Raw genomic sequence first — 99,502 nt, forward strand, 5'->3', positions numbered from 1 at the left:
TCTCGGTGCGCAGCGTCTCGGCGCGCTCTGCGAATTGTTCGAGGGTCAGGGTCATGCGAGCTCCAGGGCCTGTTGGTAGACAAGTTCCACATCGGCCAGCGCGTCGACGGCAACATCCGGATGGATGCGGTCGGGCAAAGCGTCTGCGCGGTCGAAGATATCGGTCAGTCGCGCCGCCAGCTCCCGGTCCTTCAGGCGCAGGAGGGCAACCGTCCGCTGGAAGGCATGGCCGGCGCGTCGTTCGCGCCCCAGCCACGCCTCGGCCAGCGCCTGCCGGCGATTGGCAACCAGGGTACGGATCAGCGCGCCGTCGGCATGGACATTGCGCATCAGCCGGGCCTGGGCCTGCAGGGCGATCTGGCGCGCGGCACCATGGCCCTGTTCGAAGACGGTGATCAGGGGGCGTCCCCGCAACCCCGCCCGCCAGAGGATCAAAGCAAGCAGGCCGGCGCCGGCCAGCCAGAGCCAGGTGAAGGGCGGTTCAAGCATGCGGGCCAGATCGGCCCAGCTGCGCTGGTGCTCGTCGGGGACGGCAGTGAGAAAAACCGCGGTCGAGTAGTCGACCAGGACATCCCCGCCATCGGCAAGTTTTCCGACAAGTTGGCGGGCGAGGTCCGCATTGACCGCTTCGGACAGGCCGTGATTGTTCAGGATATCGGGGTCGGACAGGACCCAATAGGACAGGTTTTCGAACTCGCAGAATCCGAGCAGGGCCCGCTCGGGGACGCCGGCCAGAGCGGTACAACCGTCCGGAAGCACCATCCATTGCGGCGCTCGAAGACGGGCGGTTCCGTCGAGGAAGCCCGAAATTTCAATATCTTCCCACGCAGGCGTGTCGACAGCCAGAACGGTAGGCGAGACATAGGTCGGCCGCAGCTTTTCATCCGCAGCCTCATCACCAATGGCCGGAAGGTCACGCCTGACCGGTTCGGCTTCATCCGTGTCGACAGCGGTCGCGACCAATTCGTCCGGTTGGTCGGTGATGGGTTCCGGGTCGCGATGGATCAGGAATTCGGGATGGGTCGCGCCCATCAGGCGGACCCCGTCACGCCATTTCGGCAAGATGACAAGCGTCGGGAGCGTCTCGGCCTTCATCGTGACGACATGCCGGAACATGTTTCGCTGCGTGTCGGCGAGATAGGCCGCATCAGGCGCGAATCCGTGACCGCCAAAGGTTTCGAGATCGGGATCATAGAGCGGCAGGATGCGCAGGCCGACGCCGTCACCGGACAGGCCGCCCTGGCCAAGGAAGCGGCGAGCCTCGACCCCGTCAGCCGCCAGCCAGCCGACCAGCCCGTCGAATCCGAGGGCACTGCGTTCCAGAGTCGGCACCTGTTCGCGCACTGCCACCATCCAGGTCAGTGCAACTGACAGGACCACCACCACCGCAAGGGCGAGCCCGTTGACCAGGTCATTCCTCCCGCCGGCGCGCGTCACGTCCGAACCGCCTTCGCTTCAAGGACGAGCCGGGCATCGGCGATCAGGCTATCGACACCGTCTTGCTCAATTGAGCGGCCGGCATAGCGGACCTGCTCGGCGATCTGCACCAGTCGCGCTACCCGCTCATAATGCGCCCAATCGCGCGGCAGCCGCCGCAAGGCTTCGCGGGCCGTTTCACTGCGCCGCAGGATGGAGCCGGTGGCTTCCGCCGCTGCGACGAGAACCAGGCGCTGCAGGGCGCCCAGGGCCGTGGCTGCGTCTGTGAGCCGGGCGATTTCGTGAAGCCCGAGAACCGGCAAATCCTGCGCCGCCGTCCCGGGCCCGCGCGCGGCTCTCCGGTCTCCCGATGACGCGGGCGCGCGCGTGTCGACCCGCAGGCCTGCGCCGTGGCGAATGGCGAGATAGACGATGTAGGCCAGCACCAGGACAGCGACCGTGACGAGCGTCCAGATTGTCAGCCTGATCGCCGTCAGGTTTGCCCGCCAGGATGGACGGTTCGCATCTGAAGCCGCTTCAGGAAGATCGGCCATCTCCCGCCAATCGGTCTCGGCGTCGAGATGGTCGAGCCCTGCCTGCAAGCCGCGGGATTGTGCGAATTCGGAATAGTCCTCCGGAGCCGGCGCCACTGCGTCGGTCGTCGATCCGTCAACGGCCTGCCAGACCATTACGAGTGCAATGGTCAGGATGACCGCCATGACGAGCCATAGCCATGGCCGCAGCACGGAAACTGTTCGCGACGCCGGGTCGGGGCGGGGCGAAGACGCCATCAGACTCAAACTCCGAGAGGTTGCACACGGCCACGACAGCAGCCGGAGGGCAGGTTAGGCAGCGCCGTCATTCCGGGCAAGCCCGATTGGCCTGCAGCAGGGCCCTCAGGGCCGGCTGCGCGGTCGCCGCAAAGCCGAAGGGCTGATCGGGATTGTCGAGCTCGGCATAACACTGCACGAAACCCGCCGCGCCGCGCGCCGCGAGGACCGGCCCGAAATCAGCCATGCCTTCGCCGAGCACGGCCATCGATCCATCACCATGATGGTCCTTGATGTGGCAGAGCGGAAACCGCTCCGGCGCAGCGGCGACCAGCGCTGCGGCATCCTGGTCGGCCCGACCGGCCCAGTAGGTATCGATTTCGAAGGCCACCAGCTGCGGATCGCAGCGCGCCTGCAAGACCGCCCAGGGCGTCAGGCCTGACGGCGTGCTTCCGGCATTCGCGTCGGCGAATTCGAAGTCATGATTGTGGTAGGCACAGCGAAGGCCGGCGCTGCGGCACGCTTCTCCAAACCGGTTGAGCACATCCGCCCAGGCCTGCCAGTCCGAGAGGGACGTCCGGTCTTCCGGCGGGATCCAGGCGATGACCAGATAGTCATGGCCGGCCGCCACGCCGTCGGCGACAATCCGGGCCGGATCGAGCCTGGCCTGCCGCGCATCGACATGGGCGCTCGGCGCGACAAGGCCATTCGCCGCGAGCAGACCCGCGATCTGCACCGGTGACTGGTCGAAATATCCGGCAAATTCGACCGCGCCGTATCCCAGCATGGCGACCCGCTCGAGCGTTTGCGGTACCGAGATCATCATGGCATCGCGGACCGAATAGAGTTGCAGGCCCGTCCGCACCGGTGCGCACCCGGCGACAGGCTGGCAACCGCCAGCCAGGACGGCGGCGCTGACAGCACCGACCCGGGCAAGCAGGGTCCGGCGCGACAAGCCTGGGCTGATCTTGACGGTCATGATGCCCCCTGGCCGGTCCGATGATGTCTCACACCGGACCGGTATCGCCGGGCCAGCCCTAGCGCGGCTGGCTGACCGACGGCACTGCCGTGAAGGGCTGAATACCGAACTCGGGATAGATTTCCGTCGGATAGTAGAAAACGCCATTGGCTGATACGAGCGCGATCGTCTTCAGGTCCTTGAAGTCGGCGGTCGGATCGCCCGGCACGAGAAAGAAGTCGGCCAGCATGCCCGGCGCAATCGTGCCGAGCTCGTCATCAACGCCGAGATATTCGGCCATGCCCTGCCCGCCCCAGGCGATGATCTCGGCCGGGGTCATGCCGATATTCTGGTAGAGTTCGAGCTCGCGATGATAGGCGAAGGACCCACCCAGATCGGTTCCCGGCACGATGAAGATCCCGGCCTCGCGCATCATTCGCAGGGTTTCGGTGATCTGGTCGAAAGCGCCGCGATAATTGGCGTCATCCTCGGGCGTCGCAATATCGGCCCAGGCGCTGCGGGCGCTGCGCTGGGTATCGACCGGCATGTGATCGATATAATCGACCACGCCCGGAGACACCTCGCCATTGCGCGACAGCAGGAGCGCTTCGTGGATGGCATAGGTCGGGTCGATGGCCGTGCCACTGGCCGCCATCGCGGCAATTGTCTCGCGCACGGGTTCGCTGTCGAGATCAAGCGCCGGCAGGCGGCGCAGCGCGGTCAGGCGCAGCAGGGAGCGGGTATCCTCGCCGTCCTCCAGAACCCAGCCGAGCATGACCTGGTTGATATGGGTCATCTCGTCATAGCCGGCGGCAATCATGGCATCGGCATTGGTGAAGGCCGGGACGTGGCCGGCAACACGAAGCCCGTTGGCGTGGGCCGCCTCGATGACCGCCGGGATCCAGTCCGGATTCATCGAGTTGTAGATTTTCACCTGGATGTAATCGCCAGCTGCGGCATAGGTCTCGACGGCAGCAACAGCCTCTGCCTCGCTCTCGACAAGGATGCCGTTATTGGAGCTGAACGGGCTGCGCCCTTCGATGAAACCGCTGCGATGGACGCGCGGCCCGGCGACTTCGCCGGCGTCGATACGGCCGATCAGCTCGCCCAGAACCGCATTGTTATTGCCCATGTCGCGCACGCTGGTCACCCCGGCGGCGATGTTGAGGAAGGCGCTGGTCTCGCCCATGTGGGCGTGCATTTCGAACAGGCCGGGGATCAGCGATCCACCCGCCCCGTCAATCTCCGTCTCGCCCGATTGCGTGGCGACGTCGAGGGCATCGATCGCCGTGACACGCTCACCCTCGACAACCACGGACACCGGCTCCCCGAGGCTCAGGCTCGCCGGATCAAAAACCCGGACATTCCGGATCCGCACCGGACCCTCGTAATTGTGAGCAACGCGGGACTGGATCTCGGCAAACCGACTGGCGCCATAACTTGCCGCAAGGCCGCGCAGGCGCTCGTCCTCGCCCTCATAGCCCGCTTCCAGGATCGCAAATCCCGGCGTGATGAGACCGAAAAAGGCGCGACCATCCATGAGGAAATAAGTCGGGTTCTCGCTCGTCCCGGACAGGGCATAGGTGGTGACGTCGCGGCTGGTCTCGCCATTGGTCACGCTCAGCTGGTCGATCTCCGTGAGCCGCAGCTCGCCGCCGGGAAGGGCCGGGATCGTCATGTCATCGCGCGACATCAGGGCGCGCGCGGCGATGGCTAGCCAGTAGGGGCTGGCATCCTGCGGCACGTAGAAGGCGTCGCCCTCGGGCAGGGCCTGATCGCTGCCGGTGGCATCCTGCCAGCGCGCTTCGCTGTCGACGAAGGCATAGCTCTCATCGATTGGATTGCCGAAGGTCGAGGCGCCGGAGATGGTCCAGTCGATCGGTAGGCCGGCCTCGTCCAGGGCAATGCTCTCGGTGATGGTCGGGCCGCGGCCATTATTGCGGTATTCGAATTCGACCGCATAGCCGTCATCGGACGGGGAAATGTCGAGACCGCCGATCTCGGTTCCGCCGACAAGGACGGTAAAGCGCTGGGCTTCGACGGCACCCTGGCGGGCAGCCGTTTCACCGGCATCACCGGTTTCCGCCGTCGAACCGTTGGGCTGGCTGCAGGCGGCAAGCGCCGCCAGGGCCAGGCTGGCCCAGATTGGTTTCATGGTCGTGGACATGGATCTCTCCCCCGAGGCAAGTCTTCGACCCCTGGGTTAGCATCGTTTCAGGAAGCTGTCTGCAAGACCCGTCGGCCGGATCCGACTATCCCGTCGGGCGCACCTGCGGCGCCCGCCTCCTGGCCGCCGCCTCGCCGAGCCAGCCCGGCTGCAAGGCCGACAGGGTCAGCGCGATCTCGCCCCATTCGCCAAAGCTGACAACACTGTGGTCACCGACCCGGGCCTGGTGAACCCCGGTTACGGCGCCGGTCGAGATATGACTGCCCGCCTCCAGAGCAATGCCGCGCTCCTGCATCAGGCGCAGGATGAATTCCAGGGCGCCGATCGGACCACCCGGCAGCGCGGCCGCGCTTGTCGCCCCCGCGATGGCGCCATTGATGCGAGCTCGAACCACTGCGCGCACACATGTTCTATGTGAGACAACTATTGTCGACAAAGTATCTACGAGGGCATCGGACATGCGACGATCGGAACGATCTGACCGAGCAAATGCATGGATATCTGAACCCGTGTCGCCGGGATCCGGGCTCGACTGTATAGAGCCGATCATCCGTCCCAACCCGCCCACCACCGACCGGGACTGGCTGGCATCAGGCAAACAATTGGCCGCCGACACATCCTGCCCAACCAAGACGGGAGATATGGGCAAAGCCGGCAACACCTCCTAGCTTTGCACCGGAACACCCGATCATCCGGGTTGGCGAGGGGACACCGATGACTGATTTCCTAATGCTGGCTTTCACCTTTCTGATCGCTGGCGTGATCGCCGTGCCCATTGCAGCCCGACTGGGCCTGGGCTCCGTACTTGGCTATCTGATCGCTGGCATCGCGATAAGCCCGCTGCTCGGCCTTCTGGGTGTCGATGTCGTCTCGATCCAGCATTTCGCCGAGTTCGGCGTCGTCATGATGCTCTTTCTCGTCGGGCTTGAATTGGAGCCCCGCCGTCTCTGGGACATGCGCGGACGCCTGCTCGGACTGGGCGGCCTGCAGGTACTGGGAACCGCGCTTGCCGTCACCTTCGCTGGGCTGGCCTTGGGTCTGGGCTGGTCGACTGCGCTGACAGTCGGTCTGGTCCTGTCGCTGTCCTCCACCGCAATTGTGCTGCAGACATTCAACGAGAAAGGCCTGATGCAATCGGATGGCGGTCAGGCGGGCTTTTCGGTTCTTCTCTTCCAGGACATCGCCGTCATTCCCATGCTCGCCCTGATTCCGCTTCTTGCCGTGCCTGAACTGGCCGACATGGTGTCGCATGCCGGCGAACATGATGACGGGGAGCATGGCAACACGCTAAGCCTCGTTGCCCATCTGCCCGGCTGGGCCGCCGGCCTCGTGACACTGGCATCGGTTGGCGCTGTCGTACTGGTCGGTGGCTTTCTGACCCGCCCACTCTTCCGCTTTATCGCCCGGACCCGGCTGCGCGAACTCTTCGTTGCCGCGGCGCTGATGATGGTGATTGGCATCGCCCTGTTGATGTCGCTGGTCGGCCTGTCCCCCGCGCTGGGCACCTTCATTGCCGGGGTCGTGCTCGCCAACAGCGAGTACCGGCACGAACTCGAATCCGACATTGATCCGTTCCGCGGCCTGCTGCTCGGCCTGTTCTTCATGACCGTCGGCGCTGGCATCAACTTCGTCCTCCTGTTCAACCAGGTCTGGCTGATGGTCGGGCTGACTCTCGGCCTCATCGCGATCAAGGCCGCGGTGCTTTACGCACTGGCCGTGATTTTCAGGGTGCGTGGCGCCAACCGGTGGCTGATAGCGCTCGGGCTGGCCCAGGCCGGCGAGTTCGGCTTCGTGCTGCTTTCCTTCACTGTCGCCAACGCGGTGCTGCCGGTCGATATCGCAGAGCGCCTGTCGCTCATTGTCGCCATGTCCATGCTGCTGACCCCGCTCCTCTTCATCCTGCAGGACCGACTGATCGCGCCGCACTTCTCGACCGGGCAGGTGGAGCGCGACGAAGAGGCCATCGCCGAGACCCACCCGATCATTATCGCCGGGCGCGGACGGGTCGGCGGGATTGTTGATCGCATGCTCAACGCCGCGGGGTTCAGCACGACGGTTGTGGACTACAGCTACGCCCAGCTCGACATGCTGCGAACCTTCGGCGTGAAAGCCTATTTCGGCGATGCTACCCGCCCCGACCTCCTGCATGCCGCCGGCATCGCCGAGGCCCGCCTTCTGGTCGTGACCATCGACAATCGCGACCAGATCAACGCGCTGGTCAGCTACACGCTCAGAAATTATCCCGACCTGCACGTCATCGCGCGGGCCGTGGATCGCGACCACGTTTACCGGCTTTATGAGTTGGGCTGCCGCGACATTATTCGTGAAACCTATGACAGCTCGATCCGTATGGGACGTTCCGCCTTCGAAGCGCTGGGAATCGAGCACGACCGAGCGATGGAAATGGCCCGCACCTTCGACATGACAGACCGCCGATCCATGGTAGAAGTGGCGGACGTCTACGACACCTCCATCCCCGCTCACCGGAACAAGGAACTGGTCGCCCGTGTGCGGGCCATTGCCGAGGAATGGGAGCCGGAACTGCGTCGCAAGATGGACGATATCCGGCTCGGACGCCCGGTGCAGGATTAGCCAGGACACGCCCAAACAATTAGGCCCTGAATAGCAACAGAAACGCTCTTGAAATCAAGTTGATCGAAAAGTCATTTCAGTTAAATACGAAATATTATTGCGGAAGCATGTGCTCCTGTTCACGCGCCAGTTTGATCAGGTCGAAGGTTTCGCCAGCCTCCAGCCGTTTCAGGAAGGCCACGGGCTCGTCAAAGGTCTGCACCTGATAACCGGGTCGCAACGAGGCCAGCAAGACACCGAATCCATCGGCAAACATGCGGTGATCGTCAACCAGCGCGATCCGACGCTTTCGCCCGGCCATCATGCACGGCCGCCCGTGGCCAGCCTGGATCGGCAAATACCTACCTCGAACGGTGACATCGTGAATAATCTCCCGGGCCGGAAGCAAGGCGAGACCGCCCGCCGGCTCAATAGTCGTGATCGGCCAGGATAGCGACCGGGACAACGCCGTTTTGCACCCAACCTGCCAGTCAGGCCTGAGGATTTGGGAAGCACTCCGAGACGCGTCATAATGCCCGCAACAAACGGCGTTGTCGGGGAGATTGGCGCCACACCATGCCCATGTTGATCGACACGATCGAAGACCGGGCGGCCCGCGCCGCCTGCGAGCGTCAGGACAATCGGCCAGATGCCCTGATCGAAATCCTGCACGACATCCAGGCGACCGCCGGCTTCATTTCGGATGCCGCCATCGCCACGCTGGCAGATGCGCTCAATCGCAGCCGGGCCGAAATCCTGGGAGTCGTCAGTTTCTATCACGACTTCACCCGCCAGCCCGGAGCCCCACATACGCTGAAACTCTGCAGGGCCGAAGCCTGCCAAGCGGCGGGAGGTGACCACCAGGCCGCCGAGATAGAAAGGCGCTTGCGCGAGCGGGGCATCAGCGGCGGGCAAACCGCCATCCTCGACATCAAGCCAGTCTATTGTGTCGGCAATTGCGCGCTCGGTCCTGCAGCCCTGCTTGATGGCACGCCTGTCGGACGGATTGATGCTGACCGCATCGTCTCGACCCTCGTCGCGCGCGGCATCATCGAGGCAGATCAGCCATGAGCCCGCAACCCGACCGTATTTTCGTTCCCGGCGATTCCGCATCTATCTCGGTTGGCGCGGATGCCGTCGCCGCCCGGTTGGTGGACGCCCTGCCGGCGGACGCCCGCATCATCCGCAATGGCTCACGCGGCCTGTTCTGGCTCGAACCGCTGGTCGAGATCGAGCGCGATGGCGAACGCCTCGGTTTCGGACCGGTCACACCAGACGATGTTGATAGTCTTGTTGCCGCCGGCTTTCCGGCTTCGGGTCACAGGCTTTCGCTTGGACCGGTTGAAGCAATCCCGCAGCTGGCACGCCAGCAGCGCCTGATCTTCGCCCGATGCGGCCATGACGACCCGCTGGACCTTGCGAGCTGGATCGAGATGGGCGGGCTTGCTGGACTGGAAACGGCCAGACGGATGGCGCCGGACAACATCATCGACACCGTAAAAGCCTCCGGCCTGCGTGGCCGGGGCGGAGCGGGTTTCCCGACCGGGATCAAATGGGAAACTGCCCGCAAGGCCGGGGGCGAGCAGACCTGGCTGTGCTGCAATGCCGATGAAGGCGACAGCGGGACCTATGCCGACCGCCTGCTCATGGAAGGCGATCCCTTCACCCTGATCGCCGGTATGTGCATTGCGGCTCGGGCGATCGGTGCCACCGGCGGGCTGGTCTATCTGCGGTCCGAGTATCCGCACGCCATCCACACCCTCAAATCGGCGATCTCACTCTGGCGGGAGGCCGGACTTTTTGGCGGGTTGAATGAAGACAATCACTTCGACATTGAGGTTCGCACCGGGGCTGGCGCCTATATCTGTGGCGAGGAATCCTCGATGCTGAACAGTCTCGAAGGCAAGCGCGGCGAGGTCCGGGCAAAGCCGCCGATACCGGCGATCTCCGGCCTGTTCGGCCAGCCGACCATTGTCAACAACGTCCTCACCCTCGCCAGCGTGCCCTGGATTCTGGAGCATGGCGGCGAAGCCTATCGCGAATTCGGCAGCGGGCGGTCCCGCGGCACCCAGGCTTTCCAGCTGGCGGGCGACATCCGCCAAGGCGCCCTCGTCGAGCTGGCTTTCGGTGTCTCGCTGCGGACCCTGATTGACGACTTTGGCGGCGGGACACGGTCGGGACGCCCCATGCGCGCGGTCCAGGTCGGCGGCCCTTTGGGTGCCTATCTCGGCCGAGCCGATCTCGATGTCGTCCTCGACTATGAGGCGATCGCCGCGATTGGTGGTATGCTGGGGCATGGTGGCATCGTGGTCTTCAACGACACGGTCGACATGGCAAGGCAGGCGCGTTTCGCCATGGCGTTCTGCGCCGTTGAAAGCTGCGGCAAGTGCACGCCCTGCCGCGTTGGGGCCACGCGTGGCCGGGAAACGCTCGACAAGATTATCGCAGGGGATGCTGTGAGCGAGAACCTCGCCCTGCTGGAAGACCTTTGCGAGCTGATGACCGATGGCTCGCTGTGCGCGATGGGCGGGCTGACCCCGATGCCGGTCCGGAGCGCCGTCAAGCGCTTCCCGGAAGACTTCGCCCGCCAGGCTGCCGAGTAGGATTGCATCATGCCCCTCGACCAGGACCCCGACTTTGGCACACCCGCCCCGCGTGGCACGTCAACCGGCGTAACGCTGGAGATCGATGGATTTGCCATCACCGTGCCGGAAGGCACCAGCGTGATGCGGGCGGCAGCAATGCTGGGCACACAGATCCCGAAACTCTGCGCCACGGACATGCTCAAAGCCTATGGCTCATGCCGGCTTTGCCTGGTCGAGATCGATGGCAAGCGCGGCACGCCGGCCTCCTGCACAACCCCGGTCGAGTCCGGCATGAAAGTCATCACCCAGTCCGACCGGCTGGCGCGCCTGCGCCGCGGTGTGATGGAACTCTACATCTCCGATCACCCGCTTGACTGCCTGACCTGTTCCGACAATGGCGATTGCGAACTGCAGGACATGGCTGGGGCCGTCGGCCTGCGTGAGGTGCGCTATGGCTTTGCCGGCGAAAATCATGGAGGGCAGGCCAAGGACACCTCAAACCCCTATTTCGATTTCGAGCCCTCCAAATGCATCGTCTGCTCGCGCTGCGTTCGGGCCTGTGACGAAGTCCAGGGCACCCTCGCGCTGACCGTCGAGGGTCGCGGCTTCGACTCCAGCATCTCGGTCGGCGGGCCGGACTTCTTCAACTCGGAATGCGTCTCCTGCGGGGCCTGCGTCCAGGCCTGCCCGACGGCAACCCTGCAGGAAAAGGCGGTCGTCGAGCATGGCGTGCCGGATCGCACGGTGAAGACAACCTGCGCCTATTGCGGCGTCGGCTGCTCGTTCAAGGCGGAGCTGAAGGGCAATCAGGTCATCCGCATGGTGCCGGACAAGGATGGCAAGGCCAATCACGGCCATTCCTGCGTCAAGGGACGTTTCGCCTGGGGCTATGCCTCGCATGCCGACCGGATCACCACACCAATGATCCGCGACAGGATCGACGAAGCCTGGCGCGAAGTAAGCTGGGACGAGGCGATCGGCTTTGCCGCGGAGCGATTGAAGGCGACACAAGCCGCCCATGGCCGTAAATCAATCGGCGCGATTTCATCCTCGCGCTGCACGATCGAGGAAGTCTGGCTGGTCCAGAAAATGGTCCGCGCTGCCTTTGGCAATAACAATATCGACACCTGTGCCCGCGTCTGTCACTCGCCGACCGGCTATGGCCTGAAACAGACCTATGGCACCTCCGCCGGCACCCAGGACTTTGACAGTGTCGAAGAGGCCGACGTCATCCTCCTGATCGGCGCCAACCCGACCGACGCCCATCCGGTATTCGCCTCGCAGATGAAGCGGCGCCTGCGGGCTGGCGGAAAACTGATCGTCGCAGACCCTCGAGCCATAGACCTCGTCCGCACCCCCCATATCGAAGCAGCGTTTCACCTGCCGCTTCAACCCGGCACCAATGTTGCCCTCATCAATGCCTTCGCCCACGTGGCGGCAACCGAAGGTCTGCTCAACGAGGCCTTCATGGCCGAGCGCTGCGAGACGGACTCGGCCGATGACTGGCTCGCCTTCATCAAGGACGAGGCGAACTCCCCTGAAACGGCGGCCGCGATCACCGGCGTCGCCGCCGAGGACATCCGGGCTGCCGCGCGCCTTTACGCCGGTGGCGACCAGGCGGCGATCTATTACGGGCTTGGCGTCACCGAACACAGCCAGGGTTCGACGATGGTCATGGGCATGGCCAATCTCGCCATGGCGACCGGCAATATTGGCCGACCCGGAGTCGGAGTGAACCCGCTGCGCGGGCAGAATAATGTCCAGGGCTCCTGCGACATGGGATCCTTCCCTCACGAATTTCCCGGTTACCGTCATGTCAGCGACGATGAGACTCGCGCCACCTTCGAGGCGGCCTGGCAATGCCCGCAGGACCCCGAGCCTGGCCTGCGCATTCCCAATATGTTCGACGAGGCCTGCGGCGGCACATTCCGGGGGCTTTACGTGCAGGGCGAGGACATCGCCCAGTCCGACCCCAATACCCAGCATGTCGAGACCGCTCTCAAGGCGCTCGATGTCCTGATCGTGCAGGACCTGTTCCTCAACGAAACCGCCCGCTTTGCCCACGTCTTCCTGCCCGGCACGTCGTTCCTCGAAAAGGATGGGTGCTTCATCAATGCCGAACGACGCATCAATCGCGTCCGGCCCGCGATACCCGTCAGGACCGGCATGGAGGAATGGCGCGTCACCCAGGCGCTGACAGAGGCCATGGGGTATGAAGAAGCCTCCTACGCCGACAGCGCCGCCATCATGGGCGAGATCGCCGCCCTGACTCCAACCTTCGCCGGCGTGTCGCACGCCCGGCTCGACCGGGAAGGCAGTGTGCAATGGCCCTGCAATGACATGGCCCCAGCGGGAACACCGGTCATGCATGTCGGCGGCTTCGTGCGCGGCAAGGGCCGCTTCATGATCACGGAATTCGTGCCGACGACCGAACGCACAAACCGAAAATTCCCACTCATTCTCACGACCGGGCGCATCCTGACCCAGTATAATGTCGGCGCGCAGTCACGGCGGACCGAGAACTCACGCTGGCACGCCGAAGACCTTCTGGAGCTGCACCCCAGCGATGCCGAGGCGCGCGGCATCCAGGATGGGCAATGGGTTTCGATCCGCTCGCGCAAGGGCGAAGTGACCTTGCGGGCCAAGCACTCCGGGCGCATGACGCCGGGCGTTGTCTATACGACCTTCCACCATCCCGAGACCGGGGCGAACGTCGTCACCACCGAGAATTCGGATTGGGCGACGAGTTGCCCGGAATACAAGGTGACCGCGGTCGAGGTCGCGCCGGCCAATCACCGCTCCGCCTGGCAGGAAGACTATGCCGAAACCCTCGCCTCGGCACGCCGAATCCGGAAAGACAAGCGTGTCGAACCCGCCGAATAGCCGGCCCGCCATCACGGAGACCGGGACAGCGGCGGCGATGTCGTGCGATGTCAGGCTGGCGGATGGTGACGTCTGGGCGCTGGCCGAAGAAGTCCCGGTCGCCATCGTCTACAATCGCCGCAATCACGCTGTGATGCTGGCGACCCCGGCCGATCTCACCGATTTTGCGATCGGATTTTCCCTGTCCGAAGGGATCATCCGCGACCCGTCCGAGATCGAGGCGGTGGAGATCGTCCATCAGACCATTGGCGTGAACCTTCACATCACACTCAATCCAGAGCGGCTGGAACGCTTTGACCTTGTCAGTCGCCGCCGCAATCTGCCGGGCCGGGCCGGATGTGGCTTGTGCGGACTGGAGAATGTGGAAAGCCTCACCGCACCGCTCGAACCGGTCGTAGACACACACATCGAGCCCAATCCGGAAGCCCTGGCGCGTGCGCTGGATGAGCTGAGCCACTGGCAACCCCTCAATGTAACGACTCGCTCGGTCCACGCCGCAGCCTGGGCGGACCTGTCCGGCCAGATCATTGCGGCGCGCGAGGATGTCGGTCGACACAATGCGCTGGACAAACTGATCGGCGCCAACGCGGTGACAGGCCGCGCCCCAGCCGACGGCTTCCTGATCATGTCGAGCCGCTGCTCCTATGAACTGGTCGAAAAAGCCGCCCGCGCTGGACTGCCGGCCATTGCCAGCCTGTCGGCGCCGACCGCCTTTGCCGTCCGCAAGGCCACCGAAGCCCGGATTTCGCTCTATGCCCGCAAGGGCAATGCCTTTGTCCGGGTCACATGAGCCGGATCGGCCTTGTTCTCGCCGGAGGTGGATCCCGGCGCATGGGCGAGGGCGACAAAGCGCTGATCGACTTGGCTGGCCAGCGCATGATCGACCACGTGCTCGCCCGCATCAGGCCGCAGGTTGATGCTGTCCTGATTTCCGGGCCCACGGATTTCGGCACTGGTCTCGCGACCATCCCGGACGAGCCGGCCGGGCTTCAAGGGCCTGTGGGCGGTTTGGTTGCAAGTGCCCGGTTTCTCGCCGCCAGCCAGGCCGACGCCACAATGATGGTCACCGTCCCGGTCGATGCGCCTTTCCTGCCAACCGATCTGGTTGAGCGACTCTGCGACGCCGAAGGCCCGGCCATCGCCCGAGCCGGAGGCCGATTGCACCCGACATTTGCCGCCTGGGATCCGAACGGACTGATCGCGGCTCTCGGCGATTTTCGCCCGGGTGACGGACCGTCCCTTCAATCCGTGATCGAGCGGGTGCAGGCGCGGATCGTCGATTTCGACGACCCGCTGGCCTTCACCAATATCAACACACCGGCAGAGGCGGACGAAGCCCGTCTTCGCCTTACGTCATGCAACCTGCCAAGCGGCTAGTTGAAGGACAGGCGGAGTCCGATCCGAGCGGAGCGGGCATCAAAATCACCGTCGCCCAGACCGGAAACATCGGTTTCCAGGACGATTGATGCACCCGGCGCCAGCTGGCCGTGCAGGCCAAAGCGGGCATCCAGACGGACATCACCGGTCCCGACCAGCGCACCTGCCTCGTTGAGCAATTCCACCGGATTATAGTCCCAGACACCCGTGAGCCCGAGGCTCGGCTCCCACCAGCCGCCATCGGGCGCCTCGAAGCAGGGCCGGGGTCAATCGCAAGACATGCCAGACCCGCGAGAAACGCGGCGTTCGCCTTGCGGGCCTGCCGACAAATGCGCTGCACCGTGCAAACATACGTGAAACCAGCCGCGTCATCATCTTCAATCCCCGTCTGCGGCATCGGGAATGCCGCCTGTCTGACCTCAAACGCCATATCCGGCCTGATCCTTCACGCGGACCAGGCCGGACACGGGTAGCGCCCCCCGGCACACACCCGGATGCCTGGCGCACGCCATCGCGCCACCAGACAAAACTTGTCGCTCGGGAACAGGCCGGTTTTCGGAAAGGCGAACAATCGCCCAAACGGGTGGGTGGGGCGGGTTTTCCCAGTCGGAGAGGCACATCGGCCACACCGCAACGAAAAGACCCCGGCCTTCCTCTCGAAGGCCGGGGTCCTGCCGTGTCATTGAATAGCGTCGTGAGCGCCCTCCGCCCTAGCCCGGCGCCGTGAAGTGCTCGGCGCTGAAGCTGTAGGCCGGCGATGCCGGCGCCGTCATGGCCGGAGCGACATCGAGGGAATAGCCGACATCACTGCACACACCGGGCGCTTCCGGCATGGTGCGGTTGAACACCATCAGGGCAACATGATCATGCGCGGTCGTGTCGACGACACCCCCCTGTCCCAGCGGGATGACCTGGATCCGGTCCCCATCCTGCGCCAGCGCGAACAGATCCAGCCCGTCATCACCGCGCAGGCTGAACTCGTAAACGCCGTCCAGCGCCACCGTGATGTAGTTGGCGCCCAGCTGCTCCAGTCCGCCCTTGGACATCCAGCCGCGTTCGCTGCTGAGCGTGTGCTGCACGCGGACCGTGCTGTTGAACATCGGTGCGAGATCATAAGCGAGGGCATAATTCTGGGCCCGCCAGCGGCTGATGACGTCGGGAATGGTCGTCCCGACCGGCTCCAGCGTCGCCGCCATCGTCTCGAACCCGTCGAGAGCGACGCTGTTCTCCCACATCGTCACCACAATGCCTTCGCCATAAACGTCGGCCATCGACTGCAACAGGGTCCATTGTGAGTAGTCGAACCCGTCCTGGCTCGTCGTCCAGCACACTTCAGGTGCGGCGAAATCTGTCTCGACATAGTCGGTTGCGTCCTGGTCACTGCCGACCGTCGTGGTCTCGGTCCACGAGGCCGTTGCCTCGTAGAGCCAGTCGAGGCCTTCCTCGGAATCATAGCCAAACTGGATGACGTGGTTGAATTCATGTGTTGCCGTGGCGCGCATCAGGCTGTGCACAGATGCTGCCTTGCCCATGCCGACAAAATCATTGTCGATCACGAAGACAGTACGGGCCGCCGCAGTTTCGCGGACATCAGACGTGTTGCTGTTGTCGAAGACGATCTGGACGGGGTAGGTCACACCCATCGATCCGTCCGCATCGGCGACATAGGCGCGGTAGCGACCATCATCATCGCGCACCGGCTCGGCCCAGCCGATCCGGCTGACCTGGCTGTCGAGCATTTCCTGCAGCGCATCGCCGACCGATTGGGCATATTCGGTAGACGAGGCGTCGACGCCTTCCAGCGTGTAGAGCACGCGGAAATCCGGCGTCATCACCGTCAATTCAGGTCCGCTCAGTGAGACCCGGTTTTCAAGCAGCTCCTGCAGGGTTTCAGCCACGGAGGCATCGACAAGGGACAGCTCGAGCCGGAAGTCACCGGAACTCTCCCCACTCCGATAACGCCGGAGCTCGAGCGTGTAGGTCGCGGTCTCCGGTGCCGTGAAGGCGATCGCCGAATTCAGCGATCCATCGCCGCGGTCATCATTCAGGGCGACCGGATTGCCATCGGCGCCAACCAGCCTGAGCACCGTATCGAGATCGCCCGTGACAGCTTCGGCGATGGCCAGAAGGGTTTCACCGGCGGCCAGTTCGATCGGGTAGTCAAACTCAGCTTCCCGCCCTCCGATCGTGCCATCATATTCAGCGAAGGGCGTGCGTTCGATACTGTCGAAATCGAATGGCACTTCGGCATTGGGGTCGATCGCCACAGACAGGACCAGATCGCCAAAGCTGGCGGCGTCGAACGTGCCCAGCTCGACAGTGTAGCGGCCCGCTTCCGGCGCTTGGAACACCAATTGCGAATTGAGCGATCCGTCGCCGCGGTCATCGTTCTGGGCAATGATGGTGCCATCAGCACTGATAAGGGTGAGCGTTGTATCCAGGCCATCAGTCAGCGCGTAAGTCGTGACGACGAGAATGTCATCGACGGCCAGTTCGACCGGGTAGGTTTCGGCGGGCCGGTCGCGCTCAAGGGTGACGGATGCCTCGCTGAGAATGCGGGCCTCACTCGACAGGCCGAACTCGACCCCCTCAGCGATGACAAGATCGAACGCTCCCGTCGCACCGCCATATCCGGTCACCACGGCGGTATACCGGCCCGATTGTTCAGCGAGGTAGGTGATCTGCGAGGAGAGGTCGCCTGGCTCGCGGTCATCATTCTCCGCGACCGGTCGCCCGTTGGGGTCAAGCAGTTCGAGAACCGTGTCAAAGCCGCCGGTCGGCTGGGTCGTCAGCGTGACAATCTGTCCGGCCTCGAAATCGACCTCGATCAGCGAGCGCGCCGCCTGCTCAGTCACCTCGCCCGCGACAACCCGATCATCCGCCGCTTGCGCAACCGCGCTTCCGGCCAGACACACAAACGCACCCAGAACATAACCTACGCGCACATACGCCTCCCACAGCCAGCCGCCGGAGGAGTCCGGTGCAGCTTTCCCCTCCCCGCTTTAGCGGCATCTTGAGACCACCACAAGCGAGGTACGAAGACCCGGGGCTTGCAGCAGCTTACTTCAACTTGTAGCGCTGCAGCTTGCCGGTCTGCGTCTTTGGCAGGCTGTCCACGAAGACGATTGAGCGCGGATATTTGTAGGGCGCGATCTCGGATTTCACATGATCCTGCAGCAATTGCTCAGTCACTGCTTGAGGATCACGACCCGGCTTCAGCACGACGAAGGCCTTCACGATGGTGCCGCGCGTCTCGTCTGGCGCGCCGATCACCGCACATTCGTCCACGGCCTCATGGGTGAGCAGTGCCTGTTCGACCTCGGGCGCGGCAATATTGTAACCGGACGACACGATCAGATCGTCCGACCGCGAAAAATACCAGAACCGGCCCGCGGCATCTCGGCGGTAGAGATCGCCGGTCACATTCCAGCCATTGATGACATATCCGGCCTGCCGCTCATCATCGAGGTAGAGACAGCCGGTCGGTCCCCGGACAGCAAGCCTGCCGACTTCGCCATCGGTCACAACCTGCCCGGCCTCGTCGATCACACACGCTTCATAGCCCGGCACCGCACGGCCGGTCGACCCGGGCTGGATGTCCGGACCGGACTCGGAAATGAAAATGTGGATCAGCTCGGTTGCACCGATCCCGTCAATCAGACGAATGCCGGAACAGGCGTGAAAAGCCTCCGACACGGCCTTGGGCAGGTGCTCACCGGCAGAAATCCCCTTGCGCAGGGATCCGAGATCATGATCCGCCCAGCCCGCCATCAGCGCCCGATATCCCATCGGGGCCGTGAACAGCGTCGTCGCACGGTAGCGCTCAATGGTCTCGCACAGAGCGTCAAAGCCGGGCCGCTCGGGCAGGGCGACGGCTAGCCCGGCGCGGGCGGGGAAGACCACGAAGGCACCAAGGCCGAAGGTGAAAGCAAAAGGCGGAGTGCCCGTATAGATTTCGTCCGGCTCGGGCGACAGGACATGCCGGCCGAACGTGTCGGCCATCGCCAGGACGCTGGAATGGAAATGCGCACAAGCCTTGGGCTGCCCCGTCGTTCCCGATGTGAAGGCCAGAAGCGCCACATCATCGCGGGCCGTGTCAGCGTTCTCGAATGAGGTCGGCATGTCCCGCAGCGCCGTTTCAAAGGCACTGCCCGGCCCCCAGCTCGCAATCGAGGCCAGCAGCGGCACGGTCTTGGCCGCCTCGACAACCGGCTCCAGCAGCGACGGATCACACAGGGAAAATGCGACCTGCCCCTTGCTGATCACCTTGACCAGCTCTCCGGTGCGCAGCATCGGCATGGTGGTCACGGCGACGGCGCCAGCCTTCATGACGGCATACCAGGCCGCCATGAGCTCAATCCCGTTCGGTCCGTGAAGCAGGACCCGATTTCCAGGCTCAACACCCATCACGCGGGTCAGGTAGTTGGCGATCCGGTTGGCGAGCTCCAGCAGGTCCGCATAGCTCAGCGAGCGGTGGCCGCAGTGAATTGCGGGCCGATCGCCCCACCCATTGGCGACGGCACCGTCGAGCAGCTCCGCTCCGCAATTGAGGCGATCGGGATAGTCGAGTCCGTCAAGGTCGAAGCGGAAGTCCGGCCACTGCGCACGCGGTGGCAGGTGATCACGGGTAAAAGGGTCAAGATGACCACTTGGCTGCATTGTCATCACGTCCTCCCCGACGCGTTTGACGTCTGTGTGGTGCGGACCTTCGCGGCCCGTCTTGTCAGTCCGGCAGAACGGCCGTTGTCTCGATTTCGATTTTTGCCCGTCGCTCCACCAATCCCTTGACGATGACAAAGGCCATCGCCGGATAATTGCGCCCCATGCACGCTTTCCAGATCGCGCCCAGCGCCGGCCCGGCTGCGAGATACTCGTCCCGATCGGTGAGATAGCCGGTCATGCGCACCACATGTTCCGGCCCGGCCCCGGCTTCGGCCAGCACTGCCAGCGTGTTTTCCAGGACCTGCCGAAACTGGTCGGCAAAATCATCGGACACGATGGTCTCGGTCGCGTCCCAGCCAATCTGACCGGCCACGAAAACCGTGCGCCCGCACGCGACAAGCCCGTTGGAATAGCCTTTCGGCCGCGGCCATCCGGGTGGTTGCAGGGTCTCCATCATGCCGCCTCCCTGAACGCGAGCATTCGCGCCTTCAGCTCTGCGGGGATCGAGATCGGCCTGTTCGCGGCTGCATCGACAAACACCAGGGTCGGCCGCGCAATCATCCTGACCGTCTCGTCGCAACGGGCCGTCACTGCGAGCCGGATCGAGGACCGGCCGAGTTCACGCACGATGAGCGAGAAGACGAGCGTTTCATCGAGCCGGCTTGGTGCCTTGAACTCGGCCTCCATATGGGCGAGCGGAACGCCGTGAGGACCGTTGACGATCATGGCGTCAAAACCGTAGCCGAGGCCCAGTTCAAACCAGTCCTCGATGGTCGCATTGATCATCTCGAAATAGCGTGGATAGAAGACGATGCCGGCCGGATCGACATCAGCAAACCGGATGCGGCGCGCAACGTCAAAGGTCATGGCGCCGCCTCCGAAAGGTGAGCACGGGCGATCACCAGCTTTTGCACTTCTGACGCGCCCTCATAGATGCGCAGCGCCCGGATCTCGCGATAGAGCGCCTCGGGCACGCTGCCCTTGGTGACGCCCAAACCACCGAATATCTGCACGGCGGCGTCGATCGCTTTCTGGGCCGCCTCGGTGGCATAGAGCTTGGCCATTGCCGCCTCACGGGTCACCCGCGCCGCGCCCATGTCCTTGGTCCAGGCAGCCCGATAAATCAGTAGCGCCGCCGCGTCGATGTCGACCGCCATCTCGGCCAGCTGGGTCTGCACGCCCGGCAGATCGGCCAACGGCCTGCCGAACAGCTTGCGCGATTGCGCCCGCCGCGTCGCTTCATCCAGCGCCCGGCGCGCAAAGCCCAGAGCCGCAGCCCCGACCGTCGATCGGAAAACGTCAAGCGTCCCCATCGCAATCTTGAAACCGCTACCCGCCTCGCCGATCCTGTTTGAGACTGGGATTGAGCAGTTTTCAAACTGCAGGCGCGCCAACGGGTGCGGCGCGATCGTGTCGATCCGCTCCGCGATGACAAGCCCCGGCGTATCGGCCGGGACGACAATGGCACTCAGACCGCGTGCTCCGTCCGCCTCGCCGGTCCGCGCAAACACGACGTAGAAATCAGCAATCCCGCCATTGGATATGAAGGTCTTCTCGCCTTTGATGACATAGTGGTCGCCGCCCAGCTCGGCGGTCGTGGTGATCGCCGCTACATCCGACCCCGCCTCGGGCTCTGTCAGGGCGAAAGCGGCGCACAGACGGCCCTCGCCCGTACCCGGGAGCCAGGCCCGGCGCTGTTCCGGCGTGCCGAAAAGCGAAATCGCTCCAGAGCCCAGACCCTGCATCGCAAAGACGAAGTCGGCTAGCCCGGACCGGTAGGCCAGATGTTCGCGGATCAGGCAGAGTGAGCGCACGTCGAGCGTCTCGCTGACCCCGCCATGGGCCGCCGGTACGGCATGGCGGGTGAACCCCGCTCTGCCCAGCGCCGCCCGGATCTCCGCGCAATCCGCGTCCACGTCATCATGGTCGGCAAAGCCGGCATCAGCGAAGCGAGCGGCGGCCCAGCTGGAAACCTCCCGCGCAAGATCGCGGTGACAGCCCTCGAAGAACGGCCAGGAAAGAAAGCTTGTATCGGCCATTCAATTGCCCTCGAAGACAGGTTTCTCGCGGGCGATGAAGGCTTGATAGGCCCGCTCGAAATCGCGGGTCTGCATGCAGATGGCCTGGGCCTGGGCCTCTGCCTCAATAGCCGTGTGCAGGCTCATGTCCCACTCGGTGTTGAGCTGGTTCTTGGTCATCGCATTGGCGAAATTCGGCCCGGCCGCGATACGGCCCGCCCATTCGCGCGCCGTATCCATCAGGGACTCTGCCCCAACGATGGCATTGTAGAAGCCCCAGCGCTCACCCTCTTCGGCGGACATCGATCGGCCAAAGAAGAGAAGCTCGCTGGCCCGCCCCTGACCGATAATGCGCGGCAGCATAGCGCACGCACCCATATCACACCCCGCGAGTCCGACCCGGTTGAACAAAAAGGCGGTCTTCGCTTCAGGCGTCGCAATGCGCAGATCTGCGGCCATCGCCATGATCGCCCCGGCACCGACGCAGATCCCGTCAACCGCAGCGATCACCGGCTGCGGACAATCGCGCACGGCTTTCACCAGATCACCGGTCATGCGCGTGAAATCCAGTAGTCCCGCCATGTCCTTTTGAACGAGTGGCCCGATGATCTCGTGGACATCGCCGCCAGAGCAGAAATTCCCGCCAGCTCCCGTCACGATCACGGCCTGGACCGGCTTCACATAAACCAGATCGCGAAACAGGTTTCGCAATTCGGCATAACTCTCGAATGTCAGGGGGTTCTTGCGGTCCGGCCGGTTGAGCGTGATCGTCGCGACCCCGTCGGCAAAGGTCCAGAGAAAGTGTTCCGGTGCATAGGTGTTCGGATCCATCATCATCTATCCAGTCCGTTCGGTTCGAAGGCAGTGAAGGAGGGTCTCGGCCTGCTCACCCAGGGACGAGACAGTCTGGCCAGGCAGGTCAGCGAGCAGTTCCGCCAGCCAGTCGGCGTGGGCATGGGCCATCCGGGCAAAGGTTTCCTGCCCGGCTTCGGTGAGCTGGACACGAAAGCTGCGCCGGTCCTGTGGCAATGCGTCCCGCGTCACCAGCCCATCGACGACCATGCGGCTGATCAGTCCGGTGACATTGCCATTGGTCACCAGAAGGCGATCCGACAATTCACCCATCAACAAGCCGTCCGGCGCCCGTTGCAGGGCCGACAGGGCATCAAACCGGGAAAGGCTGACCGCGAATTCTCGCTGGAAACGGCTGCGGAGCTCGCGTTCGATCAGTGAGACCGGCCGGTAAAGGCGCAGCCACAGCTTGACCGCATCACGCGGTTCGTTCGCCTGCTGTCGCGCCGGGCCCGCCATATCAGATCGCTCCGCCGGAAATCATGATGGCCTGGCCGGAAACCGAGCCGGACAGGGGCGAGCAGAGCCAGGCGACCGTCTCGGCGACTTCGTCCGGCTGTATGAGACGCCCTTGCGGATTGGTCTTCGCGAGTTCGGCGATCGCCTCCTCCCGCGTCCGACCGGTCTTGGCCATTATGTTGGCAACCGAGTCCTCGACGATCTGGGTCTCGACATAGCCCGGACAGACGGCATTCACGGTCAGCCGTGTCTTGGCGTATTCCAGCGACAAAGACTTGGTAAGACCGACAACTGCGTGCTTGGACGCCGAATAGGGCGCGACATAGGCACCGCCACGCAATCCGGCGATAGAGGCGATGTTGATGATCCTCGCATAATCGGCTGTGCGCATCGAACCGATTACGGCCAGCGTACAGCGGACCAGCCCGTCGACATTGACCGCCTGGATATTTTGCCATTCCGGCATCGAGGTTCTGTGAAAGGCTTTTGCGGCAGCGATGCCAGCGTTGTTGACCAGGATGTCGACCGGTCCGGCCGCCGAAAAAGCCGCGGTCACGCTGTCATCATCGGTCACGTCACAGCGGATCGCGCGAGCATCCGGCAGCGTCGCAGCGGCCGCCTCAAGGCGCTCAAGCTGGCGCCCCATGAGGATGGTCTCAATACCCATCGCAGCAAGCCGCGCGGCACAGGCCAGGCCAATCCCGGTCCCGCCCCCGGTGATCACAGCCTTGCGGCCTGACAGCTCGGTCATGCGCGAAACTCCGTCTGCTGGGCCCGCTCCAGATTGCGCGCGAGCTGAGCAAATCCGGCGAGATACTGAGGCGGCACGTTCGCGCCCTTCCAGGACAGTTCGGCTGCGGCACGCAGCGTCCAGTTGGGGTCGAGAAGGTGCGGCCGGGCCAAAGCGACCAGGTCGGCGCGGCCGGCGGCGAGGATCGAGTTGACATGATCCGGCTCAAATATATTGCCGACCGCCATGGTCGCGCAGCCGAGCGTATTGCGGATCTGGTCCGAAAACGGCGTCTGGAACATGCGGCCATAGACCGGACGCGCCAATGGCGTCGTCTGTCCGGCGGATACGTCGATCAGATCCGCACCGAGATCCCGGAAGGCCTCAGCGACCTTGACGCTGTCATCACCATCAAGGCCCTGACCGTCGACCCAGTCCGTCGCGGAGAGACGCACCGCCATAGGCTTGTCGCGCGGCCAGGCAGCCCGCATCGCCTCGAAAACTTCCAGCGGAAAGCGCAACCGGTTCTCCAGGCTGCCACCGTACTCATCGCTTCGCTGGTTCGAGATCGGGGTGATGAAGCTCGACAGGAGGTAGCCGTGTGCGCAATGCAGTTCGACCATGTCAAACCCGGCCAGGCGCGCACGCTCTGTCGCAAGGACAAAGTCGGCCTTGATTCGGAGCATGTCCGACCGGTCCATTTCGATCGGGACCTGGTTACCCTGGTCCCAGACGATCGGTGAGGGACCGTAGATCGGCCAATTGCCTTCATCCAGTGGAAGGTCATAGCCCTCCCAGCCAATCTTCGTGGACCCCTTGCGGCCGGCATGGGACAGCTGGATCGCCATTTTTGCCTGGCTGTTCTCATGAGCGAAATCGGTGATCTCGCGCCAGGCTGCGACATGTCCGTCTGTATACAGCCCCGTGCATCCCGGTGTGATGCGCGCTTCGGCACTGACGTCAGTCATCTCGGTGTAGACCAAGCCGGCCCCACCCATGCAGCGCGCGCCGTAGTGGACCTGGTGAAATGGCCCTGGCATTCCGTCCGTCGCCGAATACATGCACATCGGCGAGACCACGACGCGATTGTCCAGGCGCATGTCGCGGAGCTCGAAAGGGGCAAACATCGGTGGGCGCGGATCGGCGACGCGGCCCCCTCCCGCGAACCAGCTCTCGACACCGGCCAGCCATTCCGGATCGCGTTCGCGCAGGTTTTCATGACTGATCCGCTGTGATCGCGTGAGCAAGGAATAGGCAAACTGCTTGGGTTCAAAGCCGAGATAGCGATCGAGATGTTCAAACCATTCGGTGGAATTGCGAGCGGCGCTCTGAAGTTTGAGCACCTCTACCTTGCGGGCTTCCTGATAGGCGACGAGACCCTCGGCAATTGGAATTTCCGTGCTGGTGAGAACTTCGGCGAGCATGATGGCATCCTCGAAGGCGAGCTTGGTGCCGGATCCGATGGAGAAGTGCGCGGTGTGGGCGGCATCGCCGAGCAGGATGATATTGTCGTGCACCCAAGTCTCGCACAGCACGCGGGGGAAATTGAGCCAGGCCGAGCCGCGCAGATGGCGGGCATTCGACATCAATGCCTCGCCGCCCAGCCAATCAGCAAACAGCGCTTCACAGGCCTGGCAGGTCTCATCCTGGTCCATCGCGTCGAAACCAAGCGCGGCCCAGGTCTCAGGCGCGCACTCGACGATGAAGGTCGACGTCGCATCATCGAAACGGTAGGCATGCGCCCAGACCCAACCATGATCCGTCTCGGTGAAGATGAAGGTGAAGGCTTCAAAGACACGGTTCGTGCCCAGCCAGATGAACTTGTTCCGGCGGGTCTCGATGTCCGGCTTGAAAACATCCGCGTGCACCGTACGGATTTTCGAGTTCAGACCATCTGACGCAACGATCATGTCGGCATCGTCAAACCTCGACAGGTCAGCATCCAGCTCGCATTCGAAGTGCAGGCCGACGCCGAGCTCGCGGGCCCTGTCCTGCAGGAGATTGAGAAGATGCTTGCGGCCAATGCCGCAAAAGCCATGACCTCCCGATCGCTCGACCTCGCCGCGAAAGTGCACGTCGATATCATCCCAGTGCGCGAGGCTTTCAGCGATCGCCTGTGCACTGGCCGGATCATTGGCCTTGAGATTTTCCATCGTCTGGTCGGAGAAGACCACGCCCCAGCCAAAGGTGTCGCCTGCACGATTGCGCTCGTAGACATCGACCTCACAGGCCGGATCCCTGAGCTTCATCGAGATCGCGAAATAGAGCCCCGCCGGGCCGCCACCCACACAAGCAATCTTCATGGCGCGTTTCTCCCGGCGCGTGACATTTTATTTTAGAAGTAAAATATATCCGTGTTCAAGGGCAGACCTCGAATTGGCTTGCGGACGGCGGGGCGACAGGATTTCCGCGGCCAAGCAGTTTGGGCTAGACAAGTCGCTGCCGCGCGGCAGACGATTGCACGGTCGCAGACCAGCCCGCTCACGGGATCGCACTGAAGGGGATGACATGCGTGTTTTCAATGCAATGGAGCCGAACGACGACCAGCTTGCCGCATTTCTTGCGCGCAAGGATGGCGGGCCGGTCCACATGGTCAACCTGTTGAAGTTTCGCGAGACCGCTGACTATCCAGACGGGCGTGACGCGGACTTGCCCGGAGCTGAAGCCTATATGCGCTATGGCGGCCCCATGACACGGCTTGTCGAACAGGCTGGTGGTCAGTTGCGCTTTTCTGCCCTGTCTTCGCCGCTTCTGGTCGGTGAGGTGGAGGACACTTGGGATATGGTGGCGATCATGACCTATCCATCGCCTGCGACGCTGCTCGAAATCTCCAAGACGCCCGAGTTCCGCGAAATTGAAGTCCATCGCAAGGCCGGCCTGGCCGGACAACTCCTGATCCCCTGTTTTGGCGCGGAGACCTACCTCGCATGAGCCCGAAATCGCTCACCCCGCTGATCCTGACGAGCCCGACCTTGCGCGCCACCTCTCGCCTCCGGCACGCCGCCTTGCGAAACCTGACCGGTCGGCCGCGCACGCTGCACGCCTTTATCGAGCGCAACGAACCCTATTCGAATCTTCTCCTTCAGGCCCTGCCTCGCATAGCAGAACGCCATGGTGTCAAACTTGTGTGGCACGAGGTCGGGCCGCCCGAACGATCCGCCGCTCCCGAGCCCGACAAGCTGGCCGCCTGGTCGGCCCAGGATGCAGGCTATCTCGCCCAAGCCTATAATCTCAAAACGGAATCACAAGCCTGGCCGGATACCATGGGGCTGGAAGCCGGCAATGCCCTGCGCAATCGACTGGGCCATTACGGCTCGGCGATGACCTGGTTCGAGGGAGAGTGGTATTGGGGAATAGACCGGCTGCACCATCTCGAGTGCCGCCTGGGCGGACAGCCCCTCCTCTTCCCGCCAATCGCCGAGCCGGACCATGCCAATGGTGGTCAGGTCGACGTCTTCCTGTCCTTGCGCAGCCCCTACAGCTATCTCGCCGCCATGCGCCTGTTCGACCTGGCAAAGCATTGGCAGGCCGACATTCGCTTGCGTCCGGTCCTGCCCATGGTGATGCGCGCCCTGCCGGTCCCGACAAACAAGCGGGTCTACATCGTCCGCGACTGCAAGCGCGAAGCCGAGCGACTCGGCCTGCCCTTTGGCAATATCGTGGACCCCGTGGGTGTTGGCGTTGAGCGCGGGCTCGCCGTCCTGGTCGGAGAGATCAATCGCGGGAGGGGGCGAGAATTCCTGCAAGCTTTCATGACCGGCGTCTGGTCGCAGGGGATTGATCCGGCCCATGATGCGGGATTGCGGCGCATCTGTGATACCGCCGGCGTGCGCTGGGATCAGGCCCTGTCCGACCTGGACGATGAAAGTTGGCGGTTGGTCGTCGAAGCCAATCGCGCAGAACTTTTTGAAAACGGACATTGGGGCGTTCCGACATTCAAGGTCGGTGATCGCATGGCCTTTGGTCAGGACCGACTCTGGCTCGTCGGTCAATGGCTGGGGTTGGAATCCAGCTAGGCCCAGGCCCGGGCAACGAACCAGTAACAACCCGCGCCTGAGAGCAGCGCGATCGCACCAAGTCGCGTGTTGGCCAGCAGCCAGGCCGGCAAGAACCGACGGGAAAAAAGCCACGCCAGTCCGATCACGCTCACAAACACCACCTGACCTATCTCAACGCCGAGATTGAATCCGAGCAAGGCGGCAACCTGGTCGCCGCGTGGCAGCTCAAGCTCCAGCAGGATGCCGGCAAAACCGACCCCGTGGATCAGACCGAATCCGGCGCTGAAAGCCGGCACCGTGCGCCGGACATCACCACCCGCGTTCAGCCAGGCGAGATAGCTGCCGGTAAATATCGCGAGCCCCAGCCAGACCGTTATGGGAATTGTGCCCAAGAAGAGCGTATTGGTGACCCCCATCAAAACCAGCGCTGCGAAGACCAGCACAACGGTGCGGCGCTCCGGCCGCCTGGCCAGAAACGCGGCTTCGGCTGCGACGAACAGGATAGAGAAGCCAATCAGCGCCTCGATCGCCGTGCTGGGCGGACTGATCCAGCCGAGATAGGCCAGCCCAAGCGTTGCAGAATGCCCAAGTGTGAAACCGGCCGTCGCCGCCAGAATTTGTCGCCAGTTTGCGACCACAAGGAGCAGGGCGAGCAGAAAGGCAAGGTGATCAGGCCCGGCCAGGATGTGGGTTACGCCCAATAACGCATAGCGCCCGAGACGCGCGATGAACGGCAAGGGTTCGCCCGTGGCGCTGAGCCGGGCCAGCGTGTTGCCGCGTGTAAGGACGAATTCCTGGCGCTCGCCCGCGATCATTCTCGCCTGCAGGAAATGCACATGGTTCGGCGAGAAGGGTGAATAGACCTGGACGTCGATCTCAACCGGACCCGCACCGGCATCGCACAGCCAGTCCGTGAAGCCCTGAAGGCGTCCGTCGCCGAGCAAGCGGACCGCAGGCTCACTCGACAAGCGGCATGGCTGGTTGTCGCGACGCACTTGCAGCCCTTCAGCGAGACGCATCCGGAAGGCAGCTTCCAGGCTGGTCCCCGGGGGAAGAGACGCGAGGAAAAGCGTGGCCTGCCTTGCATCGAGCAGAAACTCGCCGGTCATGCCGTTCGTCGTCTCCGTCCAGTCAGAGGCAGAACGACTGCGTTCATGCGCGCTGGCAGGCGCAGCGTGAGCAAGAAAAGCGAAGAGAAGGGCGAGGGTGAGCGTGATCGGCCGGCGCATCAATCTGCCCGGATCGTGATCTCGGCCCGGTCGCGCAGATCTGCCAGATAAGCTTCCAGGGCCGCCTCCTCGCTCCGCTCTCGCCACAGGGCGGACACGGCATCACGTTGTTGCTCGAATGCGGCTGGCTGAGGGTCACGGCGCTCCAGGATCGTCAGGCGGTTGTGACGCCCCCCCTCTCCGGCAATCTCCGCCGTCTCACCCGCAGCCAGGGAGAGCGCGGCTTGAGCGAGTTCGGCCCCGAGATATCGACGCAGGTCGCTTGCACTGATCAGCCGGTCCGGCGGGTGGGCGGACGGGCGCCTGAAAGGCCCACCCGCGGCCGGGCCACTCAGCCACTCAACGCGCAGCATCGGTTCACCGGAAAAGCGCTCCGGCTCCGCCGCAAATAATTCGCGCAAAGCCGCTTGGTCGGGCTCGAGATCGGCTCGCGCCAGAATGGAGTCAATCATCGCGATCACCACGGATCGGCGTATGGTGGAGGCGTTGCGTGGCAGATCGAGCTCGATCGCCCTCTGGTACAGGAGCTCCTCGTCGATCAAGCGTGCAAGCGCATAGCTTGAAGCATCTTCGGGGAGGTCATTGCGACTGTCCCGGGCCATCGCCTCGAGGGCAAGCTGCAAATCGGCATCGGTGATGAAATGGCCATTGATGCGCGCCACCACCGGACCCGCTGGTCCGGCTTGTGACACCGGCCAGAACAGGGTCGCCATGGCCAGCAAGGCTCCGCCTGCGGCGCCCGCAAGACAGGCTGCGCGCGCGTCCGCCATCAGCCCTCATCCGCCGCGCGGACCGGCCCGGTCTCGCTGTAACCGAGATAGATCGGTGACGACCAGGCCCGATGCTCGACATCGGCCACACAACCTTCGTCCATGTCGGTCCGGTAGTCTCCCAGACAAGGATTCACGCGGACACATTCGCCGGTTTCGTCATACTCGCAACGGAGGGCATCCCCGTTCACCTGCCCCGACGCTTCCTGGATTGCCCGCACATAATAGACCGTATCGCGCCCGCCTGCAGCGAACTCCGGATCAGTGAACTCAACCGTGCACCCCTCGCCCTGATCCTCGCAGGGCAGGCTGAGCCAATCGTCTTCGATCAACAGATCAACCGATTCCTCGGGCGTGATCTGAGGCCTGATCCGCACGACCTCGATCCGGGTGATGCGGTGCCGTTCATTGCCGGGATTGTAGCATTCGCCGCGACACAGCTGCTGCAGGCGGTCAGCTGGCAACCCCCGCACAGAGTAGTCTGGGCAGCCGGGGTTTTGCCGCAAGGACCCAGCAGCGCGGACGCGAAACACCGGATCCATACCGGTATCCGCCTCCCCGCCCATCGGCGTCAAAACATTTCCGCCATCATCAATGCGGTCAAACCAGAGCAGTTGGCGCAGTCCTGACGTTGCATAGACATTGCGCGTCTGGAGGGCATCCCAAATCCCATCGCGACTACGTTCGCCGGCATGGGCGGCAACCAGGCCGCCACCGGTAAAGAAGCTGGACTGCCGTTCGATTTCCGTGACCTGGAATCCGACATTCCGGGTCAACTCCTCACGCGTCATGGCACGAGACCGCGAGGACGCCTCGGGATCAGGCGGCAGCAGGCGCTCGGCAATGTCACGCGTTACCGCGCCGCTGGCATCGGTCATGTAGTGGCGGGCATGTGGCTTGTAGCCGATGCCAGGGCGCGCGGTATGGGTATCGGAAGAGCCGATGAAGCCCCAGCGGAAGCGTTGCGGTTCAGCCCCGTCAAAATTGGATATCGCCAGACCGTACTGGACCGAGCTGGTCGGATTGAAATTGAACGCCGGCAGGAAGCAGTCACGACACTGCCCAGCGTCGAGCCAGTCAGCAATATCCTCACCGAGCACGGTCATGTGAGCGGCCAGGCCGACATAGGCCGCGTTCGCCCGAGCCTCCTCGGCACGGGCAGCACACTCGATCTCACCTTCGCCATCGGCCCGGCAACGTTCCTCGATTATCTGCCCGGCACGTTGACAGGTCGGCAGATAGTCGGCGGTCGCCTCCGGACAGGTTGGCGCCTCCGTCGTGCCGGCGGACTGGCGCCAGGATCGGTATTCCTCGGCATTGCCATGGCCTGAAAAAATCTCGATCAGCGGGAAGGATTCCGGGCGCTGCGCGTCCACCAGCTGCTTGTCCCAGGTCGTGCCCGGTGGCGTATAGAGCCCCCACGCCGAGCCATGCGGGATGATGAGCGGGTCCAGCCGCTGGGATTCGAGACGGGCAACGAGTTCCCCGGGCGTGGCGGCCATTTCGTAACAATCACGCGGCAGATCGCCCGAAGCGATGTCCGGGTCACACAAGGGCGTGTCACGCACCTCCTGAACGAAACGCCCGAAATCATAATAGTCCTGGCGGTGTTCAAGATCGAGAAACACGATTTGCTGTGGCAGCAGGCCGCGCGCATTGTCCCGCAGGATCCGGACCGTCGTGCCGGCGGCGGCGATCGGGCGGGCGGCGATCTCATCCGGGTCGAGGGTGCGGAAGATCACATTCTTGTGGCCGTAATGATCCTCCGGCAGGGGCGCAACCTGGGTCCATTCGAAGCCGATGAACGGGACTACGTCCGGCACACTGCCCGTGCTTGACTGGGCCTCGCACTGTTGCATGGTCTGCAGCGATTGAGACCAGCGCGCCGGCGTCAGCGCCTCGGCATGATCGGTGATCGCCCAGAAGTCGAGCGCCGAGCAATACCGGGCGAAATCGCAGGCATCTGCGAGTGGATTGGCACCCTCGCCACGCAAAAGGGGCAAGGCCCAGACGAAAGCGTCGGTTGAGAAAGTCGAATGCACATGCAGGTCGCCAAACAGGATCTCTGTACCCGGCTCAACGCCCAACGCCGCCTGTTGCGCGCGTTGTCCGGCCCGCCTCTCCTCGACGACCTGTGCGGGTATCTCCGCGCCGACCACCTCGCCCGGCCCACGAGTCCGCCCGTGCCAGCCCTGGAAGATGCCAATGATATAAAAGCCGACAATGACTGACAGAAGGCCGGCACCGAACAGGACAATCCGTAATAATCGCAACATTGCCTCGCCTCCCGCATGACCGGTTGCATCCATGCCTCGAAACCCTATAAATTGGCACTTGTAGTGTCAATTTAATTCGAGGCTCGCCGATGGCGCTGGAATCGGGTGGGGCGGATGATGGGCGCAAGGCCCGGCGCTCCCGAAGCCGTCTGAAAATCGTCCATGCCTTCAAGGATCTGATCCGCGAAGGGATGGCGACACCGAGCGCACCGGCAGTCGCTGAAAAGGCTGGTGTTGGACTACGCACCGTCTATCGCTGTTTCGAGGACATGGGCTCGCTCTATCGCGAGCTAGTCTCTATCCTGCATGAGGAATTCCAGCCGCGCACCCTGCAGGACCTGGAGACACCGGATCGCACGGTCAGGCTCACACATTTGCTGGCCAATCGCGCCGCGATCTTCGCCGAACTCGAGCCATTCCTGCTGGCGTCCGAAGCGAAACGCCATGCCTACAAGGCCCTGGAACAGGATTATGGCTATCTCCTTCGCGTCGAGCGGGAACGCTTGCAAGTGTTGCTCAATCCTGACGGCCAGCTGCCCGACGAAATGTTCGAAGCATTGCACGCGGTCACCAGCTTCAGCTTCTGGCGGCGATTGCGTATCGAGCAAGGCCTCGATTGCGACGCCGCAAGTCGTGTCATGGCGCGCGCTGCCCGAGCGCTTCTGACTAAATCGCCGCCACCGATTTTGATCAAAGCCGGAGCCTGACCGATCACGGCTGCGACCGAACCACAGCTTCAGTCGGGTCGCCCCTTTTCACGCGGCCAATTTCGGGCAGTGCGAGCCTGAGCGTCATCTCGCACCATCGGCGCTTGACGGGATAGATCACGAGGCCCACGCCTGATCGTGGACGCCCGAAGGGCAATAAACGTCAGCGCAACTCGTCACGAGCACCTGCTCGAATGCCTCGCCCGAGCAAGTCTGATTTTGCCATGGGCGCTTCCGGATATGCGGTGCAGTTTCCTGACCATACCGGCTCGGTCCCAAACACACTGCGCTTTGGGCGACACGAACACCTGCGGGTCACAAGCCTATCCGGCGTTTCGAAGCGAAAGCATTGGACGAAATCATATCATCACCCTCTGCCGGAAGCCTTCGGGAATGGCGGTTCCATCAAGGGACCGGGGTTCCGAAAACCTCGATCGACCTCCAGCAAAGCGCTCAGTCAGCACATATTCAGTCGCTGAAATTTCCGAGGCACATGTCTAATGCTCACGCAAAGGTCGCGATATGAGAAAACCGGCAAGCGTGCTCAATGCGATAGACATCAAAGCAACCAAAACAACCGGTTGCGCCACCTCTGCCAGGATCGGTTCCGGCTCGAGCAAGACCTGGCTAGCCGACTGCCCGACAATGGCCAAAGAAAGCGGGCGGACCCACCCGGAAATCAGTGTCCCGATCGCCAACTTCCACGCTTCTCCTCCTATCGTTCCCAACACGAGCGGACAGATTGCCGATGGTGCGATCGGCAGAAGCCGCAACATGATGGTGGTCGTGACAGCGCGGCGCTCGGCCCGCTCGATCAAACGCGCAAGAAGCCCTTGCCCCAGCTTGTTCCCCAACGCCTTTTCCAGAGCCCGCCGCGCCGCACCGCGATCCTGCCTCGCCAGAAGGTGCAGCAGCTGACCGGCCAGCAGCATCGCGAAAAAATAGAGCAGGCCCGCCGGCCACCCAAACAAGGCGCCCGCTACCAAGACAGACAAAGTTCCTGAGGGCAGCACTACCAGTTGGGACGCGAAGAACCAGGCAAAAACCCCGAACAACAGTGCGGCATCAGGGGTCGAACTCGCCCAGCCATCCAACAATTGACCGGAAATGAAGTCGCCGCGCGCAATGCCGATAATCGCGACCAGAATGAGTGCGGACCACACGATCCAGGCCTTGTTGCGCTCGAACCAGACCAGCCAGTGGTGGGGACCGGACATCGCTCCAGCCCGGGCTAAAGATTGACCTTGTTGAACACGAAGGCCGGCGTCCCGCGAATCGCGAGCATGATGAAACGCCAGAACCAGGGCGCATAGACATTCGGGCCGCCCTTGGTCAGCGCGCGCTCGGCAATTGCGGCAATATCATCCGGCTTGGCCCAGAGCGGGCCACCCTTCTCGATCCCGTCCGTCATGGGCGTGTCCACAAAGCCGAGTTTGAGATTGACCGCACGCGGTGCGTTCTCCTGGGCCGCCCATTTGTGGGCCAGCCCCTGCATGAGGACAGAGAGACCAGCCTTGGCGGATCCGTAGACATAATTGGACCGGCGGCCGCGATCTCCGGCGACGGAACTGGCGGTCAGAAGAACCCGGTTCGGCCCGCTCTGGGCCTCCAGCGCACGGGCGCCCGCCATCACCCAGTGCACAGCGCTGGAATAGTTCACCGCTATGATCCGCTCGGCTTCCTGCGGATCGGTCTCAGCCTGCGCCTGGTTGCCCAGAATGCCGTAGAAAACCAGGACTGTATCCAGACCGCCCATCGCTTCGACAGCTTGCGCCATCACGGCGTCCGCACTGCCGGTTTCAAGCAGGTCGAGTGTCTGGATGGCTACCGAGGCCGCGCCGCGGGCCTTGAGGTCCTTGGCCGCGCGCTCCAGGGCATCGGCATTCCGGCCGGTGATCACAAAATCTGAACCCCGGTCGGCGAGCCGCCGCGCGGTGGCCGCCGCCATTGCGGACAAGGCACCCAGGATCAGGACTTTTCGCGGCGAACGGGTCTCGGTCATGAAGTCACTCTCCGCCAGAAGGCTGATGAAAGGGCTGGGTCACGCAAGGCTTCAACACGTTCCCACTCGGGATAGCCCTGCTGGAATATATCTGCGGGCATGCGCCCGTCCTTGGCTGGATAAAGCCGCCCGCCCGCAGTCTTGACGATCGCATCGAGGTCGGCCAGCAGCGCGGTTGTTTTGCTTCCGGCATTCGCGAAATCCAGCGCGAGGGTGACGCCGCGCATGGGGAAGGACATCAAACCCGGCGACGGCCGGTCGCCCAGCGTTTTGAGCACAGCCAGAAAGGAACCCTGACCCGAGCGCGCGATCAAGTCGAGCATCTCGCGTGTCGCTTCGCGCGCCGTCTCGGATGGTATCACGGACTGATACTGGTAGAAGCCGCGACTGCCATAGAGTCGGTTCCAGTCCCGTATCGCATCCAGCGGGTGGAAGAAGCCGGCATAGTGGACACGAGAATTTCGCGGCTTCAGCAGCTGAGAGCGCCGGTAGGTCATGTTGAAAGCCCGCAAGGTCAGCCGATTGAGCGCAAACCCAGGCGCATCCACCGGCAAACCCGGGCCGGATTTGGCGTCATGCGGCGTCAGGCCGCCACTAGCGGCCCAGTTGCCACTGGTGAAAACGCCTTGGCCCAGCCGGTCTCCGCGCGCGGTGCAGTCGATCCAGGCTACAGTATGTTCGTAATCAGCCGCTCGCGCTTCGGCGATTTCGAAGAAGGCATCAACATTACGCAGAGGCTCGACATGCTGGTCGAGAAAAGCCGAACGGATTGGCACGAGCTGGAGATCAACATCCAGGATCAGACCGGTCAGGCCCAAACCGCCAATGGTCGCCGCAAAAAGATCGCCAGGCGTTTCCGGATCGACGTCAAGCACGCCCTTGTCCGTGCGGGCCAGGGTGAAGCGGAGAACATGCGATCCAAAACTGCCCGCGATGTGATGGTTCTTGCCATGAACATCATTGGCTATCGCCCCGCCCAGCGTCACATAGCGGGTACCCGGCGTGGTCGGCAGAAACCAGCCATGCGGGACCACCACGCGCAGAAGGTCATTCAGCGACACGCCCGCCTCAGCCCGCAGAACCCCGGTCTTGGGATCAAATCCGATGTAGTGATCCAGCCGGGTCGTCTCGATGAGCGCCCCGTCTGGATTCAGATTGCTATCGCCGTAGGACCGGCCCAACCCGATAGGCAGGGCAGACATTTTCCTGTTTGCGACCTCGCTGAGGATGGCAACCGCCTCTGTCGGCGACTCGGGCTTGGCAACATCGTGATGCGCCTCGACCACACGCCCCCAGGACCGTTTTGCAGTTTGAGAACGGAACGCCTGGCTCATAGCACGCTCGCGGCCAGGAACATCGCAACCAATATGACACCAAGCCCAAGACTGATGCGGTCCTTCACCGCAAAGCTCACCGGGTCGTCGTCCAGCTCTCCGCGATGCGCCAGGAGCCAGATGCGCAAGGTCCAGATACCGATCATGGCCGGGGCAACCATCAGGAATTCGGGCGCCCCGTAGCGCCCGTCCGGGAAAGCATCCTCAATCACGTAAAGACACAGGATGACAATGGCCGCCATGGCGCTGGAAATGCCCAAGGACAAGGTCAGAGGGGCATCTTCCGGCCGATACCCCCGGCCTCGGATCACACTGCCGGGCTCTGCTGCTGCAACTTCCACATGCCGCTTGGCCAGCGACAGGGACAGGAAGAAGAACATTGAAAAGGTGAACAGCCAGTAAGAGGTCTCCGCTCCAATCGCCACAGCCCCGATCACCAGGCGCAGGGTGAACAGGACCGCCAGCAGAACCACGTCCAGCAATGGCTTGCGCTTGAGCGAGAATGAATAGGACAGCGTCACGACGAGATAACAGGCCAAGGCCATCGCTGCGAGCGGGCTGGCGAACAAGGCCAGGAGCATTCCGGCGAGAATAAGGGCGGGTGCCGCCAGCATTCCGAGCCCCAGAGACGCCTTGCCAGACGCGAAAGGTCGCAGACGTTTGGACCGGTGGCGGCGATCCGCGCTGAGATCAACCAGATCATTGAGCAGATACGTTCCGGACGCTGCCAGTCCCAAGCCGAAGAATGCCAAGGCCAAGTTGGGCAGAACCGTAAGGTCCGCATAGAGCCCGCTCAGCAGAAGCGGCGCAATGAGCAGCAAATTCTTGGCCCATTGGTGCAAACGCAGGGCCTTGAGCCAGATCCTGGCTCCGCCGGAGTTCTCAAAGCGTGCCTCAATGGGCGCGTCCAGCATTTCCGCCAATCGGGTCGTAGATGCAGAGGCTCCGGCCAGAATTATGCCGTCAGCATCCTTCCAGACCGACAAATCTGCAGCGCTGTCTCCGGCATAGACATAACCATCGGGAAACTGCTGGCGTAACCAGGCCTGCTTGTTCACGCCCTTGAGGTTATGGGTGTCGGACGACCCGGTCGCGCTGTCGAACAAGCCAAACCGCTCGGCGACCGCATCCGCGATTGCCTGGTTGGCGGCGGTGACGAGATGAATGGCCCGGCCGTTTTTCTTTTCCGCTTCCAAGTATCCCATCAGGTCTTCACGGACAGGCAGGACCTCAATGTCGAGCGCACTGATCGTGTCGACCCTGGCCTTGAAAGCGGCACGCCCCTGCATCAGGCTGGGCAAGGTTGCAAGCAATCCAATCGGCGCGCGAAACAGTCGTTCAGCAAGGCTTTCAACCAACGTATCCGTCAGGAAGAGAGTCCCGTCGAGATCAACAATCAGCGGAAGGGCGCGGGTCATTCGGGACTCTCGGCGGACGGCTTCGCGTCCTTCTTGGAAAAGGTGAAATACTTATGCCCCAGATAGCTGGTTAAAATCGGCGAGGCGACCCCGGCAGCATGTGCCACCAGTTCGGGATACCAGATCCAGCCGATCAGTGGCAGGAACCATTTGGCCAGTGCGATGGTGACGAGCCAGACTTGGGCGGCAGCGATTACATTGACGATGGCAAATCGGATGTACTCATCATGCAGCTGACGACCGCTCTCGGCAAAAACGAACAGCCGGCTGAGCGTATAGGCAGTGGTCATGCCGATGAGGTAAGCGACAAGGACAGAGGCCTCGAGCGGCATCACCAGACGCAGCAGAATATTCGATCCCCAGTTCACGCCGGCTGCGATGCCGCCCGCGACGATAAAGCTGACGAATTCGCGCGTCATGCTACGCCTTGCCGGTCCCGGGCCGCACCGATCTGTTCCACCATGAGCTTGGCGAATCGCACGCTTTCCGACACGCCGCGGTCTTCGGGATAGTAAAAGCACGTATCAGCGATCTGCAGCCCCGCAACCGGCGTTTTGTGGTCCGGAATTAGTTCCGCAAACCCGACTTCACAGACAGGCTGTGCATAGCGCAGCCGGCCGACATGGGAGGCGAGGAGATCGTCGTCGGCCAGTTGGGGGTTCAGCACTTTGAGATAGTCAAAACTTTGATCGATAAACTGTGAATCAGACCACCCGAACTTTTCGTTGGTCTGAGGCATGTAGTAAGGCACATACACAATGTGATCATCGAGCGGACGAAGATTGGAAAACTCCACGATGCCGGGGATTTCGAAATTCTCGTCCGAGATATTGACCCAGAAATTGTCGGTGACCGGTTTCTTCAGCTTGTGAACGACACAGACGACGCCGACATTGCGAATGGCTTCATAGGGCGCCGCGAGCGCCGCATGCTTCTCGCCGAACAATGCCGGCACATAAGGCGTCGGAATAGTTGAGATGACATTGTCCGCCTCGAAGACTTCGCCGTCGGCGGCGCGTACACCCTTGATTACACCATCCTTGATGAGAAATTCCGCGGCCGGTTTCGAGTAGCGGATCGTGCCGCCCTTTTGCTCGATCGCTGCGGCCAACGCGTTCATCAAGGCTTCCGAACCGCCTTCAATATAGCCCAGTTGCTCCTCGAAGAGGCTCTTGCGGGAATTGCCGATCCGCTTGATCCGCTGCCAGATCCAGGCGGCGGAAACCTCATCGGACAGCTCGTAGAATTTCAGATCCATCAGGCGGCGCCAGAGCCGGTCGTAGGCCTTTTCGCCGGACCAGCCGGTGAACCAGTCCTTCGCGCTAATCTTGTCCAGACGCTCCCAATCAGACCGCTTGGTCGAGATGAACATCTGCAAGCCGTAACGGACCTTGGTGATGATATCGATGCCCGGCGCGAACAGAAGCGAGATGGGGTCGCCCCAACGGATCAGCCGACCATCCAGATAATAGCCCATCTTGGTCGAGACCCATTTCATGGCCCCGTTCATGCCCAGCTCGTCCAGCAGTTCCAGCGTGTCCGTGTCTGACAGGCAACAAAAATGGTAGAAGCGTTCGAGCGACAGCCCGTCGAAATCAAAATGCGCCGCCATACCGCCCGGCCGGTCGTCGGCTTCGAGCACCTCGACGTGGAAGCCCTGCTTGGCGGCCTGATAAGCTGCGGCCAGTCCCATTGGACCAGCACCGAGGACGATTAGTTTCTGCTTCATGGGAAAGCGTGTCCGATCAGAATTCCAGTTCCACCTTTGAGTAGGTGGGGTCAAGAAAAGTGGCTTTCAGGGCATCGTCCAGCGACGTGGCCTCGACATCGAAAATGCCGGGCCAGTCGATCACTTCAAATACGTCCGGCGTCACGAGCGCCTCAAGCTGGCTGGTGGTAAATGGCGGGTTTCTGGAGAACAGCGCATAGATCTTGAGCAACAGCCAGAACAACCCATACGGAATTTTCAGAACCAGCGCGCCGGCCCCGGTAACCCGCTTGATGGCACGGATCAAGTCAATATAGTCGACCGTTTCCTGACCCGAGATGTTGTAGGCGCCGGTCTTTTGCGACGCGATACAGGAGGCAATGATCGCGGAAAAGTCCCCAGCATAGAGCGGCTGACGCAGATACTTGCCATTTCCCGGGATCGGGAAGACCGGCATGCGCTCCATGAAGCGTTTCAGCCAGCCCAGATGCTTGCGGTCGAACCAGCCGAACATCAAGGTCGGGCGCAAGATGACATGCGGGATGTCTGTCTTCACCACGACCGCTTCCTGGGCCGTCTTGCTGCGCGTGTAGAAATCATCGGCCATCGAATTCACGACTGATGAAGAAATGTGCACCAGATACCGGGTGATCCCTGATTCCATTGCGGCGAGGCAGGTCTCAGTCGCGGTGACATTATTGCGCGTGAACTCAGCCTCATCGAGACCGCCGATCTGGGCGTGCAGGAAGACCGCGATGTCGCTCTGCGCCAGTCGGGCCTGCCAGTCACCTGGCTCGGCCAGGTCAGCCTGGATGACCTCGATATCCGGATGAAGCTCCGCAAGCTTGGCAGTGTTCGTGGGATGCTTGTCTGCGGCAATGATCTCAAGGTCCGGATTGCGCTTAAGCACCGGGATCAGGTTTTGGCCGACGAGACCCGCGGCTCCGGTAATGAATACTCTCTGGCTCACAATATCCGTCTTTCAGTTCCGCATCAGCCGGCTTGGCCGCTATGGTTCTGTGGGCGCGTAAAAATTGCAGAAACCCACGCTGTCAACTTGTTCAAAGCCGGCCCCCTCAAAGGCCTGGCTTGAAAGGATTTCGTCCGCCCGTTCGCGCTCACCGCTGCAGATCAGGAGCAGCGCCGGTGCCGGACCAATATTTGCAGCATAGGCGAGGGCCTCACGTCGCTGATACCCCATCACAAACCGGCGGTCCGACAGATACTGCAACGCTGGATTCCATCCCACACCGAAAACATAGATGATCTCATCAGCTTCGGATCGGTCCGCAATCGACGCGCCGATTCGCTCACCCGCCGGCCAGCCAGCAAGTGAGCGCTGGAAGAAAAAGGATTGCCAGGTCCAGAGAGCGCCCGTCACCAAAATGGCGGCGAATAGCGTCGGCACGGCCCGTGTCACAACAATCTCCGGCAGCCGGGTCTTGCCCGACAGGAGACTGATCATGACCTCCACGCCTCGGCTGATGCCGAGGGCCAGTACGCCAAACAGGAAGATCACATTGGCGATCCAGTAGTAATAGTGGTGTTCGTACAAATTCGAGAAAATCAGGAAACCGGAGACGAAACTGACTAGCAGCCCCAGCATAAGCCAGCCGCGGCGCCGCACCTCGAGGGCCAGGCCCGGCAAGGCCAGCAGGATGGCCAGCCACCAGAAACTGCCTATCGCCTGATGCAGGATGGACGGGTGATCGCCGCGGAAAGGCAATAAAATGTAGGACGCCGACTGCCCACGCTCGACATTCGATCCGTAGTTCCAGTCATGAAGTCGCTCGGAGGTCAGAAATTCCGTGAGCGGGTGCGCCGCCTTCAACGAGTCCGAATAGTCGACCCAGACAAAAGTGATCAGCAGGGCAGGCCCCAACAAGGCCAGCCCATAGGTAAGCCATTGCAGACCGCGCTCGACGAGCGCGCCAGGTTGGCCCCGGTTTTCCCAGGCAAAACGCAGATACTGCAGAGCGAACAGCGCAAAGACCGCGCAGGCAAAGACCGCGAATGTGGTCGACTTGGCCAGTGTCGCAAGAATGGCGAACACAATACCCAGACCGAGCGGCCACAGCCGATCGCGCTGCGTGAACTCAAGCGCGCAAAGCCCCATGCCGAGCGCGAGCGCCAGGCTGAAAACCTCGATCATGACCGTGTGCGACCAAAAGAAATACATCGGCGATGCTGCCAGCAAGGCCACCAGCACAACTTGTTGGACCTTGTCGAAAGACAGCAGTACCGCGGCGCGCCAAGTCGCCAGCAAAACCGCTATGCCCGAAAAGACGCTGACCAGCCGCCCGCTCAACTCCAGCGGCAATCCCGAAGCATTGGACAGTTTGGCCGTCACGATCTGGTAGAGTGGAAACTCCATCGGCGCTGACCAGGGTGGGCCGAACAGGGGCATGAGATAGTCGAGCCAGGGACCTCCGCGCGCGATTTCGCGGGCTACGGTGGCAACCTGCGTCTGGCGGAACAGGTAGTGATCCAGGATGGGAAGATCGGCATAGACGCCTAGTACCAGCACCAAACTGATCAGGCCCCATAACGCTATGATGGCGGCGCAAACCGCCTGGCTGGTTAGATGGCTCATCAACAGCTGGCCGAAACCGACCCCCTCCCCTCAATCGATTGGAGTCACGCGCGAAGCGGGACCGGCATCGGACGGCGGGATCATAGGAGGGGAAAGGTCAAAGTCAACGCGAAGGGACTCCTGTTTTGGAGCGCAATGTTTTGGGCTTTTTTCGCCGGCACTCCCCCGCGCGACAGCCCGTTGCTGCGCTGCACACAATGGCTTGCGCGGTTCAGGTCAGACGGGAGCAGAGCAGTCTGGAAGGACTGCGACCCGTACGCGAATGAGCGCGACCTCTGAATTGAGAGCCTGGCGTTGCGGAGACAGACGACACGCAAGGGCTTGCCAGGCGATTGCGGACGGATCGCGAGGTGATCGCAAATGGCGGACACGGCTGAGGCACGCGCGCTTGATGTCATTGGAAAGGCCCTTGACCCAGGTCAAACCGTTGCGGAGCCGGCGCTGCAATACTGCTTTCGCGAAGCAGGAGCGAGCGATGGGCGGGTATGAAAGAGAGCGCGCTTCGATGGTGGAGCGCCAGGTCCGCGGCAGAGGCGTGCGCGATCCTAGGATACTCGCGGCCATGATGCGTCTGCCGCGCGAACGCTTCCTTGCGCCGGCGGACGCCGCGATTGCCTATGAGGACATCCCGCTTCCCATCGGTCATGGACAGACCGCTACCCCGCCCCGGCTTGTCGCCTTCATGGCAGAGGCACTGGATCTGTCGGAACACGAAACGGCGCTCGAAGTCGGCGGCGGATCGGGCTACGCCGCCGCCGTCCTTGCCGATCTTTGCCGTCAGGTCTCGGTCGTGGAGCGGATCGATGCACTGGCCGATCATTGCAAGACGGTTTTCCACCAATTGGGCATAGGCAATATCGACGTGCATTGTGGTGATGGACGCGAGGGCTGGCAGCGCCGGGCCCCGTTCGACGGCATCCTGATTTCCATGACCGTCGCCGAGATCCCGCAGGCCCTGTTGAGCCAGCTCGCGCTTGGTGGACGGCTCGTCGCGCCGGTGGGTGCACACCCATCTGGCCAGGAACTGGTCCGCATAACCCGGACCGGAGAGGACAGCTTCATCCGGGAGGATATCGCCGACATCCGCTATGTGGCACCGCTGGATGGCTCAGAGCGGACACAGGACCCGCCGCCGGACGCGTCGCCGTCCCGGCCGCTGCGGCTTGTCGAACGGCGCCCCCTCACCGATCTGTCAGCGGTAAACCTGATTGCGGCCCATGGCGAGGCCGCCGCGGGACCGGAAACGATCGATATCCGGCCCCTGCTCGACCGCATCGGCGACGCGCGGATTGTCCTGATCGGCGAGGCCACACATGGCACGCATGAGTTCTATGCCCTGCGGGCGCGCATCAGCCGCGCACTCATCGCGGAACGCGGGTTCGACTTCGTGGCCGCAGAGGCAGACTGGCCGGATGCGGCCCGGATCGACCACTATGTCCGGCACAAGGATGCCGTGTCGGCCGAATGGACCGCCTTCGCACGTTTTCCCACCTGGATGTGGCGCAATGAAGAAACCCGCGATTTTGCCGACTGGCTGCACAGCTGGAACAAGGAAAGAGAGCCGCATCGCCGGGCCGGCTTTCACGGTCTCGATCTTTATTCGCTCTATCTGTCGGTCGAACAGGTCCTCGATCACCTCGACACGGTCGACCCCGATCTCGCAAGCGTCGCACGCCGGCGCTATGCCTGCCTGACGCCCTGGGAAACGGACCCGGCCGCCTACGGGCATGCGGCCCTCACGGGCGCCTACCGGGATTGCGAGCAGGATGTGCTGAGCGTCCTGGCCGACCTCTTGCGCAGCCGCAGCGCATGGCAGGCGATGGCGGAGGGCGCCTTCTTCGATGCCGAGCGCAATGCGCGCCTGGTCGCAAGCGCGGAGCGTTATTATCGCACGATGTATTATGGATCGCGCGCCTCCTGGAATCTGCGCGACACCCATATGTTCGAAACACTGGAAAGCCTGTTGGAGCATTACGGTCCGCGCGCCCGCGGGATCGTGTGGGCACACAACTCCCATCTCGGCGATTCGGCGGCGACGGAAATGTCGGCCCGCGGCGAATTCAATATCGGGCGCCTTTCCCGGGCAAGATGGGGGTCAAAAGTCTATTCGATCGGTTTCGGCACCGATCACGGCCAGGTAGCGGCCGCGAACGACTGGGGCGGCCCGCTGCAATACAAGACGATCCGCCCGGCGCACCCGCAGAGCTATGAGCGCCTCTTCCATCTGAGCAATCAGCCCTGCCTGCTTCTGCCCATGCGCAAGGGCAAGGCCGAGGTTCGCGAACACTTGTCGTCACCGCGCCTGGAACGCGCGATCGGCGTCATCTACCGGCCCGAAAGCGAGCGGTTCAGCCACTATTTCGAAGCGGATCTGCCGCGTCAGTTCGATGAATATGTCTGGATCGACGAAACGAGTCCGGTCCGGCCGCTCGGCACCCGCGTGCGCGACGGCGTGCCCGACACCTACCCCTTCGGCCTCTAGGGCGGCTGGCAATTGACAAAGGTCAAAGCCCGGCCGGCCCGGCCATCATATCCTTGCCACCCGTGCTGCCGGCCTCCGGCCGGCTACTGGAAGAGAGGTATGAGACCATGAGAATACAATCCCTCCTGAACCCGCTCAGCCTGCGCCGGCAGAATGCGGAATCGCGACTCTGGCCCGCTGAAATGCGCCGAGTTCACGACGAAGTGGACCGCGCCTTCGGCGATCTATTCGCCAGCACGCAATTGCCGCTGACGAATGGCGACGGGACCGAGGCCTTTTTCGCCGACATGGATATCTGCGAAAGCGACGATGCCGTGGAGGTCACCTTGGACGTGCCCGGCCTCAAGCGGGAAGAGATCGAGATCGACCTGGCTGGAGACCGCCTGACCGTCTCCGGCAAGCGCGAATGGAAAGAGGAAAAGAAAGGCAAGAATTTTTACCGGGCCGAACGCGGACATGGCGAATTCTCTCGCTCCGTTCGCCTGCCCGACGAAGTCGATGCTGCCAAGATCAAGGCGGACCTCAAGGACGGGGTGCTCCAAATTCACCTGCCCAAGGCGCCCCAGGCGAAACAGGCCCGCAAGAAAATCGAGATTCACACCAGCTGACCGGCACCCCCGAATGCCGCAAAGGAGGTAAACCATGCAGGTCAAGGACATCATGACTCCCAATGCGACGACGATCCAGAACGGCGCGTCGCTGACACGGGCGGCTCACCTGATGCGCGATACCAATATCGGCTTCATTCCCGTCGTCGACGGCAAGCGCCTTGTGGGGATAATCACTGATCGGGATATCGTCATTCGAGCGATTGCGGACAACCGGCCGGCCTCGGAGGATACCGTCGGCGATGTCATGAGCGACAATCCGGTCTGCTGCCAGGAAAACGACGATGTGAATGACGTCGTTCGCAAGATGGAGAAATACCGGATCCGCCGCCTTCCGGTCATCGACAACAATCACACCATCGTCGGCGTGGTGGCCCTCGGCGACATCGCCCAGCGCATGTCACACGCCGTGTCGGGAGAGGTCCTGAGTACGGTTTCCAGCCACGGCGATCTGGTGGCCTAGAGCACTTCAGGCAAAAGTCGGGACCGGTTCTGCAGTTCGAGAACGCCATCACTCAAAAAGCCAGAGCAATTTCATCGATCTCAATTGCGCTGAAAATGCTCTGGACTTCGCATCGTTCGACAGGCGGGGCCGGTCCCGCCTCTCTTTCTACACGTTCAGATCCCGCTATTCCCGCCGCCTTCGCTGCTCCACTCACGCCAATGTGTTGGATCGACATCGACGCGCTGGCCGGTCGACGCATCGTGCCAGCCGACACTGCCGCGGCGACAAGGAAAGACAAGCGGATGCGCCTCCCCCTCATCGATCACCGCGAGTTCGATGTCCCGATCCTCCGGAGCCGTCCCGATTTCACGCCACATACAATACAATCCCATAATTGCGAGACGGTTTCTATCCCGAACCCCGTACCAGTCCAGAGTCGGCAGCAGACCGCGGGCCGCTTCAGGTCACTGCGATCGCCATACTGGCAGAAAGCCGGATATGGGCGCACGCGAAAACAGGTCACGACGGGCAGTTTCCAAGCCGCCGCATCCACGCATGGCAGCGGGAACACCCTGAACGAACGGCCCTCGCGGCGCGATCGGCCCAGGATGAAGACGTCCGGCCGAGCGTCGGCTGCCGGATTTCCGATGAAAATGGTCTGCTTTTTGGAAGGGCGTGCGCAGGTACCACCCTTGGTGGCCGATGCCATCACGTCATCAGCCGGACCGGGGCCCGACTTGGGAGCTGTGTCGACGCCCTTGGCGCCAGCCTCCCGAGGTTCAGAGAAATCCCGGTGCCATTGCTGACGCGGGGCCGACCGATATTCAGCCTGGCAGAACCGATCGCTCATCCCCACCGGCCGGCCTCCCTACCCCCGAGCCGACCGATACGCGTTCAGATGCGGCGCGCCGCTTCAGGCCACAACGCGCGCAGCGGGATGGGCAGCTGGTCGATCACTTTGCCGATCTCACCCGCATCAACCTTTGCGGCAAGTGTGGCGAAGACGCCTCGCACGACTGTCTGGGCATCCATGGGAAAGTGCGGCGGCAATTCCTGACCGACATGTTCGCAGAAAGCATCGGTGGAGCGTTCGCCGGTCGGCTTGCCCGCCAGGCGCCACCCCTCGAAGAACAGCCCCCGGATCAGCATGGGCAGCTGCGCGCCGAAATGCACCGCGCGCTCCGGCGGCAAACGATCGCGCAGGGCATGCAGCGTGGCACGCAGGGCGGAGTAGGCGTGCCGCATTTCGTCCATATGCAATTCGCTGGCGACCGCTTTGAGCCAGAGATTTCCTTCCTGCAGCGTGTGCTCGAATGTGGGATGGCTCATCTATCGCTCCATGGCAGAAATTCATCCGCCAATTTCGACTTCCGTCCGCCACCGGGCATTGATCCAGGTCAATGCAGCAGGCTTCTGGTCATGGTGAAATGATCAGGTCGTACCGGGGAGGTGAGACCGGAGAAGCAAGGCCGTGAAGCGTCGCAAGGCGCGGAGCGGACCGAAGCAACCGACCGGTCCGCCGGTGAACCGATACGAACGGGCCCGCGGTCCGGCGCGTTGATCGCTCAGGAGGAGACTCTCGAGTTGAGAAACCGCCGCCGCGGGCATCGTGTGCCCATATTTGGACCCTGCGGTTGGTTGAAGAAGCCGCCGGACCTTGCAGTTCGGCGGCTTCTTTTCTGTCCGGCTTCAACCCGCGCGTTCCGACGTGACTGCCCGGGCCCGCGCAGCCGCCAGTTTCTCAATCACCTCCCCGTCGCTGACCTGGTGGAAGTCGGCATAGTGAAGGCTGAGCGCCCTGAAGAGTGCCGGCCGGTCAAGACAGACGATATCGTCGACAAGAGGACGCAGCGCCGCGACCGTCTCCGGCGGGGCAACCGGCGCCGCCAGCACGATGGCTGCCGGGTTGCGTTGGCGGAGCCCCTTGATGGCAGCCCTTATCGTTGCACCCGTGGCGATTCCGTCATCAACGAGGATAACCGTGCGCCCCGATACAGGGACGGGCGTCTGACCGGCCAGATAACGCTGTCTGCGCCGTTCAAGTTCGTCGAGGGCCTTGTGGTAGGCGCGGCTGAAATCGGCCGGTGTCGCACGAACAAAGCGTATCACATCCTCGTTGCGCACAGCGATCGGATGGTCACCGTCGATTACCGCACCCATTGCCAGCTCGGCATGTCCCGGAACGCCGATCTTGCGTACCAGCAGCAGATCCAGAGGCGCATCGAGATACCGGGCCACTTGTGCGGCAACCGGAACACCGCCTCGCGGGAGCGCGAGAACGACAATTTTCTGGTCCCGATAATCCTTGAGGGCCAGGGCGAGCAGGCGCCCGGCCTCGTTGCGATCGCGAAACACCATCAGCCTGATCCTTTCCCGTCTTCAGGTCGCGTGCAGAAACGCCGGAACCAGCCCGTTGCCGCATTGATGACCATGTCGAGCGTGCCGGGTTCGGTGAACAGGTGCGAGGCACCCGCAATGACCTGCAACCGTTTGGGCTGTCGGAGCCGGGCATAGGCCAGCTGGTTTAGCCGGAGAACTTCGCCGTCTCGGCTGCCTACGAGAAGGAGGGTCGGGGCCTCGACCTTGTCCAGCACTGCCAGCGCGAGATCGGGGCGGCCGCCACGCGACACGATCGCAGCCACAGATTCAGGGCGCTCTGCCGCCGCGCTCAGCGCAGCCGCACTGCCCGTGCTGGCCCCGAACAGGCCAATCGGCAAGCCGGTCACCAGCGAGGCGGCGGCAGCCCAGTCGATGGCATGACAGACGCGACGGGCCAGGACCGGGATGTCGAAGACATTGCGCCGATCCGCCTCCTCATCGGACAAAAGGAGATCGAACAGCAAAGTGGCGAAGCCGGCACGGCCAAGGGCGTCGGCCACGTGATTATTGCGTGGACTGAAACGGCTGGATCCGCTGCCATGAGCGAAAATGATCAGGCCGGCCGCCATTTCTGGCATCCGCAACAGTCCAGGCAGGCCCAGCGGCGGAATTCTGACATCGACATGACGGTGCCGGGAGCCTTCTCCATCCGTGGCAGACAGGGTTGGCGCAATCATGAGGTCCTTCTCCTTCATCGACACGAAACCCGTTCGCACGGCAATCGGCATTGACGTGCGTCAATGCCTAACCATCGCGCGGCGCCGATACTGTCCGGATACGCAGCATGAAAGGAGGCACCGCCATGGCCGTGCTGAAGGTAATCGAGGTTCTCGCGGAGTCGTCCGAAGGCTGGGAAGATGCCGCCCGGCAAGCCGTTGCCGAGGCCGTGTCCAGCGTGCGGAATGTGAGGTCGATCTATATCGAGAACTTCGAGGCAACCGTCGAGGACGACTCCATTTCGAATTTCCGGGTGAACGCCAAGATCAGCTTCGTCCTCGACAGCCTGACCTGAGATCGTGGAAACGCCGCTTCTATTCGATTGCCAGGGCATGGACGCCGGGACGAAATGGCAGGCGGATATCACGCCTCGTGCGGGCTCCGCGACCTAGGCATCTATCTGAACCCGCCCGAAAGCCGTGCACTCTCGGTGAGCCGCCCGCCGGCCGCTATCGGCCAAGGCGCAACAGGTGGGTCCCAAGCTGGCGATCGCGAGCTCCCGCTGATCAGGGCCCGACATCGTCACCGACATCGTCACCGACATCGACATCGACATCGACATCGACATCGTCACCGACATCGACATCGACACCGCCATCGACGGGTCCGTAGGATTCGGGTTTCTCGAGGCGGTGGACGGCCGTTGATTGTATTTCATGTCAACAGCCTGCCACGCACGGACAGCGATGGACTGCCCCCGGGCCGGCACCGGGTGTTTCACGAAGAACGCGGTGATGAAAGCCTCTTGGGCAAGCACGCTCTGCGCTGGACATTGGCCCAGCCATCAGCCGCAAAAGCCAAGCCCCGCGCTCACGATCGGGGCTTGGCATGCAAGCGGGCAAGGGCTCGAAGGGACCATTCACAGACCGTTGCAGGACTTGCGGCCTCAGGCGAACAGCCTGTCATGCGCGTCGAGGCGCACCCGCCGCGCTCCTTCCAGCCGAATCACACCTTCGCCGCGCAACTGGGTGATCGTGCGGGACACGGTCTCGATATTCAGGCCAAGATGATCGGCAATGTCCTGGCGGGACATCGGGATCTCCACCACGCCCCGGCTGTTGAGACGATCGGCGGTCATGCGGAAGAAGGCGAGAACCCGGTCGGCGGCATTGGCCCGGCCGAGCAAAAACAGCTGCTCGTGCATACGGTGCAGCGCGTCACAGGATGATCGCCACAGCGCATTTGCCAGATCGCCATCCCTCCGGGCTCTGGAGAGCAGTTGCGCCCGGCCGACGATTCTGACCCGGCAATCGGTAACCGCTTCGGCGCACACGGAACGCCTCGATCCGCAATCCAGTCCGAATACGTCACCGGAAAAGTGGAATTCGCCGATCTGGCGCCGACCATCCTCGGTGAACTTGCAGATGCGCACAACACCCTCGGTCACCCGGTAGACCGCATCCGCGGCCTCCTCCTCGGCGAAAATCCCGTCATTGGCCCGGAAGCGCGCGGTCGACCCATCGCTCGCGAACAGGCTGGCGAGGGGGTCCCTCGCGTCGGCGGCGATCCAGGGCAATGCGGACACGGCACAATGCCGATTGTCCGTCGGAAGAGTGGCATTCAACATGGCAACCCCCGAATTGACAGGACAGGCCATTTTCCTAGCGCGCACTCCGCAGGGGCGAAATTCGGATATTGTCCCTAAGGGAAATTGCGTAATCCGGCCCGCCCCGGTCACGCGCGCGGTGTCAAAAGCCCGGTCCGCGCGCGATAAAGGCGATGCGGACGACATCGGAGAGGCTGGACGCATCCAGCTTGCTCATCACATTGGCCCGGTAGATCTCGACCGTGCGGGCGCTGATGCCCAGATCATGGGCAATCAGCTTGTTGGGCCGCCCGGCAACCAGGCCGTCGAACACCTGCCGCTCACGGGCGGTCAGCGTCTCGATCAGCCCTGCTGCCGCCTCGCGGCTGTGCTTTCGACGCTCCGCATCGCGACGATAGGCCAGCGCATCGTGCACAGTCTGGATCATCTTGCTGTCGTCAAAGGGCTTTTCGATGAAGTCGAAGGCACCGGCCTTCAGCGCCCTTACCGCCATTGGAACATCGGAATGCCCCGTGATCACGATAACCGGCAAGGTTTCATCGATCGCCTGCAAGCGAACCAGCAAGTCGATCCCGGACAGCCCCGGCATGCGGGCATCGGTGACAACACAGCCCGGAGGCGCATCGGGCAGCCGCTCCAGAAAGCTTTCCGCGGACGCGTGCCCGGTCACGTCCAGTGATACAGCCCCAAGCAGAAAGGTCAGCGAATCCCGCATCGCTTCATCATCATCAATGACATGAACGCGTTGCCGGTCACTCATCACGACCCTCCGGGTCTATAGTTCCTAGCGTGAACGCGAACACTGTACCGCCTCCCGTATTGGACTCAACCCAAATACGGCCTCCATGCGCTTCTACAATCGTGCGGCATATCGACAATCCCACGCCCATGCCATGGGGTTTGGAGGTTACGAAAGGCTGGAAGAGTTTCGATGCGATGTATTCGCTCAATCCCGGCCCCGTGTCGCTGACCCGGAATTCGGTATACCCGTCGGCTCGCAATCGGGTGGACACGGTGAGCGCCTTTCGATCGCTGCCTTCCATCGCCTCCAGCGCATTGCGCATCAGATTCAGCAGGACCTGCTGGATCTGGATCCGGTCGGCGAGGACATGGCTGGCGCACGGATCGAGATCGAATCGCACCTGGACGCCCTGGCCTTGCGCCCCGACAAGGGCAAGGGCTCCCGCCTCCTCCACCAGCTTGCCGACCTGCTCGACCCGGCGCGCACTCTCGCCATGCGCCACGAACTCGCGCAACCGGTTGACGATCTGCCCGGCGCGCATGGCCTGATCGGCCGCTCGATCGATGGCCTGCACCAGGACCGCGGTCCCCGTGGCATTCCCCTGCTCTATCAGACGCCGACACCCTTTGAGATAGTTGGCAATCGCCGCAAGCGGCTGGTTCAGCTCGTGCGCGAGGCTGGACGCCATTTCACCCAGAGCCGTCAGGCGTGAAATGTGGGTCAGTTCGGACTGGAGCTCCTGCATGTGGACCTCCGCCTTCCTGCGCTCGGTGAGGTCCCGGATGAAACCAGTAAAGTAACGCTGCTCGCCAGCTATCGTTTCCGCGATATTGAGTTCCATGGGGAAAGCCCCGCCATCCTTTCGCTCGCCCGTCACCTCCCGCCCGATTCCGATGACGCGTTTCTCGCCCGTTGCGAGGTAGCGGGCGAGATAGCCGTCATGTTTTTCGCGATAGGGCGCCGGCATCAGGATCGACACGTTGAGCCCGACGACCTCGTGAGCGGCATACCCGAACTGACGTTCCGCATTCCTGGAGAAGGCCCGGATGATGCCACGCTCGTCGATCGTGACCACGGCCGCGGGAACCGCCTCGACGACGGCGCTGAGATGCGCTTCGCGCAGACGCAGCACATCGACGGCCGCATCGATGTCCGCCCGGTCGCAGACCAGCTTGACGAAGCCGTTCAACCCGTTTTCGGCGTTTCTAACGGGCATGGTTATGACGGTCGCCAGGAACCGGTTGCCGTCCCTTGTCATCCGCTCGCCACGGTCTTCGTGAAAGCCCGCCTCGGCGGCAGCCGAGAGATGGGCGTCCAGCAGGGCGTCGGCCGGTGTGTGGGGCGACATGTCGGGCGGATAGAGAAGCGAGGCTCGTCGGCCGACAATCTCCGCCGGGGACCATCCGGTAATACGTACAAAAGGCGCGCTGACTCCGGTGACCCGGCCGTCCGGGTCGAGCTCGAGAACTCCGCACCGCATCGCCGCATCGCCCAGTTCGCGAGGGTCGACTGGCTCGCGCTGCAGGAAAGAGGGAATCTTGCTGACCATTTGCCCGTTGCCCCGGCCCGTCTTGCCGCAGGCCCTTTGCCGGCGCCCATGCGAGCCTGCCTTGTCGGACATCACCCTAGATGAGGAACAACCCTGCGGTCCAATGGCAACACCCTGCACGGTAAAGACCATGTTTGACGAAGATCTTCAGACGGCGAGCGGCTCGGGTTGCTGCAGGCAGCCCGCCAGCTCCGTCAGGAAGCGGCCTGCGCCTGCCCCGTCAACCGCACGATGATCATAGGTCAGCGCGAGAGGCAGGCGCAGGCGCGATGCGATGCCCCCGGCCTCGGGCACTATCCGACGAGACGCCCGCGCAATGCCCAGAATGGCCGTTTCCGGCGGAAACACGAGAGGCGTGAACCCGGTGCCGCCGAGCCTGCCAAGGCTGGTGACGGAAAAGGATGCGCCTTCCATGTCTGAATAGGGGAGCCGTTGATCGCGGGCCGCCACGGACAAGGCCGCGAGCCGCCGGGCGATTTCCAGCCAGCCCAGATCCGCGATACCCTTGATCACCGGTCGCATGAGGCCAGCGGGCGTATCCACGGCAACACCCAGATTCACATAACGTTTGAGAATCAGCGCCCCGGTCTGCGAATCGAAAGCCGCGTTGAGAGCCGGGTGCGCGGCCAGCACCCGTGCGCAGGCCTTGAGGATGAAGGGCAGCCAGGTCAGTCGTACTCCGGCTTTGCCCGACTCGTCCGCCAAGCGCTGTCGCAGCCGTTCGAGCGGCTCCAGATCGATCTCGTCGAACTCGGTGACCTGCGGGATATCGCGCCAGCTTGCCGCCATGCGCTCCGCCACGACGCGGCGCACCGGCGTGAGCGGTTCGCGGTCGACTTCTCCAAAGAACGCGGCCTCCGACTCGATGGCAGATCGGGGGGTGTCCGGCTGCACCATCAGTGGAGCTCGACGCCGCCGTCCACATTGATCGCCTGACCCGTGACATGCGGTGCCGTCGCAAAAAAGACGGCCAGCTGGCCCATGTCCTGCGGCGTTTGGGCGATGCCCTGGGGGATGATCGTATCGATATGCCGGGCCCAGGAGTCCTCGATCCCCTCCTGCGGCGCACGCCACTCCTCGGAAAGATAGTCCCACATCCAGGTGCGCACGATGCCTGGGCAAATCGCGTTTACCGTGATCCCGTCGCGGGCGAGTTCCTTGGCCAGCGTGTTGGTGAAGCCGACGACAGCGAACTTGGAAGCACAATAGTGCGCAAGCGTCGCGAAGCCGTTCTTGCCCGCGATCGAGGCGACATTGATGATCCGGCCGCCGCCGCAGGCCTTCATGTGCGGGATGACCGCCTTGGAACACAGGAAGGGCCCCTTGGCATTGACCGCCATGATCCGGTCCCACTCGGCCTCCTCGAGTTCCTCGACCGGGGCCGCGCTGAGCACGCCGGCATTGTTGACGAGAATGTCGACAGCACCCAGGGCATCGATCGCACGGTCGATCATGAAGGCGACCTGGTCGGACTTAGAGACATCCGCCTCGACCTCGACCGCCTTTCGACCCAGCGCCAGGATGTCGACCAACGTCTTTTCAGCATCCGCTCCCAGCCGGGCATCGGCGATGGTGATATCCGCACCCTCTCGGGCGAGTTCCAGGGCGATGCCGCGCCCGATACCGCGACTGCCTCCCGTGACCAACGCCGTCTTTCCGCTCAATTTCATCGCCTGTCCTTTCCTGTCGCCGGCGTTGTCACGCCTTCGTCTGCGGTTGGTAGTTCGTGATGAACGCCGATAGGTCGGCCTCCGATGCCTTGCCCGTCGCTATGACCCCGATCAGCGCTCCGACAGGCAGTTCGATTCCCGTCCCGACGACAATCCGGGCCAGAATACCGCCGGCCGGCGCCTCGCATTCATTCGCGCTCTTCGATGTCTGGACGTCGAAGAGGTGTTCGCCCACCCTGACCGACTCGCCCTCCTTGCGAAGCCAGCGGCTGACCGATCCTGACTCCATGGTCAGCCCCAGCTTGGGCAGGGTGACCGGAACCAGTCCCTCAGGCATCGGCGCGCTCTTTTACAATCGCGCGCACCGCCTGCTCGATATCGTTCGGGCCGGGGATGTAGGCGTCCTCAAGTTCCGGGGAGAAGGGAACGGGACAGTGTGGCGGCGTCACCTTCCGGATCGGCGCTTTCAGACTCTCGAACGCCTCCTCGGCCGCGAGGCTGGCGATGTCGGCCGCCATGCTGCAGCGCGGATGGGCCTCGTCGATGACGACCAGTCGGCCGGTGCTGCGCACGCTCGCCAGTATCGTCTCGGTATCCAGCGGCGAAGTGGTGCGCGGATCGATCACGGTACACTGGATTCCGTCCTTGGCGAGCCGGTCGGCGGCTGTCTTCGCGAACCCGACCATGCGGCCCAGGGCCACCAGCGTGACGTCCCTGCCCTCGCAGACGATACGGGCCTCCGCGAAGGGGATCGCATAGGGCTCGTCCGGCACCTCCGCGGTGTCGTCGAACATCGCCTTGTGTTCAAAGAAAATCACGGGATCGTCGTCGCGGATGGCCTGGGTCAGAGGCCCTTTCGCCTCGTAAGGTGAAGACGGAATGGCCACTTTCAGGCCCGGGAAGTGGGTAAAGACCGGGTAGAGCATCTGGCTGTGCTGACTGGCTGCGCGCACGCCGGCTCCGCACAGGGTGCGGATCACCACCGGGGTCTTCGCCGAGCCGCCGAACATGTAGCGAAACTTGGCGATCTGGTTGAAGATCTGGTCGCCGCACACGCCGAAGAAGTCGACGAACATCAGCTGGGCCACAGGCCGCAAGCCGGTTACAGCCGCGCCGCCGGCCGCGCCGATGAAGGCGCTTTCGCTGATCGGGGTGTCAAACACCCTGCCGCGGCCGAATTCGTTGAGCAGGCCCTTGGTGGCGCCGAGCACGCCGCCCCAGGCATCCTGGACACCGCGCGCGCCCATGCCTCCGGCGATATCCTCGCCCAGCAAAACGACCGTGGGATCGCGGTGCATCTCGTCACGCAGGGCCTCATTGATGGCCTGGCGGAAGGATTTCACGGACATCGCATTTTTTCCCTCAATAGCTGGCGTAGACGTCGGTCGTCAGGGTTTCCAGCGCGGGCGGAGGCGCCACCCTGGCCTTGGCCACCGCATCTTCGATCAACGCGCGCACCTCGACATCGATTGCGTCGAGTTCGCCCGTGTCGAGCTGGCCACCCTGGGTAGTGCGAGCCCTGAAAAACGTCAGGCAATCCAGAAAGCTGCGCTCCTCCTCCACCTCACCGGGCGGACGATAGGTCATGGCATCGCCCTCGAAATGTCCGTAATAGCGGGTGAATTCGATGTGGATGAAGCGCGGCCCGGCGCCATTGCGGATTGCTTCCAGCGCTTCCTGTGCGGCGCGGTAGACGGCGAAGAAATCGTGCCCGTCCACCTTCTCGCCCTTGATGCCGAAGCCTTCGGCACGGCGGACCGGATCATTGCCGCCGATCGACCAGTCGCTCGACGTGCTCTCGGCATAGCCATTGTCTTCCAGCACGAAAAGAACCGGCAGGTCGTAAACCCGGGCGAAGTTCAGAGATTCCAGCGTGGTGCCCTGATTGAAGGCCCCATCGCCGAAGAAGGCGACAGCCACCCCGCCATTGTCCAGCACACGTGCCGACAGCGCCGCGCCGCAGGCCAGCGGCGGACCCCCGCCGACAATGCCATTGGCGCCCAGCATGCCCTTGGAGAGATCGGCTATATGCATCGAGCCGCCCTTGCCATGGCACAGCCCGTCCGCACGCCCGAAAATCTCCTTCATCATGGCCGTCACATCGCAGTCCTTGGCGATGGAATGACCATGGCCGCGATGGGTCGAGGTGATCTGGTCCCCGGGCAGCAGGTTTTCGCACACCGCCACGGCCGCGGTTTCCTCGCCCGCATAGAGGTGTACGAAGCCGGGAATACCGCCACTTGCGAACTCCCGATGCACCCGTTCCTCGAACTCCCGGATGGTGCGCATGCGGCGATAGGCACGCAGCAGGTCTTCGCGCTCCAGTCTCACAACCGAATCTCCCCGACGGCTTGATGTCGGATCGATCCTGAACGGCAGGACCACCGCCCGCTTTGACATTCGTCAAGTCGGTGGCGGGAAACAGCAATCAGCTCATCTGGACATAGCGCCCCGGCGCCGGCTCGATGGGTGCATAGCCCTGCTCCGGCGCGCCCATCCGGGGCGGTGCGACGCGGCCTGGCGAACCGCGCTCGGCCAGCCATCCGGCCCAGGCCATCCACCAGGATCCGTCCTGCGGCTCGACGCCCGCCTTCCAGCGTTCTGGACTGAGATAGTCGTCGTCCGGCTGGCGCGTCGCGATGCGGAAGGACCGGCCGGCATGGCCCGGTTCGGAAACGATGCCCGCATTGTGTCCGCCGCTGGTGAGCACGAAAGTGATGGGCGCCCGGGCAAAGAGATTCAGCTTGTAGACCGAAGCCCAGGGCGCGATGTGGTCCTTCTCGGTCCCGACCAGGAAGATCGGCGCGTCGATATCGGATAACGCAACCGCCCGCCCCTCCACCGCGAACCGTCCCGCCGTCAGCCTGTTCTCCAGGAACAGGCCGCGCAGGTATTCCGAATGCATGCGGGCGGGCATGCGGGTCTGGTCGGAATTCCAGATCGCCAGGTCGAACGGTTTGTCGCGTTCGCCGAGAAAATACTCCCGTGCCGCCTTCGACCAGAGGAGTTCGTCAGCCCGCAACAGGGTGAAGGCTCCGGACATCTGATGGCCCTCCAGCACGCCCTGGTCCCACATCATGTCTTCCAGGCACGCGATCTGCGCATCGTCGACGAAGAGCAGAAGGTCGCCGGCCTCGGCAAAGTCGACCTGGGCGGCGAGCAAGGTGATGGTGGCAAGCCGGTCGTCCCTGCGCCGCGCCATTTCCGAGGCCGCGATGGCGAGCAGCGTGCCGCCAAGGCAATACCCGCAGGCATGAACCTTTGCGCCGGGCTGGACAGCACCGATCGTGTCGAGCGCATCCATGATCCCGAAGGTGCGGTAGTCGTCGAGCGACAGGTCGCGATCCTCCGGCCCCGGATTGATCCAGGAAATCATGTAGACCGTGAAGCCCTGGCCGGTCAGCCAGCCGACCAGCGAATTGTCTGGCGACAGGTCGAGGATATAGTATTTCATGATCCAGGCCGGCACGATCAGGATCGGCTCGGCATGCACGGTTCCGGTTTGCGGCGCGTACTGGATAAGCTCCATCAGCCCGTTGCGGTAGATCACCTCTCCCGGCGTCATGGCCAAGCTGTGACCGACCGCTTCACGGGCGGCCCGGTCATGACCGTTGCCGCGAGTGACGCTGACCATGTCTTCGAGGAAATTGGCGGCACCCTGCCAGAGATTCCACCCGCCCGTTTCCGCCGTGCGGCGCCATATGGCAGGATTGAACATTGGATTGTTCGCCGGACACACGGCGTCCATCGCTAAATCGGCCATGAAGCCCGTGCGCCGCGCATTGCGTTCGTGCATGCCACGGACAGCGCTGGTCGCAGCGCGCCACCAGCTGTCTGCGGCGGCCCACGACTGGGCATAGAGATCAAAAGGCAGGTCGCTCCAGCCCGGATCAGCGAAACGACGGTCCCCGCCCGTCTCCGAAAACGGCGGCTCGACGTCGGCCAAGCCCGCGAGGCGCTTCAGCGCGTAGCTGCCCAGCGCCCCGCCGTCGGCCACGGCTTTCAGCCCCAGCGCCGCGCGGTGCGCGGGGGCCGCGGCCAGGTTGATCGCCCAGTCGGCCCAAGGTGCCAGAACGGCGGATGGTGAAACGCCGCCGGTCAGGCGGGCCATGGCCGCGCGGGCCGCACGATCAAGCGTGTACGGCCCCTCCAGAAATCCTCCACCGGACGGGCGGGGAACTGGATCGGCATCGGCTTCAGGGCTCATGCCGTTCCCAGGCAGGCCCGGTTCCCGCCGGGTCTTTTCCATCGCGCTTCCCTCCAGCCCATGCCGGCAGGGCTCAGCGCTTGGAGGCGCCGCCCTTGCCCGCATCCGGCAGTCCCGACATGGCGATCTGGGACAGGCGCCCGAACTCGTCCATGTAATCCTGAAAGGCGGTCTGCGCGGCGCGTGTCGCGACCTCGCCGGCATCAACCGGCGACTGGCATGACGCCAGTTCGTCGAAATATTCCCGATAGTGCCCGGCCCTTACGCTGGCAAGCCGAGCAGCTTCGCCATTCAATGCCATCGCCCGCTGCCAGAAGCCGTTGGTCGCGGCTTCCACGACCGTCTTCATGTTCGAAGCGGCTTCGTTGACGGCGGTCGCAGCTGCCTCCGCCCGGCCATCGACCTTGGCGGCCGCAGGCGCCTTTTCCCTGCTGGCAGAGGTCTTGGTTTCAATCTGGTTCGTGGTTGTGGTTGTCATGGTGAAATCTCCGTGACTGAATGCGCTTTGGTCTTGTGTGAGTCTTCTGCAAGTCTGCTGTGACTGGCCTGCCGACGCATCGGCCCTGCATTCTATTGAGCCGCTCCAGACCCCTTCACTGCAACCCCGCAATTCTACGTAGTCAGCCGGCTTTCGCTTGGTGAGAGGCGCATCAGCCCGCTAGAATGCCGCCATGTTCGACTGGCCTGCCGCCATCTCCCGGCGTGTCTGGGAAGACAAGTATCGTCACGCCGAAGCCGATCCGGCCGAGGCCGCGCCGGACGATAGCTGGCGGCGTGTCGCAAACGCCCTGGCGGCAGCGGAAACGCAGGACCGTCAGGGCTGGGCGGATCGTTTTTTTGCCGCCATGTCCGATTTCCGCTTCCTGCCGGGCGGCCGCATCCTGGCCGGTGCAGGCACCGGCCGCGATGTCACCCTGTTCAACTGTTTTGTTATGGGTGAGTTGGAGGACTCGGTCGCGGGCATATTCCGCGCGCTGGAGGAGAGCGCACGCACCATGCAGCAGGGCGGCGGCATCGGAATCGATTTCTCCCCGCTGCGTCCTCGCGGCATGCTGGCGCGCCGGACCGGAAACATCGCAACCGGGCCCGTCTCCTTCATGCGAATATGGGATGCCATGTGCGCCACGATCCTGTCAGCCGGCGCCCGCCGCGGCGCCATGATGGCAACACTGCGCTGCGACCATCCCGACATCGAAGCGTTCATCGATGCCAAGCGCGAGCCCGGGCAATTGCGTCATTTCAACCTGTCGGTCCTGGTCTCCGATGCCTTCATGGAGGCCGTGCGCACGGACAGATACTGGCCGCTCGTCTTCCCGGCGACCGGCGAAAAGGCCGGCAGGGACACAGTGATGCAGCCATGGTCCGGCGCGCCGGAACCGGTGCCGTGCCAAATCATGCGCCGGATCCGGGCCCGTGACCTCTTGAAGAGGATCACCGACACCGCCTATGACACCTCCGAACCGGGCGTGCTTTTTGTCGACCGGATCAACCGGCTTGACAATCTGGCGTATTGCCAACGCATCACGGCGACCAATCCGTGTGGCGAAATACCGCTGCCGCCTCATGGTGCCTGCGATCTCGGCTCCATCAACCTGACCCGTTTCGTGCAACATCCCTTCACGCCCCGGGCCCGGCTCGACAACGGCGCTATCGAAGCGATCGTGCCGGTCGCGGTACGCCTGCTCGACAATGTCATCGACGTTTCCCGCTTCCCGCTGGACGCCCAGGCCGAAACGGCCCGACTGACCCGGCGCGTCGGATTGGGCATTACCGGTCTGGCCGACACCCTTCTCATGCTGCGCCTGGATTATGGTGAAGACAGCGCCCGACAATTGGCCGCCGAAACCATGCGCCGCATCTGCCACGCCGCCTATCGCGCCTCCGTCGCGCTCGCCCGGGAAAAGGGCCCTTTTGGCCGTTTCGAGCGCGACGCCTATCTGGCAGGGGGGTTCGTCTCGGGCCTTCCTGACGATATCCGCCATGCCATCGCCGCATACGGCATCCGCAACAGCCACCTGGTCGCCATCGCCCCGGCGGGCAGTATCAGCCTCTTGGCGGGCAATGTGTCCAGCGGGCTGGAACCGATCTTTGCCGGGCGGGTCCGGCGACGTGTCACCGGTCCGGACGGCGAGCCGGTCTCGCTGGATCTGACCGATTACGCGCTGGCAATGTGGCGCGGAATGGTGCGGCGCGAGGACGGCGTGCCCGACGGCTTCGTGACCGCCACCGGCCTGCCGGTCGAGGCCCATCTCGGCATGCAGGCCGCGCTGCAGCCCCATGTCGACAATGCCATCTCCAAAACCGTCAACGTTCCGGCCGACTGCACGCGCGAAGCCTTCGCGAGCCTCTACGAATGCGCTTTCGGCCTGGGTCTCAAGGGATGCACCGTCTTCCGGCCCAATCGGGTGACCGGCGCGGTCCTGACCGGAGAGGATGGACCGGAGGACCGGCATTGCTGCCATGTCGAGGCGTGACGAACTGGCCACTACGACCGGCCCTGTCCGGCGATCTGGATGACTGCGGCCACCAGCCAAGGGAGAAGACCAATCAAATCGCTGCCCGCCGATAACAGGCCTGATGGAGAGGCCGCCCCCCAGGCGCCCGACCCCGACTGGCATGCCCTGCCAGTCGAACAGGTCTTCGATCGGTTGAAGACCGGTCCGCAGGGCCTTTCCGGTGAGGCGGCCCGCGACCGGCTCGACCGCGACGGCACAAACCGCCTGGATGATCGCCGCCGGATTGGCTGGCCCCGCTTGGTGTTGCGGCAGTTCCAGAACGTCCTGCTCCTTATCCTGGTGGTCGCCGTAGCGATCTCCCTGGCAATCGGCGAACGTGTCGATGCTGCGGCAATTGCTGCCATTATCCTGCTCAACGCGGCCCTCGGCTTCATCCAGGAATGGCGCGCGGAGCGGGCGCTCGACGCCCTGCGCCGGATGCTGGCGCCGACCTCCACCGTGATACGCGACGGTCGCCGCCAGGAAATCAATCGCGGCGACCTCGTGCCCGGCGACATCGTCTGCCTGAAGCGCGGCGACCGGGCCCCGGCGGATATCCGTCTCATCGAGACCGTCGATCTGCGCGCGGACGAGGCTGCCCTGACCGGCGAAGCGGCGCCGGTGAGCAAGCATCCCGCACCGACATCTGCCGAGGTCCACCTTGCCGCGCGCACGGGGATGAGCTGGATGGGCACGGATATCGTCGCGGGACAAGGCCAGGGCGTGGTCGTGGCCACCGGCATGGCGACCGAATTTGGCCGCATCGCGACCCTGGCGCAAACAGCCGGCGACACCGGCACACCCCTGCAACGCAAGCTGGATCGTCTTGGACGCCGTCTCGCGCTTTTCGCCATCGCGGTGTCCGTCCTGGTCACTGCAGCCGGCTGGCTGGCTGGCCGCCCCCTCGACGAAATGGCCCTGACCGCCATTTCCCTCGCTGTCGCCGTCGTGCCGGAAGGCCTGCCAGTCGTGGTGACCATCGTGCTGGCGCTCGGCGCCGCGGCCATGGTGCGCCACAATGCCCTGGTTCGGCGCCTGCAGGCGATCGAGGCGCTCGGCGCGGCAACTGTCGTGTGCACCGACAAGACCGGCACGCTGACCCGCGGCGAGATGACCGTGACCGATATCTGGTTGCCCGCCGGGTCCGTCTCGGTTGACGGTGCGGGCGACGGTCCGCACGGCCATTTCCACGAGGACGGCCATCTCATCGCCCCGGATTTCCGGCCTGACCTGATAGCAGCGCTGGAGACCGGCAATGTCTGCAACCACGCCAGCCTGGACCACGAAGACGGCCGGTGGAAGGTAACAGGCGAGCCGACGGAGGCTGCCCTCAAGATAGCGGCTGCCAAGGCCGGACTTTCCGACGCCGCGCCGGTACGGGTCTGCGAATTTCCGTTCGACTCCGACCGCAAGCGCATGAGCGTGATTGTCGATCATGAAGGCCAGCATCGCCTCCACATGAAAGGGGCGCCCGAAGTCGTGCTGGCGCTTGCGACCCACATACGCGATGGCGCAACCGTTCGCCCGATTGTCGATGCCGATCATCATGCCACCCTGGCCGCCTACCACAATATGGCAGCCCGCGGTTTGCGCACGCTGGCCGTGGCCCGCCGCGACCTGCCTGCAAATGCGGCGGCCCCGGCCTCGCAGACGGCCGAGGCAGGTCTGACATTGCTCGGTATCTTCGGTATTTCAGACCCCCCGCGGGCCGAGGCCCGCCGCGCCGTCGATACCGCCCGTTCAGCGGGAATAGGCGTGATCATGATTACCGGCGATGCGGCCCCCACGGCCGCGGCGATCGCCGGCCAGCTGGACCTGCCGACCAATCAGGTCCTGGCGCGGTCCGAGTTTGCCGAACTGGACGATGCCGAACTGGTAGAAAAGCTGAAGGCCGGGGCAGTGCTGGCGCGGGCAACGCCGGAAGACAAGATGCGTGTTGTCCGCCTCTTGCAAGCCCGGGGCGAGATCGTCGCGATGACCGGCGACGGCGTGAACGATGCCCCCGCGCTCAAACAGGCCGATATCGGTGTCGCCATGGGCATTCGCGGCACCGACGTCGCCAAGAATGTCGCGGACATCGTGCTGCTGGACGACAATTTCGCCTCGATCGTTGCCGCCATCCGTGAAGGACGGCGCCAGTTCGCCAATATCCAGAAATTCGTCCGATACTTGCTGTCGTCCAATGTCGGCGAGGTCCTGGCCGTGGCGATCGCCCTCATCGCCGGCGGACCGATGATCCTGCTGCCGGTCCAGATCCTCTGGATGAACCTTGTCACCGACGGACTCTCAGCCCTCGCACTGGGCGTTGAAAAAGGCGAGCCTGATTTGATGGAGCGCCCGCCGCGGCGGCCGTCGGAGGGCGTGCTGGACCGGCCTGGCATGCTGCTGGTCGCGGCGCTGGGCGGCTATCTTGCACTGGGTGCGCTGGGCCTGTTCGCCGTCTATCTCGCCTCGCCGGATCTTGCAGCGCGCGCGCAGACCGTGGCCTTCACGGCGATGATCGTGATGGAGAAGTTCAACGTGATGAATTTCCGCACCATGCGCGAACCGGCAACCCGACTCGGCCTGTTCTCCAACCGCCTTCTGATCGGTGCTGTCGCCGCCACGCTGGGTCTGCAGGTTCTCGCGGTCCACGCGCCGATCCTGCAACCCATCCTTCACACCGTCCCGCTGACCCTTGCGGACTGGGGCATTATCCTGGCCGTATCCGCGCCGATCTTTCTGATCCCGGAAGGCATCAAGTGGCTGGTATGGCATCAACGCCGGCTTCACCACAGAAAGATGGCACAATGACCCCGGTCAATGCGAACGTCCTGCAGACAGGTTCTATCGCCGGGTTTTCACCCGTCGCAGCACAGTGCGAGGTCCCCAGTTGAGCATCCGAAATCTCGACGCCCTCCTCCGGCCGCAGAGCGTGGCCCTGATCGGTGCGAGCAATCGCCCGGGTTCGATCGGCGAGGTCGCAGCACGCAACCTGTTCCGCAGCGGCTTCCCGGGCCTCATCATGCCGGTCAATCCGAAGCACCGCTCAATCGCCGGCGTCCTGGCCTATCCCGATATTGCGTCGCTGCCGGAAACGCCGGACCTCGCCGTTATCTGCACCCCGCCGGACACGGTGCCGGAGATCATTGCCGAGCTGGGCGCGCGCGGCACGCGGGCGGCCGTCATCGTCACGGCCGGCTTCGGCGAAGGCGGACACGAAGCAGGCCTGGCCCGCCGCCAGGCCGTGCTGGATGCCGCACGGCCGCACCTGATGCGCATTGTCGGTCCCAACTGCCTGGGCGTCGTGGCGCCACCGGCCGGGCTCAATGCCAGCTTCTGTCATCTGATGCCCGGCTCGGGAGGGCTGGCTTTCGCCACCCAGTCCGGCGCCATCGTGACCTCGGTGGTAGACTGGGCGGCGGCGCGCGATATCGGCTTTTCCCATCTCGTCTCGCTGGGCGACATGATCGATGTCGATTTCGGCGACATGCTGGACTATCTCGGTCGAGATCCCGGCACCAATGCGATCCTGCTATATGTCGAGGCCATCACCTCTGCGCGCAAGTTCATGTCGGCCGCGCGGGCGGCAGCCCGCATGAAACCGGTGATCGTGGTGAAGGCGGGACGGCACGCCGAAGGCGCCGCCGCCGCCGCTTCACACACCGGAGCCCTGGCAGGCGAGGATGCGGTCTATGATGCTGTCTTCCGCCGGGCCGGCCTGTTGCGGGTCTATTCCCTGGAAGACCTGTTCCACGCAGCCAGCATCCTCGCCTCGCGGCAACGCCCGGCCGGCGACCGGCTGGCGATCCTGTCCAATGGCGGCGGGATCGGCGTGTTGGCAACCGACGCACTCATCGACGAGGGCGGCTCGCTCGCCCCTCTGGACGCGGCCACCCGCCAAAGGCTCGATGGCGTTCTGCCGCCGACCTGGTCGCATGGCAACCCGGTCGACATCATCGGTGATGCCGACGGTCCGCGTTATGCGGCAGCGCTGGAAGCACTGCTGGAAAGCGACAGCAATGACGCCGTCCTCGTGCTCAACTGTCCCACCGGCGTAACGTCCTCGCTGGCGGCCGCTGAATCCGTGATCGATACGGTCACCCGTGCCGCGCCGGACAAGCCGGTGCTGACCAGCTGGGTTGGCGAGAAGACTGCCTGTGCGGCTCGAACGCGCTTCGCAGCGTCCCGCCTGACCGATTTCGCCACGCCGGAAGAAGCGGTGAAGGCTTTCATGTTTCTGGTCGAAGACCAGCGCGCCCGCGAGGCCCTGATGGAAACGCCGCCCGCACAGCCCGGCGACATCCGGCCTGACCGGGACGGCGCCGCGGCCATCCTATCAACCGCGATCCGTGAAGGCCGGGAATGGCTCAGCGAACCTGAAGCGAAGTCCGTGATGGACGCCTATGGCATCCCGGTCTCGCCAACGGCAGTCGCCCGGACGCCCGCCGACGCGGCAGCCCGCGCCGAGGAATTCGCCACCCCGGTCGCCCTGAAAATCCTGTCGCGGGAGATCACGCACAAATCCGATGTCGGCGGCGTGGCCCTGAACCTGACCGGTGCTGACGCCGTCGCGGCAGCCGCGCAAACCATGCTTGACCGTGTTGCCAGGCATCGCCCGGGAGCCCGTATCGACGGCTTCACCGTCCAGCCCATGATCGAACGGCCGGGTGCCCACGAACTCATTCTTGGCTTCAAGGAAGACGCCCAGTTCGGCCCCGTCGTGCTATTCGGCCAGGGTGGCGTTTCCGTGGAGGTCGTCGCAGACCGGGCGATCGGCCTGCCGCCGCTGAACATGAAACTGGCCCGCGAACTGATCGGCCGCACGCGGGTTGCGCGCCTGCTGCGCGGATATCGCGACCGGCCCGCCGCCGATCTCGACAGCATCGCCATCAGCCTGATCCGTATCGCCCAGCTGGCCGCCGACCATCCGCAGATTGTCGAACTCGATATCAATCCGCTGTTGGCGGACGCCGCCGGCGTGATTGCCCTGGACGCCCGGATCCGTGTTGCGGACCGAGCAGGCAGCGGGCTGGACCGGCTGGCCATCCGGCCCTACCCGGCTGAGCTGGAAACGCCCGTGGACCTCGAGGGCATCGGCCCTGCCATGCTGCGCCCGGTGCGGCCGGAGGACGAGCCGGCCTTCCACGGCGCCTTTGCACGGCTGGCCGAGGAGGAGACCCAGCTGCGCCTGTTCGGTCCCGTGGCCATATCCGGTCATGCCGCGGCGGCGCGCTTCACACAAATCGACTATGACCGGGAAATGAGCCTTGTCCTTGCCGAGCCGGGGCCGGCCGGGAAAGCAGCACTCTATGGCATCGTGCGCATGAGCGCGGATCCGGACGGCGAACGCGCCGAATTCACCCTGATCGTTCGGCCCGACAAGGCAGGTGCCGGTATCGGCACCTGCCTGATGACACATCTGATTGCCTGCGCTCGCAACCGCGGAATCGGCGAACTGTTCGGACTGGTTCCCGCCAGCAATGCCGCCATGCTCACTCTGGCGCAAAACCTCGGATTCCACGCGGAACCCGTGGCCGATCACCGGGGTTTGACGCGGCTCTTCCTGCGTCTGAGGCAGACATGATCGCGCCTAGTGTGCCAGCATTACGGGGCATTCGGCCTCGTGCAGAAGACGGCGCGTGAATCCGCCCAGCACGCTCTGCTGCAACCGGCCGTGAGAATAGGCACCCATCACGACCAGTTCCGGCTCGTCGGCATCAATCACTTTCATCATCACGTCTTCGGCGCGTTCAAACAGGCTCCGCTCAACCTGCCGGGGTTCGGCGGCGATGCCATGCAGACGCAGATAGGCCGCCGCGGCCTCGGCCGAGAGCTGGTCCTTTTCCGTCTCGCCGATAGACAACAGCGTGACGGAGCGTGCGGCGGCCAGCAGCGGCCGCGCCGCCAGCAGGGCCCGCGCGGCCTCCAGCCCGCCATTCCAAGCGACGACAATGGTGGCGGGAACGTGTTTGATTGGCGTTTCACGACCGAATACGAGAAGCGGCCGCGCCGATCCGAACAACACGGATTCCATGAGGCCGTACTCATCACGCCGGTCAACCGCGTCGGGCCTCACCATGACCGTGAGGTCGCAAAGGCGGGCCCGCTCACCGAGTCCGTAAACGCTGCCCGACTCGAACTCGGTCCAGGACGCCGTCGGTGCCCGCTCCGGCCGGACTTCGCCCGGCTCGACCACATCCAGCTTGTGAGCCTTGCACAGACCTTCAAAGCGCGTCTTTAGTTCCCGCGCCGCCGATGCAACCGCTTCGGACAAGGCGTCGTAATTGCTTTGCAGATAGGGAACGGCAACCGGATAATACATCCCGCCGGGCAGCTCGACGCGGGGCCGGGCATGGACCACGTCGAGATGTGCCCCGAAATGCCGGGCCAGAACCAGAGCGTTGCTGAAGCCGGTCTCGCAGGTCCCGGCGTCGATAAAGGGTATGGTGATCTTGCGGATGTCCATCGTCCCACTCCTTGAAACGCGAGCAGAGTGGAGCCGGCCGCCAGCCGCGGCATTGACGCGGATCAATAATGACGGAAAAGCCCTTCATGCAGGCAGGCCGACGATGGAAGGCGTGTTGACGGGGCTGGCCTCGGGGCGTCCAGATTCGCGCACCTCGTCTTGAGGGTTCGCACCGGCCCTCCTTTTCGGACGGGCGGTGGTGTCGGGCAAAACCGGAGCGGGCTCGAAAGCCTGAATTCGGGCCTGCTTCAGGTGGCAAGCTGACGCCATTCGGACGGGCGGCGGAGCGATATTCCTTGAAATCGGATCGTGAATAGAGATGACGTTCAAGCTTGAAGTGATCATGGTTGGATGACTGGACGGCGGCGAATTTCTGCAGGCTTCGAACTGACCCGAACCGCATCATGATTTTATCCCTATATTGCAATGGTTTATGCGATTTTTCGACCCGGTCATTCTGCCACTTCCTGGTCTCCTGACAGTCACCATTGGTCATCCGGACAGGATGTCCGCATGCCAGCTGGCTGGCCGATTCTTCTGACAGCTCCCCCTGGCCGGTTCAGCGCTTTGCGCTTTGACGATTGAACGTATACGAGGTTGGTGGAGTGACCGGGGGGAAATCATGGGCGCTTACAATACGGTATTTGTCGAAACGGCTGTTTTGGCTGGGCTCTGCATGGTGGCTGTCGTGATTTGCCGCGGCAAGGTCGACTGGGGCTGGTTGCTGGGCGCGCTTGTGCTTTTTGCGGCCCACAAGGCGACCGTTTTCCTCGGCGTGGTCGGGTTGGCGCCCGATCTGATTCCCGGTCGCTACAACTGGGAAGGCAAGGCTCTGGGCGTACTGATGCTGCTGATTGCCGGCTATGTCATTTTCCGTGGTGACATGAAGGCTTGGGGTTTCACCCTGTCTCAGAACGGGCCTGCGCCGGTCGCGGGCATCAGTGTTGCGGTGCTCACCGCAGGCGCGACCGCCGCGTTCATGTATTTATACTTCCCCGGGGTCAAAACCGAGCCGTTGGCTGACTGGACTTACCAGCTGACCATGCCCAGCCTTGACGAGGAACTCATCGATCGCGGCATCCTGCTCGTCATGCTGGAGCGGGCCTTCCACAAGGCCTTCCCCAAAGGATGGCTCGCCATTGGTCTCGCCGCCGTGATCACCACACTCATGTTCTACGCCGGCCACGCAATGAGCGTCGGGGCCGACTGGTCCATCACCATTGTATGGCTTGATATTGTCTCTCTGATCACCGGTGCGCTTTATGTTTTCGTCCGCATCGCCACCGGTAGCGTGCTGCTCCCGGTTCTATTGCACAGCTGGTTCAACACGGCTGGGTATCTCTTGTGAGGTGGCATGATGGGGTGGACGGGCAGTGTCAGGGCGTTACAGCTCGATAATCTGAGAGGGCCCCGGCAAGCGGACTTCATCAGGGCCAGCGGTCACAAGCACCGCGTCAACAGGCCGGACACATGACCGCACCCCCCCTATGATCAAAAATCACTCAAATCAGACCTTGCAGAACAGGGGCCGTCCACACATGACACTGCCAGTGCGACGCTTGGCGCCGAGCCGGCCCTGCCGCCAGTCCCACCGGGCTATTGCGTCGACGAGACTGCGGCATCGAATGCACGATAGGGGTTGCGTGATGCTGTGAGGGCAGGCTGGGCGGTCGGCCCGATACCGGGCGGCCGCCCAGCTGGACTCAGAGCTCGCAAGCCATGTCTTCGCCTGCCTCGCCGGCGATGGTGACATCATCCACCCAGATCTCGAGGTCCGGCGCGCCATTGATCACCAGCGGGGCGGTGATCTGCGACAGGTCGGCGCCCGCCTCGGCAAAGCAGGACAGCGGCAGGACAGCCGATTGCCAGCCCTTGTTCTCGGCCCAACGGATGCCGGCCGTTGCGTCCAGCGTGCCGGAACATCCTTCGCCACAGGCCATGGCAAAGCTGACAGGGCCATCACCCCGCCGGGTGACCTGATAGGAGAACTGCAGCAGGCTGGCAGGATCCAGTGCGACCGCGTCCCCCACGACGCTGATGGAGGCATCGCCCGACCAGGTGATGCGACGGCTGTCATCCTGAACATCGCGGTCGTCCAGCGTCACGCTGACCTGGCCGTCCGGGCTGCTGGCATCCGGCCCGGCTACGATAGCGGAACCAGCGGCATCTGCCAGAACAAGCCGATAATCAGGGGCCGTGCGACCATTCTCGATCAGGGCCAGAGCGCCGACACCGACAAGATCCGCCAGCCCGCTGTCTTCCGACAGCACACCCACCGGCGCGCCGGGCTCGGCATAGCTCAGGCCGTAGCCATAAGCGAACAGCGGATCATAGCCGTCGTCATGCGGGTTGAGGACTGTCTGGTCGGCCCGTTGCGGCCACGAGTAGGACAAGCGTCCCCGGAAGTCATGCCGGGCGGCGCCATCGCTATCGCCGACGAGCACGTCAGCCACACCGCCGCCTTCCGAGCCGGGCAGCCAGGCGGCCACGAAGGCGTCAGCGGCATTCAGCTCGCGATTGACCCAGAGCGGACGGCCGGAAATGAATACCGCCACGGTCGGGATACCCTCTGACTGGTAGCGACGCAGCAGCGCCAGGCCGCTTTCATCCGGGAAGTTCACATAGTCCTGGTCACCCATGAACTCGGCATAGGGGTTCTCGCCGAACACCACCACGGCCACATCTGGGCGCTCGGTATAGCTGCCGTCGGCGCTGACAGTGACCTGACCGCCCGCCTCGGCCATCGCGTCGCGGAAGCCGTCGGCGATGGACTGGCCGCCGGGGAAGGCATCATTGCTGTGACCATCGCCCTGCCAGTTGATGGTCCAGCCGCCGGATTGCTTGCCGATATTGTCGGCGCCGTCCCCGGCGAGCAGGATGTTGGCAGAAGGGCTGAGCGGCAATAGAACGCCGTCATTCTTGAGCAGGACCAGCGAGCTGCGCACGGCCTCGCGGGCAATGGCGCGGTGATTATCGCTACCAATCAGATCGAAATTGCCGGCATTGGGCCGCTGCGACGGCGCCACACCGTCAAACATCCCGGCCCGCGCCTTAACCCGCAGGACGCGGGTCACCGCCTCGTCCAGGCGCTCCATCGGGATGGTGCCGTCATTCACCTGCGCGAGGAGATTGTCATAGAGGCCCCGCCAGCTGCCAGACGCCATGTACATATCGACACCGGCGATCAGCGCTTGCGGACAATTCTCCGGCGTGCAGCCGGCAATCTGGCCGTGACCTTCCCAGTCACCGATGACAAAGCCGTCAAAGCCCATCCGGTCGACCAGCACATCGGTGAGCATGGCGCCATTGCCGTGCATCTTGATGCCGTGCCAGGAGTTGAAGGACGCCATGACCGTCTGGACGCCGGCCGCGATGGCCGGCGGATAGCCAGCCGCATGGATATCCCGCATATCCGCTTCGCTGGCCCGGTTGTCGCCCTGGTCAATGCCGCGGTCCGTGCCGCCATCACCGACCCAGTGCTTGGCCGTGGCGACGATGTGATCGCCGGCCAGAAGGTCGTCCGTTCCGGCCACGCCCTGCAAACCTTCCACCATCGGACCGCTCAGGCGGGCCACAATCTCCGGCCGTTCGGAATAGCCTTCATAGGTCCGGCCCCAAGTGTCGTTCTGCACGACGGCCAGTGTCGGCGCGAACGTCCAGTCCTGCCCGGTTGCCCGGATCTCGAGCGCCGTCGCTTCACCGATCCGGCGAATGAGGTCAGGGTCATTGGCCGCGCCCAGCCCTATATTGTGCGGGAAGAGGGTTGCCCCGACGATGTTGGAGTGGCCGTGCACCGCATCCGTGCCCCAGATAATCGGAATACCGGCACCGCCATCCGACGTGTCCGTGGTGGCATAGAAGTAGTCGTCAGCTAGTTGGAGCCAGGCCTCCGGCGGCGCGAGATTATCATTGCCCGGACCGGAATTGCCACCGTTCAGGATCGAGCCGAGATGGTATTGCGCCGCCAGTTCAGGCGTCACGGTTGAGATATCGGCCTGCAGCACCTGGCCGACCTTTTCCTCCACCGTCATGCGCGAGACCAGATCAGCCACAAAGGCCTCGATCTCCGCATCACGCGCCACACCCGAAACGCCTTCCGGCCAGTTGGCCGGGTCGACCACGAGCGTGTCGGTCCCGTTGGAAACCGTGATTGCCGTGCTCTCCGTGCTCGCGGTGTCAGGCGCCTCGTCCGGGGCGGGTGCCCCCGGCTGGCAGGCAGCCATCAAGAGAGCTGTTGCGGAGATGGTGAGCGTCAGCCCGGCCCGCGTAAAGGTCTTAGTGGTCATCTCGGTCTCCATTCCGGCAGGACGCCAGGGTTTCAGGATCAGACGGGCAGGCGAAGACGCGCACGAAGTCGACGCGCATCGCTCGGGGAAAGGAATGATCGGCGACACCGCCCAGATTTTCCGATTCTGGCCAGTTCCCGCCAATGGCAAGATTCAAAAGAAGGTGGAAAGGCTTATCGAACGGCGCAGCCGGTGTCGCCGCCTCCGACAGACCTTCGGTATACCAGTCCTCGGGTGTCTGGGTGGCATAGGCCTCACCATCGACAAACCAGGTGATCCCGGCCGGGGTCCACTCGATCGCATAGGTGTGAAAGGCCTGCGGGTCCTCGAGCGACAGCGAGGTACCGGAATAGGTGTTGTCCGGGGCCTGCCCGCCATAGTGAAGCGTGCCGAAGACACGATCCTCGACGCCGTCAGGACAAAGCGCGCAAGGCTCGCCGAGATTGACAGCCTCCATGATGTCGATCTCGCCTGAGGCAGCCCAGCCGCCATAGGTATTGTCTTCCGGCAGCATCCAGATTGCCGGCCAGCTGCCCTGGTGACCCGGTAGCTGGGCGCGAATCTCGAACCGTCCATAGCGCCAAGCCGCACGGTCGCGCGTTACAAGGCGCGCCGAGGTATAGTCGCGCGTTACGGGTGCCGCTTCACGGCCCCAATGCGGTGGGAAAGCGGCTCCGGTCTCGGTTTCACGCCGCCCCTCGATGACCAGCATGCCATCCTCGATGCGCGCATTTTCCGGGCGATCAGTATAGCACTGGCGCTCGTTGTTGCCGCCGCCCCAGCAATCGATATCGAAACCCCATTTTTCACGGTCAATGCGTGCGCCCTCGAACTCGTCTGACCAGACCAGCTGCCAGCCGTCCTGCGCCTCGGCGTCGGCGGACAGGATTATGACCAGGGATGCCAGGACAGGTCTCAGCAACATCAGACTACACGCGCGCAGGCGCCCTTCCGGGTGAGAGGCAAGCTATTTTAGAGCATGAGAGTGTCATCCGCCATACAGGCCAGAGGCGGCCAGCGGAAGCCTGAAGGGGGCAGGGCCAAAGCCCTGCCCCGATCAGTGTGCGAGGAACCACGCGGGTTCCAACCGCTTAGAATTCGTAGCGGACGCCGAATTCAAAGCGGCGGTCGTTGTCGAAGACCGAGCGGGCGTATGTCTGGCCAGCCGCATCGACCTCCTGGCGAGACGTCGCCTGGGTGTCGAGCAGGTTGGCAGCCTGGACCCGGAATTCGAGATTGTCCGTGACGCTCCAGCGGAAAGAGGCGTCAAGGAAGCCGATATCATCCTGGATGATCGGGTTGCCCGTGATGTAGTCGCGGTACGAGCTGTAGTATTCCGAACGCCAGTTGTAGGCGAGACGGAACTCGAAGCGATCATCCTGGTAGATACCGATCAGGTTGTAGGACGTGTCCGACAGGCCCAGCAGCTCGTTGACATTCCAACGATAGACCGAGAGGAAGCCTTCCACGCCATCGCCTTCGGTGTCGCGCACCGACGGCAGCGCCGTCGTCTCCGAGGACAGAAGGGTCAGGTTGGCCTGGACACCAAGATTCCCCAGCAGGCCCGGCCATTCCGTGAAGAATTGCTGGTAGGAGAATTCGACGCCTTCAACCGAGCCGTCATTCAGGTTGAGATTACCCGAATAGATGACCGGCACCGTGTAGCCGTCGAGCGTGACAGCATCGATGGTCTCATCGCCATAGACGATGATGTTCTTGAGATCCTTCTGGAAGAGGGACACCGCGAACAGGCCGTCGCTGCCGAAATAGTACTCGTATGACAGGTCAATGCTGGTCGACTCGACCGGGTCGAGGTTCGGATTGCCGCCATAGACACGCAGCGCGCCCAGGACGATATCCGAGATGACCGGCGGCGTGACCGTGTCGTCGACCACGAAACCCAGCTCGGCAATGGTGGCCTGGTTGGAGTTCAGCGCCGAGATGTCCGCCGGGGAGATCGACTGGCTGATCGCGAAGCGGACCAGCATTTCATCGTTCAAATCCCAGCGCAGATTGAAGGACGGCAGCAGGTATTCGTAGCTGGCGTCGATCATGTTGCTCTGGTTGGCCTGGTCGAGATAGGCGGCGGTTTCCGGAAGGAAATCGCGCGGCTGGGTCGGATCGGCCGGATTGTCCTCGGCCAGCTCGGCGAAGGAAGCAATGCCGCCGCCCGTGGTCTCGGTACGCACATAGCGCAGGCCGAAATTACCGCTCACAGACTGGCCGTTGGAGAACTCCTGGCCGTAATTGACCTGAGTGTAGAAATTGATCGTCTCTTCCTGAACCGAACCCTCGCTGCCGCGGGCAACATAATCGATCATGCCGTTCTGACGGAGCGGGACCCAGTCGCCGACCTGCAGGTTTCCGTCGCCATTGGCGCCGGAGTTGAGCAGCGGCTCGTTGGCCAGCGAGTTAACGAAAGCCTCGTAGTCTTCCATCTGGAAGCGGCTCGGGAACACAATTGAGTTTATGTCACCCACAAAGACTCCACCGCCAAGGAAGTCGGAGAAGTCGCCGACATCATAGGCATCCGCATCGGCGCGATTGGCGTAGGGCAGGTAGCCCGAGCCATCCCACGGCGGTGCAATCGCACCCCAGTTCAGGCCGGCATTGCGGTTGGTCTGCTCACGCTGGGAGTAGCGGGCACCGAACTCGATCGAGTCGAACCAGCCATCATCGTCGAGCTCGTACTGGGCATCGCCGCGCAGAGCATAGAGATCACCGGCGTTGTCCTCGAACTGGTCGGCCGCATACAGCAAGAAGGCATAGCGCGGATCGGCCAGATCACCGAGAACGCCCGGATCGGCGCCACGGAAGGTGCCGCCCCAATCAGCAAGACGCACCGTGTCCGACAGGAAGAGTTCGATTTCCGGATTTTCGGTGTCGGAGAAGTCGAAGCGATAGTCGGCGAAGTGGTTGCCACCGGCCCACAGGCGTTCCATGGACGCCTCTGCGTCGGTATAGTGACCGTCGAGCTCGACAAACAGGCGATCATTCACGCGCCATTTGAAGTTGGCGCTGAAGTCCTGGGTCATCGACTCATTGGTCTGCACGATCGCCAGCGACTGCAGCGGTGTCTGCAGATTGCCGGTCTGGCCGAGCCAGTCGCGCAGATTGTTCGAGACAACGCCGGACTCCATGAGGCCGCCATCGATGCCGATGAGGTTCTCACAGATGCCGATGCCGCCATTGGCCGCCTCGCCCGCACCGTTACAGCGCGAGATGCCCGTCGAGGTGAAGGGCACGATATTGCGCGTGCTCGCATCGCCCAGGAAGGACCAGGAAGCCCAGCTTTCAGCGTCGGTGAAGAATTCGATCGTGCGCTCATTCGTGCGGATCGTGTTCTCGACGCGCGTGGCCTTCAGAGTGAGTTCCATGTCGCCGTCATTCGACCGCCACTGACCTGCCAGGTAGTAGCTGTCGCGCTCGCGGCCGACTTCGGCATCACGGGCCTGCCAGCCGCCGGGCAGCGCCATCATCGTCGCGGGCGCATCCGGGTTCGGAACCGCAAGCAGCGGGCCATACTGGAAACCGTTGATCGAGGATTGCAGCTCGGAGGTCGAGAAGGAGCCGAGCAGGCCGAACTCGCCCGCACCATTCTCCCAGCGATCACCGAGGATCACGCTCAGCCCCGGACTCCACTCTTCAGCCTGGTCCGTGTAGATCGTGTCGGCGACGATAACGGCCACACGCTCATTGCGGTCGAACGGTTCGAGCGTACGCAGGTTGACCGTACCGGCGACCCCGCCCTCGACCATGCTCGCTGTCTGGTTCTTGAACACTTCGACGGCGCCGATCAGCTCCGGCGGGATGCTGGCCCATTCGAGGGCGCGGCCGCCATTGGCTGAGAATGCGTCGCGGCCGTTGAACTCGGAGCGGACGTATTGCAGGCCGCGCACGATGTTGCCGGAGCCCTCCGGAGACGGGAAGTCACCGTCGCTGCCACCCAGTTCGAAGCGCTGGGTCACAACACCCGGGATACGTGCCAGAGCTTCCGCGACCGAGAGGTCCGGCAGCTGAGACACGTCGGTCGCCGAGATCGAATCGACAAAGGTATCGGCCTCACGCTTGGTGTTCCGGGCCGTCATGAGGGCGCCGCGGACGCCTTCGACGACGATGACTTCGGACGTGGTGCCGTCGCTATCATCGGTGGTGGCTTCCTGGGCCAAGGCCGATTGCGCGCCGAAGGCGGCAACCAGAGCCGAGGTACCCAGCAAGGCATATTTGGACGACCGCCAATGGTCGGTTTTCTTGAAGTTTTTCAATGCATTCTCCCCTAGACACATCAGTCTGTTTTTTTGCCCGAACCAGCGTCGAAGCTTTGCTAAATGATAACGCTATCACAACCCGTCCAGAATGATAACGCTATCAGAACTGCTTTCCTTTTTGCAATAGCCCATCCATATTGTCTGGACGGTTTTGTTACGTCGAAGGACAAGACGTGGGTCATTTGTCAAAAATTTGTATTCTGGGTGGTGGCACGGCCGGATGGATGACAGCAGCCGCTCTCTCCAACAAATTCAAAAATTTAGACCTTGAAATCACACTCGTTGAGTCCGACCAGATCGGCACTGTTGGCGTCGGTGAGGCAACTTTGCCACATATCCGGTATTTCAATCAGGCGCTCGGAATCGACGAAGCGGATTTCATGCGGTCGACCGAGGCGACCTTCAAGCTGGGTATCGAGTTTTGCGACTGGGGGCAGCGCGGCGATCGCTACATCCATCCCTTCGGTGATTACGGCCAACCGATCGATGATCTCGACTTCCACCAGTTCTGGCTCAAACAGCGCCAGGCCGGGAACCCGCATCGCCTGAGTGAATATTCCTATCCGATTGTCGCAGCCGAGCAGGGACGCTTCCGGATTCCCGGCTCCGACACCACAGCCATCGGCTCGAATTTCGGCTACGCCTACCAGTTCGATTCCAGCCTCTACGCCGGATATCTGCGCAGATATGCCGAGCGTCTGGGTGTGACGCGGATCGAGGGCCGCGTCGTAGATGTCGCGCGCCACACCGAAACCGGGGATATAACAGCTATTGCGCTCGACAACGGCCAGTCCGTGGCGGCAGAGCTGTTCGTGGACTGCTCGGGCTTTCGCGGTGTCCTGATCGAGCAGGCTCTGGGCTCCGGCTATGATGACTGGAGCGAATGGTTGCCCTGCAACCGGGCTGTCGCCGTGCCTTGCGAGTCGCGCGGCACGCTTCTGCCCTACACGCGCGCCACTGCCCGCACAGCGGGCTGGCAATGGCGTATCCCGCTGCAACACCGCACCGGCAATGGTCACGTCTATTGGGACGCCTTCATCTCGGACGACGAAGCCGCTGATCAGCTGATGAGCACGCTCGACGGCCCGGCCCTGGCCGACCCCAAGCAGCTCTTCTTCAAGACCGGGCGACGCCGGAAGTTCTGGAACCGAAATGTCGTGAGCATCGGTCTGTCCGCCGGCTTCCTGGAGCCACTGGAGTCGACGTCCATCCATCTGATCCAGGAAGGCATCACCACGCTGATCGAACTCTTTCCTACCGGGCGCGTCGATTCGCGCGATGTCGATGAGTACAACGAGCGCATGGGCCTCAACTTCGAACGCGTGCGGGACTTCCTGCTGCTACACTATGTAGCCACCCAACGGGACGACAGCGAGATGTGGCGCTACTTCCGCAATATGACACTGCCCGACAGCTTACAGGAAAAAATCACGGCCTGGACAAGCCGCGGCTATGTGCTGCGGTATGAATTCGGCGTCTTCCTGCCGCCCAGCTGGGTTGCGGTCATGCTGGGCCAGAACCTGGTTCCGGCCGCTTATGATCCACGAATTGATCGTTTTGAGACGCCGGACCTCGATACCCGCCTCGAACGGATCCGGCAGGAGACGGCCAGCGCCGTGGCTGAAACACCGATGCAGGCGGACTTCCTGCAACGTCACGGGGCAGCCTCACAGTCTGACCCGCTGATGGCTGCCCGGGCCTGATACCGGCGACATGGGGCAGCGCATGACTTCCGAACCCGTTGGTATTGTCGTCCTTGGTGGCGGGCTGGCCGGCAACATGGTCACCCAGGCCCTTGCGACCCATCTGGGAACATCCGTCCGGATCACCCAGCTGGTGGATGGTCCGGGGCCGGTTGGCGATGTGCTCTATGGCAGCGCGACCGCTCCGGATGCCTACAACTTCCTGCGCCACCTCGGGCTCGACGAACCGACGCTGATCCTGAAGAGCCGCACGAGTTTCTCGTTCGGCACCCATTTCAGGACCTGGCCGGACACCGGTGGCTGGTTGCAGGCCCATCATGCCCCCCTGGCCCTGATCGACGGCATTCCGATGCGGCATGTCATCGCCCGGACCGGCACGCTCCTGGAACCACTCCTGATTTCCGCCCAAGCCGCCCTCGCCGGGCGTTTTGCCCACCCGCCAGCTGATCCGGCATCGCCGCTCTCGCACGCGGAGTATGGCTACCAGTTTGCGGTCGACGACTGGACCCGCCTGCTCGAGGCGGAGGTCGCCACCGGCACCGCCCGGCGTCTGACCGCAAGTGTCGAGGCCGTGGAAACCGGCGAGGACGGCATTATCGCCTTGCGCCTGGAAACCGGCGAGCGCCTAGCTGCCGATCTGATCATCGATGCCAGTGGCGTTTCGCGCACCGGGCTGTCGTCGCTCGGCGGTCAGTTCCGGACGGAACGCACAGTCGGCATCTATCCAACCGAAGCGACCTGCGATCGAACGGGCCCGCCTTGCCGTGTGATCGAGGCAAGCGAAAGGGGCTGGTCCGTGCGCGCCCACCTGCAGGACCACGACCGTATCCTGTCGATTGGCGCCCCCGAAACCGCGACGGGAACCGATTCCGGCTTCGTTGCCGCGCTGGGACGGGTCGAGAGGGCCTGGGTCGGAAACTGCGTGGCGATCGGGCACGCGGCCTGCGTGACGGAGCCCCTCACGCCTGCGCCGATGATGCTGCTCCAGCGCGATATCGAACGCCTGCTGGAATTGATCCCGGTCGGGCCAGACATGTCGGTCGAACGCCGCGAATTCAACCGACGCTTCGCAGCTGATGCCGACCATGCCGCCCTGTTCCAGCGCGCCCTCCTGGTCGGGAGGCGTGACGCTGGCGGCGCTTACTGGCAGGCGGCCGCGACACTCGATCGCCCCGAGAAACTGGACCGGAAGATCCGGCAGTTCTGCCATCGCGGTACCCTGGTCGCCTATGATCTGGAGCCGTTCAATGACGAGGACTGGACCATCCTCCATCTCGGCATGGGCCGCTGGCCGAAGCAGCATGACCGCCAGGTCGATCGGCTCACCGCTGCGACGGCCGATCGGGAACTGACCGTCATCCGCGATTCGGTCGCCCGCATGACTCAGCAGATGCCGCCACACGATATCTATCTCACCAAGCTCAAGCAGTACCTGGACAGGAAGCGCAATGCCTGACACGCCGCCCGCCAATCTTCGCCGGATCGTGATCGTCGGCGGCGGCTCGGCCGGCTGGATGACAGCCGCCGCCTTGTCGAGCCTGCTCCCGGCCGACGCGGTCGAGATATGCCTGGTGGAGTCCGAACAGATCGGCACGATCGGCGTCGGCGAGGCCACCATTCCCGACATTCTCCATTTCAATGCCATGCTGGGCATTCCGGAAGCCGAATTTCTCGCGGCCACCAACGGCACCTTCAAGCTGGGCATCCAGTTCCGGGACTGGGGCGGCCTGGGCGAGACCTACATGCATCCGTTCGGCCAGCTGGGCGTCGACATGAACGGTATCGACTTCCACCAGTACTGGCTGCGCTACCGGCAAGACCATCCCGACAGCACCATCGAGGATTTCAGCCTAAGTGCCGCTGCCGCGGCCCGGGGCAAGTTCGCGATGCCGGATCCCAATCCGCGCTCCGTGCTGTCGCAGCTTCGCTATGCCTATCATTTCGACGCGACGGCCTATGCGGCGTACTTGCGGAGCTATGCCGAGCGCCGTGGCGTGAGACGTGTCGAAGGCAGGGTGAACCAAGTCTGCCGGCACGCTGAGACTGGCAATGTCAGCCATATCGAGCTGGAGGGCGGCGCCCGGGTCGAGGGCGAGTTATACTTCGATTGCAGCGGTTTCCGGGGCCTTCTGATAGCCGATACGCTGGGCGTGTCCTTTCAGGACTGGTCGCACTGGCTGCCATGCGATACCGCCCAGGCGATCGCCTGCGAATCCGATGGCGAGCCCCTGCCCTACACCATAGCCACAGCGAAACGCGCCGGCTGGCAATGGCGAATTCCCACACGTCACCGAACCGGCAATGGCCACATCTATTGCAGTGCCTTCATGAGCGATGACGAGGCGATCGACAGCCTGCTGGCGGATCTGGATGGGGCCCCGATCGGGTCGCCGCGCAAGATCGCCTTCCGGACCGGACATCGCACCCGTTTCTGGGAGAAAAACTGCGTCGCGATCGGCCTCTCTGGCGGGTTTCTGGAACCGCTGGAATCAACCTCGCTCTATCTGATCCAGGAGGGCATCAGCAAGTTCATCGCGCTCTTCCCGACAGCCGACATTCGGGATGTCGTGCGCAATGAGTACAATCGCATCCTGACCCAGAAGTTCGAGCAGGTGCGGGACTTTATCATCCTGCACTACAAGGCGACCCGGCGCGATGACGCGCCCTTCTGGGACCAAACACGAATGATGGATATCCCGGACTCGCTCAGCCACCGGATCGAACTCTTCAGCGAGTCCGGTCGCATCTTCCGTTATGAAGACGAACTGTTCGCGAAGCCGAACTGGCTGGCCGTCCTGCTCGGGCAGAACATCCTGCCCCGTGCTGTGGACCCCATCGTGACCACCATTGACCGCAGCAAGATCACGCACAGTCTTCAATCCATGCGGACCGCAATGCGGGGCGCGGTCGAGACCATGAAATCACATCACGCATTCCTCGAGACATATGCGTGGTCCGGCAAGAACGCTTAGGGGAACGGGGCGAACGGCATGCAAGACCAGAACATCAAAGAGATCGTGATCGTCGGCGGCGGCACGGCGGGCTGGATGGCGGGAGCAGCCCTGTCCATACTGCTGAGAGACCCGTCCATCTCCATCCGGCTGATCGAGTCCGAGCAGATCGGCACGGTCGGGGTTGGAGAGGCGACGATTCCCCATATACGCTACTTCAACAAGCTCGTGGGACTGGAAGAAAGCGAATATCTGCGCCGCACGAATGCCACCTTCAAGCTTGGCATCGAGTTCGTGAACTGGGGGCAGATCGGCGACCGCTACATCCACCCGTTCAGCCCCTACGGCGTGAACATGGACGGGATCCATTTCCATCATTTCTGGCTGCGCCATATCCGCAAGGCGGGCACCGCGCCGATCGATGACTACAATCTGTGTGTTCTCGCCTCGAAGCTGAACAAATTCTCCCCGCCCCAGCCCAACCTGCGCGGCTCACCGCTGGCCACGATCGAGTATGCCTACCAGTTCGACGCCACCCTCTACGGCAAGTACATGCGCGAGGTTGCCGAAGGTCGCGGCGTGACCCGGATCGAGGGCAAGGTCGTGGACGTAACGCAGCGCGCGGCGGATGGCTTCATCGAGAGCGTGACCCTGGAGTCCGGCGAGACCGTGAAGGGTGACCTCTTCATCGACTGCACCGGCTTCCGCGGTCTTCTGATCGAGCAGACGCTGAAAACCGGTTATGATGACTGGTCGAACTATCTGCCGGTGGACCGCGCCGTCGCGCAGACCTGCGAGTCATCCGGGCCGCTTACGCCCTTCACGCGCTCGACCGCACACGCTTCGGGCTGGCAGTGGCGGATCCCGCTGCAGAACCGGCTTGGCAATGGCCATGTCTATTGCAGCTCCTACATCAGCGACGATGCCGCCTACGAGACTCTGAAGGCGGGTCTCGACGGCTCCCCGATTTCCGACCCGCGCTTCCTGCGCTTCACCACCGGCATTCGCAAAAAGCCCTGGAACAAGAATGTCGTGTCGCTGGGCCTGGCGAGTGGCTTCCTGGAACCGCTTGAGTCAACGTCGATCCACCTCATCCAGACCGCGATCGCGCGGCTGATGACCAACTTCCCCGACAAGCTCTTCAATGAGCGGGATATCGAATACTACAACCAGCGAACGCTCGCAGAGTTCGAGCAGGTGCGCGACTTCCTCATTCTGCACTATTGCGCGACCCAGCGGACGGACAGCGATTTCTGGAACTATGTTCGGACCATGGAGCTGCCGGAGTCCTTGCGCCAGCGGATCGACATCTACATGGAGAATGGCCGCCTCTACCGGCACGACAACGAGCTGTTCGGCGAGCACAGCTGGTTCGCGGTCTTTGAAGGCCAGAACTTGCGGCCCAAGCGCTATCACCCGGTCATCAACCATCTTTCAGATGACATGCTCGACAAGCGCATGGCCGAGATCCGGCGCGCCATGCACAAGTGCCTCGAACAGTTCGAGGACCATGAGCAGTACCTGAAAAAACAGCTCTAGCCAGCCGCCGAGCTTGCCGGCGTCCAGGCACCCTGGCGCGGCGGCGCGGCAGAGTCGCGAACGACAAGCCGATAGGGCAGGCGCGACCTCTCCGGCTCGTCGGATCCGCTGCCTTCGGTCCTGCCTACGAGACGTTCTAGCGTCTCGATCGCGGCATTGGCCATTTCCCGGATAGGCTGCCGGATGGTTGTCAGGGGCGGCCAGATGGTCGCGGCCGCCGCGGTATCGTCAAAGCCGACCACCGAGATATCGCCCGGCACATCAAGCCCGCACTGGTGAATGCGCGTGATCGCGCCAGCCGCCATGTCGTCATTGCTGGCGAAGATTGCGGTCGGCGCAGCCCCGTTGTCCAGAAGCGCCATGGCCGCATGCATGCCCGAGACATAGGTGAAGTCGCCCTGTCCGACCAGGCTGGCATCGAACGCCATGCCCCGTTCGGTCAGCGCCTGCTTGTAGCCGGTCAGACGCAGCTCACTAGCCCGGTGGTCAGGCGGCCCCATGATGAAGCCGACGCGCCGATGCCCCAGACCAAGCAGATAGTCGGTCATGTCACGTGCGGCATCGGTATCATTCATGCCCACACTGGCACCGACATAGGTGTTCAGGCGTGGGCTGACACAGACGTAGGCAATACCGGTGCGCTCGAGCACGTCAATCAGCTGGGGGTCATCCGACAGAGGCGGAACCACGATCAACGCCTGGATGCTGGTGTCGAGGAAACGCCGCTCGATCAGTTCGAGATCGACCATCTTGCGATCAAGGAACGGCTCCTCGACCACCAGATTGTGACCCAGGCGACGGCAGGTGCTCAAAGCCCCCAGGAGGAACTCGCTGAGATAACCATAGCTGGGGTTGCGGTAAATCAGGCCGATGAACAGGCCTGAGCGCCCCGCAAGGCCGCGGGCCATCAGGTTCGGGCGGTAATTGAGCGCCCGCATCGCCTCCAGGACGCGTCGACGCGTGGATTCCTTGACGATGTCCTGGTTGTTGAGCACGCGGGACACCGTCATCGGCGAGACAGACGCATAATCGGCGACATCTTTGATCGTGGGTGTCGGCTTTTTGGTCATTCAGTCCCTGCGCAGATTTTCCGCCGCCCCCGATCAGAATCAGGCCTGTCAATTATGACACCATAAGTCCGGCGTAGCCCCATTTTTATCGCCGGTCTCCGGCGTCCCGTCGGTTCACAGGGCTGGAGAGAAAAGCGCCCGGGACTGACCCGGGCGCTACACAGTCTGAGATCCACGCTTTGGAGAGAATTACCAGAAGCGGACATAGATCGCGATGAGCACCGCGATGATCGCCAGGCCGGCCAGATTGAAGACCGGCTCGGTCGCGAACTTGATTCCGGAGAGACCGACCGGGCGGTTCTCGGCCGGCTTCGCGGTCACCACCGACACGAACATGCCGATCACCAGACAGGCCAGGAAAACGATCCAGATACGCAGTACGAAGGGCAGGGCCAGGGCTTCGAGCCCGAACAGGCCGAGCACCTGCTCACCGGCTCCGCCAAGCGCGGCCGGATTGGCCATCAGCCAGAACAGGAAGGACAACACAACCGAGCTGATCAACAACGAAAACGCGCCCATCGTGTTGGTCCGCTTCCAGAAAAAGCCCAGCAGGAAGACCGCTACCACGCCCGGCGCCACGAAGCCGGTATACTCCTGGATTGTCTGGAAGGCGCTCTCCATGCCGCCCAAGAAGGGCTGCGCCAGGACCAGTGCGATAACCATGGCAGAAAACGCGGTGACGCGACCGACCGTGACATAGTGCTGCTCGGATTTGTCCGACCGCATGGAGCGGTAGAGATCCATGGTAAAGATGGTGGAGATCGAGTTCATCATCGAGGCCAGTGACGACACGATGGCCGCGATGAGCGCCGCGAAGACAAGGCCGCGCAGCCCCACCGGGACCAGCGTCATCAGCACGCCATAGGTGCTGTCGGGACGGGCATCGAGTGCTGCCTGGTCCAGCATGCCGGTCTGGGCGAGATGGAGGGCGGCAATACCCGGCACGACGACAATGACCGGAATGAGCAGTTTGAGGCTGGCCGCAAAGGCCAGGCCCTTGCGCGCCTCGGCAAGGCTCTTGGAGCCCAGCGCCCGCTGGATGATGTACTGGTTGAAGCCCCAGTAGGAGAAGTGCAGCACCCACAGGCCACCCAGCAGGGTCCAGATACCCGGGAGATCCGAATAGTTCGGATGCTCGGGATTGAGGATCATGTTGAAGTGACTGGGAATGTTGTTGAGCAGCGTGGAGAAGCCCGCCAGCGCGCCCGCACCATCACCCACCAGACCGAGTGCGATCCAGGTGATCAGCACGCCGCCGATGATCAGCACCACCACCTGGATGATGTCGGTCAGGGCAACGGCCTTCAGGCCGCCATACAGCGAGTAGCCCACGGCAAAGGCCGCCAGCAGGATCATGCCCGGAAGCACGGCCAAGCCGGTCACGGCATTGATGGCCAGGCCACCGAGCCACAGCACGCTGGTAAGGTTCACGGCCGTATAAAGGACGATCCAGAACACTGCCATGATCGACTTAACGCCACCGCCGAACCGCTGATCCAGGAATTGCGGCATCGTGTAGACGTTGCGCTCCAGGAAGATCGGCAGGAAGAATTTGGCAACGATGAGAAGCACGATGGCGGCCTGCCATTCATAGGCCGCGATCGCCAGGCCCACGACATAACCCTGGCCGGACTGGCCGATGATTTGCTCGGCCGAGATGTTTGCGGCAATCAGCGACGCACCGACCGCCCACCATGGCAGCGACTTGCCGGCCAGGAAGTAGTCGGTCGAATCCTTGGTGTGACCGGCTTTTTCGCGGCTCACCAGCAACGCTATCGCAATCAGGCCAAATGCATAGCCGAGCACGATCGCCAGATCGATCATTGAAAGTGTCATTCTCTCTCCCCCCGGGCGCGCTATCACTGGTCTGTCGCCAAGCGCCCTGAACGACCCGACACCGTTGCCGATGGTCGTGCCTCAAAAGAAATAGTAGCGCGCACAATTACCCTGCGCGATGCGTGTCTGCGATGGGCCCGTCGCGATCCGGTTCCGGTCTAGTCGGCGGATTCCACCCGATTGATGAAGATCGAACCGAACTGGATGGTCTGGCGGCCGTAGCCCATATTGGCCCCGAACACGACGTCATCGGCGTCAAAGTCGGCCTGAGCCACGCCCCGGACAGAGTAGTAGCGCCCCTCTTCGGTCGGTCGGATATTCTCGCTGAAGATATTGTCGTAGGGCTCGCTGGTGCGCACGATCTGCAGGTCAATATTGCCGGTCTCAAGCCCGTTGATCGGCGACTCCGCCCGGATCCATACTCGCAGTTCGACAGTGTCACCCGCATGAATGTCGTTGACGAGCGGAACCGTCACCCGCGACCGCCAGACCTCGTCGATGCGGCGTCGCATGCTGACTTCCAGGGCGGCTCCGCCCGGTGCCGTCGGCGACTCGACGATACGTCGGCGCAAGCCGCCGCCCTCCATGTCCCAGCGCACCGAAAACTGGTCATTCAGCGGCTCGAACACCGCGGTCGTGGAAACGCCGGCCAGGGCGCCGGTCGTCCCGATCAGCATAGCGGCCAGTCCGGCCACTGCGGCTTTCATGCCGAATTTTCTGGTTGCCACCATGGCTCGCCTCCCCGCGTGCAATGTTGATTGATAACGCTATCATTCTGCATCGGAGTCAGGCGCGACGCAAGACCGATCGCTAACCGGGTGAGCCCACGGACTCCCGATGGTGAACGGAGATTGGCGGGAGCAGGTCTCGAAATGCCCAGATCGCGCCAGCCGTCTTGAGGGCTGGCTCCAGTCTCCCTGCTTGGGATGTCGGTACTGTCAGACAGAACCAAGGTCGATGCAGAGTCTTCAGAAATTCGCCGCCCTTCATTCCTCCATCCACAATTACGTCAACGTCGAACGCCACTTTTGTCGCCGCGACGATTTAAAGGATAACCGCGCCCAGGCCCTGACCGATTGGCGCCAACTCGCGGTCTGAGGGAGCGGCAAAGAACGTCTTTCGAGACCAGTCCGGATTCGTCTGACAGCACCCCGGAACGGGTTACACCTCGGCAAGCACCACAAAATCACGACGCCGCGCTCAAACTTGTTTTCCTCCGACAAAGTCCCCAGGTCTCCAGCTCTCGTCAGTCGACGGGCAGGATCTGGGCGATTCTGGAAAGTTCCAGCACCTTGGCGACATGGCCGGTGACGCCGGACAGGCGCAGGGTCTTGTCGGCTTTCTTGGCCCGGTCATTGGCCAGAAGGATCATGCCGACGCCTGCGGAGTCGAGCATCTTGGTGTCGGCGAGCGAGATTTCGATTGTGGTCGCGGCGCTGTCCGCGATCGCATTGAGAATCCCCCGAAACTTGTTGTGATCGTCGAAGGTGATAACGCCGCTGATCGCGATGACCAGCCGGTCGCCGCGCGCATCACTCTTGAAATCCATGTTGGGCTCCTAGAACAGTTCGATCGTCGACTCGGCCGGGGCCGGAGCCGGAGCCGGGGCATCATCGCTCGGCTTGCCGCGCAATCCAATCTCGAACTGTCGCCGCACATCAGACAGGGAAATCGAATCCACAATCGTCTGCACCAGACCGTCGCAGGTTTCCGGGTCGGAGATCTTTTCGGGGTGATCAGACAGGAAACGCGACACCGCCGTAAGTGCGGTCACGACCGCCTCTGTCCGCTGGCGCATGCGGTCCTGAAACTGCATGGCGATCACCACCTCACGCACTTCATCGCCGATGCGCCGGGATGTGGAGGTGGAATCGGACAGGGCGACCGAGATTTCGGCATTGCGTTCGACCAGCGAGGTGAGCAGGACTTCGAGATGTTCCTTGGCGTCGATCTGCTTGGAAAGGTCCATTGCGCCAATCTCGGACAGCTCCCGATACTCCGAGCGGATCGAGCCGACGACCTCGCGAATGCTCTCGGTAACCGTGCGCGTGCTCCCGCGCATCCGGTCCGACAGGGCATCGATCCGCTTTGACAGGGTGTGCATCTCGGTCGAGACGATCTGAAAGCCGGCACCGGCCGCGCCTGCGCGGGCCGATTCGATCTGCGCGTTGAGCGACAGGAGGCGGGTCTGCTTGTTGATTGCCTCGATTTCGTTGATGCAGGCGCCCAGCCCGTCCATTTCGCAGAGAATGTCGTCGAGCGAATAGATCAGCGACACCCCCTGCTTTGACAGGACGAGAATTCGCTCGGTGACTTCCGACAGGGATGCCTGCAAGATCTGCGGCAGCGTGATAAGGTCGATCGACTTGCCTTCGTGCTCGACCGTCGTGATCTGGCTGACCAGCTTGGATAGGCGCTGGGTCTGCTCTTCCGAGCCGTCATTGAGGCTCGTAAAGAGATCGCTGAGGCGACGGGCCTGGTCTTCGACGTCCTGGGTCGTGTCGAGTAGAATCCGGTTCGCGCTCTCGATGGTTCCAAGCAGGAGGCGCGAAAACGGAGACCGCGCACCTTGGGCGTCGGTCGTCCAGTTCTCGATCCGGTTGTGTTGGGGCATGGCAGCCTCGTCGACAAAAGGTTTGCTGAACCGGCACCCGGTTCAGATCCGCAGAACGTCTCCCCCGTCTGACACGAGGGAGAGTATGGTTGGCAGAATCTTATTTTCCGGTAACTGAAGGTTGACCGCACCGCAGTCGAAGGCCGCTTTCGGCATGCCGTAGACGATGGAGCTGGCCTCGTCCTGGCCGATCGTTTCGGCGCCCGCCTCCCGCATCAGTTTCAGGCCTTCTGCACCATCCCGCCCCATGCCCGTCAGAATGACGCCTATCGCTTTGTTCGCGCAGGCTTTTGCGACGGAGAGGAAAAGCACATCCACGGACGGTCGGTGTCCATTCACAGGCGGTGATTGGTCCAGGCGGCAAACATAGTCCGCGCCCGAGCGCTGCACGGTGAGATGCGAGTCGCCCGGTGCGATGAAGACATGGCCGGGGCGTATCCGCCGGCCGTCCTCGGCCTCGCTCACGGTCACCGCGCAGAATTTGTCGAGTCGCTCGGCAAACTGGCGGGTGAAGTGCGGCGGCATGTGCTGCGTGATGACCGTGCCCGGCGCGTCGGGCGGAAAATTTGTCACGATCCGGCCGATTGTCTCGACCCCGCCGGTCGAGGCGCCGATGGCGAGGATGCGTTCGGTCGTGTCGAACCCCAGACGCTTGACGCGGGCCTTGCCCGGTCGGCGGCTGATCGCCGTTACCTTCGCCCGGGCGGCGGTCTTGACCTTCTCGATCAGCTCGTCGGCGAGCTTGCCCATATTGGCCTGCAGGTCGATGGCCGGTTTGGCCAGGAAGTCCACGGCCCCGAGCTCGAGCGCTCGCAGGGTCACGTCGGCGCCTTCACGGGTCAGCGACGACACCATGACCACCGGCGTGGGCCGCAGGGTCATGATCTTCTCGAGGAAGGCGATACCGTCCATCTGCGGCATCTCGACATCCAGCGTAATGACGTCCGGATTGAGGTCCTTGATCATCTGGCGAGCGATCAGGGGGTTGGACGCCGACCCGACGACCTCGATCTTGGTCGAACGCTCAAGCATCGAGGGGATAATCATGCGCATGAGCGCGCTGTCATCGACCACCAGTACGCGGATCCGTCGGCTCATCGCATCTCTCCTAGAACAGCTCTATCGAGCCGGTCTGCTTTCGCAGCGGCGGCGCCGCCCGGAGTTGCCTTTCGGTCTTGACCAGTTCGCCGACACCGCTGGACTGGATGAAGCGCCGCCAGGCCTTGCCCGTGGCCGGATCATACATGACCCGGCGGCCCCGGTCGCCGCCAAGATCGACCGCGATGACTTTCAGGCCTTCCACGCGGGCATACTCCCGCGCGAAGGCGGCATTCTGGTCGCCGACGCCTCGCATGCCGTTCATGACATTGCCGCCGCCGAAGAATTTGCATTCCAGGCGACGCTTGTCGGCCCCGGCCTTGAGCAATTCGTTTATCAGGGCATCCATCGCATGATTGCCATATCGCAGCGCCAGGCTGGCGCCGGACCACAGGCCTTCATCGTCGTGCGGAAGCATGAAGTGGTTCATTCCGCCGATTCCGGCGATCGGATCATGCAAGCAGGCCGCGACGCAGGAGCCGAGCACGGTTGCGATCAGCTCGCCGTCCTGCTGGGAGATATGCTGACCGCCCGGCAGGACTTTCACCACCCAGCGATTGGACCCTTTGTCGAGATAGCGGGAAGAAGGCGCGGCTGAGGCCAGCGCCGCGGCATGGCGTCCCATCAGCGCGCCTCGCCCTTGAAGGAATAGATCGTGCGGCCGACCGGGTGAAGGCCCGCCGTCCCGCCGAGCACCGACTCCGAATGGCCCAGATAAAGCCAGCCATCCGGCTTGAGGCTTTCGGTGAAACGCTTCACCAGACGGTTCTTGGTCGGGCCGTCGAAATAGATCGTCACATTGCGGCAGAAGATCAGGTCGAACTGGCCCTTCATAGGCCAGTCGCCATGCAGGTTCAGCCGGTTGAAGGTGATGCGCGAGCGGATCGCCGCGCTTGCCCGGACCATGGCGCCGTCGCGCGCCGAGGGCTGGAAGTGGTTGCGCTGAAGGGTCTTGGGCACATCCCGCACCGCGCCGACCGGGTATTCGCCGCGCTTGGCGTGGGCGAGCACATTGGTGTCGATATCCGTAGCAAGGATGCGCCAGTCCCAGCCGCCGCCCTGCCCCAGCGCTTCGGCGAGCGTTGCGGCCAGGCTGTAGGGCTCCTCGCCGGAGGAGCAGCCGGCCGACCAAATCCGGATGCGCCGATCCCCGGTTTTGGCGGCCCGGGCCTGCCAATGCTTCACGGCGATGTCGCGGACATGTTCAAAATGGTGGGACTCGCGGAAAAAGTGGGTGTGGTTGGTGGTCAGCGCGTTGATCAGGTGATCACGCTCTTCGGCTCCGTGTGGCCCGTCAAAGCGACCGAGATAGGTCTCGAAATTGGCGAGGCCGAGCTGGCGCAGTCGCCGCGCCATACGCGAATAGACCAGCTCGCGCTTGTGATCCCCGATAACGATGCCGGCGTGTGTGTAGATGGCGTCCGCAATGGTCCGGAAATCGCTGTCGCGCATCCGGAACTCACGGCTCTCCATCTCTGTCTTGCTGGCAGCCTTGGCCATCCATGTCTCCTGTCACACACGCCGGGATCGGTCGGGGTGGAGCAAGTTCTAGAACTCGCTCCAGTCGTCATCACCCTCGACCACGCTCTCGGCGAGCGCGGTCTGGAGGCCGCGCGCCCCGCCACCCGTGGCGGCACGGCGGGCCTTCGGCGAGGAGGCCGCAGGATGGCGGGCGATCTCGCTGCGCTCCTGGCCGGCTTCGAAGAAGCTCATGCGCTGGCGCATGCGCCCGGCCTGGTCGTTCATGGTCTTGGCGGCCGCAGCATTCTCCTCCACGAGGGCGGAGTTCTGCTGGGTCATCTCGTCCATCTGCGTGACGGCCTGGTTGATCTCGTCGGCACCGGTCGCCTGTTCGCGGGAGGCGGCGCTGATCTCTGCCACGATGTCGGCGACCTTCTTGATCGAATCGACGATCTCGGTGAGCGACTCGCCGGTCTGGTTGACCAGTTCGACGCCGCCCTTCACCTGCGTCGTGGAGTCCACGATCAGGTCCTTGATGTCCTTGGCGGCCTGTGCCGAACGCTGGGCCAGCGAGCGGACTTCGGAGGCGACGACCGCGAAGCCGCGGCCGGCATCGCCGGCCCGGGCCGCTTCAACCGCCGCGTTGAGAGCCAGCAGATTGGTCTGGAAAGCGATTTCGTCGATCACCCCGATGATATCGGAGATCCGACGCGAGCTTTCCTCGATCTTGTCCATCGCCTCGACGGCATTGGACACGACTTGCCCCCCATTCTCCGCGCTGTCGCGGGCGCTGACGGCCAGCTGGCTCGCCTGCTGGGAGTTGTCGGCATTCTGCTTGATGGTCGAGGTCATCTCCTCCATCGAGGCGGCGGTTTCTTCCAGATTGGCAGCCTGCTGCTCGGTGCGCTGCGACAGGTCGTTGGCACCGGTCGAGATCTGCTGGGCCCCTGCGGCCACTTCATCCGCCGCCATCGAAATGGCCTGGACGGTCTCCATCAGCGTTGACGCCATGGAGTTGGCATCATCCTTCAGGCGGCCATATACGCCCTGATAATCGGCTTCCATCCGTTTGGTGAGATCGCCCTTGGACAGGCCTTCCAGCATGTCTCCGATGGCATCGAGGACGCCGGAGACAGTGCCTGCGAGCGAGTTGATGTTCTCAGACAACGACCGCATGAAGCCGGTCTTGCCCTCCAGCGTCAGCTGGTTGGAGAAGTCGCCACGGGCGACCGCGCTGACGACGTGTTCGATCTCTTGCTCGATATGCTTCTCCGCCGTCTCGTCCTTCCATTCGACGACGGTGCCGACGCGCTGGCCGCTGGCGTTATTGACCGGCGAGGCGATGAGCTGGAAGTAGCGCTCCCCGACCTTGATATTGCTGCACACGGCGGTGGTGAGATGGGCCAGCATGCCGCGCTGGTGGGCCGCATTCTTGTGGAACACGTCCATATTCTTGCCCATCAGCTCCTTGGCATTGAAGTTGGGCAGCGCCTTGCGCAAATCGGCCTCGGCCTCGTTCAGCATGTCCTGCTGGGAGTGGTTCATGTAGACGATGTTGAAATCGGCATCGGCGACCATGACATTGGTCGTCGTATTATCGAGCGCAGCGCGGATCCGGGCATTCTCGGCCGCCTGGGCTTCCTCGCGCGCCTTGCGGGCGGCTTCTTCCGTGCGGTCAGCCCATTCCACGATGACACCGGACCGCTTGCCTTCGGCATCGTAGACCGGCGTAGCGATCAGGCCGAAGACGCGGCCGGCAATGTTGAGTTCGGCGCGATGGGAGCCGGTGAGGCGTTCCAGAACCTGGCGCTGGTGCGCCGGATTCTTGTGGAAGACGTCCATATTCTTGCCCATCAGGTTCTTGGCGTCGAAGTTACGCAGAACCGTGCGCAGGTCGGACTCGGCCGCCTCCAGCATCTCTTTCTGGCTGTCATTCATGTAGACGATGTTGAAGTCACCATCGGCGATCATGACGTTGGTGGTCGCCTTGTCGAGCGCAGCGCGGATGCGGTTGCCCTCCTTCATGCGGGTGCTGGACGTCAGGTCGGTCGCGAATTTGACGACCTTGATCGGCTTGCCGTCCTTGTCGAGCATCGGGTTGTAGGACGCCTGGAGGATGATCTGGCGTCCGCCGGCACCCACGCGTTCATACTCGCCGCTGTCATATTCACCACGGCGCAGCTTGTCCCAGAAGGACCGGTATTCGGCCGATGCAGCATAGTTGGCATCCACGAACATGGAATGGTGACGGCCGCGGATCTGCTCGAGGCTGTAGCCGACCGTGTCCAGGAAGTTCTGGTTGGCCGTGATGATGGTGCCATCGAGCTCGAACTCGATGATGGCCTGGGACCGGTCTGCGGCGGCGAGTTTGGCAGCGGCATCGCTTGACGCGCTGGTAGCTCCCGCCGGGACGCGGTGATTGAACATCGTCCAGGCGCCGAACACGGCGGCGAGCGGCAGCGCTGTCAGGATGGCCGGCCAGACCCCCCAGTTGGACGCCGTGAAGCCGGTGGCGATGAAGGCGACGGTGGCAGCCGCGAACACGGCGCCGGCGAAAGTGAGGCGGGTTTGATCGTCACGCTTGGCGTCCTGACCCGACGAGTTGTTGGTTGCAATCGACATCACGCAACTCCTTTGTTCACGGTTCTACTGGATCAAGACGTCTTCGGCCTCGGCGGCCTTGACGAGCTCGGCGCCGAGCAGGCGATGCAGGTCGAGCATCGCCACCATTTGATCTTCATCAGTCAAAAATCCGGAGAAGACGCGGGAATCTTCCTTTGTGCTGGTCTCCGGTACGGGTTGGATCTTGGTGTCCGACACCGAAAGGATGTCGGAGACGGCATCGACCAGAAGGCCGACCTGCCGTTCTGCCAGCGCCACGATCACGATCACATGGCGTTGCGTGGTCTCGGTGAGACCGCCGCCCAGACGGCTCTGCAGATCAACGATCGGCAGGACCGCGCCGCGGAGGTTCAGGACCCCGCGAACATAGTCCGGCTGGTTCGGCAGGCTCGTGACCTCCGTCCAGCCTTTGATCTCGCGCACCGACATGATGTCGACCGCATACTGCTCCGCGCCGGCGGCGAAGCTCACATACTGCTTGTGGTCACTCGCGGTGTCTCGCCCCTTGGCGATCGCTTCCGCGGTGGCGAGCATTGCTTCCTCGGCATTCATGCTGATTGGCCTCCCAGAGCGGTTCGGGTTTCAATGGACGCCCGCGCGTTGCCCCCGGGCGAACCGGACGCATCTTGCGGACCACGCTGACGAGACGAACTGGCCGCCAGGCCGTCTATATCGAGAATGAGGCGGACGCGGCCATCACCGAGAATCGCCGTCCCGGCGACCCCGACGATTGGCCGGTAATTGGCTTCCAGGCTCTTGATCACGACCTGTTGCTGCCCCAGCAGCTCGTCGACGATCAGGCCGATATGGCGCCCGAATTCGGTTTCCACGATCACCACCAGCTTGCGCAGGGGTTCGGGGCGACCGGCGCGATCGAGATTCAGCGACTCGCACAGATCGACGAGGCGCATGGTTTCACCGCGTATGGACAGGATGGTGCCGCCGTCCGGCATCGCGCGCAGCTGTTTGGGTTCCGGGCAGACCGTCTCGATGATGGCGGAGAGGGGCACGACATAGCGTTCGCCGGCGACGTCCACGAGCATACCGTCGAGGACGGCGAGGGTGAGCGGCAGAGCCAGCGTGAATGTCGAGCCCTTGCCTTGCGTCGAGTCGAGGGTGACGCGGCCGCCAAGCTTCTGGATGTTCCGGCGCACGACATCCATGCCGACGCCGCGGCCGGACACATCGGAGATTACCGAGGCCGTTGAGAAACCCGGCATGAAGATCAGGGCCTCGATCTCCTCCTTGGACAGCTCCGCACCGTCTTCGACCAGACCCTTCTCGACGGCTTTCTTGAGGACTTTTTCCGGGTTCAGTCCCCGACCGTCATCGCTCACCCGGATCAGGATGCGCCCGTTGCGGTGCTCGGCTGAGAGCTTGACAACGCCCTGTTCGGCCTTGCCGGCCGTGGCCCGCTCATCCGGCGTTTCCAGCCCGTGATCCATGCAGTTGCGGATCATGTGGGTGAGCGGATCGCTGAGCTCCTCGATGATGGTTTTGTCGACTTCCGTCGCTTCACCCTCAAGCTCCAGGCGGACCGATTTTCCGAGCGTCTTCGAGAGGTCGCGGACGACGCGGGGGAAGCGGGAGAAGAGCGCCTTGACGGGCTGCATGCGGACCGCCATCACGCCTTCCTGGAGGTGGCGTGTGCGCAGGGTCAGGTCTTCGAGGGCCTGCAGCTGGCGAACATGGCGGATGTCGATGAATTCCGAGAGGCTCTCCAGGGCCATGGCCTGGGCAATCACGAGCTCACCGACCATGTCGACGAGACGGTCGACACGATCCAGGTCCACCCGGATGGAGGAGGTGCGGACGGCCTGGCCCGTGGCGGCGCTCGCCGCCGGATCGGAGGGCTCAGTGACCATCGCCACGGGCGTCGCGGCTTGGCCGACGGCCGGCTGTTCGGGCTCGATACGGGTGATGTCGAGATCGCAATCATCCTCGACGAATTCGAAGACCTCGCGAATGGCGGCTTCCGACTTGGCACCCCGCAGCGTGAGGGTCCAGGCGAGGTAGCTTCCGGCCGGTTCCATGCGGGCGAGCGGCGGCAGGCCCGACAGATCGGCCTTGATCGAGAGCTCACCAATCGAGCGCAGGGCCGCGATGAGGAGCTGAGGCTCGTTGGCCGAGGCATACATTGCGGCGTGCGGACGGAAGCGGACCGCGAAATCACCGCCCACCGCCTTAGCGACCGGCGCGACGCTGACGGCCGCGTCCACGGAATGCCCCAGCATGCCGCGCAACGTGGTCAGCATCTCGTCTTCCAGGCCGGCGGTCGCCTCGACGCCCGAGCGGGCTGCCGCAACCAGGTCGGCAAGTATGTCGCCTGCCTGCACAATGATGTCCGGGTCATCCGGTTGCATGGTCCGCTTGCCGGACCGCAGCAGGTCCATGACGTTCTCGAACTCGTGTGAGTAGGTTACCAGGCGCGAGAACTTGAAGGCGCCGGCACCGGCCTTGATCGAGTGGACTGTGCGGAAGATGTCGTTGAGGCCCTCGACGTCGTGTTCGCTGGCAGACAGAGTCGTGGCAACCGCCTCAAACCGTTGAAGCAATTCCTCACATTCCTCGAAGAAGGTCTGGCGGAACTGGTCCAGCTCGTTCATGGCGGGATCCTTGTCGGTTGATCAGCGGCAGACGCGGCGAACGACGTCCACCAGCTGAGCCGGGTCAAAAGGCTTTACGATCCAGCCGGTGGCGCCGGCGGCCTTGCCGGCTGCCTTTTTCTCCTGATCCGCCTCGGTAGTGAGGATCAGGATCGGCGTGGCGCGGAATTCTGGCTTCTGGCGCAGATTGCCCACCAGGGTGATGCCATCCATGCGCGGCATGTTGACATCCGAGATGACGAGGTCGAAGGGACCGTCACCGCATTTTTCGAGCGCCGCCATGCCGTCTTCGGCCTCGACAACATCGAAACCTTCGCGCTTCAGCGTGAAGGCCACCATGTCGCGCATCGTCTTGGAGTCGTCGACGGCCAGGACTCGCTTACTCATTTGATCCGCTCCATTCAGTCAGACTGTTTTCGAGGCCAAGAAGGCACATTGCATCGACGACCGCAGCGGACGGTCGGGTAAGGGTGAAGCATCCGCCCTGTTCGGCCTGGTCTCTGGCGGCCGACAGCAGGATCTGGATGACGGGTGTGTCGATCAGGGTGACGTCCTCGGCGTCGATCACCAGCGTGTCCTGGGCCGGGCTCGTCTTCTGCAGCTCCGCCAGCAGGGACTCCGCGGCGATGATGTCCATGCGGGCATCCAGCTTCAGGTCGGCGGTCGCGTCCTGACGGTTCGACATGAAGGCGTCTCCTCTCCTGGCTCGGGCGCTCCGCGGGAGGAGGTCCGTCTTGATGCGGGTGTCGAGCTGGGGGGGCGCCTTGGCGGCCTCATGTGCAGGACTGGGTGGTGCGGCTCCGACGATCGTTGATGTCTTGTTTTGTTTCGGTCTGTCCGGCTTCGCCGGCCGGTTGCCGAAAACGAGGTATGGTGGTTTGCTTTTGCTGCCCCAATTAATTTGAGGGATTCCCTTAACGAGCTGCTAAGATTCTTGCCTTCGAGGGTGCTCAGGGCGCTCAAGGAGATAATATTATATTCATCGCGGTAGCCGGCTTTGTCAGAGCAAAATCACGCGACGAACTGATCACTGGGTTTTGGCCTCTGTGGAAGGCGTTGTCAGATTAAACCCGGCTTGAGCCCGTAACCGTGATTTCGTAGCGTTTTCTGATGCGTAATCCGTTCCGGTATTTCAAGACATCGCCGGAAGCCATCCGTTTTGCCGTGATGATGTACACACGCTTTCCGCCGTCGCTTCGGAACGTCGAAGATCTTCTGCACGAACGCGGCATCGATATCACACATGAGACGGTTCGGTTCTGGTGGAACCGGTTCGGACCGATGTTCGCGAAGTCGATCCGCAAGCGCCGCGTTCAGAATGGGCACTAGTCGAATTGAGCCTGGCATCTGGATGAGGTTTTCGCCCGGATCAACGGGGAGCTTCACTATCTTTGGCGGGCCGTTAATCATGAGGGCGAAGTGCTCGAGTTCTTCGTCACCAAGAGCTGGGATCGTAAGGCAGCATTGAAGTTTCTGTGCAAGGCAATGAAGCGTTATGGGCGTCCGGGCGTGGTCGTGACCGACAAATTGCGCAGCGACAAATCGGCGCTTCGAATTCTCGGGAATGCAAGCCGGCAGGAGACGGGGAGCTGGCTCAACAATCGTCTCGAACGCCACTTTTGTCGCCGCGACGACTTCATGGAGAACCGTACTCAGGCCCTGGCCGAATGGCGCCAATTCGCGGCTTGAGCCAGGCTCAAACTTGGACTTTCGAGACCGGTTCGCTTTTGTCTGATACCACCTCGATCTGGTAATTTTTAGATTTCTGAGCTTAACTGAAAATCGCTTGCATTTCCGGTGGGTGGGGAGACTCGATATGCGACTTATAATTGCTTTGCCTCTCATATATCTGGGTTTTTTGACACCGGCTCTGGCGCAAGAGGAGGTCGGACCGACTCTGAATGAAGTCTCGTTGGAGCAGGTTGATCTGCGTAGTGCGCGGTTGAGGTATGCCGAATTTCAAGAATCAAATCTGACGGGGGTTAATCTGGAAGGTGTTGATTTGTCAGGCTCCAATCTGTCCGGAACAAGGATGTACGGTGCCAATCTGAGGAATACCATTCTGGATGATGTGCTTCTTGATCGCACTTTTCTTGGAAGTGCTGACCTGACTGGAGCCAGAGTGGCGTCGACAGCACTGCGCTCGGCCCTTTTATGCAATACCCGTATCAGTGCAACCGTCGTCATTAATCGCAATTGTGTCGAAATGAGTATGCCGACGCCGGCCGGGCGACCATTACCAGCGACTGTCATGAATACGCTGCGCACCACACAAGGTTGCCAGGGATGTGATCTTCAGTTTGCCCAGTTTCAGAACCGCGATTTGCAGCGTGGCAACTTTTCTAACGCCTGGTTGATTGATGCCAATCTGTCCGGTTCCGATCTGACGGGCGCCATCCTGACCCATGCCGATCTGACGCGAACCAACCTGTCCGGGGCCGACCTTTCGGGTGTGTCGTTTGATGTCCTACAATTGACCCGCTCCACCAATATCTCAAATGCGCATTTCCGCCGGGCCCGGCTACCGGGTGCTGATTTCACGGATCGTAGTTTGCGCAATTCCGATTTCTCCGGCGCGGATGTAAGCGAGTCGAGTTTTGCCGGTACGGATCTGACGGGAGCCAATTTCACGGGTGCGACCTTAGAATCCGTGACCTTCGACGAACGATCGCGCCTCGCCAGTGTCCGCTTTAGTGGTGCGAATTTAACCTCAGCGGCCTTCGACGGCGCCATGCTCTCCGGTGCGGACTTCCGCAATACCAGAATGTCCCGTGTTTTTTCAGTCGGCAGCAATTTCTCCCGAGCAAACTTCACCGGCGTCGACCTCAGTCATGCCCAATTGGTGCACACCAATCTGTCTGCTGCAAATTTGTCGGGCGCCAACCTTTCAAGGGTAAACCTGAGCAATTCCGATCTGTCCGGAGCGGATCTTACAGGCGCCAACCTTACAGGTGCCAATCTCCATAACGCCAATCTGACCGGCACAATTTTGTCGCGTGCCGACCTCACGGATACCTGGCTGTTGTCGACCAATCTGGACCGAGCGAACCTACGCGATGCGACGCTGATCCGCGCCCGAGTGATCGGCGCAAGGCTGGGCCAGACGCAAATGCAGGGCGCGGATCTCACCGATGCCAGCCTTCGCGGGTCGAATTTGATCGATATGTTGCTTTCCGAAGCCACGATATTCTGCAGGACCGCTATGTTTGACGGAACGAGGAGCAATGTCGGTTGTGCAGGCGGCGTCTCGCCAAATAAATAGTTGCCGAGGTGGTGTCAGAAAGACCCTCGGCAATGTCATGTGTGGACGGCCCCTGTTCTGCAAGGTCTGATTTGAGTGATTTTTGATCATTGCGGGTTGCGGTCATGTGTCCGGCCTGTTGGCGCGGTGCTGTGACCGCTGGCCCTGATGAAGTCCGCTTGGCCAGGTCCCTCTCAGATTATCGAGCTCTTACGCCCTGACACTGCCTCGGGTTTTCCTGGCTGCGGCCCCGTTTGATCATCATCACCTACATCTGCCCTCACAGCTCCTGGGCGACAGCACGTTCGCCGTCGCGGTTTCTTTGCGCCTACGCCCTTGCAGGCGCCCGATATGTCTCGCTCCGGGCCAGTACGGCCCAGGCGATGCGCGCCGTTTTGTTGGCCATGGCGACGGTAGCAACACGGGCCGGTTTGCGCTCCAGCAGACGCCTGACCCACTCCCCCGTCGCCGAGGTGTTCGTGCCAACACGCCGGATGACCGAAGTCGCGCCGACGACAAGAAGCCGGCGCAGATAGCCATCGCCCATCTTCGATATGCGCCCCAGACGTTCCTTGCCGCCGGACGAGTTCTGGCGCGGCACCAGTCCGAGGAAGGCCGCGAACTGACGGCCCGTCTTGAACACCGACGGGTCCGGTATGCTGGCCGAGATCGCGGTCGCCGTAATGAGGCCCACGCCCGGTATCGTCTCCAGCCGTTGGCTCGTCTCATCGGTACGGTGCCAGGCCATGAGCTGGCGCTCAAGCGTGCGGATCTCGGCAGCCAGACTGTCGAGCTGGGCTGCCAAGCTGGTCAAGGCAGAGCGGGCGATAGCCGGTAAGCGATCCTCGTCCAGGGTATCGAGCAGCACGGCCAGCTTGTGCGGGCCTTGTGCCGTGATGATTCCGAACTCGGCCAGATGCGCGCGGATCGCATTGAGCAACATGGTGCGCTGGCGCATCAGAATATCGCGCGTCCGGTGCAACATCATCACGCCCTGGCGCGCCTCGCTCTTGACCGGAACAAAGCGCATGGACGGGCGTGTGACCGCCTCGCAGATCGCTTCGGCATCGGCCGCATCATTCTTCTGGCGTTTCACGTAGGGCTTCACATAAGCCGGAGGGATAAGCCGCACCTCATGGCCCAAAGCGCCAATCTCACGGGCCCAGAAGTGGGCCGTGGCACAGGCCTCCAGTCCGATGAGACAGACAGGCAGATCGCGCAGGAAATCCAGAACACCCCCGCGGCGCAGCTTCCTGCGGAAAACCACCGCGCCTTGTGCATCAACGCCGTGAAGCTGAAAGACAGACTTGGCGAGATCAATGCCGATTGTTGTAACATTCATGATGGACGGTTCCTTCCCTTGTGCTGGTTCCCAACAGCTCAAGCATGGCACATCGCGATGCCGTTGGTCGGGGCCGTCCACCCCATCAGATTAA

82 protein-coding genes and 1 pseudogene are annotated in these 99,502 nt (G+C 63.0%); 23 read left to right on the forward strand and 60 right to left on the reverse strand.

The features are described 5' to 3' along the window. Positions 1 to 51: 51 nt before the first annotated feature. From QZZ02_RS07605 to QZZ02_RS07625, 5 genes are all read right to left on the reverse strand, one after another. Complete coding sequence (locus tag QZZ02_RS07605) at positions 52 to 1,437, reverse strand: hypothetical protein (protein WP_291843424.1); 1,386 nt, start codon at positions 1,435 to 1,437, stop codon at positions 52 to 54. Continuing rightward, positions 1,434 to 2,207: a DUF4129 domain-containing protein gene (locus QZZ02_RS07610; protein ID WP_291843425.1), complete on the reverse strand. Its 774-nt coding sequence runs from the start codon at positions 2,205 to 2,207 to the stop codon at positions 1,434 to 1,436. The genes QZZ02_RS07605 and QZZ02_RS07610 overlap by 4 nt, the downstream gene beginning before the upstream one ends. A 67-nt stretch (positions 2,208 to 2,274) precedes the next feature. Further along, complete coding sequence (locus QZZ02_RS07615) at positions 2,275 to 3,165, reverse strand: TIM barrel protein (protein ID WP_291843426.1); 891 nt, start codon at positions 3,163 to 3,165, stop codon at positions 2,275 to 2,277. Positions 3,166 to 3,223: 58 nt separating this feature from the next. Further along, positions 3,224 to 5,311 carry an amidohydrolase family protein gene (locus QZZ02_RS07620; protein ID WP_291843427.1) on the reverse strand — a complete coding sequence of 696 codons (2,088 nt, stop codon included), beginning with the start codon at positions 5,309 to 5,311 and terminating at the stop codon, positions 3,224 to 3,226. Positions 5,312 to 5,396: 85 nt separating this feature from the next. Then, positions 5,397 to 5,705: a hypothetical protein gene (locus QZZ02_RS07625; RefSeq protein ID WP_291843428.1), complete on the reverse strand. Its 309-nt coding sequence runs from the start codon at positions 5,703 to 5,705 to the stop codon at positions 5,397 to 5,399. 320 nt (positions 5,706 to 6,025) lie between these two features. On the opposite strand from QZZ02_RS07625, the gene QZZ02_RS07630 reads away from it, so the two are divergent. Beyond that, on the forward strand, positions 6,026 to 7,903 hold the full coding sequence (locus QZZ02_RS07630; RefSeq protein WP_291843429.1) for a cation:proton antiporter: 1,878 nt from the start codon (positions 6,026 to 6,028) through the stop codon (positions 7,901 to 7,903). 94 nt (positions 7,904 to 7,997) lie between these two features. Here QZZ02_RS07630 and QZZ02_RS07635 read toward each other — a convergent pair whose 3' ends face one another. Next, a complete protein-coding gene (locus QZZ02_RS07635; RefSeq protein WP_291843430.1) occupies positions 7,998 to 8,207 on the reverse strand; it encodes a hypothetical protein in 210 nt (69 codons plus the stop codon). Between the two features lie 251 nt (positions 8,208 to 8,458). Between QZZ02_RS07635 and QZZ02_RS07640 the strand changes: the two genes are divergently transcribed. The 5 genes from QZZ02_RS07640 to mobA are packed head-to-tail and all read left to right on the forward strand — an operon-like array spanning position 8,459 to position 14,727. Next, complete coding sequence (locus tag QZZ02_RS07640) at positions 8,459 to 8,953, forward strand: NAD(P)H-dependent oxidoreductase subunit E (protein WP_291843432.1); 495 nt, start codon at positions 8,459 to 8,461, stop codon at positions 8,951 to 8,953. Continuing rightward, positions 8,950 to 10,485, forward strand: a complete 1,536-nt coding sequence (locus tag QZZ02_RS07645) for a formate dehydrogenase beta subunit (RefSeq protein WP_291843433.1) — start codon at positions 8,950 to 8,952, stop codon at positions 10,483 to 10,485. The genes QZZ02_RS07640 and QZZ02_RS07645 overlap by 4 nt, the downstream gene beginning before the upstream one ends. A 9-nt stretch (positions 10,486 to 10,494) precedes the next feature. Beyond that, on the forward strand, positions 10,495 to 13,350 hold the full coding sequence (gene fdhF / locus QZZ02_RS07650) for a formate dehydrogenase subunit alpha (RefSeq protein ID WP_291843434.1): 2,856 nt from the start codon (positions 10,495 to 10,497) through the stop codon (positions 13,348 to 13,350). Next, a complete protein-coding gene (gene fdhD, locus QZZ02_RS07655; RefSeq protein ID WP_291843435.1) occupies positions 13,331 to 14,140 on the forward strand; it encodes a formate dehydrogenase accessory sulfurtransferase FdhD in 810 nt (269 codons plus the stop codon). The genes fdhF and fdhD overlap by 20 nt, the downstream gene beginning before the upstream one ends. After that, positions 14,137 to 14,727, forward strand: a complete 591-nt coding sequence (gene mobA, locus QZZ02_RS07660; RefSeq protein ID WP_291843436.1) for a molybdenum cofactor guanylyltransferase — start codon at positions 14,137 to 14,139, stop codon at positions 14,725 to 14,727. Before fdhD ends, mobA begins: the two co-directional genes overlap by 4 nt. On the opposite strand, the gene QZZ02_RS07665 is transcribed toward mobA, so the two are convergent. The 10 genes from QZZ02_RS07665 to QZZ02_RS07710 all read right to left on the reverse strand — a co-directional run bounded on the left by QZZ02_RS07665 (position 14,724) and on the right by QZZ02_RS07710 (position 25,751). Continuing rightward, positions 14,724 to 14,912: a hypothetical protein gene (locus QZZ02_RS07665; RefSeq protein ID WP_291843437.1), complete on the reverse strand. Its 189-nt coding sequence runs from the start codon at positions 14,910 to 14,912 to the stop codon at positions 14,724 to 14,726. The genes mobA and QZZ02_RS07665 overlap by 4 nt on opposite strands. Before the next feature lie 525 nt (positions 14,913 to 15,437). Beyond that, positions 15,438 to 17,672, reverse strand: a complete 2,235-nt coding sequence (locus tag QZZ02_RS07670; protein WP_291843438.1) for a PPC domain-containing protein — start codon at positions 17,670 to 17,672, stop codon at positions 15,438 to 15,440. 115 nt (positions 17,673 to 17,787) lie between these two features. Further along, positions 17,788 to 19,392 (reverse strand): AMP-binding protein, encoded by a 1,605-nt coding sequence (locus QZZ02_RS07675; RefSeq protein WP_291843439.1) that lies wholly within the window; start codon positions 19,390 to 19,392, stop codon positions 17,788 to 17,790. Between the two features lie 58 nt (positions 19,393 to 19,450). Next, a complete protein-coding gene (locus QZZ02_RS07680; protein WP_366511516.1) occupies positions 19,451 to 19,843 on the reverse strand; it encodes a RidA family protein in 393 nt (130 codons plus the stop codon). Next, positions 19,843 to 20,256 carry a thioesterase family protein gene (locus QZZ02_RS07685; protein WP_291843441.1) on the reverse strand — a complete coding sequence of 138 codons (414 nt, stop codon included), beginning with the start codon at positions 20,254 to 20,256 and terminating at the stop codon, positions 19,843 to 19,845. Before QZZ02_RS07685 ends, QZZ02_RS07680 begins: the two co-directional genes overlap by 1 nt. Next, positions 20,253 to 21,428, reverse strand: coding sequence for an acyl-CoA dehydrogenase family protein (locus tag QZZ02_RS07690; RefSeq protein WP_291843442.1), 1,176 nt, complete (start codon positions 21,426 to 21,428; stop codon positions 20,253 to 20,255). The genes QZZ02_RS07685 and QZZ02_RS07690 overlap by 4 nt, the downstream gene beginning before the upstream one ends. Next, the gene (locus QZZ02_RS07695) at positions 21,429 to 22,238 is read right to left on the reverse strand and encodes an enoyl-CoA hydratase family protein (RefSeq protein WP_366511517.1); all 810 of its coding nucleotides are present in this window, start codon (positions 22,236 to 22,238) and stop codon (positions 21,429 to 21,431) included. Positions 22,239 to 22,244: 6 nt separating this feature from the next. Continuing rightward, entirely contained in the window at positions 22,245 to 22,718 is a 474-nt protein-coding gene (locus QZZ02_RS07700; protein WP_291843444.1) for a MarR family transcriptional regulator, read from the reverse strand. A gap of 1 nt (position 22,719) precedes the next feature. Then, positions 22,720 to 23,469, reverse strand: a complete 750-nt coding sequence (locus tag QZZ02_RS07705; protein ID WP_291843445.1) for an SDR family NAD(P)-dependent oxidoreductase — start codon at positions 23,467 to 23,469, stop codon at positions 22,720 to 22,722. Further along, a complete protein-coding gene (locus QZZ02_RS07710; protein WP_291843446.1) occupies positions 23,466 to 25,751 on the reverse strand; it encodes a bifunctional salicylyl-CoA 5-hydroxylase/oxidoreductase in 2,286 nt (761 codons plus the stop codon). Before QZZ02_RS07710 ends, QZZ02_RS07705 begins: the two co-directional genes overlap by 4 nt. Positions 25,752 to 25,956: 205 nt before the next feature. Here QZZ02_RS07710 and QZZ02_RS07715 point away from each other — a divergent pair, with 205 nt between their 5' ends. Both QZZ02_RS07715 and QZZ02_RS07720 read left to right on the forward strand, forming a co-directional pair. Next, positions 25,957 to 26,379 carry a hypothetical protein gene (locus QZZ02_RS07715; RefSeq protein ID WP_291843448.1) on the forward strand — a complete coding sequence of 141 codons (423 nt, stop codon included), beginning with the start codon at positions 25,957 to 25,959 and terminating at the stop codon, positions 26,377 to 26,379. Continuing rightward, positions 26,376 to 27,464: a DsbA family protein gene (locus tag QZZ02_RS07720; RefSeq protein ID WP_291843449.1), complete on the forward strand. Its 1,089-nt coding sequence runs from the start codon at positions 26,376 to 26,378 to the stop codon at positions 27,462 to 27,464. Before QZZ02_RS07715 ends, QZZ02_RS07720 begins: the two co-directional genes overlap by 4 nt. On the opposite strand, the gene QZZ02_RS07725 is transcribed toward QZZ02_RS07720, so the two are convergent. The 3 genes from QZZ02_RS07725 to QZZ02_RS07735 all read right to left on the reverse strand — a co-directional run bounded on the left by QZZ02_RS07725 (position 27,461) and on the right by QZZ02_RS07735 (position 31,721). Continuing rightward, complete coding sequence (locus QZZ02_RS07725; RefSeq protein ID WP_291843450.1) at positions 27,461 to 28,555, reverse strand: HupE/UreJ family protein; 1,095 nt, start codon at positions 28,553 to 28,555, stop codon at positions 27,461 to 27,463. The two genes, QZZ02_RS07720 and QZZ02_RS07725, sit on opposite strands and share 4 nt — an antisense overlap. 119 nt (positions 28,556 to 28,674) lie before the next feature. Beyond that, entirely contained in the window at positions 28,675 to 29,445 is a 771-nt protein-coding gene (locus tag QZZ02_RS07730) for a hypothetical protein (protein WP_291843451.1), read from the reverse strand. Then, positions 29,445 to 31,721: a DUF3604 domain-containing protein gene (locus tag QZZ02_RS07735; RefSeq protein WP_291843453.1), complete on the reverse strand. Its 2,277-nt coding sequence runs from the start codon at positions 31,719 to 31,721 to the stop codon at positions 29,445 to 29,447. Before QZZ02_RS07735 ends, QZZ02_RS07730 begins: the two co-directional genes overlap by 1 nt. Positions 31,722 to 31,810: 89 nt before the next feature. On the opposite strand from QZZ02_RS07735, the gene QZZ02_RS07740 reads away from it, so the two are divergent. Beyond that, positions 31,811 to 32,428, forward strand: a complete 618-nt coding sequence (locus QZZ02_RS07740; protein WP_291843455.1) for a TetR/AcrR family transcriptional regulator — start codon at positions 31,811 to 31,813, stop codon at positions 32,426 to 32,428. A 497-nt stretch (positions 32,429 to 32,925) separates the two neighbouring features. Here the strand turns inward: QZZ02_RS07740 and QZZ02_RS07745 are convergent, their stop codons facing one another. The 8 genes from QZZ02_RS07745 to QZZ02_RS07780 are packed head-to-tail and all read right to left on the reverse strand — an operon-like array spanning position 32,926 to position 41,483. Continuing rightward, positions 32,926 to 33,645: a VTT domain-containing protein gene (locus QZZ02_RS07745; protein ID WP_291843459.1), complete on the reverse strand. Its 720-nt coding sequence runs from the start codon at positions 33,643 to 33,645 to the stop codon at positions 32,926 to 32,928. A gap of 14 nt (positions 33,646 to 33,659) precedes the next feature. Beyond that, complete coding sequence (locus tag QZZ02_RS07750; RefSeq protein WP_291843461.1) at positions 33,660 to 34,430, reverse strand: SDR family NAD(P)-dependent oxidoreductase; 771 nt, start codon at positions 34,428 to 34,430, stop codon at positions 33,660 to 33,662. Further along, complete coding sequence (locus QZZ02_RS07755; RefSeq protein ID WP_291843463.1) at positions 34,427 to 35,764, reverse strand: FAD-binding oxidoreductase; 1,338 nt, start codon at positions 35,762 to 35,764, stop codon at positions 34,427 to 34,429. Before QZZ02_RS07755 ends, QZZ02_RS07750 begins: the two co-directional genes overlap by 4 nt. Then, the gene (locus tag QZZ02_RS07760; protein WP_291843465.1) at positions 35,761 to 37,182 is read right to left on the reverse strand and encodes a UbiA family prenyltransferase; all 1,422 of its coding nucleotides are present in this window, start codon (positions 37,180 to 37,182) and stop codon (positions 35,761 to 35,763) included. The genes QZZ02_RS07755 and QZZ02_RS07760 overlap by 4 nt, the downstream gene beginning before the upstream one ends. Next, positions 37,179 to 37,601, reverse strand: a complete 423-nt coding sequence (locus QZZ02_RS07765; protein WP_291843467.1) for a GtrA family protein — start codon at positions 37,599 to 37,601, stop codon at positions 37,179 to 37,181. Before QZZ02_RS07765 ends, QZZ02_RS07760 begins: the two co-directional genes overlap by 4 nt. Then, positions 37,598 to 38,911, reverse strand: a complete 1,314-nt coding sequence (locus tag QZZ02_RS07770) for an NAD(P)/FAD-dependent oxidoreductase (RefSeq protein WP_291843469.1) — start codon at positions 38,909 to 38,911, stop codon at positions 37,598 to 37,600. Before QZZ02_RS07770 ends, QZZ02_RS07765 begins: the two co-directional genes overlap by 4 nt. Positions 38,912 to 38,927: 16 nt before the next feature. Further along, entirely contained in the window at positions 38,928 to 39,860 is a 933-nt protein-coding gene (locus QZZ02_RS07775; protein ID WP_291843471.1) for an NAD-dependent epimerase/dehydratase family protein, read from the reverse strand. A 39-nt stretch (positions 39,861 to 39,899) separates the two neighbouring features. Then, positions 39,900 to 41,483, reverse strand: coding sequence for a hypothetical protein (locus tag QZZ02_RS07780; protein ID WP_291843473.1), 1,584 nt, complete (start codon positions 41,481 to 41,483; stop codon positions 39,900 to 39,902). A gap of 475 nt (positions 41,484 to 41,958) precedes the next feature. Here QZZ02_RS07780 and QZZ02_RS07785 point away from each other — a divergent pair, with 475 nt between their 5' ends. The 3 genes from QZZ02_RS07785 (at position 41,959) to QZZ02_RS07795 (ending at position 45,036) form a co-directional block, all read left to right on the forward strand. Next, positions 41,959 to 43,965 carry a protein-L-isoaspartate(D-aspartate) O-methyltransferase gene (locus QZZ02_RS07785; protein WP_291843476.1) on the forward strand — a complete coding sequence of 669 codons (2,007 nt, stop codon included), beginning with the start codon at positions 41,959 to 41,961 and terminating at the stop codon, positions 43,963 to 43,965. 107 nt (positions 43,966 to 44,072) lie between these two features. Further along, a complete protein-coding gene (locus QZZ02_RS07790; protein WP_291843480.1) occupies positions 44,073 to 44,573 on the forward strand; it encodes an Hsp20/alpha crystallin family protein in 501 nt (166 codons plus the stop codon). 34 nt (positions 44,574 to 44,607) lie between these two features. Beyond that, positions 44,608 to 45,036: a CBS domain-containing protein gene (locus QZZ02_RS07795; protein WP_291843482.1), complete on the forward strand. Its 429-nt coding sequence runs from the start codon at positions 44,608 to 44,610 to the stop codon at positions 45,034 to 45,036. Between the two features lie 155 nt (positions 45,037 to 45,191). Here QZZ02_RS07795 and QZZ02_RS07800 read toward each other — a convergent pair whose 3' ends face one another. From QZZ02_RS07800 to QZZ02_RS07815, 4 genes are all read right to left on the reverse strand, one after another. Continuing rightward, a complete protein-coding gene (locus QZZ02_RS07800) occupies positions 45,192 to 45,395 on the reverse strand; it encodes a hypothetical protein (RefSeq protein ID WP_291843484.1) in 204 nt (67 codons plus the stop codon). Positions 45,396 to 45,912: 517 nt separating this feature from the next. Next, positions 45,913 to 46,347: a DUF2267 domain-containing protein gene (locus QZZ02_RS07805; protein ID WP_291843485.1), complete on the reverse strand. Its 435-nt coding sequence runs from the start codon at positions 46,345 to 46,347 to the stop codon at positions 45,913 to 45,915. Between the two features lie 360 nt (positions 46,348 to 46,707). After that, positions 46,708 to 47,376, reverse strand: coding sequence for a phosphoribosyltransferase (locus QZZ02_RS07810; RefSeq protein ID WP_291843487.1), 669 nt, complete (start codon positions 47,374 to 47,376; stop codon positions 46,708 to 46,710). After that, positions 47,376 to 48,074 (reverse strand): alpha/beta family hydrolase, encoded by a 699-nt coding sequence (locus QZZ02_RS07815; protein ID WP_291843489.1) that lies wholly within the window; start codon positions 48,072 to 48,074, stop codon positions 47,376 to 47,378. The genes QZZ02_RS07810 and QZZ02_RS07815 overlap by 1 nt, the downstream gene beginning before the upstream one ends. A gap of 107 nt (positions 48,075 to 48,181) precedes the next feature. On the opposite strand from QZZ02_RS07815, the gene QZZ02_RS07820 reads away from it, so the two are divergent. Further along, the gene (locus QZZ02_RS07820) at positions 48,182 to 48,409 is read left to right on the forward strand and encodes a dodecin family protein (protein WP_291843491.1); all 228 of its coding nucleotides are present in this window, start codon (positions 48,182 to 48,184) and stop codon (positions 48,407 to 48,409) included. A 93-nt stretch (positions 48,410 to 48,502) separates the two neighbouring features. On the opposite strand, the gene QZZ02_RS07825 is transcribed toward QZZ02_RS07820, so the two are convergent. The 11 genes from QZZ02_RS07825 to QZZ02_RS07875 form a co-directional block, all read right to left on the reverse strand. Then, on the reverse strand, positions 48,503 to 48,772 hold the full coding sequence (locus QZZ02_RS07825; RefSeq protein WP_291843493.1) for a hypothetical protein: 270 nt from the start codon (positions 48,770 to 48,772) through the stop codon (positions 48,503 to 48,505). A 228-nt stretch (positions 48,773 to 49,000) separates the two neighbouring features. Then, on the reverse strand, positions 49,001 to 49,681 hold the full coding sequence (locus tag QZZ02_RS07830; protein ID WP_291843495.1) for a helix-turn-helix domain-containing protein: 681 nt from the start codon (positions 49,679 to 49,681) through the stop codon (positions 49,001 to 49,003). A 121-nt stretch (positions 49,682 to 49,802) separates the two neighbouring features. Continuing rightward, entirely contained in the window at positions 49,803 to 50,420 is a 618-nt protein-coding gene (fixJ, locus tag QZZ02_RS07835) for a response regulator FixJ (RefSeq protein WP_291843497.1), read from the reverse strand. After that, on the reverse strand, positions 50,413 to 51,951 hold the full coding sequence (locus QZZ02_RS07840; RefSeq protein ID WP_291843499.1) for a PAS domain S-box protein: 1,539 nt from the start codon (positions 51,949 to 51,951) through the stop codon (positions 50,413 to 50,415). Before QZZ02_RS07840 ends, fixJ begins: the two co-directional genes overlap by 8 nt. A 147-nt stretch (positions 51,952 to 52,098) precedes the next feature. Then, positions 52,099 to 52,848: a 2-oxo acid dehydrogenase subunit E2 gene (locus tag QZZ02_RS07845; protein WP_291843501.1), complete on the reverse strand. Its 750-nt coding sequence runs from the start codon at positions 52,846 to 52,848 to the stop codon at positions 52,099 to 52,101. Further along, a complete protein-coding gene (locus QZZ02_RS07850) occupies positions 52,848 to 53,621 on the reverse strand; it encodes an SDR family NAD(P)-dependent oxidoreductase (protein ID WP_291843502.1) in 774 nt (257 codons plus the stop codon). Before QZZ02_RS07850 ends, QZZ02_RS07845 begins: the two co-directional genes overlap by 1 nt. A gap of 28 nt (positions 53,622 to 53,649) precedes the next feature. Next, positions 53,650 to 53,958 carry a biotin/lipoyl-containing protein gene (locus tag QZZ02_RS07855; RefSeq protein ID WP_291843504.1) on the reverse strand — a complete coding sequence of 103 codons (309 nt, stop codon included), beginning with the start codon at positions 53,956 to 53,958 and terminating at the stop codon, positions 53,650 to 53,652. Continuing rightward, positions 53,951 to 54,970 (reverse strand): alpha-ketoacid dehydrogenase subunit beta, encoded by a 1,020-nt coding sequence (locus QZZ02_RS07860; RefSeq protein WP_291843506.1) that lies wholly within the window; start codon positions 54,968 to 54,970, stop codon positions 53,951 to 53,953. The genes QZZ02_RS07855 and QZZ02_RS07860 overlap by 8 nt, the downstream gene beginning before the upstream one ends. Before the next feature lie 13 nt (positions 54,971 to 54,983). Next, on the reverse strand, positions 54,984 to 55,952 hold the full coding sequence (locus QZZ02_RS07865) for a thiamine pyrophosphate-dependent dehydrogenase E1 component subunit alpha (protein ID WP_291843508.1): 969 nt from the start codon (positions 55,950 to 55,952) through the stop codon (positions 54,984 to 54,986). Between the two features lie 97 nt (positions 55,953 to 56,049). After that, entirely contained in the window at positions 56,050 to 57,828 is a 1,779-nt protein-coding gene (locus tag QZZ02_RS07870; RefSeq protein WP_291843510.1) for an alpha/beta fold hydrolase, read from the reverse strand. Between the two features lie 73 nt (positions 57,829 to 57,901). Continuing rightward, positions 57,902 to 58,306: a hypothetical protein gene (locus QZZ02_RS07875; RefSeq protein WP_291843512.1), complete on the reverse strand. Its 405-nt coding sequence runs from the start codon at positions 58,304 to 58,306 to the stop codon at positions 57,902 to 57,904. Between the two features lie 193 nt (positions 58,307 to 58,499). Between QZZ02_RS07875 and QZZ02_RS07880 the strand changes: the two genes are divergently transcribed. The 3 genes from QZZ02_RS07880 to QZZ02_RS07890 all read left to right on the forward strand — a co-directional run bounded on the left by QZZ02_RS07880 (position 58,500) and on the right by QZZ02_RS07890 (position 65,889). Next, positions 58,500 to 60,302: an adenosylcobalamin-dependent ribonucleoside-diphosphate reductase gene (locus QZZ02_RS07880; protein WP_291843513.1), complete on the forward strand. Its 1,803-nt coding sequence runs from the start codon at positions 58,500 to 58,502 to the stop codon at positions 60,300 to 60,302. 39 nt (positions 60,303 to 60,341) lie between these two features. Further along, a complete protein-coding gene (locus tag QZZ02_RS07885; protein ID WP_291843514.1) occupies positions 60,342 to 63,116 on the forward strand; it encodes a cation-transporting P-type ATPase in 2,775 nt (924 codons plus the stop codon). Between the two features lie 79 nt (positions 63,117 to 63,195). Next, positions 63,196 to 65,889: a bifunctional acetate--CoA ligase family protein/GNAT family N-acetyltransferase gene (locus QZZ02_RS07890; RefSeq protein ID WP_291843515.1), complete on the forward strand. Its 2,694-nt coding sequence runs from the start codon at positions 63,196 to 63,198 to the stop codon at positions 65,887 to 65,889. A 6-nt stretch (positions 65,890 to 65,895) separates the two neighbouring features. Here the strand turns inward: QZZ02_RS07890 and QZZ02_RS07895 are convergent, their stop codons facing one another. Next, a complete protein-coding gene (locus QZZ02_RS07895) occupies positions 65,896 to 66,771 on the reverse strand; it encodes a universal stress protein (protein ID WP_291843516.1) in 876 nt (291 codons plus the stop codon). Between the two features lie 622 nt (positions 66,772 to 67,393). On the opposite strand from QZZ02_RS07895, the gene QZZ02_RS07900 reads away from it, so the two are divergent. Further along, positions 67,394 to 68,119 carry a CPBP family glutamic-type intramembrane protease gene (locus QZZ02_RS07900; protein ID WP_291843517.1) on the forward strand — a complete coding sequence of 242 codons (726 nt, stop codon included), beginning with the start codon at positions 67,394 to 67,396 and terminating at the stop codon, positions 68,117 to 68,119. 355 nt (positions 68,120 to 68,474) lie between these two features. On the opposite strand, the gene QZZ02_RS07905 is transcribed toward QZZ02_RS07900, so the two are convergent. The 3 genes from QZZ02_RS07905 to QZZ02_RS07915 all read right to left on the reverse strand — a co-directional run bounded on the left by QZZ02_RS07905 (position 68,475) and on the right by QZZ02_RS07915 (position 75,322). Beyond that, positions 68,475 to 71,057 carry a glycoside hydrolase family 3 protein gene (locus tag QZZ02_RS07905; protein WP_291843519.1) on the reverse strand — a complete coding sequence of 861 codons (2,583 nt, stop codon included), beginning with the start codon at positions 71,055 to 71,057 and terminating at the stop codon, positions 68,475 to 68,477. Beyond that, a complete protein-coding gene (locus QZZ02_RS07910) occupies positions 71,047 to 71,982 on the reverse strand; it encodes a glycoside hydrolase family 16 protein (RefSeq protein ID WP_291843520.1) in 936 nt (311 codons plus the stop codon). The genes QZZ02_RS07905 and QZZ02_RS07910 overlap by 11 nt, the downstream gene beginning before the upstream one ends. 166 nt (positions 71,983 to 72,148) lie before the next feature. Continuing rightward, the gene (locus tag QZZ02_RS07915; protein ID WP_291843521.1) at positions 72,149 to 75,322 is read right to left on the reverse strand and encodes a TonB-dependent receptor; all 3,174 of its coding nucleotides are present in this window, start codon (positions 75,320 to 75,322) and stop codon (positions 72,149 to 72,151) included. Between the two features lie 176 nt (positions 75,323 to 75,498). On the opposite strand from QZZ02_RS07915, the gene QZZ02_RS07920 reads away from it, so the two are divergent. From QZZ02_RS07920 to QZZ02_RS07935, 4 genes are read left to right on the forward strand one after another with little or no spacing between them, the layout of a single operon-like run. Continuing rightward, positions 75,499 to 77,028 carry a tryptophan halogenase family protein gene (locus QZZ02_RS07920; RefSeq protein WP_291843522.1) on the forward strand — a complete coding sequence of 510 codons (1,530 nt, stop codon included), beginning with the start codon at positions 75,499 to 75,501 and terminating at the stop codon, positions 77,026 to 77,028. 22 nt (positions 77,029 to 77,050) lie between these two features. Continuing rightward, positions 77,051 to 78,484 (forward strand): tryptophan 7-halogenase, encoded by a 1,434-nt coding sequence (locus QZZ02_RS07925; RefSeq protein WP_291843523.1) that lies wholly within the window; start codon positions 77,051 to 77,053, stop codon positions 78,482 to 78,484. Then, positions 78,477 to 80,000, forward strand: a complete 1,524-nt coding sequence (locus tag QZZ02_RS07930) for a tryptophan halogenase family protein (protein WP_291843524.1) — start codon at positions 78,477 to 78,479, stop codon at positions 79,998 to 80,000. Before QZZ02_RS07925 ends, QZZ02_RS07930 begins: the two co-directional genes overlap by 8 nt. A gap of 18 nt (positions 80,001 to 80,018) precedes the next feature. Next, positions 80,019 to 81,518 carry a tryptophan halogenase family protein gene (locus QZZ02_RS07935; RefSeq protein ID WP_291843525.1) on the forward strand — a complete coding sequence of 500 codons (1,500 nt, stop codon included), beginning with the start codon at positions 80,019 to 80,021 and terminating at the stop codon, positions 81,516 to 81,518. Here QZZ02_RS07935 and QZZ02_RS07940 read toward each other — a convergent pair. The 13 genes from QZZ02_RS07940 to QZZ02_RS08000 all read right to left on the reverse strand — a co-directional run bounded on the left by QZZ02_RS07940 (position 81,515) and on the right by QZZ02_RS08000 (position 95,510). Beyond that, positions 81,515 to 82,588 carry a LacI family DNA-binding transcriptional regulator gene (locus tag QZZ02_RS07940; RefSeq protein ID WP_291843526.1) on the reverse strand — a complete coding sequence of 358 codons (1,074 nt, stop codon included), beginning with the start codon at positions 82,586 to 82,588 and terminating at the stop codon, positions 81,515 to 81,517. The two genes, QZZ02_RS07935 and QZZ02_RS07940, sit on opposite strands and share 4 nt — an antisense overlap. A gap of 189 nt (positions 82,589 to 82,777) precedes the next feature. Then, on the reverse strand, positions 82,778 to 84,424 hold the full coding sequence (locus tag QZZ02_RS07945; protein WP_291843528.1) for a sodium/sugar symporter: 1,647 nt from the start codon (positions 84,422 to 84,424) through the stop codon (positions 82,778 to 82,780). A gap of 158 nt (positions 84,425 to 84,582) precedes the next feature. Further along, complete coding sequence (locus QZZ02_RS07950; protein ID WP_291843530.1) at positions 84,583 to 85,155, reverse strand: hypothetical protein; 573 nt, start codon at positions 85,153 to 85,155, stop codon at positions 84,583 to 84,585. Positions 85,156 to 85,670: 515 nt separating this feature from the next. Continuing rightward, the gene (locus tag QZZ02_RS07955; protein ID WP_291843531.1) at positions 85,671 to 85,973 is read right to left on the reverse strand and encodes an STAS domain-containing protein; all 303 of its coding nucleotides are present in this window, start codon (positions 85,971 to 85,973) and stop codon (positions 85,671 to 85,673) included. Between the two features lie 9 nt (positions 85,974 to 85,982). After that, a complete protein-coding gene (locus tag QZZ02_RS07960; RefSeq protein ID WP_291843532.1) occupies positions 85,983 to 87,038 on the reverse strand; it encodes a methyl-accepting chemotaxis protein in 1,056 nt (351 codons plus the stop codon). A gap of 42 nt (positions 87,039 to 87,080) precedes the next feature. Then, entirely contained in the window at positions 87,081 to 88,136 is a 1,056-nt protein-coding gene (locus QZZ02_RS07965; protein ID WP_291843533.1) for a chemotaxis response regulator protein-glutamate methylesterase, read from the reverse strand. A gap of 10 nt (positions 88,137 to 88,146) precedes the next feature. Further along, complete coding sequence (locus QZZ02_RS07970; RefSeq protein WP_291843534.1) at positions 88,147 to 88,761, reverse strand: chemotaxis protein CheD; 615 nt, start codon at positions 88,759 to 88,761, stop codon at positions 88,147 to 88,149. Beyond that, positions 88,761 to 89,636 carry a protein-glutamate O-methyltransferase CheR gene (locus QZZ02_RS07975; RefSeq protein WP_291843536.1) on the reverse strand — a complete coding sequence of 292 codons (876 nt, stop codon included), beginning with the start codon at positions 89,634 to 89,636 and terminating at the stop codon, positions 88,761 to 88,763. Before QZZ02_RS07975 ends, QZZ02_RS07970 begins: the two co-directional genes overlap by 1 nt. A gap of 48 nt (positions 89,637 to 89,684) precedes the next feature. Continuing rightward, the gene (locus tag QZZ02_RS07980; protein ID WP_291843538.1) at positions 89,685 to 92,219 is read right to left on the reverse strand and encodes a methyl-accepting chemotaxis protein; all 2,535 of its coding nucleotides are present in this window, start codon (positions 92,217 to 92,219) and stop codon (positions 89,685 to 89,687) included. A gap of 24 nt (positions 92,220 to 92,243) precedes the next feature. Further along, positions 92,244 to 92,771, reverse strand: coding sequence for a chemotaxis protein CheW (locus tag QZZ02_RS07985; RefSeq protein WP_291843539.1), 528 nt, complete (start codon positions 92,769 to 92,771; stop codon positions 92,244 to 92,246). After that, positions 92,768 to 94,825 carry a chemotaxis protein CheA gene (locus QZZ02_RS07990; RefSeq protein WP_291843540.1) on the reverse strand — a complete coding sequence of 686 codons (2,058 nt, stop codon included), beginning with the start codon at positions 94,823 to 94,825 and terminating at the stop codon, positions 92,768 to 92,770. The genes QZZ02_RS07985 and QZZ02_RS07990 overlap by 4 nt, the downstream gene beginning before the upstream one ends. Positions 94,826 to 94,846: 21 nt before the next feature. Continuing rightward, positions 94,847 to 95,212, reverse strand: a complete 366-nt coding sequence (locus QZZ02_RS07995; RefSeq protein WP_291843541.1) for a response regulator — start codon at positions 95,210 to 95,212, stop codon at positions 94,847 to 94,849. Then, a complete protein-coding gene (locus QZZ02_RS08000; RefSeq protein ID WP_291843542.1) occupies positions 95,205 to 95,510 on the reverse strand; it encodes an STAS domain-containing protein in 306 nt (101 codons plus the stop codon). The genes QZZ02_RS07995 and QZZ02_RS08000 overlap by 8 nt, the downstream gene beginning before the upstream one ends. Positions 95,511 to 95,935: 425 nt before the next feature. On the opposite strand from QZZ02_RS08000, the pseudogene QZZ02_RS15055 reads away from it, so the two are divergent. Together QZZ02_RS15055 and QZZ02_RS08015 are read left to right on the forward strand one after the other, a co-directional pair. Next, positions 95,936 to 96,514, forward strand: a pseudogene (locus tag QZZ02_RS15055) (IS6 family transposase). A gap of 127 nt (positions 96,515 to 96,641) precedes the next feature. Beyond that, on the forward strand, positions 96,642 to 98,087 hold the full coding sequence (locus tag QZZ02_RS08015) for a pentapeptide repeat-containing protein (RefSeq protein WP_291843544.1): 1,446 nt from the start codon (positions 96,642 to 96,644) through the stop codon (positions 98,085 to 98,087). A gap of 307 nt (positions 98,088 to 98,394) precedes the next feature. On the opposite strand, the gene QZZ02_RS08020 is transcribed toward QZZ02_RS08015, so the two are convergent. Further along, the gene (locus QZZ02_RS08020; RefSeq protein ID WP_291843546.1) at positions 98,395 to 99,408 is read right to left on the reverse strand and encodes an IS110 family transposase; all 1,014 of its coding nucleotides are present in this window, start codon (positions 99,406 to 99,408) and stop codon (positions 98,395 to 98,397) included. Between the last annotated feature and the right edge of the window lie 94 nt (positions 99,409 to 99,502).

It is taken from the genome of Maricaulis sp. (assembly GCF_015665295.1).
GTDB lineage: Bacteria > Pseudomonadota > Alphaproteobacteria > Caulobacterales > Maricaulaceae > Maricaulis.

Coding starts and splice junctions, on each gene's coding strand:
- QZZ02_RS07790 (WP_291843480.1), top strand. CDS start 44,073: ATGAGAATACAATCCCTCCTGAACCCGCTCAGCCTGCGCCGGCAGAAT.
- QZZ02_RS07705 (WP_291843445.1), bottom strand. CDS start 23,469: ATGACCGAGCTGTCAGGCCGCAAGGCTGTGATCACCGGGGGCGGGACC.
- QZZ02_RS07970 (WP_291843534.1), bottom strand. CDS start 88,761: ATGGGACGCCATGCCGCGGCGCTGGCCTCAGCCGCGCCTTCTTCCCGC.
- QZZ02_RS07850 (WP_291843502.1), bottom strand. CDS start 53,621: ATGAAATTGAGCGGAAAGACGGCGTTGGTCACGGGAGGCAGTCGCGGT.
- QZZ02_RS07875 (WP_291843512.1), bottom strand. CDS start 58,306: ATGACAACCACAACCACGAACCAGATTGAAACCAAGACCTCTGCCAGC.
- QZZ02_RS07940 (WP_291843526.1), bottom strand. CDS start 82,588: ATGACCAAAAAGCCGACACCCACGATCAAAGATGTCGCCGATTATGCG.
- QZZ02_RS07830 (WP_291843495.1), bottom strand. CDS start 49,681: ATGTTGAATGCCACTCTTCCGACGGACAATCGGCATTGTGCCGTGTCC.
- QZZ02_RS07720 (WP_291843449.1), top strand. CDS start 26,376: ATGAGCCCGAAATCGCTCACCCCGCTGATCCTGACGAGCCCGACCTTG.
- QZZ02_RS07900 (WP_291843517.1), top strand. CDS start 67,394: ATGGGCGCTTACAATACGGTATTTGTCGAAACGGCTGTTTTGGCTGGG.
- QZZ02_RS07805 (WP_291843485.1), bottom strand. CDS start 46,347: ATGAGCCATCCCACATTCGAGCACACGCTGCAGGAAGGAAATCTCTGG.
- QZZ02_RS07700 (WP_291843444.1), bottom strand. CDS start 22,718: ATGGCGGGCCCGGCGCGACAGCAGGCGAACGAACCGCGTGATGCGGTC.
- QZZ02_RS07765 (WP_291843467.1), bottom strand. CDS start 37,601: ATGACGCGCGAATTCGTCAGCTTTATCGTCGCGGGCGGCATCGCAGCC.
- QZZ02_RS07630 (WP_291843429.1), top strand. CDS start 6,026: ATGACTGATTTCCTAATGCTGGCTTTCACCTTTCTGATCGCTGGCGTG.
- QZZ02_RS08015 (WP_291843544.1), top strand. CDS start 96,642: ATGCGACTTATAATTGCTTTGCCTCTCATATATCTGGGTTTTTTGACA.
- QZZ02_RS07730 (WP_291843451.1), bottom strand. CDS start 29,445: ATGGCGGACGCGCGCGCAGCCTGTCTTGCGGGCGCCGCAGGCGGAGCC.
- QZZ02_RS07980 (WP_291843538.1), bottom strand. CDS start 92,219: ATGTCGATTGCAACCAACAACTCGTCGGGTCAGGACGCCAAGCGTGAC.
- QZZ02_RS07680 (WP_366511516.1), bottom strand. CDS start 19,843: ATGGAGACCCTGCAACCACCCGGATGGCCGCGGCCGAAAGGCTATTCC.
- QZZ02_RS07855 (WP_291843504.1), bottom strand. CDS start 53,958: ATGCCTGAGGGACTGGTTCCGGTCACCCTGCCCAAGCTGGGGCTGACC.
- QZZ02_RS07675 (WP_291843439.1), bottom strand. CDS start 19,392: ATGACAATGCAGCCAAGTGGTCATCTTGACCCTTTTACCCGTGATCAC.
- QZZ02_RS07975 (WP_291843536.1), bottom strand. CDS start 89,636: ATGGCCAAGGCTGCCAGCAAGACAGAGATGGAGAGCCGTGAGTTCCGG.
- QZZ02_RS07930 (WP_291843524.1), top strand. CDS start 78,477: ATGCCTGACACGCCGCCCGCCAATCTTCGCCGGATCGTGATCGTCGGC.
- QZZ02_RS07715 (WP_291843448.1), top strand. CDS start 25,957: ATGCGTGTTTTCAATGCAATGGAGCCGAACGACGACCAGCTTGCCGCA.
- QZZ02_RS07615 (WP_291843426.1), bottom strand. CDS start 3,165: ATGACCGTCAAGATCAGCCCAGGCTTGTCGCGCCGGACCCTGCTTGCC.
- QZZ02_RS07645 (WP_291843433.1), top strand. CDS start 8,950: ATGAGCCCGCAACCCGACCGTATTTTCGTTCCCGGCGATTCCGCATCT.
- QZZ02_RS07860 (WP_291843506.1), bottom strand. CDS start 54,970: ATGTCCGTGAAATCCTTCCGCCAGGCCATCAATGAGGCCCTGCGTGAC.
- QZZ02_RS07845 (WP_291843501.1), bottom strand. CDS start 52,848: ATGGTGCAGCCGGACACCCCCCGATCTGCCATCGAGTCGGAGGCCGCG.
- QZZ02_RS07995 (WP_291843541.1), bottom strand. CDS start 95,212: ATGAGTAAGCGAGTCCTGGCCGTCGACGACTCCAAGACGATGCGCGAC.
- QZZ02_RS07815 (WP_291843489.1), bottom strand. CDS start 48,074: ATGATTGCGCCAACCCTGTCTGCCACGGATGGAGAAGGCTCCCGGCAC.
- QZZ02_RS07755 (WP_291843463.1), bottom strand. CDS start 35,764: ATGAGCCAGGCGTTCCGTTCTCAAACTGCAAAACGGTCCTGGGGGCGT.
- QZZ02_RS07925 (WP_291843523.1), top strand. CDS start 77,051: ATGACTTCCGAACCCGTTGGTATTGTCGTCCTTGGTGGCGGGCTGGCC.
- QZZ02_RS07895 (WP_291843516.1), bottom strand. CDS start 66,771: ATGGACATCCGCAAGATCACCATACCCTTTATCGACGCCGGGACCTGC.
- QZZ02_RS07870 (WP_291843510.1), bottom strand. CDS start 57,828: ATGAGCCCTGAAGCCGATGCCGATCCAGTTCCCCGCCCGTCCGGTGGA.
- QZZ02_RS07955 (WP_291843531.1), bottom strand. CDS start 85,973: ATGGATTTCAAGAGTGATGCGCGCGGCGACCGGCTGGTCATCGCGATC.
- QZZ02_RS07620 (WP_291843427.1), bottom strand. CDS start 5,311: ATGTCCACGACCATGAAACCAATCTGGGCCAGCCTGGCCCTGGCGGCG.
- QZZ02_RS07735 (WP_291843453.1), bottom strand. CDS start 31,721: ATGTTGCGATTATTACGGATTGTCCTGTTCGGTGCCGGCCTTCTGTCA.
- QZZ02_RS07635 (WP_291843430.1), bottom strand. CDS start 8,207: ATGATGGCCGGGCGAAAGCGTCGGATCGCGCTGGTTGACGATCACCGC.
- QZZ02_RS08020 (WP_291843546.1), bottom strand. CDS start 99,408: ATGAATGTTACAACAATCGGCATTGATCTCGCCAAGTCTGTCTTTCAG.
- QZZ02_RS07710 (WP_291843446.1), bottom strand. CDS start 25,751: ATGAAGATTGCTTGTGTGGGTGGCGGCCCGGCGGGGCTCTATTTCGCG.
- QZZ02_RS07745 (WP_291843459.1), bottom strand. CDS start 33,645: ATGTCCGGTCCCCACCACTGGCTGGTCTGGTTCGAGCGCAACAAGGCC.
- QZZ02_RS07690 (WP_291843442.1), bottom strand. CDS start 21,428: ATGGCCGATACAAGCTTTCTTTCCTGGCCGTTCTTCGAGGGCTGTCAC.
- QZZ02_RS07910 (WP_291843520.1), bottom strand. CDS start 71,982: ATGTTGCTGAGACCTGTCCTGGCATCCCTGGTCATAATCCTGTCCGCC.
- QZZ02_RS07880 (WP_291843513.1), top strand. CDS start 58,500: ATGTTCGACTGGCCTGCCGCCATCTCCCGGCGTGTCTGGGAAGACAAG.
- QZZ02_RS07750 (WP_291843461.1), bottom strand. CDS start 34,430: ATGACCGAGACCCGTTCGCCGCGAAAAGTCCTGATCCTGGGTGCCTTG.
- QZZ02_RS07740 (WP_291843455.1), top strand. CDS start 31,811: ATGGCGCTGGAATCGGGTGGGGCGGATGATGGGCGCAAGGCCCGGCGC.
- fdhF (WP_291843434.1), top strand. CDS start 10,495: ATGCCCCTCGACCAGGACCCCGACTTTGGCACACCCGCCCCGCGTGGC.
- QZZ02_RS07820 (WP_291843491.1), top strand. CDS start 48,182: ATGAAAGGAGGCACCGCCATGGCCGTGCTGAAGGTAATCGAGGTTCTC.
- QZZ02_RS08000 (WP_291843542.1), bottom strand. CDS start 95,510: ATGTCGAACCGTCAGGACGCGACCGCCGACCTGAAGCTGGATGCCCGC.
- fixJ (WP_291843497.1), bottom strand. CDS start 50,420: ATGAGTGACCGGCAACGCGTTCATGTCATTGATGATGATGAAGCGATG.
- QZZ02_RS07610 (WP_291843425.1), bottom strand. CDS start 2,207: ATGGCGTCTTCGCCCCGCCCCGACCCGGCGTCGCGAACAGTTTCCGTG.
- QZZ02_RS07800 (WP_291843484.1), bottom strand. CDS start 45,395: ATGTGGCGTGAAATCGGGACGGCTCCGGAGGATCGGGACATCGAACTC.
- QZZ02_RS07640 (WP_291843432.1), top strand. CDS start 8,459: ATGCCCATGTTGATCGACACGATCGAAGACCGGGCGGCCCGCGCCGCC.
- QZZ02_RS07985 (WP_291843539.1), bottom strand. CDS start 92,771: ATGAATGCCGAGGAAGCAATGCTCGCCACCGCGGAAGCGATCGCCAAG.
- QZZ02_RS07990 (WP_291843540.1), bottom strand. CDS start 94,825: ATGAACGAGCTGGACCAGTTCCGCCAGACCTTCTTCGAGGAATGTGAG.
- QZZ02_RS07840 (WP_291843499.1), bottom strand. CDS start 51,951: ATGGTCAGCAAGATTCCCTCTTTCCTGCAGCGCGAGCCAGTCGACCCT.
- QZZ02_RS07695 (WP_366511517.1), bottom strand. CDS start 22,238: ATGGATCCGAACACCTATGCACCGGAACACTTTCTCTGGACCTTTGCC.
- mobA (WP_291843436.1), top strand. CDS start 14,137: ATGAGCCGGATCGGCCTTGTTCTCGCCGGAGGTGGATCCCGGCGCATG.
- QZZ02_RS07810 (WP_291843487.1), bottom strand. CDS start 47,376: ATGGTGTTTCGCGATCGCAACGAGGCCGGGCGCCTGCTCGCCCTGGCC.
- QZZ02_RS07770 (WP_291843469.1), bottom strand. CDS start 38,911: ATGAAGCAGAAACTAATCGTCCTCGGTGCTGGTCCAATGGGACTGGCC.
- QZZ02_RS07960 (WP_291843532.1), bottom strand. CDS start 87,038: ATGCCCCAACACAACCGGATCGAGAACTGGACGACCGACGCCCAAGGT.
- QZZ02_RS07760 (WP_291843465.1), bottom strand. CDS start 37,182: ATGACCCGCGCCCTTCCGCTGATTGTTGATCTCGACGGGACTCTCTTC.
- QZZ02_RS07780 (WP_291843473.1), bottom strand. CDS start 41,483: ATGAGCCATCTAACCAGCCAGGCGGTTTGCGCCGCCATCATAGCGTTA.
- QZZ02_RS07945 (WP_291843528.1), bottom strand. CDS start 84,424: ATGACACTTTCAATGATCGATCTGGCGATCGTGCTCGGCTATGCATTT.
- QZZ02_RS07905 (WP_291843519.1), bottom strand. CDS start 71,057: ATGACCACTAAGACCTTTACGCGGGCCGGGCTGACGCTCACCATCTCC.
- QZZ02_RS07725 (WP_291843450.1), bottom strand. CDS start 28,555: ATGACCGGCGAGTTTCTGCTCGATGCAAGGCAGGCCACGCTTTTCCTC.
- QZZ02_RS07950 (WP_291843530.1), bottom strand. CDS start 85,155: ATGGTGGCAACCAGAAAATTCGGCATGAAAGCCGCAGTGGCCGGACTG.
- QZZ02_RS07825 (WP_291843493.1), bottom strand. CDS start 48,772: ATGAAATACAATCAACGGCCGTCCACCGCCTCGAGAAACCCGAATCCT.
- QZZ02_RS07885 (WP_291843514.1), top strand. CDS start 60,342: ATGACTGCGGCCACCAGCCAAGGGAGAAGACCAATCAAATCGCTGCCC.
- QZZ02_RS07685 (WP_291843441.1), bottom strand. CDS start 20,256: ATGACCTTTGACGTTGCGCGCCGCATCCGGTTTGCTGATGTCGATCCG.
- QZZ02_RS07785 (WP_291843476.1), top strand. CDS start 41,959: ATGGGCGGGTATGAAAGAGAGCGCGCTTCGATGGTGGAGCGCCAGGTC.
- QZZ02_RS07935 (WP_291843525.1), top strand. CDS start 80,019: ATGCAAGACCAGAACATCAAAGAGATCGTGATCGTCGGCGGCGGCACG.
- QZZ02_RS07965 (WP_291843533.1), bottom strand. CDS start 88,136: ATGAGCCGACGGATCCGCGTACTGGTGGTCGATGACAGCGCGCTCATG.
- QZZ02_RS07795 (WP_291843482.1), top strand. CDS start 44,608: ATGCAGGTCAAGGACATCATGACTCCCAATGCGACGACGATCCAGAAC.